This window comes from Bacillota bacterium (assembly GCA_033549065.1).
Classification (GTDB): Bacteria; Bacillota; Dethiobacteria; order DTU022; family DTU022; genus JAWSUE01.
The window spans coordinates 1-115343 of the sequence record JAWSUE010000006.1 but is presented as its reverse complement, the minus strand read 5'-3'; the positions used below and the strand labels follow the sequence as shown (position 1 = coordinate 115343).

Below are 115343 nucleotides of genomic sequence, written 5' to 3'. Positions count from 1 at the left end.
GCCTGAAGGTGTTGATCCTAATGATTATCTACGAAATCTCTGCTATGAGGGGCTTAAAAAGCGGTACAAGGAGATTACCCCGGAGATCCGCGAGCGGCTTGAATATGAACTGAGTGTAATCCGTCAGATGGATTACGCCAATTACTTTCTTATAGTCTGGGATCTGATCGAATATGCACGAAAAGAGGATGTAATAGTCGGTCCGGGTCGTGGTTCTGCGGCCGGCAGCCTTGTGGCCTACAGCCTGGGTATAACGAATATTGAACCCCTTAAATACGGACTGCTCTTTGAAAGATTCCTGAATCCCGAAAGGATATCGATGCCAGATATCGATATAGATTTCTGTGATGATAAGCGGGACAGGATTTTGAATTATGTTTGTGAAAAGTACGGACAGGAAAGGGTGGCCCAGATTATCACTTTCGGAACCATGGCTGCCAGGGCAGCTGTTCGTGATGTTGGCAGGGCTTTGGCTATACCCTATGCCGAGGTTGACAGGATTGCCAAGCTTATACCAATGGAATTGAAAATGACGATCAAGCGAGCTCTGGAACAGAGCAGGGAACTGCAGATCCTGTATAAAGAAGATAAATACCGTCAGCTGTTAGATACTTCGATGGCGGTGGAGGGAATGCCCCGTCATGCTTCCACACATGCCGCAGGAGTGGTTATAGCCAAGGAACCCCTGGTTAACTATGTGCCGCTCTACAAGGCAACCGACAGTGCCATTGTTACCCAGTTTCCAATGATGACCCTGGAAGACCTGGGCCTATTGAAAATGGATTTTCTCGGCCTGAAAACATTGAGTATTATCGGTGAAGCGATCGCTAACATCAAAAAAAGGCGAAATCTAACGGTAAATATTGAAGAAATCCCGCTTGATGATGCCAGGACATATGAAATGCTTTCACAGGGAGAAACTACCGGGACGTTTCAGCTGGAAAGTAGTGGAATGCGTTCGGTCCTTAGGGAACTGATGCCGAATAAGTTTGAAGATATTATTGCTGTAGTTGCTCTTTACAGGCCGGGGCCTATGGAACAGATCCCGGTATTCATCAAAAGCAAACACGGGAAAAAGGAGATTAAATATGCCCATCCCATACTTGAACCTATTCTAAACGAAACATACGGAGTAATCGTTTACCAGGAGCAGATTATGGAGATCGCCGCCAGGATGGCCGGTTTTACCCTTGGCCAGGCGGATCTTCTGCGCCGGGCTATCGGGAAAAAGAAAAAGGAGATTTTAAACCAGCAGAAACAGCTGTTCATTGCCGGCTGCCAGGAAAACGGCTATTCAAAAGAACTGGCAGCTGAGACATATGATTTAATTCTGAAATTTGCCGATTACGGTTTCAACAAATCGCATGCTGCAGCTTATGCCATGATCGCTTACCAGACGGCGTACTTGAAGGCCAACTATACAGTTGAATTTATGGCCGCGTTGATGACGGTTTACTATTCAAACAGTGATAAAGTGGCACTGTATATAGCCGATTGCCGCCGTATGGGCATAGAAGTTCTTCCGCCGGACATCAATGAAAGTGAAACACATTTTACTGTTATAGGCGATAAAAGAATCAGATTTGGACTGGCTGCAGTGAAAAATGTTGGACTCGGAGCAATTGAATCGATCATCGCTGCCCGAAAGGAAAAAGCGTTTGGATCGATGAGTGATTATTGTTCAAGGGTTGATTTAAGACTCTGCAACCGCAAAGTACTGGAAAGTCTGGTTAAGTGCGGAGCATTTGACTCGCTCGGTGGACACCGGGCTCAATACCTGGCTGCTTTGGATGACATATTAATGCAGGGTCAGGTTGTCCAGAGAGAGCGCGAAAACGGACAAATGTCGATGTTTTCATTACTTGACACAGAAACCAGGGAAGAACTGCTGCTGGACAAACTTCCGGAGCTTGAACCATTCAGCAACAAGGAAAGACTGACCCTGGAAAAGGAACTGCTGGGATTGTATATTTCCGGACACCCGCTGGAGCCATACCGGCATTTTCTCGAAAATATGTCTAACCTGACCCGCTGTGTGGAACTATCAGATATGGGCGATAATAAGCATGTAAGAGTCGGCGGCATTATAGCGGCTGTCCGAAAGTTTTACACCAAGAAGAATAAACAGATGGCTTTTATCAGGCTTGAGGATTTGACAGGGAGCGTGGAGACGGTGATTTTTCCCGACCTTTTTGATAGACAATCTGCCCTGATCGACGAGGATACGTTGGTGATCGTTGAAGGAAGAACTGATATAAAAGAGGAAGAAGAGCCAAAAATTATTGCTGAAGCGATAAATACGTTAAGCCGTGACAAGAAGTATTTCAGGCTAATTATAGACGAAGGACATAATCAGGAAGTATTAACACACCTGAAAGATATATTGGTCGCAGAAAATGGTGAGGTTCCGGTTTGTCTCTATTTTAAGAGCAATCAAAAAAAGCTTGTTTTAAAAGAAGAATACTGGATTCGTGATCATCCTTCATGCGTGGAAAGGCTTGAAAACCTGTTAGGCCCTGGGGCTGTGATTGAGCAGATCGAAAGTATCGAGGATGGTCTATTGGATAATACAAGAGAGAATTGATTTTGAGCTGTAAGCAAAAAGGGGGAATTTACTTGCGCCGGACAAAAATAGTCTGCACCATCGGACCGAGTATAGACAGTGAAGAAAAAATGTTATCGTTAATTCGCTCCGGCATGGATGTGGCCAGGTTAAACCTGTCACATGGGAAGCACGAAGAGCATTTTCAACAACTCGATCTGATTAGAAAGATAAGTAAAGAGTTAAATAAAAATGTGGGTATTCTTTTTGATACACGTGGTCCGGAAGTAAGAACAGGAAGCCTGGCGGAAGAAGAGGTAATTTTAGAGGATAATCAGGAGTTTGTTTTAACCACTGAAACAGTCCCTGGCGATAAAAACAGGGTATCGGTTACGTACTCCGACCTGCACAACGATTTAAAACCCGGTGTTAAAGTTTTAATTGATGATGGATTAATCGAACTTGAAGTTGTATCAGTGAAAGGACGGGAAATAAGGTGCCGGGTGATTAACGGTGGTGAATTGCACAGCTATAAAGGGCTGAATACTCCCGGGACGAGAATAAATCTACCTGCAGTCAGCGACAAGGATCGAGTCGATATAATCAGGGCGTTGGAAAATGATGTTGATTTTCTGGCGGCGTCATTTACGCGGAGCACAAACGACATACTGGAAATAAGACGCCTGGTGGAAAACAAGGGCGGAAATATCATGATCCTGGCAAAAATTGAAAGCCGCGAAGGTGTTGATAATTACGATTCAATAATCGAAGTTGCCGACGGTGTGATGGTTGCCAGGGGCGATCTCGGTGTAGAAATTCCTACAGAAGAGGTTCCATTGCTCCAAAAAGTATTTATCCGTAAATGCAATAATCGTGGTAAACCGGTGATAACGGCAACCCAGATGCTTGACAGCATGATCCGTAATCCCAGGCCGACCAGGGCAGAGGCCAGCGATGTGGCCAACGCTATTCTTGATGGAACTGATGCGGTTATGCTATCCGGTGAGACGGCAATAGGCCGATATCCCATAGAGTCGGTTAATACTATGAGCAGAATTGCCGAACATACAGAAAAAGGCCTGAATTACAAGCGAATCCTTGATGAACAAAGTATGAAAATCAAGAAAACAGTTACTGATGCAATCAGTTATGCCACCTGTCATATTGCCTTTGAGCTGGGAGCTGATGCGGTAATAACGGCGACACAATCAGGGACGACAGCCAGAATGGTCTCGAAATATCGGCCTGCCGCTCCTATTGTCGCGGTAACTTCAAGAAAGAGAGTGGCAACTCAACTGACTCTGACCTGGGGAGTAAATTCAATTGTCTGCCCGCCGGTTTCATCCACAGATGACATGTTTACCAATGCCATTCAGAGCGCCCTGCAGGAGAAACTGATCAGCGATGGCAACCTTGTTATTATCACTGCAGGGGTTCCTGTCGGTGTATCCGGCACAACCAACCTGTTGAGAGTTGAAACTGTAGGAGAAATTATTGTAAAGGGAACGGGTGTGGGAAAAGCGGCTGCCAGCGGTAAGGCCTTCATAGTCAGAGATGAAAAAGATCTGCAGAAGTTTGAAAAGGGGATGATCCTGATATCAAGCTGCACCGGTAAAACTCATCTGCCTGCATTGGAGAAAGCTGCTGCATTGATTACAGAAGAAGGCGGGTTGACATCACATGGCGCAATTGTGGCCATCAATCTGGGAATACCTGCGGTTGTGGGTGTGGAAAATGCAACAAAATCGATACAAAATGGTGAAATGATCACTGTCGATGCCGTAAGAGGACTGATCTACAAGGGAAGGGCAAATGTTTTGTAATTTAATGAATGAGATCTAAGTAGGGAGAAAGGAAGAAGCGAATTGAAAAAATATGAAACAAAAGTAAGGGTACGCTACAAGGATACAGATCAAATGGGTGTCGCTTATTATGCCAACTACCTGGTATGGTTTGAAGTTGGTCGGACTGAACTGATGAGAAGCCTGGAGCTGCCCTACCTGGAGTTTGAAAAGAGTAATATCTATCTTCCTGTCCTGAAAGCTTTCTGTGAATATAAAATGCCGGCTCATTATGACGATGAACTTTCTATCGTGACCAGGCTTGAAAATCTTGATAATGTGCGGATAACCTTTGCCTATGATATCCGCAGGGCAGGTAAATTACTGGCAAACGGTTATACCGAACATGCATTTATCAGTGATAATGGTAAACCTGTTGTGCTCAAGAAATTCAGCCCTTTTTTATGGAACAGGTTATGCAGGGCACTGGAAACCGATTCTGACTGAAGTGAGGGATATTATGAACGGTAAAGAAGAAAAAATAGGCCTAATCTATCATGCAGATTACTTAATACATACGCAGGGCCAGCATCCGGAGCGCAAAGAGCGGCTTGAGCATATAATGGCCGCTCTTGAAGATAATAATCTCTTCGAGAGAGTTGTTTTAAAAGAACCTGCCCCGGCGGAGATTGATGATGTAACCCTGGTTCACGACCCTGACTATATAAAACTGCTGGATGAAGTCTGCCGGTCCGGCAGAAATTTCCTTGATATGGATACTTATATAGTTCCCGAATCATACAGGATAGCCCTTTTATCTGCGGGGGGAGTATTAACCGGCCTGAGAATGGTTATGGAAGGCGACGTGAGAAAGGCATTCGCTTTAAATCGCCCCCCGGGGCATCATGCCGAGAGAGGTCGGGCAATGGGATTTTGCCTGATGAACAATATAGCCATTACTGCCGAGGTTGCGAAACGTGACTACGGCTTAAAAAGAATTGTCATCATGGATTGGGATGTTCATCACGGAAACGGTACCCAGCATATCTTTGAAAAGGATAACGAGGTTTTATTCATTTCAACTCACCAGAATCCGGCATACCCTGGTACAGGTTCAATGGAAGAAGTGGGTAAAGATCTGGGCGAAGGATTTACGGTTAATATCCCACTTCCAACTGGTAGTGGGGATGAGGACTATAAGCTCTTTTTTGACCATCTGATCATCCCGGTTATAGGCCGTTTTGAGCCGGAGATTATCTTGATTTCTGCCGGTCAGGATGCATACCGCTATGATCCCCTGGCAGGAATGGGCCTTACATATCAGGGTTATTATAATATGGCTCTGGCTTTATCAGATGCTGCTGAACACCACTGCGGTGGAAAGTTAGTCCTTTGCCTTGAGGGAGGCTATCACCTCACCGGACAAGCGGGTGCAGTAGTCCAGGTTCTAAATGCATTGGGTAACTGGGGTCTACCAATAGGCGAGCAGAGCCCAGGCCTTGAACCAAACCGTTTTGTCCTGCAGCGCCTGCAGGAAATACTAGAAATTCAGAAGCGCTACTGGGATATTTAAACTAAAGAATTTTTGCTGATCATTTCCCATCCGGACAGTTCGATCTTAAGAAGTCCCCAAATACTTTATAGTTTTATAGTTTAAGAAGACCCTGATACAGTTCGCTCCGGATCATTTCGCGGAGAATTAATGCCGGTTCGCCTTCAAGCTTCAGCGGGCAGCCTCAACAGTCGACACTTAAGTCTCCGGCCTCGGTCTGCCTCTCCGGAAAGCTGAAGCAGTATTAATCATTCCGGAGAGGCATAATACGTATGGGGACATATTGACCGAAGGTTATGTGTCCCCTGACAACTTTATTTCGACTCACCGGTAATTCTAACCGCTCATGCTAATGTCGCTTACAGTATCAGGGTTTGCTTATCCTGCTTCAGGTTGGTTCGTTTGCTTAAAACCAGAGCAAGCATGCAATAATGCGGATGCTGTAAGCCTGCAGCGAGCTTACGTGAGCCAAGGTTTAAAGCATCCGTATAAGTGGATAAGCAGTGCAAAACCCCGGAGCGAACAATGTCAGGGTCTGCTTAGCGAAAATTAAAAAGTATAAGTAAATGTATAAGTAGCAAGTATAGCTCATAAATAGAATCAGGAATTAAAGCGGTAGAGGACCAGCCCGCTGGGCAGTTTGGGATAAAAGTAGGTAGACTTCTGAGGCATGACCAGGCCCTGTCGGGCGCGCTCGAAAACATCTTCAACAGGTATGGTATCAAGAATAAAGGCTGAATGAGACTTTCCTGATAATAAAGCATTAACTGCGGAATCAAAATTATGAGTGTAATGCAACCTGTCTTCAGCAGGATCTTCGGTTCTTGCCGTTTTATGAAATGGCTTAAGCAGCTGGTCGTGTAGAAGCGAAACGGGTAGTTCCCGGTTTGCCTGGGAAGATTTGGGGAATAGTACAAAAGCCTGTTCACGGGTAATCCAACCAAAGCCTCTGTTGAGGCGGCTTATATTATTCAGTTCTTTGAGATAAAGTGTTTTATTCAGTTCAACTGTCGGACCGAAATCGATGACTTTAAATTGTTCATTCACGGTCGAATTGAGGCGATTAAATTCTTCTTCCGTTAAGGAATCGAGTAGACGGTGCGTAGGAAGCATGAGCAATCCTGAATCTTTCATACTGACCATCATTGTCATGATATATGCGGAACCGGGAATAGGGTTGCTGCCGGCACTTTCAAAATATTTCAGGGCAGTTTCGTACCGGTGATGGCCATCGGCAATTAAAAGCTGCTGCGAGGCAAGGTATTCAGCAAGCTCAACCTGGAAAGCATGATCCTTTAGAAGCCAGAGGCGATGAGTTTGTCCGTTTTCTTCAACTGCTTCCACTATCGGAGCCTCAGACTTATGTAGAGATAACGTTTTAATTTTGGCTTCAGGATCAGGAAAGAGAGTGAAGATGGGACTGATGTTGGTCCGGGTACTGCGCAGCAGTTCAAGACGATCTTGTTTCGGGCCTGTCATGGTAAGCTCATGCGGCAGGATTACCCTCTTGCTATATGGCTCTAATTTCAAGGTGGCGACGAGGCCTGTCCGATGATAATTTTTACCTTCGTGGGAGAATGATTGTTCATACAGATAGAAAAAGGGTTTAGGGTCGTAGACGAGAACATTTTGTTCCAGCCAACGGTTAATGGTTTCAGCCGCCCGTGTGTAACGGTTATCTTTTTCCGTATCACTGGCTTTTGAGATACCGTATTCAAGATGTATAATGTTGAATTCACTTTTGCGGTGGAGCCGTTCTTGCTCGGCAGTATCAATTACATCGTATGGCGGTGTTATCACCGAGCTGATATCCGTTATAGTGTTTGGATCATACCTGATTCCTCTAAAAGGTTTAATAACAGCCATATCTTCCTCCGGGAAATTTGCGGCCGGTTAAGCCTTGTCGATGTGCATGTTTGATTCTATAATATACTTTAGTTATTTGCAACAAAGTTCATAGGTTTTTAGATTGCCATCAGGGAAGAACTATGCTATACTACCCGTGGTAAATTTATAATACTCACACCCGGCCAGTCGGCAATCGGTTGGCGAATAGCTCGGTTGAAGGCGATAACCCGGGTGGCGGTAAAAACAAAAGGAGGAGTTAGTTTGGCTAAGGTAAGTATGAAACAGCTTTTGGAAGCGGGTGTTCATTTCGGACATCAAACCCGCCGCTGGAATCCGAAGATGAAACCATACATCTTCACCGAACGTAACGGTATCTACATTATCGACCTGCAGAAAACTGTAAAAATGATGGATACAACCTATAATTTTGTGCGTGACCTTGTTGCCGAAGGCGGCAGCATTATTTTTGTCGGCACAAAAAAACAGGCGCAGGAATCGATCCGTACCGAGGCTGAAAGATGCGGAACGCACTATGTTAACCACCGCTGGTTAGGCGGTATGTTAACGAATTTCGGGACTATCCGCAAAAGAATAGACCGGATGCTGCAATTGGAGAACATGGAAGTTGACGGTACATTTGAACGGCTGACCAAGAAGGAAGTCCTTAACCTGCGTAATGAAAAAGAGAAACTGATGAAGTTTCTGAGCGGGATTCGTGAAATGAAAGGTCTTCCCGATGCGATTTACATTGTCGACCCTCGCAAGGAAAAAATTGCAGTTGCTGAAGCGAGAAAGCTTGATATTCCTGTTATTGCAATTGTTGATACAAACTGTGATCCCGATGAAATCGATTACCTGATTCCGGGGAATGATGATGCGATAAGGGCGGTGAAACTGATCACCTCTGTTATGGCCGATGCTGTTCTGGAAGGAAAACAGATCAGTGAAGCTCCCGATATTCCGGATATTCCTGAAGAGGTAGCTGAAGAAAAAGAGGAAACAGTTGTAGAAGAAACGGCTGAAGAAATAAGTTCAAAAGCTGAAAAAGAAGTTCCGGCAGAAGAAGCGGAAAAAGTTATAGAAGCAGTTGCAGAAGAAGCGGAGGAAGTTACTGCTGAAGAAAGCAGCGACAGTGCAGAGGAAGATAGTTAATAAACAAGAAGTGGCTGAGTTATTTATTTACAGGATTAATGAAGGAGTGTACATAGATGCATATCGATGCTAAAATAGTAAAGGCGTTACGTGAAAAAACCGGAGCCGGTATGATGGATTGTAAGAAAGCTCTGCAGGAAGCTAAAGGAAATGAAGAGAAAGCAGTTGATCTCCTCAGGGAAAAAGGACTTGCCGCAGCGGCAAAGAGAGCAGGCCGTGCAGCAAATCAGGGGATTGTGGATTCATACATTCATCTCGGGGGAAAGATCGGTGTTATAGTTGAGGTTAATTGTGAAACTGATTTCGTAGCCCGGAACGACGAATTTCGAGAATTTGTCCGCAACCTATGCCTGCAGGTAACAGCTACCAACCCGACATACCTGACCAAGGAAGATGTTCCCGAAGATATCCTTGATAAAGAAAGACAAATTATTAAAGCTCAAGCCCTGAACGAGGGTAAACCGGAAAAAGTTATCGAAAAAATAGTTGAAGGACGTCTTGATAAATACTACCGGGAGAACTGCCTGCTTGAACAGAACTTCGTAAAAGATGAAGATATAACGATCAGCGAACTTCTCTCCGGTTTGATAGCCAAGATCGGTGAAAATATAGTGATCAGGCGGTTCAGCCGATTTGAAGTAGGCGAAGGGGTCGAATCCGATAATTCGGGCGGCTGCTAAGAGAAATTCAAGAAAAGGACACTGAAAAGTGTTCTTTTTTTTAAACTTTTATAGGCAGAAAAAAGTTACACTACTTGAAGGTTGTATCTGCTTTTTGTCGAATTAAAAAAGAAACGGGAGGTGCATCGTTGGAAAAACCTGCATACAACCGTGTTGTACTGAAGCTAAGTGGAGAAGCACTGGCCGGGGAACAGGGTTTTGGTATTGACCAGGATGTAATTGAAAGCATTGCATTACAGATCAAAGAAGTTATAGATTGCAAAGTTGAAGTAGCGATTGTTGTTGGCGGTGGAAATATCTGGCGTGGAGCCCAGGCCGGACAGAAAGGCATGGATCGGGCGACAGCGGATTACATGGGCATGTTGGCTACCGTTATTAATGCCCTGGCTTTGCAGGATGCGTTGGAACGTCATGAAGTTGACACCAGGGTGCAAACTGCGCTCGAAATGCAGCAGGTTGCAGAACCATATATCCGCCGACGGGCATTGCGTCACCTGGAAAAAGGAAGGGTAGTTATTTTTGCCGGAGGCACCGGCAACCCCTACTTTTCAACCGATACAACAGCTGCTTTACGAGCGGCTGAAATAGAAGCCGAAGTTATATTGCTGGCAAAAGGTAAGGTTGATGCTGTTTACAGCGATGATCCGCTTATAAATCCAAATGCAGAACGCTTTACAGAGTTAAATTATATTGAAGTTATTAACCGGGGCCTTGGCGTAATGGATTCAACAGCCGCCTCACTGTGTATGGATAATAAAATAAAGCTTATTGTATTCGGTTTGAACCTGGGCAATATAAAAAAAGTAATCATGGGTGAAAAAATCGGCACGTTGATTAAGGGTGGGTGATTTATGCTGGAGCAAATCTATAAAGACACAGAAGAGAGAATGGATAAGGTCATTGCTGCTTTTCAAAGGGAGTTATCTACTTTGCGGGCAGGAAGAGCTACTCCTTCCCTGTTGGATAAAATAGAAGTAGAGTATTATGGAACTGCTACTCCACTGAACCAGTTGGCCGGTATATCTGCACCGGAATCACGTTTACTGGTGATTCAACCATGGGATAAACAGGCTCTTGCTGATATTGAAAAGGCAATTCTTAAATCAGACCTTGGGTTAACTCCTACCAATGACGGCAATGTAATCAGGCTGGCCATTCCACAGCTTACTGAAGAGCGCAGGATAGAACTGGTCAGATTCGTGCGAAAGAAAGCGGAAGAGAGTAAGGTTGGTATACGTAATATCAGGCGTGATGCTAATGACGGCATTAAACAGCTCGAAAAAAACAGTGAAATTACTGAGGATGAAAGAAGAAAAGGTCAGGATAAAGTACAGGAACTTACTGACAAAAAAATAGAAGATATTGACGGAATCCTTGAATTCAAAGAGAAAGAAATGATGGAAGTTTAAAAATACAACATGGCCCACCAGAATGACTGAGCCGGGTTGTAATAGTTGACTATACAAGAGGCGGCTCTCTCTTGATTGGGAAGGGAGAGCCTCTTTAATTACATGGTGAACGCATGGATAATGAAAAACGAATTGAAGAACTGAAAAAAATAATAGATTTTAAAAATGTCCCAAAGCATGTAGCAATTATAATGGATGGCAACGGGCGTTGGGCTGTTGAAAAAGGTCTCCCACGCCGGGAAGGGCACAGGCAGGGTGTGGAAACAGTCCGTGAAACCGTAAAAAATTGCAGCAACCTTGGAGTTAAAATCCTCACACTTTTTGCTTTTTCAACAGAAAACTGGAGAAGGCCAGCATGGGAAGTAAATTACCTGATGAGCCTGCCTGAAAAATATTTTGAAAAAGAGCTGCCGGAATTAATGCGTAACAATGTAAAGGTGCAGCTTGTTGGTGATAAATCCGGATTGCCCGGAAAGGTTCAAAAAGCAGTCAGTAACGGTGTCGAAAAAACAATAAACAATACTGGTATGATTCTTAATTTTGCCCTTAATTACGGCGCTCGATCTGAAATACTGATGGCCGTGAACAATTTAATCTCGGAAAAACTTAATGGAAAAATTAAAGGGGAAATCAATGAAAAAGTATTTTCTTCTTATCTCTACACGGCTGGTATGCCAGATCCCGATTTGCTGATCAGAACCAGCGGTGAACTGCGCATTAGTAATTTTCTTCTCTGGCAGCTGGCGTACAGCGAACTATGGTTTACTGAAATTTTATGGCCTGATTTTTCACTTCTGCACTTACTGGAGGCTATCGATAGCTATCAGCAGCGTAAAAGACGCTATGGATCCCTTTAAATTTATCTCACATAAAGGGATGAAAGGTGGTTTTATATGCTATACCTGAGGATATTGTCTGCCCTGATCGGGATACCGATAATTCTTGGTTTGGTCTACCTGGGGGGTCCTTTTTACGCTCTTTTTTTATTACTTGTCGCGAATCTCGGGATATTGGAATACAACAACCTTTTGCAGAGTCAGGATTATCAAGTTCCTTTTCTGTTAAATCATTTAGGGGTAACCCTTATTATTGTACTTATTTTTTTAGGCCAACAGGTTCTATTTTTCCCCTCTTTGATATTATTATTCTTTTTTCTTTTTGTTGCAGCTCTCTTCAGAATGGACCGGATCAGTGTTGCAGATTCAGCGCTGTCGATGTGGGGTATAATTTATATAGGCGGTCTGCTTGGTTATATGTTGATGTTAAGGCTTCTGCCTGAAGGGATTATATTTACGTATATTCTACTTGGTGGGGTCTGGATACATGATACTATTGCTTACTTTATCGGTATAAATTGGGGCTCTCACAAGTTTGCTCCTCAAATCAGCCCTAAAAAATCAGTTGAAGGATCACTGGCCGGGATAATTGGAACAGCAGTCATCTTCTTCATCTTTGCGCTATTTTACCCTGACTTAATCATGCTTTCCCCGTTAAAAGCAATTATCCTTGCGACGGGCATTGCAGTTTTCTCCCAGATTGGTGATCTTCTGGAATCTGCCCTGAAAAGACAGTTTCAGGTTAAGGATTCCGGTGAGTTGATCCCAGGGCATGGGGGCATACTGGATCGTTTTGATAGTTTAATGATTGCAGCACCATTTGTTTATTACTATTTTCTCCTGGTTAACCTGTTCTAAGGAGTTTATCAATGAAACGTATAGCAATTATGGGCTCAACAGGCTCTATAGGCGAACAGACTCTTGAAGTGATTGATGCACTGGGATCCGGGTACAAGGTTGTAGCTCTTACTGCAAACAAAAATGAAACCCGGCTGGCAGAACAGATTAAAAAGTTCGAGCCAGAATTTGCGGCACTGAATGACCGGGATGCTGCTTCCCGCCTTGTAAAACTGATCGATTCTGGTAAATGCCGGATCGGGTCAGGACCAGAAGGACAGGAAGAAGCTGCGGTATGGCCCGGGGCAGATTTGATTGTTATGGCTCAGGTGGGTTTCAGCGGCTTTAAACCCCTTTTATCAGCTCTTAAATTAGGAAAAACCGTAGCGCTGTCGAATAAGGAATCAATTGTATGTGGAGGAGAAATTCTGAAGAGGGAAGGATTGCTCAGCCTGGAAAAAATATATCCTGTTGATAGTGAGCATTCTGCAATATGGCAGTGTATGGGCAGACGACCGATCAGTGAAGTAAGTAAAATATACCTTACAGCATCAGGAGGGCCTTTTTTCGGACGACCAGGTTCTGAACTTGAGAGTATTACGCCTGATGATGCTCTTAAACATCCTAACTGGCAGATGGGCAGTAAAATTACCATTGATTCGGCAACATTAATGAATAAAGGTTTAGAGGTAATTGAGGCAAAATGGTTGTTCGGCATAGATCTTGAAAAAATAGAAGTAGTAATTCACCGACAAAGTATCGTTCATTCTATGGTAGAATATATAGATGGATCTATTCTAGCTCAACTGGGGATGCCGGACATGCGTCTGCCGATTCAGTATGCGTTAACTTTTCCTGAACGCAGGGATACAGTTTTTAAAAGATTTGATCCGGTAGGAAAAGCGATGGCCTTTGAGAAGCCCGACCGAAATGCTTTTCCATGCCTTGATCTGGCTTACGAAGCTGCCCGTACTGGAGGAACATTACCGACAGTCCTAAATGGCGCCAATGAAATTGCTGTTGAAAATTTTTTGAAAGAAAAAATTAAATTTACCGATATACCGAAAGTAATCAGTTTGACAATGCAGGAACATGATTCAGTTCTCAAACCGGAATCAGAAGATATTTACAGAGCGGATAGCTGGTCACGGAAAAAAGCTTACGAAATAATTTCAAAGTTGTCAGGAAGGAATGAATAAGAGTGCAAACTTTTATCGCATCAGTATTTGTATTTGGATTGCTTATCCTGGTCCATGAATTGGGCCATTACTTTGTTGCCAGATGGACCGGAATCCGGGTTTTGGAACTTGCGATCGGCTTCGGCCCGAAAATATTCGGATGGCGAAAGAATGAAATTGACTATTCACTGAGGGCAATTCCACTTGGCGGTTTCTGCCGCATGTTGGGTGAAGGACCAAATGAGTCATCCGAACCCGACAGTTTTCCTCAGAAACCGGTTTGGAGCAGGGCTGCGGTTCTAATGTCGGGGGCCGGAATGAACCTGCTGCTGGCAATAGTTGTTTTTTTCATCATTTTCTTCTTTATAGTCGGTGTTCCCGTTACCGATGTTTCGCAAGTCGGCTATATCATTGAGGATACACCTGCTGAAGTATCCGGTCTTGCAAAGGGGGATCTGATCAGAACAATCGACGGTTTGCCGGTTGCTGACTGGGATGATGTAGTTACTTTAATATCCGCCCGACCGGATCGGGAAATCATCCTGGAAATAGAACGAAATGGTCAGGAAATGGAAATAATTCTTACTCCTCAGCTGGATGAAGAATCAGGTAGGGGAATGATCGGTATAGGGCCGCAAATCCACAAGTATAAATTTTTCAGCTCTCTGCGGACCAGCGTCGATCGTTTTATGCTGATCATTGTTTCCATGTACCAGGTTGTAACCGGCCAGGCACCTCTTGATGTTGCCGGACCGGTGGGGATAATTTTTGTTATAGGAGAGGTAGCTCAAACCGGTTTCGTAAACCTGCTGATGTTAACCGGATTGATCAGTATCAGTCTTGGAATTATGAACTTATTACCGATTCCGGCCTTAGATGGTGGACGCTTGTTTTTCCTGCTGATCGAAGCTGTAAGGGGTAAAAAAATCGATCCGGAAAAAGAAGGATTTATCCACTTTATCGGTTTTGCATTGCTTATACTGCTTATATTATTCATTACTTACCAGGATCTTTTACGTTTTGACATTCTTCCCGGAAATTAAATCAGAAGTGGTGTATGGGTGTGGATAAAATTAAACGGAAATTAACCCGCAGCATTCATGTCGGTGGGTTGATAATTGGTGGAAGTGCGCCGGTTGTAATTCAGTCGATGACCAGTACTGACACTTCTGATGTTGGGAAAACCAGAGAACAGATTTTTAAACTGGCCGAAGCCGGGTGTGAGCTGATCAGGGTGGCCATTCCTGATGAAAATGCGGTAAAAGCGTTAAAAAAACTTGTTGCCGGCAGTCCTGTACCTCTGGTTGCTGATATTCATTTTGATGCCCGTTTGGCGTACATGGCTATAGAGAACGGTGCAGCGAAAATCAGAATTAACCCCGGAAATATCGGTGGGACAGGTAAATTACTTGAACTGGCCGGGATGGCTGATAAGTATAAGGTTCCGATCAGAATTGGCGTTAATGCCGGTTCGTTGAATAAAAAAATTCTGCAAAAATACGGGGGGCCATATTCAGCAGCGTTGGTTGAATCTGCTCTCGCATACCTGGAAGTGCTCGAAGCTGATGGATTCAGCAACTTTGTAGTCTCTTTGAAATCTTCCGATGTCTACACAACGATTAGCGCCTACCGCTTATTCTCCGAGAAACGGGATTATCCACTTCACATTGGTATCACAGAAGCAGGGACAATACAAACCGGCATTATTAAGGGAGCAATCGGGACAGGGACCTTACTGGCTGAAGGAATCGGTGATACCATCAGGATTTCTTTAACAGCATCGCCGGTTGAAGAAGTAATTACAGCACGCTGTATTCTTCAGTCCCTTGGATTACGGATATTTGGACCGGAATTGATCGCATGCCCTACATGCGGCAGGTGCACGGTAGACCTGATCAACCTGGCAAACTCAGCAGAACAGCTTCTTAAGAACTACAGCATACCAATTAAAGTGGCCGTTATGGGCTGTGCTGTAAATGGACCAGGTGAAGCCAAAGAAGCCGATATCGGTATATGTGCGGGGAAAAAAAGAGGTATGCTTTTCAAACATGGGAAAGTTGTAAAAACAGTAAAACAGGAGAAATTACTTGAAGTTCTTAAAGAAGAGCTTGATAATGAAACAGGTCGTTATAACCGGCAAAAGAAGCAGGGAGGACCAAAATGAAAGTAGCGGCGATTGTACCGGCATATAATGAAGAGCAAACAATCGGCAAAGTGATTTATGCCCTGCAGCATACTTCCCTGGTTGATCGGATTATCGTTGTTAGCGATGGTTCTGAAGACCGCACTGTAGAAGCCGCTTCAGTTTTTGACAATGTGGAAATCATAGAATTGCTGGAGAACCGTGGTAAGGGTGGCGCTATTAAAGTCGGGCTGGATCACTGCCGGGAAGAAGTAATTTTAATTATTGATGCCGATTTGATCGGACTGAACATTAAACATATCGAATCTCTCCTGGAACCGGTAATTGAGGGTAGAGCCGAGATGTCAGTCGGAATTTTTGAGAAGGGAAGAACCGTAACCGATTTTGCCCAAAAAATGGCTCCTTTTTTGTCCGGCCAGAGGGCTATAAGACGTGATTTGCTTGAAAATGTTTCAGATCTTAACTTGTCACGCTTCGGTATCGAAGTTGCCCTTCACCAATATGCAGAAGAAAAGCAGGTTGCAGTGGAAATAGTCCAACTTCCCGACCTTTCTCATGTGATGAAAGAGGAAAAACTTGGTTTCTGGAAAGGCATCCTTGCCCGGGTAAGGATGTATTGGGAAATCTTAAGATATGTCCTGAAAATAGAGTCGAAAGCTTCGAAGTCTCATCTTCCGGGTAGTAAAAAGTTTTAAATTCATCCTCTTAAATATTCTTACAGAATATCACCTTTAATAAATTTTAAAAATAATGTTCCAATTCTATTAAAAAATATCAATAATGCAAAGGTAATTTTCAATAATGCGAAGAAATTATTGTAGAGTAAATCAGGCGAGAGGGGTGCTTAATATTTTAAGTGAACTTCAGAAAATACAATTAGTCGTCCAGGAAATAGCTGAAGCGATAGCTTCTGCACTAAATATGGAAGTAGAAATATTCGATGAAAATCTCATTGTCGTCGGAGCAACAGGAAGAATCAGAAGTAAGATAGGTTTCAAACAGGAGACAGCCCATGTTGCAAAATATATTATTGAGGGCGGAACAAGTTGCACAATTGACAGGCCGGGCTCACATTATTTATGTGCGCATTGCAAAATAAAAGAGAATTGTTTTTGTACGGCCGCTCTTGTATGTCCCGTCAGTAGAAAGGGGAAAACAATCGGAACAATCAGCCTGCTGAGCTTTGATGAAGATCAGCGTCGGATCCTGCTATCCGGGCAAGCCCGTTTTATAGACTTCATTTCAAGAATGGGAGAGTTGATTGCCGGTCAGGCGCAGTTGAATGAAGCAGTGAGCAGGGCAGCCAGCAGTGAAAAACATCTTAAGACGATTATCGATTCAGTAAACGAAGGGATCGTTGCCGTTAATGCCGATGCATCTATTTCACATATTAATAAAGCAGCGGAAAAACTATTAAACATAGATGGCGATTACTTCACTGGAAAATTAATTCAGAATTTATTTCCAGATTCGCCAATACCTTCAGTTATCAGTACATGCAAGGCACAGCTCAAAAGTGAAATAAGCTATGCAAATGAGTTATCTGCATTGAAAATTGCCTGTTCTGCATTCCCGATTATGTTAAATGGCACTATAGTAGGCGCTGTTATGACTTTTAACGACATTAAAACTATTACCCGCTATGCCGACAGTTTGGCCAGTCGACATGAAGAAGTTAGTTTCGAAGATATTTGTGGTGAAAGTATGATAATCCGCAACCTGATTGAAAAAGCTAAAATTATTGCCGCCGGCAGATCTACAATTCTTTTAAGAGGTGAAAGCGGCACGGGAAAAGAGCTTTTTGCCAGGGCAATACATAAAGCCAGTCCCTTTGGAAGCGGGCCCTTCCAGGTAATAAACTGCAGCGCAATCCCGGAATCATTACTCGAGAGTGAACTCTTCGGTTATGAAGAAGGAGCGTTTACAGGTGCCCGTAAAGGTGGAAAACCCGGTAAGTTCGAGCTTGCAGATGGGGGAACACTTTTCCTTGATGAAATCGGCGATATGCCGCTGCTGCTTCAGGCTAAACTTCTGAGAGTTTTGGAAAGCAGCTCCTTCGAAAGGGTTGGTGGAACAGGGGACTACCGTTTTAATGTTCGCATAATCGCCGCAACCAACAAAAGCCTTGAGTCAATGGTAAAGGAAGGTCTTTTTCGGAGTGATCTATATTATCGTCTCAATGTTATCCCACTTCTACTTCCTGCTTTGCGCGAACGTCGGGAAGATATTTTATTGTTAGCGGAATATTTGCTGGAGAAATACAGCTTTCTGATGGGTAAAAACATTTTTACGATTGAGCAGGATGTACAGCAAATATTTTATAACTATGACTGGCCCGGAAATGTTCGTGAGCTGGAAAACGTTGTTGAGTATGCAGTTAATTTTGAGAATAGTAAAACACTAAAAAATAATAGCTTGCCCCGCTGGTTGTTAACAAATGATTTACAGCAATTAAATGGCCAGAAACTGAAGCAGAAAAGCAAGGAATGGGAAGCTGATCATATTGAAAAGTTGATTAGCGAATACGGAACGTCACTGGCAGCCAAGAAAAAGATCGCTGCTGAACTGGGAATCAGCATTACCACATTGTATCGTAAGCTTAAGCTTAACAGTACATAATTCTTTTTATGTCATTAAGGTCACTATAAAACAGGGACAAGCACCTGTTAAATGCCTGCCCCTGAAACGGCTGTTTTCTTGCTTAATTACTTACCTGCAATGTCTTTTAAAATTCATTTTGGTAAATCATGAATATGGTTAGTTAATAAAGCCCTGCTCTCGTAACCACTCCTCGGCAACTTCTTCGGGCAGGTAATCTTCCTCATCAACTAACCGGTTCAAATTCGACATATTCTCATTGTCAAGAGCACTGGCTATGGGATTCAATATATCGGCAATTTGCGGTGCCTCCTCTAATTTGTCCTGACGGATAACAGGAGAACTATTGTAGACCGGATGGAAGTATTGGTCATCTTCGAGAATAACTAAATTAAATGGAGTTATTCGTCCATCGGTACCAAAACCCATAGCACAAGCAAGATCTCCATCTCTCAAAGCTGTGTAAAGAATTCCATAATCCATAACGTCCACACTATCAAATTCAAACCCATAGTGCTCGAGTAAACCCGGAAAACCATCGTCACGGGTCGAATATTCATGGTTACTACCAAAAATCCAACTACCCGGATCAGGCGCATCAACGCCTTCGTTGATTGCCGCTGCCAAGTCACTGATTGATGCAATTCCCAGGGCTTCGGCATCAGCCTGACGCATCATAATAACGTATGTATTATTATATTGAGTGTAATCGAGCCATACCAGTCCGTTTTGCTCCAAATCGGTTGCTTTTACCAACTGGTAGCATTCTTCAGGGTCTGTAATAACATCAAAACCGAAATAATTTACCAAAGCTGTTCCGGTGTATTCCCAGTAAAGATCAATTTCTCCTGCTTCAAGGGCTTCCCGTGCTATAACGGTGCCGCCGAGACCTGTCTCATCAACTACTGTAAACCCCTTATCTTCCAACGCCAGGATTGCAAGCTGGCTTAGAATAAGAGACTCGGTAAATTCTTTTGAACCGACAACAACAGTAACATCAACGGTTTCATCTTCAGGCTGACAGCCGGCTACAAAAAATAAACCGGCAATCATCAGCGCTATCAAGCAAAATAAAGCAAAACGTTTCAAAGTCATAAAACATATACCCCCTTATATTTTACCTACTAAAGAAAACAGCCAAATTTATATTTTAACCAACCCACTTAACCAGGTTTTCTTCAATTCTGGCAATATAATAATCAAGAATGATAGCGGTAAGCGCCGCCAGTCCGGCACCGGTAAAGACAATCATATCCCGGCGCAGTGAGAGGCCGGTTACGATAAGGTCTCCGAAGCCGCCACCACCGATAAAGGTGGCAAGTGTAGCTGCACCGACATTGACCACAATCGCGGTTCTGATTCCGGCCACGATAATTGGGAAGGCAAGCGGCAGTTCTATCTTTGTGAGGACCCGAAAAGGACTCATACCCATGCCTACTGCCGATTCAATTATACTTTTCGGGACATTGATAATACCGGCAAAAGTGTTGCGCAGGATCGGTAAGATGGAATAGAGAAACAGCGCGAATACAGCCACCCTGAAACCGAGTCCCAAAATAGTAAAAAAGAGAGCCAGGATCGCCAGGCTTGGAATAGTTTGACCCACGTTGACGACATTTTCTACTCCACGACCAAGATAATAAAGTTTAGGCCTTGAAAGCATAATGCCTACTAAAATACCGAAAATAATAGCGCCAAACATCGAAACAACCATCAATTGCAGATGCTCCCGCAGCCCCTTTAAAACATTGTTGTAGGTAAGGGCACGAGCAACCAGGGAATCGGTGGGATTATTAACCGTGTAAACAACGATAACCACGCCGATGGAGATCAAAATCAGCGGGAGGATGACCCAGCGCCATAGCTGTTTAGTCATGGTTTACACATCCTCCTTCACAACATTCAGCAGATCACCCAAGGTTATAGTTCCCTGGTACTGGTCATCTTCGTTAACCACTGCTACAAAACCCTCGCCGCATTCGAGCATCACCGACAAAGCATCGTTCAATGTGGCATCGCTGGTTACAGAGTGATCGACCTCCTGGATATAATCGGCAGCCACTTCACCCGCTTTCCGCTTCAGATCAGCAACACTGATGATTCCTTTTAACCGATTATCCCGATTAACAACCATCACGGAACGCACTTCGCTTTCTTCCAGCCTCTTCTTCAAATCATCCAGCGGCATATCTTCGGTGGCTGGTTTCATGCGATCAACATCTTTTAAAATTTCACGTATGCGTATTAGGTGAAGCCTTTTAATTGAGCGGTTACGGCCTACCAGGTTGGCCACGAATTCATTGGCAGGAGTACTGAGCAAGTCATTTGGTGTAGCGTGTTGAATTAATTTCCCCTCCTGCATGACAGCAATGGTATCTCCCATCTTGATCGCTTCGTCGATATCATGGGTAACAAAAACAATGGTCTTGCTGATTCTTTCCTGAATCCTTAAAAATTCATTTTGCAAGCGAGCCCTGGTAATTGGATCAACTGCTCCAAAAGGTTCATCCATCAGCATAATTGGCGGGTCGGAAGCCATGGCCCTGGCTACGCCAACACGCTGTCGCTGGCCACCGCTCAGTGCTGATGGATAGCGTTTTCCATAGATCTCCGGATCGAGACCAACCAGGGTTAGCATTTCAGCTACTTTCTTTTTGGTTTTCTCTTTTGGCCATTTTTTTTCGTTTGGTACTGTAGCCACATTTTCTTCGATAGTGTGGTGCGGGAAAAGGCCAATTTCCTGGATCACGTAACCGATATCGAGGCGGAGCTTGATAGGGCTCATTTTCAAAGCATCTTTTCCGTTAATATGAATCGAACCGCTTGTAGGCTCATGGATGCGGTTAATCATCTTCATCGTTGTTGTTTTGCCGCATCCTGAAGGTCCGACTAATACACAAATATCTCCCTCTTTTACTTCAAGGTCCAGGTTATTAACCGCAGGGTTTTGTAAACCCGGGAATTTTTTTGTTAAGCCTTCCAGTTTTATCATTACTTAGCCTCCCCCGTTTTACCAATGGCAATCAGCTTCCGTTCACCCCATGATAAAATAAAATCAAAAGCCAGGGCTATAATTGACACACCCAAAGCTCCGACGATGATCATCGGTTCGTTGGAACGCGAAATACCCTGAAATATTAACTCGCCCAGCCCTCCGGCGCCAACATAAGCAGCAATAGCTCCAATACCGACGATCATAACTGTCGCCGTGCGAATACCCGCCATGATCACCGGCCTGGCCAGCGGAATCTTAATTTTTGTTAAAACCCGCCATTCAGTCATGCCCATGGCAACTGCAGATTCAACTATCGCCGGGCTTATCTCTTTAATCCCCGTGTAAGTATTGCGCACAATCGGCAGCAAACTGTAAAGAATTAAAGCCACCACCCCGGTGGTGAAACCGATCCCAAACAGGGGAACCATAAAAGCCAACATAGCCATACTGGGTATGGTCATTAGAATCTGGCATACTGTGAGGACGGAAACAGCCAGACTGCTTTTATAGCTGATCATTACTCCAACAATCACCGATATAACCACAGCAATACCGATTGAAACCAGCACTAACCAGATGTGCTCAACCATCAATTCCCAAACTAAGTCGCTTCGCCTTTGTAAATAAATAATGACTCTCGAAAAAGTCGACGGAGTTGCCATAGTTTGCTGAACTATGAAGTTTGAAAATGTACAGTACATTTTGCTGCCAAGCAAAATAAGTTGCTCTGCCATTTACCTTTGAACCACCCTCCCCGTTTTATATGAGGTACAAACGATTGAAAAATATTAGAACTGACTTGGTTAAACTAAAGTCGCTAGATCTGTGTCAGAGATATAACCCAGAAAAAGGAATAACCAGTTAAGAATAAAACTGCGAGGATAATTTGACTTTTATGCGATATATTGTTTATTTGCTGATTATAATTAAACTGTAAGACAATCATCTCATATACACAAATCATGCACAAACTGCATATATGCAAGCATATCTGCAGTATATTGCCGATTAAGAAGTATTTACGAAGAGACCACAATTTATGCAACCAGACGCTTGCAGAGCATATGAGAGACTCTTAGAATCCATTTTTTAATAATAGATGCTTATTTCATTCACCTTCTTTCAGAAACGGGTAATTCATAAAAATTTCGCTCTCCGTATTTTCAGGCAGCGATTGAGCATAATGATCTTCTAATATTTGATCGGTTATTTCGCGGGCAAAATCGATAGCATTCCTTTTCCCTTCTCGTAACCAGGCTGCATAATTTGTCCGAACTGCGACTTTTGGCATAAAGAGTTCATGGCGCATATTTCTTACGGTATGATCAGATGCCAGATAGTTGCCACCCGGGCCAACTTTACATATTTCTTCCAATGCAAGGGTGTCAGAAGTGATGCGAATTCCCTCCATTACACGAAGGGCCATACCAATTATTTCATCATCGAGGACATATTGTTCATAGGCGACTGTCATACTACTATCGATTTGACCGGCTGCATTATGTATCAGCTGAGCTCCGGCTATCGCCGGCAGAAGGTTATTCATACACTTTTCATAACCGTTTTGGATATCGAAAATTTTGGACTCGGTAACTCCACCGGTTGAGTACATAGGCAGGTTGTAAAAGGAAGCCAGCTGCGCACAGGCCGCATTCATAATACCGTTTTCCACCGCCCCGAAGAGAAAATCCATGTTTTTCATGTTTGCAGTAGTGGGAACAGTGCTGTAAAGTGCAGGAGCGCTTTCTTTAATAACCTGGGTCAATAATATGCCGCAAATAGCCTCCGCATTTATCTGGACCAGACTGCCGGCAAGGGTAACCGGTGCGGTGGCACCGGCAATGGGTGCACAGGAAGTAGCAATAGGAATTCCTGCATTAACAAGATCAAAGATAAAATCAACATAGCGGGTGTCCATCTTTAAAGGGCTGATTGTACTGCATATAACAGAGATCAAGGGATTATTCCGCAGATTTTCTTCACCGCCGGCGAATATTTGAGCAAGCCGGATCACATCCCTGGCTCCTTCTTTACCACCGTAAATGCCACCCATAACATGTTTGCCGGTGTTCTTCAAACCGTGATAAAACCTGGCAATATCGACTTCTTCTTTGGGGCATTCATTCGGATATAATGGTAAACAATACCAGTGAATATTTGGCAGAGCATCAACGAGACGGGCTATATCGGCAATATCACTGGAAACTGAAGGTCTGCGCTTACCGGATTTTCTGTCAAGAATATTCAATGCCGTTCCCCCGGTGCCGAAATAAACTCGGTTCGGTTCAACCACAAGATTATTATTCTCATCCCGTCCATATAAAGTAATCCTTGCCGGAGCCTTATTTAAGTATTTCATCACCCAATCCTCGTCTAGTTGAACCAGTTTGTGGGTGAAGTCCACACGAGCACCTTTTTCATGAAATAACTGCAGGGCTCTTTTATTATCAATAAGCAATCCGGATTTGGATAGTACCTGCATGGAAGCTTCGTGTATAGCCTTTATATCATTTATGGAAAGAGGTTGATAGAAGTTTGCATAGGTACCTTTTAACAAAATAAAACCTCCCAATAACTAAAGTTTTTTTAGTCCCCTGTTCCTGGAAAATAGAAGATTTTCAAGGTCTTCAGAAAATCCCGGTGCTTTTTGGCCGGCAAGGATCTCTTTTGCTTTTTCACGTGCTCTCTCGAATGTATCTTTCGAGCCTTCTTCAGCCCATACGCTGCGCTGCTGTCGGTCGGAGAGGCGGGGAAAATAAAACTCTTCCCGGACATGTTTGACCGTGTGGGGGTGATCCAGAAAATGACCTCCCGGACCAACATCTGAAATAACTTCGTTTGCGATAGTTTCCTTGTCGACCTTTATACCACGAACAGCCCGAAGAATCATACCAACGGAATCGTTGTCAATAACCATTTTTTCATAGGAAAGAGTTGTGCAGAATTCCAGAAGACCGAATGCATCGTGGATGTAGTTGCATCCTGAAAGAGCCACCACCATCGCTGTGTTTGCGCTTTCATAACCGGCCTGGGCATCAACAACTTTTGAATCGGACATGCCGCCTGTACCATAAACAGGTATTTTATAATATTGGGCCATTTGAGCGCATCCGGCGTTTATCAAAGCTGACTCAATACTTCCAGCCATATAGGTCCCGGTGCGCATATCCATGATACTGGATGTTGATCCATAGATTGTCGGAGTGCCTTTGTTCACCAGTTGCGCCAGAACAAGTCCACCCAGCGATTCTGCATTATTTAAAGTGATCGTTCCTGCCAGGGTAACCGGTGAATTCGCCCCGGCCAGAGGTTCTGAGGGAGTGGCTACGGGGAGACCTCTTCTGGCGATTTCAATTAAAAAATCGGTATAGGTTACTTCCATAACTAGTGGGCTCATCATTAGTGTAATAAAGGAGACAAAGGGGCGTTGGCGCAGTTTTTCTGATCCACCGGCTATCTGTTCTGCCATTTCGATCACTGCCAGTAAACCTTCCATGGTGTAGATGCCACCCATCACATGCTTTGAAGTATTGGCCAGCGCATGATAGAAGCGATTAATATCAACATTTTCTGTTTTAACATCGCTGGGGTAGCAATTGATTACAAAAAAAGCAATATTATCTAAAGCATCTGCCAGCTTTGCATAACCTGCCACATCTTTAACCTCAGTAAGACGCTTCCTGCCATTTTCAAGATCGAGTGTGTTGAGGACGGTTCCCCCGGTTCCTAAGTATACATTGGCACCTTCAAGAATAAGGTCATTTTTCTCTTCCCTTCCGCAAAGGACTAACGAAGAAGGTGTTGAATCAATAGCTTCTTCAAGCATCGACCGGGGAATTTTTACGATCTGATTATCATGATCCACCTTCGCATGGTGATCAGAAAAAATTTGCCTGGCGCGATCATTATGCATTTTAATTCCGGTATTTTCTAACAGGTTCACTGTTGCTTCATGGATTGCAGTGATATCTTTTTCGGAAAGAACTCTAAGGTTGCTGCCTTTCCAGTGCTTAAACATTAAAAATTCTCCTTTTTTCGCGGTTTTTACTGTTCTATAAATATACTTTTAAGTGACAATTAATATTTAAGCAATATTAATGCCAGATTTAAGAAATCAATATAGAGCTAAAAATAAAGGGGATAGAGGCAAAATGGGAATTAATGGTGTGCACTTTTAAAAATACTTATCAAATATGCAAAATTATTATAGTAGGGAGTTAATCTTTGTAGACAAGATTACGGTAAAAATGTTCGAAGTCTATACGGTAATTAAAATCATCTTTTTCTTTAATGCTCTGCTCTTTAATGTCAACGTTTCTGATAATCAACAGTTCCTCGTTAATGTTAGATGCCTGAAGAAGTTTCATCCCCGAGGGGGCCCATATTCCGCTTCCCCCCCAAAAGTATTCCTTGCCTTTTTGATGACGCCCGACCCAGTTAATACCGAGGCTCCAGACCTGATTGTACGCAGCCTTTGATGAATTCATCAGATCCCATAGAAATCCATAATAGTGGTCGGTCCGGATATTCATGTTAGAATATTCCCTGATTGCCTGAGAGCGCCAGGCAGCGATAGTCACTATGGCATCAACGTTGTCAATAAAAGCATACTGACGTGGAAGTTCAACATAGCAAAGGTCGTAGCAGACCAAAAAACCAAATTTGCCCCACCTGGTATCGATACTGAGTCTTTTATCAGTTCCCTGTCTAAAATATGTTTTTTCAATAGGAGTTAAAAATACTTTGGCGTAAATCTTATCCTCACTACGGTAATCGAATTCAGGACATAGAATAAAAACACAGTTAAAATAGCTGTTTAACCTTTTTCTAACATTGCCGTAAATTATATACTCCAATCTGTTAGCGTTGCTATGCAGGCTGTTCCTGACATTCTTCAGCCATGATCTAATCCTGTTGTTTTCGCCTTCTGCCAATAGATCGGTAATCTGTTCTTGATGTTTTGTATTCCAGATATACCCTGTTACACTGAGCTCCGGAAAAACAACTATATTAACATTTTTATTATGAGCAATCTCAATTATCTTATCCATTTTATCCAGGTTACACTGAACACTTGGTGATCCATATATATTGGCCAAAAGAACTGTCGGTAGGTTTTCGTTTTCTGAGAACTTTCTCTCCACAATCCTGAAAGGCATCATTTAGCACCTCTATAATAAGACTAAGCTTAATGACTAATACGAAACAAATAGTTTATTTCCTGCCTGATTGAAAAATATCCAACCTTATTATATTATTGCCTTTTGATGTTTTTTGTGGTAAATTAATTTCGGTAAATGTTTTTTCGGCGAAGGGTGGGATTTCCCACTCTTTCATGTTAGTAGGGGAAAATACAGCTTTAGATTTTCTCTTTTTTCAGGTAAAAGAAGAGGTGATCCGGTGAGCAGGGAAGAGACAAGGGAGATGTTGATTAAATTAATTGAACCGCTGGTGGAAGATCTGGGTTTTGAACTTATCCAGCTTGAATATGCCGCGGGTAAGCATGGGTTACTGCATCTCCACATTGACCGTGAAGGCGGTATAAATATAGAGCACTGTGAGCTGGTAAGCAGGGAAGTGTCTGATCTGCTGGACAGGCGTGATCCTATAGAGCATGCCTATACCCTGGAAGTATCCTCACCGGGTTTGGAGCGTCACTTAAGAAAAATAGAACATTTCAGACGTTTTATCGGTGAAAAAGTTAAACTGAGAACAACAGACTCTTTTGATGGGCATAATAAATTAAGCGGAGAACTTATCGAAACCGGGGACGACTGGGTCAGAATAAAAACGGTAGACGGTGATGAAATAAAAGTCCCCCTATTATCTATCACCAGGGCAAACCTCTGGTATACCGGCCCCGAGAAAAGAAACTTTTTAAAAAATAGTCGGAAGGGAGGTTGGATTCCAAAAAATGAATAAAGACCTTTTTGCAGCACTTGAAGCTTTGGAAAAAGAGAAAGGGATCAGCAAGGAAGTTCTTTTTGAAGCGCTTGAGGTTGCTTTAATTTCAGCCTATAAAAGAAACTTCCAGTCTGCACCGGCAGTACGGGTAAATATCGATCGTGATACGGGAGATATAAAGGTATTTTCTCAACTGAAAGTTGTTGAAGAAGTAGAGTCAGATCAGCAGGAAGTGAGCCTTTATGAAGCAAAGGTCTACGATCCCCGCTGCCAGATCGGTGATATTGTTGAAATGGAAGTGACACCGAAAGAATTCGGCAGGATAGCTGCTCAGACTGCAAAGCAGGTAGTAATTCAGAGAATCAGAGAAGCAGAAAGGGAACTGATCTTTGAAAGCTTTGTAGATAGAACTGAAGAAGTGATTACCGGATTGGTGCGCAGGTTTGAACAGAGAAACGTGATTATCGACCTGGGCAGGACTGAAGCCATTTTACCCGTTGATGAACAGATTTCTTATGAACGTTACCGACAGGGTGAACGGGTGAAAGCTTATATTATGGAAGTAAAGAAAACTACAAAAGGGCCCCAGATAATTGTATCGAGAACCCATACTGGTTTCCTGAAAAGGCTGTTTGAAATGGAAGTGCCGGAAATTTACGAAGGTATAGTTGAAATCAAGGCGGCGGCACGTGAGTCAGGGCACCGTTCAAAACTGGCAGTAATTTCTAATAATCAGGATATTGATCCTGTAGGTGCCTGTGTTGGCCCGAAGGGAAGTCGGGTTCAGGCAATTAGTAACGAGCTAAAGGGTGAAAAAATCGATATCGTCAAATGGAGTGAGCAGTCAGAAGAATACATTGCGAACGCACTCAGTCCGGCAAAAGTTGCCGAGGTTATTCTTGATTCTGAAAGTAAAACAGCCACTGTAGTTGTCCCTGATAACCAGCTATCACTGGCAATCGGCAAAGAAGGGCAGAATGCACGGCTGGCTGCTAAAATTACCGGTTGGAAGATTGATATATCGAGTGAAAGCCAGCACGCAGAAAAAGGGCTATCGGCAATTGGACTTTCAGAGGACATTTCTTCTGACCAGGACAGGGAAACTGATGAATTTGAAAAAGAAGTGGATTTGATTTCAGAAGAGGTTGAAGAAACCGTTGCATTAGCTGATGAGAGCAAATCAGACGAAGCCGAAGAAAAAGCAGCGGATAAACCCGAAGGCGAAGAGTTGCCTGGGGAGGATCCGGAAGAAGATGATTAAGAAGAGAAAAATTCCCCTGAGGATCTGCATCGGATGCCAGGAAAAGAAACCGAAAAAGGAACTCGTTCGGATTGTCAGAACTCCGGAAGGTGAAATAGCGCTTGACCTGACCGGTAAAAAAGCCGGCAGGGGGGCATATATCTGTTCACAGGAGGTTTGTTTTAATAAAGCGCTGAAAGGAAAACGATTGGAAAGAAACCTGCAGCATCCCTTATCGGAAGAAGTGGTTAAGGACATTTTAACACTACTGGCCAAATATGAATAATTTTTAAAGCTGCGGGATAATTATGGGGAGGGCTCATTTGATGGAGGTGTTGTAAATGAGTAAAGTAAGAGTATATGAATTGGCGAAGGAACTGGGAATTAACAGTAAAAAATTAATTGAAGTTATGGAAGGTATGGATATAAAGGTTAATAACCATATGAGCACGGTGAGTGATGAAGATGCAAAAAAGATTATCGCCATCCTGACCGGTAAAACTGATCAAAAAATTAAACCTGAAACTGTCAAAATCCAGGAAAAACCTAAAAAAGCAGAAACTGTCAGCAAGAAAAAAGAGAAAGTGGCAGTGAAAGAGCAAGAGAAAGAGAAAGAAAAAGAGAAAGAAAAAACAATCGAGTCTGAACCGGTTCCTCCAAGTAGAAAAGCGAGAAAAGCAATTCAGGAAGAGAAAAGAGCAGCTATGCTCAAAGCCCAGCGACCGAAGATAAAACTGGAAGGGCAGGTTACAGTTGCCGAAATGGCCGGAAGAATTGATATAACTCCGGCTCAGCTCATTAATTATCTTATGGAAAACGGGGTTATGGCCAACATAAATCAGTCGCTTGCCCCGGAAACGATCGAGCTCGTTGCAGAAGAGTATGGTTATGACCTCAATTATGTAGAAGATCCGATCGAAGAAGAACTCCTGGCGGTTTGTGAAGACGGTGAGGGTATTGAGATTTTAAGGATCCCCGTTGTTACAGTTCTCGGGCATGTTGATCATGGAAAGACTTCTCTGCTTGACGCTATCCGAAATGCCAATGTTACCGCAGGTGAGGTAGGCGGGATAACCCAGCATATCGGAGCATACCAGGTCCAGGTTGATGATAAAAAGATTGTTTTCCTCGATACACCAGGGCACGAGGCATTTACCTCGATGCGAGCCCGGGGAGCTCAGGTAACCGACATAGCTATTCTGGTCGTTGCTGCCGATGATGGTGTAATGCCGCAGACAATTGAAGCTATAAACCATGCAAAAGCTGCCCAGGTCCCTGTTCTGGTTGCTGTCAATAAAATCGATAAACAGGATGCAAATCCGGAAAAAGTAAAGCAGCAGCTTTCAGATCATGGACTGGTTCCTGAAGACTGGGGTGGAGATACAATATTTGTCAATGTCAGTGCTATTCGTGGCGATGGCCTTGATGAATTGTTGGAGATGATTTTACTTCTGGCAGAAGTGGGAGAACTGAAAGCATGTCCGGAGCGTCCTGCGCGCGGCACAGTAATCGAAGCCAAGTTGGATCGGGGACGAGGTCCGGTTGCTACCGTTTTGGTGCAGGATGGTACTTTAAATATTGGAGATTCGGTTATTTGCGGTTCTATCGCCGGTAAGGTGCGAGCGATGATCAACGACCGGGGCGATAGGATTAAAACTGCCGGACCTTCAACTCCGGTTGAAATTCAGGGCTTGAACGATGTACCCATGGCCGGTGATATTTTTCAGGTGGTCAGCGATGATCGAATCGCCCGCCAGGTTGCTGAAAAGAGAGCGGTTAAGATAAAAGAGGCTACCCAAAAAGTTCAGAGGGTTACGCTGGATGATCTCTTCAACCAGATTCAGGAGGGAGAAGTTAAAGACCTTAATCTCATCTTAAAAGGTGACGTCCAGGGTTCGGTTGAAGCGCTTCAGGATGCCTTATTCAAGCTTAGCCTCGACGAGGTTCAAATCAAGGTGATCCATACAGGAGTAGGAGCGATTAATGAATCAGACGTAATGTTAGCCTCCGCTTCCAATGCCATTGTGATCGGTTTCAATGTACGCCCGGATGGCAATGCACGGAAACTGGCCGAACAGGATCGGGTTGATATAAGGGTTTACCGGATTATTTATGAAGCGATTGAAGACATTAAAGCAGCTGTTACCGGGATGCTCAAACCGGTTATGAAAGAAGTAATTCTGGGGCAGGCTGAAGTAAGGCAGGTCTTCAAAGTTTCCCGGTTGGGCAGTATTGCCGGATCGTATGTCACAGAAGGAAAGATTACCCGGAATGCACTGATCAGGGTAATTAGAGATGGTACGGTAGTGCTCGATTCAGGGCATATAGGTTCATTGAAAAGGTTTAAAGATGATGTGCGTGAAGTATTGACCGGATTTGAATGCGGTATATTGTTGGAGAATTATAATGATCTCCATGAAGGTGATATTATAGAGGCATATGTCATGGAACAGGTGGCCCGTTAGAAAATAGATTCAGATGCTTTACAGATCGGACCGGGGAGGTAATTTAAATGTCGGAAAACAGAGTCCGACGGGTTGCTGAGCAAATTAAAAAGGATATAAGCCAGATTATCAGCTCGGAATTAAAAGATCCCCGCATAGCCGGAATAACCAGTGTAACCGAAGTTCAACTGTCAAGAGATCTACGCTATGCCTCGGCTTATGTAAGTGTTTATGGCACTGAAGAGGAAAAAGAAGAAATGCTGCAGATATTGACCAAGGCATCAGGATTTATCCGCAGTGAAATCGGAAAAAGAATCAGGCTCCGTTATACACCTGTGGTCAATTTTTACCTTGACAATTCGATTGAATACGGTGCCCATATCGACAGTGTTATAAAATCATTAAAAATGGATGAGAAGACCGATGACGAAGGATCGAAAAAAGATAATTGATGTTTTAAAAAATGAAAAGGAATTTTACCTGATTTCACATATGTTGCCGGACGGGGACAGTATAGGTTCCCTTTTGTCCATGGGGGCCGGTCTGCGACTTATCGGCAAGAAGATCGACATGTTTACGCCGGGGCATATTCCACGCAAGTATGAGTTCATGATCGGCTCCGGTGATGTCAGGCATGAAGATATGCTGGAAGATCATAACCGAACGGTTGTTGTACTTGACAGCAGCGATCCGGACAGACTTGGGATATTTAAGGAAACGGTTCTGAAGAGCAGGCAGATAATCAATATTGATCACCATGTTACTAATCAGCGCTTTGGACATTTAAACCTGGTTGATCCGAACGCCTCGGCAACAGGAGAATTAGTTTTTCATATCCTGCATGATGTCGGTGTTAAATTAAATGCCGGAATCGCTGAAGCACTGTATGTAGCTATATCGACTGACACCGGATCTTTTAAATATGACAATACTACACCCGATACACACCGGGTTGTTTCATCGCTTCTTGAATACGGTCTAAGTCCAGGGGCTCTTTCTCAACGTATGTTTGATGAAAGGCCATTGTCATTCTATATCCTTTTGAAGGAAGCGCTGGCCAGCCTTGAAATGTACGAAGAGAGAAAAATTGCCGTGATGACAATCAGCAAGGATGTAAGGGAACGCAGCGGAGCGACTACGGATGATCTCGAGGGCATTGTAAATTATTCGCGTAATATCGAAGGTGTTGAGCTGGGCATATTATTTTACGTTGAAAACGAGAATGAGGTAAAAGTCGGATTCCGCTCAAAAAGCCTTGACGTAAGTGTGCTTGCCGGTAAACTAAATGGTGGCGGCCACGTCAGAGCGGCAGGCTGCCGACAGTACGGCGATTTTGAAACAGTTAAAAAAAGGGTTATGCAGGAATCTTTAAATATGTTGCGTGAACTGTCGGCTTAAAGGAGCAGCGCAGTGAATGGTTTGATTATTGTCAATAAACATCAGAATGTTACTTCCCACGATATAGTAAATATAATTCGCAGGTTGATTCCGGCAGTGAAAATCGGCCATACAGGAACACTGGATCCAATGGCGACAGGCGTACTGCCAATTTGTATAGGAAAAGCAACCAGGCTCGCTGAATATATTACAGAACTTCCGAAGAAATACCGGGCAGGAATAACCCTGGGAGTAGCCACTGATACTGATGATGCAACGGGAATTACAACTGCTCATTCCGAAGTGCCCGGGCTAATAAAAGAGCTGGTCGAGGAAGTCATGCACAGTTTTGAAGGGACAATTTTACAGAAAGTGCCGGCCTATTCAGCAATCAAATACAAAGGTAAGCCGCTTTATCATTGGGTCCGAAAGGGCAGTGAAATACCGCGTAAGTTAAGAAATATTGATATTTACAGCATTAAACTGATCCGCTATGATCCCGATTTTGCGCCTCATTTGCTTATCGAAGTCGAATGTTCGAAAGGAACCTATATCAGGACTCTTGCCTTTGATCTGGGAGAGAAAATTGGTTGTCCGGCCCATCTTTCATTACTGGAAAGGCTTTCAGTTGGTTTATTTACTATTGAAGAATCACTAACTATAGACGAAATTCATAAACTTGCCGATGAGTCAAAGCTGACAGAAGCGATATTACCGATGGACAGAGCTGTTGCTCATTTTCCGAAATTGGAATTGAATAATAAACAGGTTCTGGAGTTGAGCCAGGGTAAAGTGATTGAATGGGACAAAGATCTTCCCAACTTTTCGATCGTAGAAGGTTCAAAGCCAATCAGGGTTTATGATGAGGCTGGGCAATTCAGAGCGCTTGTCCGACTGAAAAACGATGAGTATAGGCAATTTATTAAAACGTTGAAATACCTGTCTTGAGAAAGGTGTGCACCTGATGGAGATTGTTAACGGCCTGGAGCGATTTCAGGTAAAAAATAAACCTCTTATGCTGGCATTGGGTAACTTTGATGGTGTCCACAGGGGGCATCAGGCAATTTTAAAATCGATGATTAATAAAGCGGAAAAGGAAAATGCCTTTTCAGCAGCGCTTATATTTGATCCCCACCCGGTGATAGCTCTTCAGCCGGAGAAAAAACTGATATTACTGACAGATATTGCAGATCGTGCCGAGATAATGGCGGAGCTTGGCCTGGATTACCTACTGATCGAAACTTTTAATGAGAATGTTTCGAAGCTAACTCCAGAGCAGTTTGTCCGGATGATTTTAATTGAAAAGCTGGGTATTAAAGGTGTTTTTACCGGGGAAGACTATAATTTTGGTTATAAAGGCTCCGGCAGTTCGGAAACCATGCGCTATTGGGGTAAGGAACTTGGTTTTACGGTGGAAATTACCGATATGGTAAAATATGAAGGGAAAGAAGTCAGCAGTTCAATTATTAGATCGTTGATTTTGGCCGGTGCGGTGAAGGATGCAGCCGATCTGTTGAACTACTATTTCTTCAGGCAGGGCAGAGTGATTAAAGGTTACGGGATCGGACGTAAAATGGTTTATCCCACGGCCAATATCGAGGCTTCAAAGCGTCTCTTATGGCCGGGAAAAGGTGTTTATCTTACTGCGGTCAGTAATCTAAATGAAGATATTTTTTACGGTGTGACCAATGTTGGCTCGCGTCCCACTTTCTCCGATCACAGCACCGCTGTGGAAACACACATAATTGATTTTAACGGTTCCATCTATAACCGGGAAATCCGCCTTTGCTTCCTGGAAAAACTTCGTGACACCCGGATGTTCACGTCAGTTGTGGAATTAAAAGAACAAATTGGCCGGGATATTGAAAAGAGCAGAGAACTGATAAAATTTTACCGGCAGGAAAAATCAGGGAGTAGTATTTCTTTACAAGCAGGTTGTTCTGTGCTAAGATACATATAGTTTGAACCGTATGCGAGGTTAAGCGATTTCCCGACGCTTCAACTTGGCACACGGCGATTAATAAAAGGGAGGTTTTTTTATGTTGGACCATGAACGCAAGCAGGAGATTATTGATCAATTCAAACAGCATGAGGGTGACACCGGATCTCCGGAGGTGCAAATTGCACTTCTCACAGAACGGATCAATTATCTTACCGAGCACCTGAAAATGCACAAAAAAGATTTTCATTCGCAACGAGGATTGCTTAAAATGGTTGGTCGACGGAGGGGATTATTAAATTACCTTCGCGATAAGTCTCCGGAACGTTACCAGGCTGTAGTTCAGAAACTTGGAATCAGGAAGTAACAAAAAAACACGGGGGTTAAGCCCCCGTGTTTCCAGTTGATACAAGTACAGTAGTTGAGAGGAGTTTTTGATATGTATTCATACGAGATGGATATGCATGGCAGAAAATTAACTATGGAGACCGGAAAACTGGCCAAGCAGGCCAGCGGAGCGGTAATACTTCGCTACGGGGATACAGTTGTTCTGGTTACAGCAACTGCATCTGATGAACCACGCGAAGGAGTAGATTTTTTACCGCTAACAGTAGACTATGAAGAAAGGTTATATGCTGTCGGGCGGATACCCGGTGGTTTTATCAAACGTGAAGGACGCCCAACCGAAAGGGCGATACTGGGCTGCAGGTTAACAGACCGTTCGATCCGTCCCTTGTTTCCGAAAGGTTTTCGAAATTCAGTTCATGTGGTTTCAACAATTCTCTCCATGGATCAGGACTGCCCGCCCGAACCACTTTCAATTATAGGAGCATCGGCAGCGCTTTCCATATCAAAAATTCCTTTTGACGGACCGGTTGGTGCAGTAATTGTAGGGCTTATCGACGGGAAACCGGTTATTAACCCGACCCAGGAAGAAACTGAAAAGAGCGATTTGCATTTAATGCTGGCCGGGACAAAAGAAGCGGTTATGATGGTTGAAGCAGGCGCTCAGGAAATAAGCAAAGAAGATGTCCTGAAATGCATCGAAGCAGGACATGAATTTATTAAAGAGCTGGTAGCAGTTCAGGATAAGATGGTTAATGATGCCGGACAGCCCAAAATGGAAGTAATCACCTATGAAGAGCCTCAGGAGATCGCTGGAAAAATAGTGCCGATTATCCGGGAATCGATAGCAAGTGCCCTGAAAATTTCCGATAAGCAGGAAAGGGAAGAGAAATTGGCTGCTGTTAAGCAGGAACTCCTGGTAGAATATCTTGAGCAGTACCCTGAACACGAATCAGATCTGGGTAAAATATTTGAAAATACCCTTAAAGATACTCTACGGAAAATGATCGTGCATGAATCGCTGAGAGCAGACGGCAGAAACCCGCAGGAGATCAGACCGATTACCTGTGAAACAACACTTTTGCCCAGGACACATGGTTCTGCGATCTTTACCAGGGGACAGACTCAGGTGCTCAATATATGTACCTTGTCTGCGCTGCGCGATATGCAGATGCTGGATGGGCTTGGCATTGAAGAGTCTAAACGATTTATTCATCACTATAACTTTCCACCATACAGCGTAGGTGAAACGGGATTCATGCGCGGACCGGGAAGACGCGAAATCGGTCATGGTGCGCTTGCTGAAAGGGCCCTTGAACCGGTTGTGCCCTCTGAAGATGAGTTTCCCTATACGATTCGACTGGTTTCGGAAGTCTTGGAATCCAATGGTTCGACGTCAATGGCCAGTGTCTGCTCCGGATCATTATCGATGATGGACACGGGAGTACCGCTAAAGCGAGCGGTGGCCGGTATTGCCATGGGATTGATTAAGGAAGATGATGATGTTGTAATTCTTTCTGATATTCAGGGTATCGAGGATTTCCTTGGTGATATGGACTTCAAGGTAGCCGGAACAGAAAAAGGAATCACTGCTATACAGATGGATATCAAAATAAAGGGCATTTCGGGAGAAATACTTGAAAAAGCTCTCCAGCAGGCCGACGAAGGGTACAAGTATATTCTCAGTATTATGAATCAAGCCATTGAAGTTCCCAGACCGGAGCTTTCACCGAATGCCCCGAGGATGCTCAAACTCCAGATTGCAGTGGATAAGATCAGGGATGTTATCGGACCTGGTGGCCGGATGATCAATAAGATAATCGCGGAGACAGGTGTTGATATTGATATTGAACCCGACGGTAGAGTATTTATAGCTGCTGTCGATCCAGAAAACGGTAAGAAGGCTCTGCAGATGATCGAAGCCCTGGTGAGAGATGTTGAAGCGGGAGAAATATATACCGGCAGAGTAACCCGGGTTGAAAAGTACGGAGCATTTGTTGAAGTTCTTCCCGGAAAAGAAGGTTTGCTCCACATTTCGCACCTTGATCATCACCGGGTAGATAAAACTGAAGATGTTGTCAAACTTGGCGATGAGATTGAAGTTAAAGTGCTTGATATTGATGAGAAGGGAAGAATAAATTTATCCCGGAAAGCACTTCTGCCGCGCCCTGAAGGAATGGAACGCGAATCAGGAAACAGAAACCGTCCGCGCCGCAATTAACAGGACCGGTCAGGCAAGGAGAATCTTTTGCAGAAAGCAGTCAAATTATTGATTAAAAGGGCTGAAAACGCTCTCGATATACCGCTTCCCTGCTACATGACCGATGGTTCTTCGGGTATGGATCTTTATGCAGCAGTTGAAAACGTATTAACGGTGGAGCCGAATAGAACTGTTTTGGTTCCAACCGGTATTTTTGCTGCTGTTCCCATGGGGTATGAGCTGCAGGTACGTCCCAGAAGTGGGTTGGCGGTTAAAAATAGTATTGGTATATTAAATTCTCCGGGAACCATCGATTCGGATTATCGCGGAGAAATAAAAATAATTATAATTAATTTAGGTGAAGCCCCCTTTAACATAAAGAGGGGAGACCGGATCGCCCAGATAGTTCTATGCCCCGTAATACGGGCAGAGTTGGAAGAAACTGATGAATTACCATCTACAGAACGTAGCGATGGGGGTTTCGGTCATACAGGTATTAGAAACTGATATAAAATTTGGAGGTTTATTTTGTCAAGACGAAAGAAAAAAAACAATGTAGTTCAGTTGATTCCACTGGGTGGAGTCGGTGAAATTGGAAAGAATATGTTCCTCCTGCAGTACGGCAGGGAATGTATCATGATGGATGCTGGATTAAAATTTCCTGATGAGTCAATGCTCGGTGTGGATATTGTAATACAGGATATTTCATATATTCATGAACAAAATCTAAACATCCTGGGTGTAATACTTACTCACGGGCATGAAGACCATATAGGAGCGCTACCATACATCATTGAAGAGATAGATGCTCCCATATATGGAACCAGGTTAACTCTTGGTCTGTTGGAAGCAAAACTGAGAGAACATCCGGTTAAAAAGATAAGTTTTAATGAAATCAATCCGGATCAGGGAATTGTTTTATCGGAAAACTTTAAACTGGAATTTTTCCGGACCAATCACAGCATACCCGATTCTGTCGGGGTTGCTGTCGAAACACCGGCAGGAATCATCGTTTATACAAGTGATTTCAAGTTTGACCAAACTCCCGTAGATGGCAGAGTAACTGAATACTTTAAGCTAGCCGAATTGGGTCGAAAAGGAGTCCTTGCAGCACTAATCGATTCAACAAATGCCGACCGGCCCGGATATACACTTTCCGAGAAGGCAGTCGGTGAAAGCATAAATGAGATATTCCGCCTATCCCAAAGCAGGATTATTTTGGCTACTTTTGCGTCCAACATACACCGGATACAACAGGTTATCGACGCTGCCGTCCGTTATGATCGAAAGGTCTGTATCGTTGGCCGCAGTATAATAAACTCTTTTGAGATATCAACTGAACTTGGTTATTTGAAAGTGCCTGACGGTGTTGTTGTTGATCTCGATAAACTAAAGGAGATTCCTCCTGAAAAAATGGCTTTGATCACAACCGGGAGTCAGGGTGAGCCTATGTCAGCCCTGACCAGGATATCTCAGTCGGAACATCGGCAGGTCGAAATCCAACCGGGTGATACGGTAATCATTGCAGCCAACCCGATTCCTGGAAATGAGAAACTGGTGGCCCGCACGGTCAATAACCTTTTTCAGCTCAAGGCAGATGTTATTTATCGTCCGATATCCGGTGTGCATGTCTCCGGTCACGGCAGTGAAGAAGAGATCAAACTCATGCTTAATTTACTGCGACCTGAATATGTAATACCGGTTCACGGTGAATACAGACAGCAAGTCTACTGTACAAAAATCAGCCAGAAACTGGGGATATCCGAAGAAAATGTTTTTCTAGCCAAGCCCGGCAATGTGATGGAATTTACCGAAGGAAAGGGTCGCCTGGCCGGGTCTGTAACCTCTGGAAGGGTTTTGGTAGATGGTTTCGGTGTCGGTGATGTTGGTGAGGTTGTAATCCGTGATCGGCAGATGCTGGCTGAAGACGGAATTGTGATCGTTGTGATGGCTTTAGATCCGGTACAGAAAAAAATTCTTGCCGGACCGGAAATTATTACACGCGGTTTTGTTTATGTTCGGGAATCTGAAGACCTGTTGGATGGTGCGAAGGCCAAACTATCAGTTACAATCGACAAATTAAATAAAAACGATCTCCCGGAATGGAATAAAATTAAATCAAAAGTAAGGGATGCAGCATCGTCATATTTCTATGAAAATACCGGGCGGCGTCCGATGATTATGCCAATCATTATCGATATTTCACCGAACGGTGAAAAAAAGTAAAGATAAATTAATAAAATAACGGCTGCAGCGATTCTGCAGCCGTTATTTTATTTTAAGCCAGGAAACTTTTTAGACAAAAACGGGATTGACTGGCGTCTTATTCAGGTATACAGTAAACCTATTACCATGGGGGATTTACTGCTCAGAAGGAGAGATTTCTGTGAACAAAGCTTATAAAGGTATTTATGGTATTAGGGAAGTTGAGAGCACCGCAGCTGAATTGCATAAAGCAACTGAAGAATTTTCGCGATTCAATCAAAAATATAATATGATCTGGCAGCCGGAATGGAACGAAAAATATGCGAAATCCAGCGTTAACCAGATGCTGGTTAACCGCACCAAAAGAGTACAGGCTGGCGAAGAAGGTTATTCCCTGCTTGACTGGGCTTTCCTTGGTGGCGCTGAAGGGACTTTCAGGGGAAGCGACTTTCCGATAAATGTTTTAAATCAGCGGGGAAACAGCTGGCGTCCGCTGGGCCTTGGATTACCGGAAGGGATAGATCGCTGGAAGGCAGAAAATAATTATGCTGCCAGTATTGTTAAGCGTGTAGCCCTGGAATTTGGAGCGGATGTGGTTGGTATCTGCCGTTTGGACAGGCGTTGGGTATACTCCAAGCACTATGATCCAGAAACAAAGCTGAATCATCCGATTGTCTTTTCGGATGAGAACCCTGAATACGCTGATATTAAAAGCCCCAGGGTTCTCGAAAATAAAGTGGCGGTAATTCCTGAAAGTATTCAATACTCTGTAGTAATACTGCAGGAAATGGATTATGACGGTATACGAACAGCCCCTACATCAACCCAGATGGGCACTACCCATTTGCTTTATTCTAAAATTGCATACACTGCAATGAATACAGCTGAGTTTATCCGCAGCCTCGGTTACAACGCCATTCCCAGCGCAAATTGTACAGCTCTTAATGTTCCGCTGGCCATTGATGCAGGGCTTGGGGAACTGGGACGGCACGCCAAATTGATCAATCCTTACCTGGGTACAAGATGCCGGATTTCAAAAGTCTTGACAGACTTGCCGTTGACTGTTGACAGGCCGATTAAATTTGGGATTGAAAGGTTTTGCGCTGACTGTAAGGCCTGTGCGAGAGCATGTCCGGTAAAAGCAATTACTTTTGGTGATATGGAATACGAGCAGGCTGGGGATTTCAGTCATCGCGGTCTTCTACAGTACCCGCTCAAACATGATGTTTGCCGTGCTTTCTGGGCATTCAAAGGGACCAACTGCGGGATCTGCCTCGCTAAATGCCCCTATAACCGACCTACCGGAACTAAACAACGTTTTCTTACATCGCTGGCGGCGATAACACCTATCTTCAACCGATGGCTGGCCAGGAAAGTGCCTCCGGACTTAAAACCGTCCGAATTCTGGCATAAGATGGCGAATTGATCTTGATCATTCAACCGAAACAGTAATTTGATCATTTCTTTGAATGCTGTTAATAAAATCAAGAGGTATCTTTACCTTAATCATTTCAGAAGGGCGCACGATGCGCTCTTTTTTTTCGAAAATAAACTGTTCCCGACAGGACAAACGAATCTTCACATTTTCTGCCGGTTCTTTAACTCGCAGGAATATTTCTAATGTCTGCTCAAGCGGTAAAGAAAGGTATTGTGGAATTACATGTGCTACATTGAAGCCGGGTAATAACCGGGCACTTCCTTTTTTTAATTTTTTCTTTATATAGTCAGCCGCTCCCAAACCGGCTTTGTCGGCAGAACCGGTAACATAATCTACCAGATCGTAAACATGGACAACATTGCCACCGGCATAAATGCCTGGTACACTGGTAGCCATATGTTGGTCAACAAAGGGGCCTCCCGTAAGGGGGTCAAGTTCTACACCTGCTTCCCTGGATAGCTCGTTTTCTGGAATTAAACCAACGGATAGAACTAAAGTATCGCATTCCACATCAAATTCTTTATCCGACAATGGATTTAGATTCTGATCAACAGGAGCGATTGTGACACCTTCAATTCTTTTTTTGCCGTGAATAAAAGTGACGGTATGAGAGAGGTGAAGGGGTATGTTGTAATCATAGAGGCATTGGACAATGTTACGGGTTAATCCTCCGGGACGTGGTGCTATTTCAAACACACCCCTTACCTCTGCACCTTCCAGGGTCAGTCGCCTGGCCATGATCATCCCGATATCTCCCGAGCCAAGAACAACAACCTTTTCGCCGGGAAGCATTCCTTCAATATTGATTAGTCTCTGGACTGTGCCTGCAGTAAAAATTCCGGCTGGTCGGAAACCGGGAATAACAGTCTGAAAACGGCTGCGCTCCCGGCAGCCCATAGCGAGGATTACTGCAGAAGGCTTGATGTCAAGTAGACCTGATTGGTTAACAGCAATGATTCGGCGGTTTTTTTTGAGGCTGAGTACTGCGGTATTACTGACTATTTCGATTTCAGGTTTCTTGATAACCTCATCAATATAGTGTGCCGCATATTCAGGTCCGGTCAGGCTTCTACCTAAACCAAGCGTCCCGAAACCATCATGAACGCACTGGTTTAAAATTCCACCCAGTTCGCGATCACGTTCTATAAGCAGGATCCGGTTGCAACCGGCATTGACAGCAGATAAGGCAGCTGCAAGTCCGGCCGGACCTCCACCGATTACAGCAATATAATCCCGAGAGTTGTTCATCTATTAACTCCTTTTGTCAATCAGGCTTTAATTTGGTGGGGCGCAGAAGCAATTCAGAGCCGGGTCCATCTTTGGAGATATCTTCAAGAGGGAGATGAAGTTCCCTGGCAAGTAAAAGTAAAAGACGCGGAGTACAGAACCCTCCCTGGCAACGACCCATCCCGATCCGGGTTCTACGCTTGATGGCATCAAGTGTCAGGGCAGGAACGGGACGGTGAATGGAGTCAAGCACTTCACCTTCGGTGACCTGCTCGCAACGGCAGACCAGTTGGCCGTAGAGCGGATTTCTTGTAATTAATTCCTTTTTCTTTCTTAAGGGGAGAGATTTGAACCGTAATTGACCTTTTCGTACGGGGTTAAACGACTTATTTTCAATAAGTTCAAATCCTTCCGCGGCAACCAGTTCCAGAACCATCTCAGCAATGGCGGGAGCAGCAGCGAGCCCCGGAGATTGTATGCCGGCAACATTGATTAATCCTTTCATCGAAGCTGATGGCTTAATATGAAATTCTTCCGTATATGTTGCAGCGCGGACTCCTGCAAAGAAGGAGATAATACTTTTTTGGGGGTTGAAGCCCGGTATTACTGAATTGAATTTGTCAATTATACGGTTAATTCCTTCCAAAGTTACTGAGGTATCTTCACGATCGGCTGTTTCTATCGCTGTAGGCCCCCATTCTGGGTTGCCATCGGTTGTGACCATTGAGCCGCCCCCCTTGGTATAAGGGTCCTGACCAATGGCAAGAATTCCGGTAGGGATTTTTGCGTGGTTTTCGAAATCAACCTGATCAAAAAGTATAAGTTCACCTTTTCTGGGATGGATGGTGAATTCGCGCTTTCCAGCCATTTCAGCTACTTTGTCGGCATAGATGCCGGCTGCATTAATACAGAGCCGGGTTGTAAAGCTTCCCCTGTTGGTTACAACCCTGGTTAATTTACCTCTTTCAGCTTTCAAGCCGGTTACTTCTGTATTTAAGAAAAGTTTAACTCCATTTTCTACAGCATTTTCTGCATAGGCTATTGTAAGCTTGTAAGGTGAGGTCATGGCGGTGGAGGGTGCAGTAAAAGCGCCTTTTAGATCGGGAGTAAGAGATGGTTCCAGGTTAAGAGCTTCTTCACGACTCAATATTTCGATCGGTATGTCCAGCGCATCTCCCCGGGCTTTTACCAGATCAAGCAAAAATAGTTCTTCTTCTTTCATGATCAGGGTAATCAGGCTGCTGCGGTAAAAAGGCACGGCAAGTTCTCGACATAAATTTTCATAAAGCATATTCCCGCGTATATTCAATTTGCTTCTCAAGGTGTCAGGCTCCTGGATGATACCGGAATGAACCATACCATTATTCGCCTTGCTTGCTCCACAACAGACATCTGATTCTTTTTCTACAAGTACAATATCTAAGCTAAATTTTGAAAGCTCACGGGCAATAGCAGAACCGATTACTCCTGCGCCGATAACCACTACATCGGCATGGCCGATCAGTCGGTCCTCTCCGGCAGTTCTAATGAACAACTCCGGTACAGTGTCCGCTGCCATAAGATCATTTACAACTGCCGTAACACTTCTTAATGATCCGGCCAGGTGACCGGCCATTACCGCCTGGTCCCAGCGATCAACATTGCCCTCGAGAAAAACAGTACCCTTTGACTCGGAAATCTTCAAATTAAAAGAATCCAGTTTGTTATCGGAAAATAGTTCATGGATTATTTCGACAGTGCTTTTAGTCATGGAAAGCTACACATCCCGGATATATATGCTGCACAAAATTTCGATAAAATAAAGTTAATTCCTTTTTTCTGAACAACCAAATAAAAAAATATTATAGTCAGTTAAATCAAAAACAGAAATATATCGACTGACTGGAAATTATAATTTATATATATCACGAAGTTTGCGAATAGATTATATATGCAGGAACTTACCGGTAAGCGGTCGAAAATATACTTTAATAACAGTGGATCCCGAGTACTATCAACCGTGTTAATCAAAGGAGGGAATAAATTGAAAACGACTTTGAGCGTGATAAAGGCGGATGTGGGAAGCATAGCCGGCCATATACGACCAAGCTCAGCCCTGATAACCACAGTCCGGGAATGTGTTGCAAAAAAACTGGGAGAATTAATCACAGATTTTTTTGTAGGAAGCACGGGAGATGACGTGGCCATATTATTTGCTCACCAGAACGGATCTGGCTGCAGGGAATTACACCAGCTGGCCTGGGATGCATTCATCTGCGGAACCGAAACGGCAAAGGATCAAGGATTATATGGGGCAGGTCAAGACCTGCTGGCTGATGCTTTTTCCGGCAATGTTAAAGGGCTCGGCCCGGCTGTTGCTGAAATGGAGTTTGAAGAACGCAGAGCGGAACCTTTTTTGCTTTTTACAGCAGATAAAACCGATCCGGGCGCTTACAATCTTCCACTCTTCCTCAGTTTCGGTGATCCCATGCACTGCAGTGGTTTAATATTATCTCCGAAAATCAGTGAGGGTTTTAAATTTACGGTTATGGATGTTGAATATACTGAAAAAGACAAGGTTATAGAATTAATGACTCCCGAAGATACATATAACCTGGCCGCCTTACTGAGGGATAATGAAAGATTTGTGATTTCATCTATTCATTCACGGGCAACGGGTGAACAAGCGACTGCAGCCAGCACAACAAGGCTTCATAATATTGCCGGAAAATATACCGGAAAAGACGATCCAGTTTTACTGGTCAGGTGCCAGGGTGATTTTCCTGCTACCGGAGAGATTCTTTCACCATACAGCATCGGGCATTATGTCGCAGGATTCATGCGTGGTAGTCATATCGGACCGATGATGCCTGTAAAAATGGGCAGCAGTATTTCATATTTTGACGGACCTCCGGTTGTCAGTGCACTTGGTTTTTGCGTTCATGAAGGCAAATTAACCGAACCAGTTGATTGTTTTGATCATCCATATTGGGATTTTATCAGGGATAAAGTATCCCGGAAAGCTTTGGAAATAAGAGAACAGGGTTTTTCAGGACCGGCCATGCTGCATTACTCTGAACTTGAATATGGCGGTATAGTTGAAACAATGAAAAATCTTGAAAAACGTTTCTCCTGCTGATGAACTAACGAAAGGGGAATTTTCGTATGCAGGGCTGTCCAGGTCGGGCAGCCCTGCCTGTTGAAAGCCATCAAACAATGGAACAAGGTGACGAAAAATGAATAGCTACAAATTTATAGTTAACCCGATTGCCGGAGGCGGACGGGCAAGATCTTTAATGCCGAAGATCGAAGAAATATTTAAGAAATCGGGCGTTGATTTTGAAATCTACTATACAAAAGGACCCAGAGATGCCATAGAGGCAGCCAGAACTGCAGCGGAAAAGGGATTTAATATAGTTGTTGCCGCCGGTGGAGACGGAACAGTTAACGAGGTACTGAATGGAATAGCTGAAACAGATTCTATTTTAGCCGCAATTCGAGGTGGCAAGGGTAACGATTTTGCCATCGCCGTGAATATGCCCAAAGATATTGATCAGGCCTGTGAAGCATTGCTTAAAGCTGATATCAAATCGATAGACCTGGGAAGAGTATTAGACAGGTATTTTATAAATTCCGTTGGCGTTGGTTTTGATGCCGCGGTTGCCCTGAGGGCTAATCAGGGCGTCAAACCACTTACCGGAGTATCTGCCTACATTTATACTTTTTTTCTCATGTTATTTTCTTACAGGACAATCCGGATGGAAATTGATATGGGTTCGGAAGTACTGAGTATGTCTCCCATGCTGGTTGCGGTGGGAATCGGTCAGAATTATGGAGGTGGGATGAGGATAGTTCCAGATGCTATTCAGGATGATGGTTTATTTGATGTTTGTATCCTGGATGATATGAACCGTTTCACGCTTGGATATCATTTTCCCAAAGTATTCAGCGGTAATCATGTTAAAATGAAACAGGTCCGGATGTACAGGGTTAAAGAGATCACACTTGATATCAACGAATCCCTGCCACTGCATATGGAAGGGGAAATACTCTTTGGAAAACACATGCATTTTACACTGGAACAGAAAAAAATGAAAGTGCTTACCGGAGGAAATCAGTGATGCAGATATGGGAAGCGGCCCTGCTTGGGTTAATACAGGGTTTAACTGAATTTTTACCGGTAAGCAGTTCCGGACACCTGGTCCTTTTCCAGGAGCTGCTCGGTCTTAAAGAACCGGGTGTAACCCTGGAAGTCATCCTCCATTTCGGTACGCTTTTATCGGTTTTCTGGGTATTCAGGCACGATTTCTTAAATTTATTAAAATTCAGGCAGGACAAAAGCCAGGCTAAATTAATGCTTCTTTTAATAATCGGTATCATACCGACCGGTTTGATCGGATTGATCATTAACCGTTACACAGACATACTGTTTCAATCAATTTTACTGGTTGGGATAATGCTTATCGTTACGGGAATAATCCTGAAAATATTAACTTTTTTACCCGCCGGAAGAAATAGTGTCAAAGGTATGCAGTTCAAAGATGCTTTGTGGATAGGAATTTTTCAGGGCTTCGCAGTTATTCCGGGTATATCCAGATCGGGTTCGACAATTATGGCTGCAATCTGGCGTGGACTGGATAGGGACACAGCCGTCCGTTACTCCTTTATGCTTGCTGCTCCGGCAATTCTGGGTGCTACATTACTGGAGATGAGAGAACTGTTGGTAACCGGTATTGAAAGCGTACAGATTTTACATTACAGTATAGGTGGGTTGATTTCCTTTTTATCAGGAGTAGCGGCAATTAAGATATTTATCAACCTGCTGGCGAGACATAAATTTCAATATTTTGCCTACTACTGCTGGATTATTGGTTTGATTGTGATCACCGTTGCAATGTTCGGCAGGAATTGAGAATAAGGTGGTTTATTTCTTTACAAAGACGAACAGGTGTTTTATACTATAGAAAATAAGGTGGTCTTTAAGATTGGCTAAAAAAGGGAGAAAAAAAAAGAAAAAACTGAATAAGGAAATGCGCACGCAGATCAAGGGAGTTTTGCTTCTGGCGCTGGCAGCATTTACTTATGTTGGACTGATAAACACTGCGCAAACCGGCGGAGTAGGGTTGTTCATGAACAGCGCATTACGAACGATTGCCGGCAATGCTGCTGTAATCATTCCTTTTTTTATAGCTGTCCTAGGATTAAGAATGCTTTTACCAGCAGAAAAGCATAACCTTAAAACAAGAATGATCGGAATCCTTGCCCTATTTGTGCTCTATACAGCCTGGGTTCATCTCGATCTGATCGCAACACAAATACCGAATATCAGTGGCAGTGACTGGATCAGGCAGAGTTTCAGATACGGCTTCAGCGGAGAAGGCGGGGGAGTAACCGGTGCTGCAGTTGCTGTATCACTTCGCTATTTACTCGGTATTACCGGTGGAAGGATTTTACTGATAGCTTTGGCAGTTATTTCTGGACTGGTTATCCTTAATATTTCAATCAAACGATTATTAAAAGGACTTATAAATGCAACAGACAAGATATATATGGTAATAAAGTCTATTATTACCAGTCTGCTGAGGGGTATGAGAAAACTATTACGTGGTTCAAAGAGTAGGAGGGAGAAGGCTGCTCTGCAGAAAAGAGCAGCTTTGAATGAACAAGCCGGAAATGCTCTGATCCAGGGGGGCAGTGAAGCAAATGGAGCCGTGCGGGCAGATAGCGCTGAAACTGCGGCAAATGCCAGGATGGAACAGATCACAGTCAGTGGTTACCAGAGCGAACGTCAGCTGGAGATGGCCAGGCATACAGAACAGGTTGGAGAAAAGGAAGATTTACCGGAAAAGGTTGTCCGTTCCGGAAAGTTAAAAACTGATTACAAGTTTCCTCCAATTGACCTTCTGTCGCTACCCACTGTAAATGGAGAAAAGCATTACCTGAAAAGCAGCAAAGATAGAGCCAGGCTGCTTGAAAATACACTGCTAAGCTTTGGTGTCAGAGCCAAAGTGATCCATGTTCAATCAGGGCCGACGGTAACCAGGTTTGAGGTTCAGCCGGAAGCAGGGGTAAAGGTAAGTAAAATAATCAGCCTTTCCGATGATCTGGCATTAAATCTGGCTGCACCACTGGTTAGAATTGAAGCTCCAATACCGGGCAAGGCAGCGCTGGGCATCGAAGTGCCAAACAAGGTTATTTCACTGGTATATGCCCGGGAAGTCATAGAGGAAAGCGCTTTTAAGGCCAGCCCTTCACCATTGACAATCGGTTTAGGAAAAGATATAACCGGGATTCCGGTAATATCCGACCTGACAAAAATGCCTCACCTCTTAATTGCCGGTTCAACTGGAGCGGGGAAAAGTGTCTGCCTGAATACATTGATTATGAGTATACTTTATAAAGCAGGGCCGGATCATGTCCGCTTCATGATGATCGATCCCAAAGTTGTCGAGTTAAGTGTTTACAATGGCATACCACATCTTCTAATGCCGGTTTTAACGGACCCAAGAAAGGCTTCTCTTGCTCTAAGAAACATGGTCAGAGAAATGGGGAGACGCTACGATCTATTTGCCAAGCTGGGAGTCAGGGATATCGGGGCTTATAATGAGCTTTCGGCCGAAGAAGAAGATCTGGAACAGCTGCCCTTTATTGTTGTAATAATTGATGAACTGGCTGACCTGATGCTTGTTTCACCGGGAGAGGTTGAGGATGCTATAGCACGACTGGCCCAGATGTCCAGAGCATCCGGGATACATTTGGTTGTGGCCACACAAAGGCCTTCAGTTGATGTTTTAACCGGTATTATCAAGGCAAATATAACTTCCAGAATCGCCTTTACTGTTTCTTCACAGTTTGATTCCAGAACAATTTTGGATATGGCTGGTGCTGAAAAATTGTTAGGACGCGGAGACATGTTGTTCTATCCGGTAGGTGCAGTTAAACCTTTCAGGGTTCAGGGTGCATATGTAAGTGAAGCTGAGGTTAAAAGAATTACAGATTTTATCAAGGAGCAGGGATTAGTCGATTACGAGGAAGGCAGTGCATTTATGGAACCTGCAGAAGAAACTGAAGATGATGAAATGGATGCATTGTTTGCAGAAGCGGTAGATCTGGTTGTCCGCACGGGGCAGGCTTCGATTTCTCTTCTTCAGAGAAGATTCAGGATTGGATATACAAGAGCAGCCCGATTAATTGATGATCTCGAACGAAGAGGAGTTGTCGGTCCCTTTGAAGGTAGTAAGCCAAGAGAGGTACTGATAACTCAGGATCAGGCGTCAATAATATGCGAGGATTTTAAGAATAAAAACGAATAGAGGGAATAATGGACCTCAGGGAAAAAGCAGATCAAATAATAACGAAAAATAGCCGACTAAAAAAACGTAAAATTCGAAAATTAGCTGCACTATCACTCGGTTGCACAAAGAACAGGATAGATACTGAAGAGATACTGGGACATCTTTCCGGAAAAGGTTATATACTTACTGATGACAGGCAGTCAGCAGATATAATTATTATCAACACCTGCAGTTTTATTGAAGATGCACAGCAAGAGTCTGTTAATACGCTGATTGGCATAGCAGAAGAAGTGAAAAATGAAAAAAATCCAATCGTTATAGCAGCCGGTTGTCTGGTTGAAATATTCGGAATTGATATATTAAAAAAAATACCGGAAATCGATGGGGCAATCGGGGTTCACAGCTATTCAAAGCTTGATTTATTGATCAGGATGATCGAAGCAGGTATTCGGACAGCCGTGAAATTGAAGCCTGCTAATTCATATTGTTCCTTTGCCCCCCGAGCATTGACTACACCTGTTCACAGTGCCTTTGTAAAAATCTCAGAGGGGTGCAGCAACTACTGTAATTACTGCCTTATTCCAACTATCCGGGGTCCTCAGCGTAGCAAATCAGCTTCAGAAATTGTCGAGGAGATAAAAAACTTATTAAGTTTTGGATCACGCGAGATTAATCTAATTGCCCAGGACACGACAGCATATGCCAGCGAAGGTCTGGATCTACCAGGTTTAGTTAAGAAGATAATGGATATTGATCAAGAATTCTGGCTGCGTATAATGTATGCATATCCTTCAAGAATTGATCATAAACTGATTGAACTTATAGCATCTGAAAAGAGAATATGTCGATATATTGATTTACCCATTCAACATGCGTCCAGCAAGGTATTGAAACTTATGGGGCGCTCTTACGATCGGGAAACTCTCTGTAAGCTGATTAACCGGCTGAAGGAGAAAATACCCGGGATATCACTTAGAACTACCTGTATGGTCGGCTTTCCCGGCGAGAATCTCCGGGATTTCAGGGAACTGCTTTCTTTTTTGGAACTTTACCCATTCAACAATCTGGGCGCTTTTACCTATTCTGTGCAAAAAGGCACTACCGCCTATGAAATGACCGGCCAGGTTCCCTTACGCGTGTCGAAAAAAAGATTGGAGCGCCTGATGGCAAAACAACAAGATATATCATTTAAAATCAATCAAAATCAGATAGGTAAAAAAATGACAATCCTGGTTGACAGACCTTTAACCGGTAATAAAGACTGGTATGCAGGTAGGACTGAAATGCAGGCTCCGGAAGTTGACGGAATAACATATTTTCGATACCAGGGAAAACTTGAAGCGGGGACATGGATCCGGGCTGAAATAGCCGCAGCTTCATCTTATAATTTGCTTGCTGTTAATCCAATGATCATTGATAGCCCTTTCCTTGATGTTTAGAGGTGAATGAGAATGAGAGCAGATATAATTTGTGTAGGCAATGAAATTTTGACCGGACTTATAGAAAACACCAATGCAGGGTTTTTATCACGTCGTTTGTGGTCAATCGGTATTTCAGTCCGCGAAAGCTGTGTTGTAGCTGATAATATGGAAGCGATCAGCAGTGCCCTGAAGAGAGCACTTGAATCCAGTGAAGTAATAGTAATTACCGGTGGACTGGGGCCAACCGATGATGATCTGACCAGAGAGGCTGTCGCGGAAACACTTAAATTGAGTATGCATCTGGATAAAAAATGGCTAGCAAGGTTGGAAAAATTCTTTCAGGATCGTAAGTTTAAAATGACGGAAAATAATCGTAAACAGGCGATGGTTCTCGATGGTAGCAGGCTGCTTGAAAATTCGAGAGGGACTGCTCCCGGATTACTTCTGGAATACGATAATGGAAAGATGATCGTGTTACTTCCCGGTCCTCCAACAGAGCTTCAGATCATGTTCGATCATTATGTAATACCGGAACTTGTAAAACGTAATTGCGGAAATGTGGAAAAAGTAAAAACACTTAAATGCGCCGGTATAGGCGAATCAATGCTGGAGGAAATAATTAAGGCTGCCGGATCAGAAAAGCTTTCAGACATATCATATGTAGCCAGGGGGTATGAGGTTAATCTTCAGATTAAAGGAAAAGGGCTTCCTGAAATTGCAAATGTTTCGATAGCGGAGGTTGAATCTCAGTTAAGAGAGGTGCTTGGCAATTACATTTATGGTTGCGATGATGATACTCTGGTTGGGACGGTTGCAAAATTATTAACTGATCAAAATATGACTGTTTCTACCGCAGAATCATGCAGCGGAGGACTACTTGCTGATATGTTGACTGATATTCCCGGCAGTTCAAAATACTTCAAAGGCGGCCTGGTTGTATATTCAGCAGAAGCAAAAATAAATCTACTTGGCCTTGATCGTACAGACCTGGAAATTAACGGTGAAGTCAGTGAGCAAACCGCCTATAAGATGGCGTCAGCGGTAAGAAATAAATTTAATACAGACTTTGGCATCGGTATTACAGGGTTGGCCGGCCCGGAGAGCGATTCAACAAATAAACCGGTGGGCCTGGTTTATGTGGCTATTGATTCACCTGGCGGTTGCAGTTGCCAAGAGTTGAATCTTCCTGGTGCAAGAAGGGGAATCAAGGAGAGGGCTGTCCAATTATCGATAGATTTATTGCGGAGAAGTTTGCTCAGGGAAGTGAATATAAATGAATAGTCCGGGGAATGGAGTGCTTCGATTATTTATTGCTGTTGATTTATCGGATAAGCAGAAACACGAAGTGCTCAATATGCAGCACAGGGCTTCAGAATACCTGGAAGGAATCAAATGGGTAAAACCGGAAGGGATGCACCTGACGTTAAAGTTTATAGGTGAAACTGAAGAACACAAGATAACAGAGATTAAAAGCGCTATGGACAAGGCATTCATGAATTATGAGCCTATTGAGACTGTATTTGGAGGCTGTGGAGTTTTTCCGAATTTATCGAGGGCGAGGATCTTTTGGGTGGATGTAAGCAGAGGAAAGGAAGCTTTAAACAGGCTGGCCTCCAGTATCGATTCAGAGTTAATCCTGTATGGTTTTGAACCGGAAAAAAGAGATTACCGACCGCATCTGACTATCGGAAGGGCAAGATATCCCCTGCCAGATAAATTGGTAAAAATATTTCTGGAGCAGGAAGAATATTTTGAATCTCCGCCAAATAATATTTGTGAGGTTATTTTGTATCAAAGCAGATTAACTAAGCATGGTGCGGTATATAACAGGTTATATTCAAGCCAACTGGGCGAATAATTAAATTTCTCTTTAATATGAAACAATGATTATGTATCTTGTAAATAAGGGCAGGAAATAGCGAATTTTGAAAGAAATTATCAGTAAAAGAACCCTTATAAAGGAGGTAAAATCATTTGGAAAAGGAAAAAGCACTGGAAGCAGCCCTGGTTCAGATTGAAAAGCAGTTTGGCAAGGGTTCGGTTATGAAACTTGGGCAGGATGCGAGACAGGATATTGGAATAATTCCAACCGGAAGCCTATCACTGGATGTTGCCCTTGGAGTAGGAGGTATGCCCAGAGGTAGGGTGATCGAGATATTTGGACCGGAATCATCAGGAAAAACTACTGTAGCGCTCCATGTAATTGCCGAAGCTCAGAAATTGGGCGGATATGCTGCATTTATCGATGCCGAACATGCACTGGACCCCCAATATGCGACAAATCTCGGTGTAAATCTGGATGAATTACTTGTATCACAGCCTGATACAGGAGAGCAAGCCCTTGAAATTGCGGAAGCTCTTGTGCGCAGTGGAGCAATTGACATCCTGGTTATTGACTCGGTTGCGGCATTGGTGCCGAGAGCAGAAATAGAAGGGGAAATGGGTGATGCGCATGTGGGGCTGCAGGCAAGATTGATGTCGCAGGCACTGCGTAAGCTTTCCGGCGTAATCAGCAAATCGAGAACCTGTGCAGTATTTATCAATCAGATCAGAGAAAAAGTAGGGGTAATGTTCGGTAACCCGGAAGTTACACCCGGAGGTAGGGCATTAAAGTTTTATTCATCAGTCCGTCTGGATGTCAGGAGGATAGAATCTTTAAAGATCGGCTCTGATCAGATAATTGGCAACAGAACACGGGTTAAAGTGGTAAAGAATAAGGTTGCCCCGCCGTTTAAAATAGCCGAATTCGATATACTCTATGGCACGGGAATTTCTGCAGAAGGCTCTATTATAGATCTCGGTCTTGAACATAATGTAATTACTAAAAGCGGTGCGTGGTATTCATACGGCGAAGAAAGACTGGGTCAGGGGAAAGAAAATGTCAGGGATTACCTGAAAGAGAATACATCAATTAGGAAAGAAATAGAGCAGAAAGTCAGGGAACTTGCCGGATTGCCGGTTACTATTGCTGAAAGTAATGGAAAAGATAATAATGACGTAAAACAACCTGATAAGGATTAATACCGGAGTTGACTGCATTGGAAGATCAGGTAATATTTAAAAAGGCTCTTAACCAGGTTTTACGGTATCTTACATATCGAGCACGAAGCAGAAAAGAAGTTGTAGACTACCTGAAGAAAAAAGGTTATTCTGCTGTCCTGATTGAGAAAACTGTTAAAAAGATAGAAGAATTCGGATATATTGATGATGATAAATTTACCAGGGAATTTATAAATTACCGAAAATCAAAAGGACAGGGAATTAATCGCGTTCGATATGAATTAAAACAAAAAGGCATTGACAGATATCTGTTAGAGGAAAAAATTGAAGAGATGTTTGATTACGAAGAAGACCTGGCAAGAGCAAAAGAGCTTCTTGATAGAAGAAGAAATACAACCGGTAGAGAAGAAGATCGGGAAAGCAGTTTCAGTAAAGAAGTATCTTTTTTGAAGAGGCGTGGATTTCAGGATGGAGTTATTCTTGACGCAGTAAAGTATAAAAATTATTAGCAGTAATCTTTCCTTGACATAAAATTATGTAAAGGCTAAAATTGTAAATGTAGAATTAATTCTTGAACGGTAGTTCAGTTCATGACTGATAAGAGAAAGCCTGGTGCGTAACGCACTGAGGATAGATAACAAAAGCATAAGATAACAAAGGTTAAGGGATAGTTGTACCCTTTTCCAAAACTTTCTCTTTTAAGCTGTGTCCTGGACACAGCTTATATTTTTATTGATTACTATATCATAACCATACTAAGAAATGGGGGTGACCGAAATGCAGGAAAGTATATTAATGAGTTTAGCCGCCCTGGTTATCGGTATTGCAGGCGGTTATTTTATCAGAAAACTGATTGCAGAAGCAAAGATATCTTCTGCTGAGTCAGCTGCCAAGAAAATAGTTGAAGAAGCTGATGAAAAAGCAAACGCTCTGAAAAGAGAAAAAGAACTGGAAGCAAAAGAAGAAGCTCACCGACTGCGCAATGAAATTGAAAAAGAAAGTAAAGAAAGACGTGCAGAGCTACAGCGTCTTGAAAGACGTTTATTGCAGAAAGAAGAGGGTCTTGATCGAAAAATTTCCAACATGGAGAGAAAAGAAGAGGAACTCCGGACAAAAGAAGAAGAAAACAATACTGTTCGTGTTCAACTTGAAGAGATACACCAGAAACAGCTTGCTGAGTTGGAGCGAGTATCCGGAATGACCTCGGAAGATGCTAAAGAACTTTTAATGCAGCGGGTAAAGGAAGAAATAGAACACGAGTTACTAATGATGGTCAGGGATCTTGAAAATCAGGCAAAAGCTGAAGGAGATAAAAAGGCAAGAGAAATTGTCACTCTGGCTATTCAAAGATGCGCAGCCGACCATGTATCTGAATCAACGGTATCGGTTGTATCTCTGCCCAATGATGAAATGAAAGGACGCATTATCGGCAGGGAAGGGAGGAATATCAGGGCTCTTGAAACCCTCACCGGCATAGACTTAATTATTGATGATACCCCGGAAGCAGTAATTATTTCCGGATTTGACCCGATCCGACGCGAGGTGGCCCGCCTATCTCTTGAAAAACTGGTCAGCGATGGACGTATACATCCCGCCAGAATAGAAGAGATCGTTGAAAAAACCCGCAAAGAAGTTGATGCCCAGATTAAGGAAGAGGGTGAAAGAGCGACCTTTGAAACAAGGGTTCACGGACTTCATCCTGAAATAGTTAATCTGCTGGGGAAACTTCGTTTCAGGACCAGTTATGGGCAAAATGTCCTGCAGCATTCTATTGAAGTAGCCCATTTAGCTGGTATAATGGCAGCTGAACTGGGGCTTGATGTAACATTTGCGAAACGAGCTGGACTGCTGCATGATATCGGTAAAGCCATAGACCATGAAACAGAAGGATCCCACGTCTTTATCGGTGCCGAACTGGCCAAGAAATATAAAGAATCTCCGGGCATAATCAATGCTATTGCTGCACACCATGGTGATACAGATTTTCATACACTGGAGGCTGTTCTAATTCAGTCAGCTGATGCAATATCAGCTGTTCGTCCAGGTGCGCGTAGAGAAACGCTGGAGGCTTATATCAAAAGGCTTGAAAATCTTGAAAATATTGCAGATTCATTTGATGGTGTAGAAAAAGCATATGCCATTCACGCCGGCCGTGAGATCAGAATAATGGTCAAGCCGGACCGGATCGATGATTACAAGTCTATCCAGGTGGCTCGTGATATTGTTAAGAAAATAGAAAGTGAACTTGAATATCCCGGACAGATTAAGGTAACCGTAATCCGCGAAACAAGAGCAGTCGATTACGCCAAGTAAGCTGCGTTGAATTAAAGTAAAAAGATTCGGCACTGGAGCTTAAACAGGAAGATTCTAATTGCAGTAAGCTTTCAGTGCCGATTATATATATTGCCCTTTTAAAGGAGAAGGATATGCGTATTCTATTTATCGGGGATATTGTTGGTAAACCTGCAAGAAATTATTTAGCAAATCACCTACAAAAGATTATATCGAAAAATGAGATTGATCTGGTTATTGCCAATGGTGAAAATGCTGCCGGCGGAGCTGGAATAACAGAAAAAGTATATGCTGAATTGATTGATATGGGAATAGATCTGATTACAGGAGGTAACCACACCTGGGATAGAAAAGATATATACAATATCTTGGAGCGTGAAGAAGGTCTCATCCGCCCGGCTAATTTACCAACTAATACAACACCCGGCCGTGGTGCAGCAGTATTAATAAAAGAGAACGTAAAAATAGGCGTTATAAATTTGATCGGTCGTGTTTTCATGAACCCTGCAGATTGCCCCTTCAGGGCTGCAGAACGTGAGATTAAGAATCTGAAGAAAGAAACCAATCTAATAATAGTAGACTTTCATGCAGAGGCGACCTCGGAAAAGCAGGCAATGGGTTGGTACCTTGATGGAAAAGTAAGCGCGGTGCTCGGTACTCACAGCCATGTTCAAACCGCGGATTGCAGAATCCTAAACCGGGGAACTGCGTTTATATCAGATGTCGGTATGGTCGGTAAATATGATTCAATCCTGGGTGTAGATATAGAAGGAGCGCTGCAGAGGTTCATTACAAGGTTACCTCATAAGCTGGAGATTTCCGAAGGCAAGGTTTTGTTTAATGCAGTTATTATCGATCTGGATATAGGTTCCGGAAAAGCGCTGGAAATAAAACCTATCTCTGAAATATTTTAAAGTATATCGAATTATTCATATAATTCTGGCAGGACTTTTATTTATTAGGCCGAATATTGTATGTAAATCCGCAAGGGAGGAACATTACAATGGAAGTATTAAAAGTCTCAGCAAAGTCTAATCCTAATTCCGTAGCAGGTGCTCTGGCTGGAGTGCTTAGGGAAAGAGGAGGCGCAGAAATTCAAACTATAGGAGCGGGGGCTCTTAACCAGGCAGTCAAAGCGGTTGCCATAGCAAGAGGATTTGTCGCTCCAGGAGGCATCGACTTAATATGCATCCCGGCCTTTACGGATATTGAGATTGATGGCGAAGAACGAACAGCGATTAAATTAATTATCGAACCTCGCTAGGCTCAATCGACAAGAAAAATTAAGCGATTGAAACACCCTCCTGTTTTATACTTCGGGAGGGTTTTTTCTATGAGATTATTTTATTTGATTTAAAAATATTATTAATATATAGGATCAGGTGAAGATGCATAATACTAATAAAACTATTGATCTGCATATGCACAGCAATTATTCTGATGGATTATTTACACCTACCGAGTTGATTACAATTGTTGCTAAATCTGGAATAAAGGCTGTCGCATTAACTGATCACGATTCAATTGAGGGACTAAAAGAAGCAGCTGAAGCTGTATCAGCAGCAAAGATTGAATTTGTGCCCGGAGTAGAAATAAGCGTTATTGAAAATGATACTGAAATTCACTTATTGGGTTACTATCCGGAAAAGTTAAAGATCCTTAATGATGCACTGGTTTTATTGAGAGAAGAAAGACTAAGAAGGATGGATATAATTATCGAGCGTCTCCAAAAGATGAAATTCAATTTATCTAAAGGCGATATAGAAAGGGAAGCCGGAGCGGCTGCTCCAGGCCGGCTGCACCTGGCCCGGGTTATGCTAAATAAAAGATATGTCCAGAACCTAGAAGAGGCTTTTTCCTTATATTTGGGATGGAACAGACCGGCCTACTATGAGCGTAAAACTTTAAGCACAGCTGAAACAATGAGTTTACTGAAGGAATCCGGAGCAGTCAAAGTTATTGCCCATCCTGGAGAAAAGTGCATTGACCGTATAAAATATTTGATAAAATTGGGATTAGACGGTATCGAAGTATACCATCCGGATCACGGCAGGTCGATGATTCAATATTATTCTAAAGTTGCTGCTGCTAACAACCTGATTATAACCGGTGGTTCTGATTTTCACGGTGAGTCAAGAGATAAGCCGGCCTATCCAAAGCATTTCGCGATCGATTATGAATTTTACCGAAAGCTTAAAGAAGCGGCAGGTAAATAAAGGATTGCTCTTTTCATCAACAGGAGAAAATGCTAAAATCAGTTATATGCTCTAATGGAGGGACAGCGAGATATATGGAAAAATTAAATTTTGCAATGCAGGTAATGGTTGTTGGATTTATGGTTGTCATGGTTATACTTTTTCTGCTCTATGGAATTCTCTCCATGTTCAGCAAGGTCTTTAACCAACAAGGCAAAAGTAAACCAGAGCGTGTGGTTTCAGGCGGAGATATATCTGCACAGTTGTTAAAAAACGTCGGCGATGACGAAGGCAGACGTGTTGCTGCCATTATTGGTGCTGTGTACCAGTATCTGCAATATGATAAAGCTTTGAAATTTAAAAAACCGATAACAGTTGCGGTTAAGTCCGGCTGGTCAGGTTCCACTACGAGCTGGAAAATAAATGGACGAAAAGAGTTGATGGATAGCAACCTGATGATTGATCAGATGAGGAGGAGTAAGAAACGTGAAAAAATTTAAGGTAACAGTTGATGGTCATACTTATTTAGTAGAGGTTGAGGAAACGGAAGTTACAGCTGAACAGAAAACTGTAGGAACTTCCGAAGAGGAGATTGCTGCAAAACCAGTTGTAACTCCAGCACCGATGATCGAGAAAGAAAACCCGGTTTCTGAAAGTAAGGAAAAAGATCTCCTACAGCCGGCAGCCGGGAATGGATTGGAGGTAAAAGCTCCCATGCCCGGTTCCGTACTTGATGTTCCGGTGCAGGTTGGTGATAAAGTCAGTGAAGGTGACATTCTTTTGATTCTGGAAGCGATGAAAATGGAAAATGAACTTACAGCTCCACAGAATGGTACGGTTTCAGCTGTGCTGGTCAAAAAAGGCGACACAGTAAACAGCGGAGACCCCTTGATTATGCTTTCTTAGTAATCTTATCATGATTGATCGAAAGGGGTTGAGCTGTTATGATTGATCTTCTTATTGAATTTTTATCAACAACCGGTTTTTTAAATATCCAGATTAACGACGTAATTATGATTATTATCGCCGGTATACTTCTGTACCTTGGGATAGTAAAGAAATATGAACCATTGCTATTGGTCCCGATCAGTTTCGGTATTTTGTTGGTTAATTTACCTCTTGGAAACCTGATGGCACCTGCTGTTGATCAGCAGTTAGGTGGCCTGCTATACTATCTTTCACTGGGGCTGGAACTAGGAATATATCCACCATTGATATTTCTCGGTGTGGGAGCACTTACAGATTTTGGACCTTTGATTGCCAACCCGATTACCTTGCTCCTGGGCGCTGCTGCTCAATTTGGTATATTTTTAACTTTTGTCGGAGCTTTCTACCTGGGGTTTACGGCTCAACAGGCCGGAGCAATCGGGATTATCGGTGGTGCAGATGGACCAACAGCCATATTCATAGCTACCCGTCTGGCCCCTGAATTATTAGGCTCAATTGCCATTGCCGCATATTCTTATATGGCGTTGGTTCCGGTTATTCAACCACCAATAATGCGCATGCTGACCAGTAAAAAAGAGCGACAGATAGTCATGAAACAACTGCGACCGGTATCAAAAACTGAGAAGATCATGTTTCCTATCATCGTTATTATCATTACCGGTTTGTTATTGCCTGCAGCTCTACCACTTCTCGGCATGCTGATGTTTGGAAACCTACTCAGGGAATCCGGAGTTACTGAACGTTTGAGCAAGGCGGCTCAAAATGAACTAAACAACATTGTTGTAATATTTTTGGGACTGACCGTCGGGGCAAAAGCAACTGCAGCTTATTTTTTGACTCCTGATACAATCAAAATCATCTTGCTTGGGTTGGTAGCCTTTGCTTTCGGGACTGCAGCAGGGGTTTTGATGGGAAAACTTTTAAATGTGATTACAAAGGGTAATATAAATCCCTTAATCGGTTCGGCAGGCGTTTCTGCAGTTCCGATGGCAGCAAGGGTATCACAGACAGTTGGAAAACGGGAAAATCCGAATAATTATTTACTAATGCATGCTATGGGTCCAAATGTAGCCGGTGTAATTGGCTCAGCAGTGGCCGCCGGTATATTACTTTCAATCCTGAATTAAAAATATTATATTAGCGAGGTGTTATAGTGCCAGAAGTGAGGGTAAGATTTGCTCCGAGCCCAACCGGTGAACTGCATATCGGTGGAGCCCGGACTGCGTTGTTTAATTTGTTATTCGTCCGAAAAGAAAAAGGTACTTTTGTGCTGCGCATAGATGATACCGATACGGAGAGATCCCGTAATGAGTATATTGATAAACTGATCGAATCGATGTCGTGGCTTGGACTTAACTGGGACGAAGGTCCCTATTACCAGTCACAAAGGTTGAAAGAATATCAGAAAGAAGCAAACAGACTGCTAGTAGAAGGTAAAGCTTATCAATGCTACTGTAGTGTGGAAGAATTGGCTGCCGGAAGAGAGGAAGCCAGAAAGGAAAACAAGACATATCTCTATCCGGGAATCTGTAGAAATCTTACTCAGGACAGGATAGATGTCTTTGAAAAAGAAGGTCGAAAACCGGTTATCAGGCTGATCACTCCGGATTTCGGTTCAACCGTTGTTCACGATGAGATCAGAGGAGAAGTAAGTTTCGAAAATGAACACCTGGATGATTTTATAATTGTTAAATCAAACGGTCAGCCTACTTACAATTTTGCCAGCGTGGTAGATGATATGCAGATGAAGATCAGCCATATTATCAGGGCTGAAGAACATCTGTCAAATACACCTCGCCAGCAGTTATGTTTTAACGCTCTGGGGTATTCGAAGCCGCGATTTGCCCATGTTCCGATGATTCTGGCCCCGGACCGCAGCAAACTGAGTAAAAGGCACGGAGCTACCTCGGTTGAGGAATTTAGAAATGAAGGATATCTACCGGAAGCGTTAATTAATTATATGGTACTACTCGGCTGGTCTCCGGGAAATGATGAAGAGATATTAAGCCTGGATTCTATGATTGATAAATTTTCCCTTAAAAAGGTCAATAAAACAGCTGCTATTTATGATATTAATAAATTGGGTTGGATGAACAGTCACTATCTAAGGGAATATAATCTAGAACGATTATATGAGGCTGCTGTTCCTTTCTTTAAACGAAAAGGATTGGTTAAAGAACCGGTTGAAGAATTTCAAAAAGCATTTATTAAGAGAGTAATTAATGCCGTTCGTGAAAGGGCAAAAACGCTTATTGAACTGGCTGATCTTTCTGTTTATTTCTTTGAAAGTAATTTTTCCTATGATGAGAAAGGTTTGAAAAAGCATTTCTTGAAAGAAGGTTCAGCAGAGTTTCTGCAAAAGACAGCGGAGGTCTTGAAAGCGCTTCCAGAGTTTAACCATGAATCGGCAGAGAATTGCATAAACCTTCTTGCAGAAAATCTTGAGGTTTCAAAAGGCTGTCTGATACCGCTAGCCCGCCTAGCCCTGACAGGAGTTATGGGCGGACCGGGATTATTTGAAATTATGATCCTGCTGGGAAAAGAAGAAACGGCAGCAAGATTGGAAAGAGCCGCTGAATATATCGAGAAGGAATTAAGATAGGTTATTTATCTTTTTTATTTTCCTCTTTTTCTTTTTCCTTCCGAAGATAACCGCTTTTAACAAATATTAACAACAGAAAAAAGACTGCAATTAGGATGATCCCGGTTATAAGCTGCTGCATAACAGGTCGCTCGCTCCTTATCTTAGAATTAAAGCCCACTGCTGAACAGAGCAGGGGGCTTTTTAATAACTGGCTGCGGGACAGGGGATCGAACCCCGGCTTGATGATCCAGAGTCATCCGTGCTACCGCTACACCATCCCGCAACGCGCAACATTAATTATACCGAAATATAAAAATGTTCGCAAGCAGAAGTTGTTTGAGATTATAACTTCATCACCTGTAGCCCCGGAAGCGATAGTTCTTCCATATCCGTTCAATTTCAAGTTCATAATTGAGATAGTGCCTTCGGGGTGCCGTCTTTCCCGAATCTATATGATCCTGGTAAACTTCAAGCATTCGTTCTGCACAGCTGGCAGAAGATATGTGTGTTACATTTTTTAAAGCATTATTACTCATCTTTTCATGCAGTGCCTGGTCTTTCAATATATCCAGTATGGCCTGGGTAAATGAGGGGAGGGTAGGATCTGTTAAAAGTCCATCATCGCCGTGTATGACCATTTCGGCCGGGCCAAAAGCGCGAATGGCTATAACCGGCAACCCGGTTGCTTTTGCTTCACCGATAACCAGTCCCTGTGTTTCCGTTACGGACGGAAATACAAAAAGGTCAGCGCTGGCATAGCAATGAATTATTTTATGGCGGGGCAGCATGCCGGTGAAAGTTAATTTGTCTTGAATGCCCAACTTTACCGCCTGTTTATGCAGATAATGCTCCAGTGGACCCTGACCAACCAATACAAGTCTTGTCTCAGGGATTGCGGAATTGACTTCACTGAATGCTTTAAGCAAAAAGGTTACATTCTTTTCTTTGCCTAGTCGGCCGACAAAGAGCAAAACTTTTTCATCCTGACGAACACCATAGTTTTCTACCAGCCAGTTCGGATTAAGATTGCGAAACTCTTCAAGGTCGACTCCGGTTGGGATTGCAATTACAGGAGATTTAACACCGATTCTTTCAAGATAGTTAACTACCATCTGGGACGGTGCTATAACAGTGTTGCAGCGGTTACAGAAGTCGCGGGCGATTGTTTGTACAACCTGTTTGGAAGATTTGCCAACCAGGGGTAAATAATGAACGTATTGTTCATAAAGCGTATGAAAGGTGAAGAGAAGCGGTAATTTATACCTTCGAGCTGCACGGGCACCAAGGCTGCCCATTAAAAATGGGGAGTGAACATGGATTAAGTCGAGCCCCAACTTCTTGATCGTTGGTCCGAGCTGTACGGAAATAGGAATCGGCAGCCAGAATTCCGGCATAGTCGGAGCAGGAACCGATATGAAACGGAAAACCCCTTCTTCTTTAGGTGGGTGAAGAAGTGGGTAATCAGGGCCAAAAATATATACCTTGTGACCGCGACTGGTAAATTCGCGGGTGAACAGCTCTATCGATCTTACCACACCACTGGTATATGGTCTGAAACTATCGGTAAAAATGCCTATCTTCAAGCTAGTTACCTCCGGAAGCTTCGTTAAATAGCATTTCGGAAATATCCATAGCTCGTACTTTATCTTCCAGATGGCCGTATCTTTCAACTACTTCATTCGAAAAATCGTAGATACTTTTTAAGCGGTTTACCCGTGATTCGCTGAGGTTATAGTCTTCGGGTGAACTTTCGAACACCGCTGAAAGGGGGAGGACCCGATGACGCCAGTCACGGTGAACCCAGGTTATTTCGTAATCAACATCACTTATCCAGGTTTGACCGGTATCAAAACTTTTACTTAGCTCAATGTTTAAAAGTAGTCCAAACTCATTATAAATCGTGTTATAACCGTCGTTTTCACCCTGGTTTGAAATGAAATTGCCCTGGGAGTAGATGACAAAAGTTGCTCTTTCCGATCCATCGGCGTTAGGGTTGAAAAACCATTCCGCCGGTTGAATAAACTTGGGATGGCCTCCAATGATCAAGTCTGCGCCGGCAGCAGCAAGATCGGCAGCAACTTCGCGTAATCGCTGGGGTTGGGGTTCATGAGCGTGTTCTGCAGCGCCCCAGTGAGTGAACACAGCAATAAAGTCTGCTCCGTAAAGACGCGCTTTTTCAATATCATCAATAACGGGAGTTATATCGGAAAAATCGCGGACAAAATTAAGGCAGTATTCATAGCCCTCAGGAATCGGTATCTCGTTTGTGCTGTAGGTATATCCGATAAAGGCTACTTTTATGCCGTCATGCTCCAGGATGACCGGTTCATCTCGTTCTTCCTGGCTTTTATAAGCGCCAAATGTTTTGGCTCCGAGGCTGTGAACATGATCGAGGGTGATCATTAATCCTTCTACTCCACGATCCATGCCATGGTTATTGGCAAAGGTAAAAATATTAACTCCTGCATCGACTAGGGCTTCTGATAGTTCATTCGGAGCATTAAATTCCGGAAACCCTGTATAACCTTTGATTCCCCATCCTGATGAAACGATATCCGGACCGGCCTGCATGCCTTCAAGATCTGCTACCGTAAAATCTCCGGCTTTCAGATAGGGTTTAATAACTTCAAAACTGGGAGTAAAATCATACTTGCCGTCACCGATATGGGCCTGGGTGATCTGGGGAATGTGGGCCATTATATTACCAGTTGAGACCAACCTAACCGTCCTGATATCGGGAATAAATTCTTCCTCTTCAGGCTCAGGCGCAGGTTCTTCTTCAACCTCTTCGGCGGATGTTTCAAATAAGCCATTGAATATAGCTTCCGGCGGAAAAGCAGAGCCGGTTTTCATGCCTATTATGAAGGAAATTGTTATGAAAATGACCAGTATTGCGAAAAAATATATGCGTCGCACAGTCAATTCACCTCGGATTTAATTGGCATTCCATTACCAATTATAACATAATTTTCGTAAACGTTTACACTGTTTGCTACGATTATTTACTACTGAAGTGTTCTGGTTCGGATAATCTTCCAGACGAATGCTGTAAGCCTTGGCTCACGTAAGCTCGCTGAGAATTGCTGCGGCTCAACTGCAGCCTTCCAAGAGAAACCTCGACAGTCGACACTTAAGTCTCCGGCCTCGGTCCGGCCTTTTAAAAAAACTGAAGCAGAATTTAATATTTTTAAAGGCCGGATCTCTTTATAGTCTTTGTTTCGCCGGCGATTCTACGCCACTCGCTTAATGATTCGCTGAAGGCTTACAGCATCCGCCTTATTGCATGCTTGTTCTGTTTTTAAGCAAGCAAACCAACCTGGAGCAGGATAAGCAGACCCTGATACTGTAAGCGACATTAGCATGAGGGGTTAGAATTACCGGTGAGCCGAAATAAAGTTGTCAGGGGACACATAACCTTCGGTCAATATGTCCCCATACGTATTATGCCTCTCCGGAATGATTAATACTGCTTCAGCTTTCCGGAGAGGCAGACCGAGGCCGGAGACTTAAGTGTCGACTGTTGAGGCTGCCTGCTGAAGCTTGAAGGCGAACCGGCAGTAATTCTCCGCGAAATGATCCGGAGCGAACAGTATCAGGGTTTGCTTATCCGATAAAGTATTTCAACTTGGTGAAAACATAGCTCGCTAGCCGGGGCTTACAGTATCCGATTAATTACTAGTAGATATTTAAGATAACCACGCCGACTGTAACTAAAAAAGCCCCCAGAATGAGGCGTAAATTAATCCTATCGACCTGTTTAAGAAAGAACCACGATAAAATAATTACTATCAGAGGCTGGATATTCCTGATGGCAATAGCCTGCCAGACTGGAATAAGGGTAAAAGCCGTTAAAAGTCCGTAGGCTCCCACGAGAACGCTGATGCCGGAAAAAATATAGCAGTATAGGCTTTTGCGATTGATAGACGTTATACGTTTCAGATTTCCTTTATTTTTAAAGTAAGTAATTATAAGAAGAAGAAAAGCGGTAGTAAAGAAAAATACTAAGAATGCCGTATTTGGAGTAGCGCCCATTTTTAAAGCCGCGCCTCGGCTGACCTGGGACAGGGAAAAACTTAATCCAGACAGCAACGCAATAAAACCACCTGCTAATTTTGTTTTTTTCAGAAGCATAGCTGTGCCTTCGTAACGATGGTAGCCAATAACTGTTATTCCTATTACGATCAACAAAATAGAAAAAAGTCCAATTAAACCTGGTTTTTCTCCGAGAAAAAAGTAAGCGAGTAAAGCAGCAAAGAATGGGTTGGATCCCCCCCACAATGCGGAAGCCTGAGAAGCACCAATCTGGCCGATCGACATGCTCATCAATAGAGAGCCAATTAGAGGGCCTAGAATTCCAGCCATAATCAGTAATAGTACAGCAGGAAAAGTGATGAGTTTAAATTCCTCAGCAAGATCAAATCCAAATAGAATGGCGATAAAGATTCCGATAACAAACAAGATAAATGTTGTTAAGGAAGATATAAAACGGATATCCCAGACGTTGCCTGAATTCTCTTCGATTAAACCTTTTCTGACAAAAATGCTGTCAAGTGAAAAGCCCAGGGCCGCGATAAGAACAATGATTCCTCCCATAGATCAGCAATGCTCCCTTTTCCGTAGACGGGTGTGACGGAGGTTAGTTTTATGTAATAATCAATAATACCACATTTAAGATCGTGATCACCAGGTAATCAGCCATGAAATGGCTGAATAGAGCCATGGCCACTGAGCGCCTTCTCCACCGGAAACATTAAAATTGGGGGAGGAGGGGGAGTAGCCTCCCAGTTCAGGATGAGGACCCAGCAGAAGGTACTTGCCATCGCCAAAGTGGCCGGCAATAACGGCTGGTTCGGCGTTAACTTCATATCGGGACAGGATTACAATTGATTCTGTAACATACGGTTCAAAATAGGGGCCGTCGAAATAATAGAACTCGATAGTAGTATCAAATTCTAAGTTCACACTATGCTCAGTTTCCAGGCTGAAACTGTCTATTTCACCCCAGCCGATCAGACCTGAAAGCGGTCCCACACCTTTACCATTGAATAATTTGAGAGGGTATTCGTGATCAGTTCCCTGCCAACGTAAAATATCCCCTGCATAATATGCTCCCGCACAGCTGCCGATGAACATACCTCCCTCTTCTACAAACGAACGGATGTTCGCATGGTCACGAATATAGTTTTTGTATTCTGCGGCAAAGCCTCCGGGAAACCAGATAAGATCATATCGTTCACTTAAATCAGCCTCAACGGCATCGATTTCATCGAAAACAGACCATTCAATTTCATAGTTATCCAGAAAATTGATGATTGCTTCAAGATTTATGTCCCAATGACCCTTTCCGCCATAAATACCGACAATAACCGGCTCTGGAATTATTTCCTCATTTTTAGCGCCTAATATATTGCCTTCTGAGGCATTTTCCGAATCCTCCGAAGGTAATTGTATGTCCTCTGAAATAATATCATCCTGCTCGTTAACAGACGCATCGTTGCAGGAGGAAAGAAATATTAGAAAGAGAAAGAGGAGGGAGGTTAGGATAAAGAGAGTTCTTGATCGTTTAAACAATTATTGAGCCTCCTGGATTTTGCAGAATAATTTATCTCAGCATATTATAACAGTAAACAGGCACATTATATACAGTAAAGCGGTTATTTTGATGAATACCAATAAAAAGCAAAAAACGCATATTTTACAGGCCGGGAGGAGGCTTGTCATCCATAATTATATTAAAATATGCTTGAGTTAACATAAGATAGATTATCGGAAGTAATATCTGAAAAATAAAAAGAGAATATCTCCTACTCTCATGCTAGAATTTCTTGCCCCAGTGCATTAATATTTCATTAAAGGAAGTTCCGCATTTTGGACAGTTACCCTGGTAGTGCAGAATATAATTACAGTTGCTGCATTTTAACGGCGGGATGGCAATTCTTTCTTCCCGTTCAGGCTCAGTTTCAATTTCCAAAGTTGGAATATATTCATTGGCTTCGGGTTCAGTTTCGGGTTTATTAGTATCAATTGAACCGCTTGCCGTTATTTGCTCTTCAAATGTTCGCTCATACACAATCGGGTCTGGTTCAGGCATCCCTTCTCCCTTTTCATCTTCAAATACTCTGAGTTGCACGTTATCGTCGTGTACAACTTTTTTAACATAAGGTTCACTTAATGGCATACCGCTTCTTTTATGACGCTTTTCCCCTTCTTGGTCTCCCTTAAGTTCTTCAAAAAGGAGATTAGCATACGCCTGAGTAGCTGAAGGGTCCCGATGTCCCAATGCCTTTTGGAGAAGCTTGACATCCCTTGTTTCACGCATGAAGTCGACTGCAAATGTATAGCGCAACAGGTGTGGATATACATCTTTCGTAATGCCGGCTTTTTTAGAAAGTCTCTTAACCATTTCCCTGATATAGCGATCTTTTAACTTTTTACCGTCCAGTGTTGTAAACATGTAACCCTCCATACGTTCAGTTGATTCGCTCAATCGACGTAAAAGTGCCATTTCAGAGTCATCAAGGACCAGGGACCGTTCCAGTGCAGCGCCGCTTCCAGATACATGGACGCAGCCCTTTTCCCAGTCGATATCCTCTACTTTCAGGTTAAGTACCTCATTTACCCTTAAACCGGCTTTAAGCATGAGAATTAACAGGCATAAATTGCGTAAACCGGTTGGTGCCTTTGGATTTGGCTGTTTCAGCAGAGCGATCTGCTCGTAACTATTCAACGTTGCAGGATTTCTTCTAGTCAAAGACATTAATATCACCGACCTTATAATACCATATATTTATAATACGGAATTATATATAATGTTTTTGTAAATGTTGAATTATAAATATATTCTGACATAAAGTATTATAAATGTCAAGACCAAGCGGTACTATATATAATTCCGTTTACTTATTTTAACCTTTTTACAGGGTTAATTGTGTTCTATGCAGTAAATAACTTTAATATCCTTGACAAATTGTTTTAAATCCGTTAATCTATCTAAAAGTTAAATAGTGTTAAAAAGCGATGATCGGAACCAGTAACCGGAGTATTCATTTCAGAGAGCCGTAATAAGGTGAAAAACGGCATGAAGACAACGGCGAAACTCCTCCGTTAGCTGCCAACCGAAACCGGATAAAAATATTTGCATAAACATTCGTGATTAGGCCTGGCCGGAGACTTCCGTTACTTTAAAGAGTGGGTGGTAGTTGTTATGCCGCCAAGAAGAGTGGTACCACGAAGAATACTTTCGTCTCTTTGACGGAAGTTTTTTTATGCCTCTCCCCCACTCCTGTTTTTAATAATCAAGATCCAAGATCATGGAGGAGATTGACGATGAGCAAAAAAGTGAATAATGAAATTAAAGCCGAAAAAATATTTTTATTTGACAGCACCCTGAGGGATGGAGAGCAGACTCCGGGCGCGCGACTAAATTATGAAGAAAAACTTGAAGTAGCCCGTCAACTGGCCCGACTTAATGTTGATATTATTGAAGCCGGCTTTCCCATATCGTCTCCGGGCGAATTAAAGGCCGTACAAGCGATAGCCAGAGAAATAAAAGGCCCGACTATCTGTGCTTTGGCCAGAGCCGTTCAGGGCGATATAGATGCAGCCTGGGAGGCAATTAAAGAAGCTGAGAATCCAAGATTACATGTTTTCCTTGGCGCTTCAGATATTCATATGCAACATAAACTGAAAAAAGAGCCGGAATTGCTGCTTATGCAGGGTGTGGAAGCGGTAAAATACGCTAGAAAATATACCGATGATGTAGAGTACTCCCCTGAAGATGCGACAAGGGCAAGAGAAGACTATCTCTATAAGCTTCTGGAAGAGGTCATTAAAGCCGGGGCGACAGTGATCAATATCCCTGATACGGTCGGTTATGCTGTTCCATCAGAGTTTGGGGCACTGATCAAAAGACTCCGGGAGAACGTTGATGGCATGGATAAAGTTATATTAAGTGTTCACTGCCATAATGATCTTGGCATGGCGGTGGCAAATTCCCTGGAAGCCGTAAAAAACGGCGCACGCCAGATTGAATGTAATATTAACGGTATCGGCGAGCGAGCCGGAAATGCTGCCCTTGAAGAGATTGCAGTTGCACTCCGAATTAGGCAGAATCATTTCCCTTATTACACTGATATTAATTTCTCCGAGATTTACCGGACCAGCAGATTGGTCAGTAAGTTAACCAGAATCTCTGTACCGGTCAACAAAGCTGTAGTAGGCTTGAATGCCTTTGCTCATTCATCCGGTATACATCAGGACGGCATACTAAAGAACAAAACGACCTATGAAATAATTGATGCTGAATTAATCGGCGGAAAAGCAGCCCAGATGCACCTGACTGCTCGTTCCGGAAGACATGCTGTGCTTGATCAGTTGAATAAGCTCGGTTTCTCCCTTACTGATGAACAGCTTGAAGTAATTTACGACCGCTTCGTTAATCTTGCTGACAAGAAAAAAGAAATTTACCCGGAAGATCTTGAAGCTCTAGTTCTCGATCACCTCTCATCAACAGAACCGCGCTACAGACTCGATTACCTGCAGACGGTAAGCGGTAGTAAAAGTATTCCTGCTGCAGTCATCCGCCTTAAAAAAGAGGATGATACAACCATTGAAGAGGTGGCAGTCGGTGCAGGTCCAATTGACGCCGCTTATAATGCAATAAACAAAATTACCGGTCTGAGCATAGGTCTTGAAAACTACAAGATAAATGCTGTAACCCAGGGTCGAGATGCTCTCGGTGAAGTCCAGGTCCAGATGTCTTACCAGGACAGAACAATCACCGGCAGGGGCACAAGCACCGATATTATTGAAGCCAGCGTCAAGGCATACCTCAACGGCCTGAATAAATTGCTTAAGATAAACGGCAACGACTAAACTGTCAGAACGTAAACTGTCAGGGGGACGGGGTTGTTGACAACATATAATACGGTTTAATGTGAAAAAAAGTTGTCAACAACCCCGTCCCCCTGACAATATATCGGTTTGGGCAAACTTTTGTTTGTCATCTTCAAACTGTGATGATATAATTTTAAAAAAGTTCTGGATGAAAGGGTGATTATTTGGAGCCGCTGACTGAGAAACAGAAAAGAGTTCTGAATTTCATTGAGCGTGAAGTAGAACGCTGTAATTACCCTCCATCTGTCCGAGAAATATGCAAAGCGCTTGGAATCAGCTCTACTGCAACTGTTCACAGCTACCTTGATATACTGGAAAACAAAGGCTACATTTCGAGAATGGCCACCAAGCCGAGAGCTATTAAACTGCTAAACAAAATGGATGATGAAGATGGGCGTGATTGTGTCTTTGTTCCCCTTATCGGACGTATTACCGCCGGGCAACCTATCCTAGCCGAAGAAAACCGTGAAGGTTATTTTCCCGTTCCCGAAGCAATATCCAACGGAAATAGCTGCTTTGCTCTGCGGGTTGCCGGAGACAGTATGAAAAACGCCGGTATATTTGACGGTGATTATGTGATTATCAAACAGCAGAGCACTGCGGAAAACGGCGATATCATTGCCGCCCTGCTCGGTGATGAAGCTACTGTAAAGCGCTTCTACCGCGAAAAAGACTATATCCGCTTGCAACCGGAAAACGATGCCTACGCTCCGATCATGTCCCGGGATGTTAAAATCATCGGCAAAGTGGTCGGTTTATTCCGGAAACTCTAAAATAAGTGTACGATTTAAAGCCTGTCCGTAATTCGTACACTTATTGCTTTTTAATGAAGGGTTTGAGTTTATCCGCAAGTTCGAAATCCACTTCCACAACAAGCTCAAGGTGGTCTGAGGTTGATGTTTCGTTTTCGATGGCTCCGAGCTTCTGTAGTTCAGCGTAGCGTTTTCCTTCACTGTAGGGCAGAAATATTTTTAACCGGCATCGCTGTTCACTCAAGACAGCAGCGATTTTTTCTTTCAGTAAATCTAATCCATCAGCAGTGAGGGCTGAGATAAATAGTGCATCCGGATATTCGCGGAGGATGAAATGCTTTTCCGAAAGATCCTCGAGTAGATCTATTTTATTGAAAACCAATAATTCCCGAAGATAATATTCGGGATTAATCCGGGACAGGTGATCTCTGACTATTCGGATTTGATTTATATAATCTGGATGGTTAATATCAACGACATGCAGCAGTAGATCTGCTGCGTCAATTTCCTCTAAAGTGGCCTGAAAGGCGGTAACAAGCTGTTTCGGCAGCTTTTCAATGAAGCCAACAGTATCGGTAAAAAGGACCTCCCTCCCTCCTCCCACTTCACCCCTTCTGACAGTTGGATCAAGTGTGGCAAAAAGCTTATCTTCCGTATAGAGATCTGAACCGGTGAGGGCATTAAGCAGTGTCGATTTTCCAGCATTGGTATACCCGACAAGGCTGATCACACTGCAGCGGTTACGCTTACGACGCTGCCTGTGTAAGGCTCGATGTTTTCTTAAAGCAGTTATTTCTCTTTTAAGTTCACTGATTTTACGCCGGATAACCCTTCTGTCAACTTCCAGCTGGGTTTCACCGGGGCCCCTGGTGCCGATTCCGCCACCAAGACGTGACATCTGCTGTCCAAGGCCGATCAGGCGCGGCAGCAGGTAATTTAACTGGGCCAGCTCTACCTGTAATTTACCTTCCCTTGACAGAGCGCGTCTGGCAAATATATCTAGAATTAAAGCAGAGCGGTCGATAACCTTCACGCCGATTTCCCGATCGATATTTCTGATCTGCGATGGCGATAATTCATCATTAAAGATCACCATATCGGCATCGTACATCTCAACCAGTGCTTTCAGTTCCTGTGTTTTGCCCTGCCCTATATAATATGCCCGGTCTGGTGAAACTCTTTTCTGGATGACCCGGTTCATAACTTTTGCCCCTGCTGTATCGGCCAGTAAAGCCAGCTCTTCCATCTGCCGTTCAATATCTACTCCCGGCCTGTTTAGATCAAGGCCAACCAGGACAGCCTTCTCTATTGATTGAGTCATTTACTCACGTTTCCTTTTTGTGCAGTGAATTTGTTAAATAAAATCCGATCATCGGAAATTTAAAAAAGACACTCCGGAAGAGTGCCTTTTTTAGAGAATTTTAAATCGTTTTACTCATCTTCGGGAGCATCAATGTCGGCACCTTCTGCTTCAAAAGAGCGTAAGTTGATATTCCTGATCGGAATTATGGTTGAGATAGCGTGTTTGTAAACTAACTGCTGCTTCCCCTCAACCTCGAGCATTAATGTGAAGTTATCGAAACTTTTGACAACCCCTTTGATTTGATATCCGTTTACCAGGAATACAGTTGTTAACATGTTTTCTTTACGAGCCTGGTTAAGGAATGTATCCTGCAAATTGACCGCGCCTTTCATCTATCGGGCTCCCTTCATATCGATTACTGATCTGAATGATAGTTATTAAGGGTTACTATTCGCCTGAAACTATGTCATATCCTTCACTTTTAAGCAAATATTTTCAATAAATTCTTCCACCCTCTTTTGTTCTGTTATATCAAACCAGATGATCGCCTTGTTGCGGCGAAACCAGGTTAGCTGTCGCTTGGCAAGATTCCGGGTTTCTTTTTTTATCGCATTTAAAGTATCATCCCAGCTGATCTTTCCAGAAAGATATTGGTAGAGCTGGCGGTATCCGAGAATTTGCATTGCCGGAGCATCCATACCATATCCGCAGTTCTTTAAATGTTCCACCTCTTCGAGAAATCCCTGATCAAGCATCTGTTCAACCCTGCGGTTAATCCGCTCATAAAGCTGCTCCCTTTGCATGTTAAGACCGAAATAAGCTGTCTGGTAAATCGGTTCCTGCTTGGCAGTCTCGGTCACCTGCTCAGAAATGGGTTTTCCTTCAAGCTGATATACTTCAAGGGCTCTGAGTATTCTCCGCCGATCGTTGGGATGTATTCGCTGGGCAGCAGCAGGATCTATTTCTTCAAGCTCTTTATAGAGGGCTTCCAGGCCTTCTATCTCCGCCCTTTCACCCAGTAAATTTCTAATTTCACTGCTGTATGCCTTTTCACCGAAGGCATAGCGATTGGTTACTGCATCGACATACAATCCCGTGCCACCTACCATAAAAGGCAGTCGTCCTTTTTTCCATAAAATGGGTATAAGTTCATCTACCATTTTCTTATAATCGGCCGCACTAAAAAATTGATCCGGCTTCACCAGATCAATCATGTAATGTTTCACCAGGGCTTGCTCATTTGCTGTAGGTTTGGCCGTTCCGATATCGAGATGCCGGTATACCTGGGCTGAATCTGAACTGATAATATCGGTGTTCAGGATCGAGGCTAAAGAAATTGCAAATGCAGTTTTACCAACAGCAGTCGGACCGACTAAGACTAATAAAGGTATTTTTTCGACTCCCGGTTTTGTCAAAGTTCAATTCCCCCGGCGCAGAAAATTTCTTTCAATTTCTGCTTTGTCATAAGCGATTACCGTAGGCCTTCCATGAGGGCATCGATGAGCGTTGGGTGTAATTTCCCATTCACCCAGCAGTTTCTCCATTTCAGACCAGGATAGCGGCTGTTTTGCTTTAATTGAACGATGGCAGGCAATTGTTTTGCGAATCGTATCCCTGTAATCGTCCGGAGATTCATTTTCATCAGTCAGCAGTTTTTCGATGATATCTTTCAGTTCATGCACACCAAAGCTTTCATGTAACATATAAGGAACAGCCCTGATTACATAATTGTATTCGCCAAGGGGTTCGATGCAGAATCCGGTTTTACTTAAAAAGGGTAAGAGATAATCCATCCTATCCCGCCATGAAACTGGAATCTCCAGTGTTTGTGGTATGGTGAGCTGCGATGCTTTGGAATCGTCTGAAGAATGTTCTATTTTTTCTACCTGGTGATAAAGAATTCTTTCATGAGCAGCATGCTGGTCAATTAAAAGCAGCTTATCGTCCTTTTGAACCAGAAGGTAACTGTGTAAAAACTGTCCGATAAGACGGCTTTTCCCCGGCGGTCCATTTTCGACGAAGAGAGATTCCTTATTATTATCAATATTCCCGGCTTCTGTCTTCTGCAATGTAGAATAATGATCAAATTTTAATTCCTGTTTCAGAAAATTTTCCGGTGTATATTTACCGATCGTCACATCCGACTCCCTCACCAGATGCGGTAAACCGGTATTCAGCGCACTTTTCTGCAGATTCAGATCACTATATTCCGTGAGGGCTGCCCGGACAGATCTGTAAACCAGCGATTTAACCGGTTCGGGATCCTGGAAACGTATTTCAACTTTTGCGGGATGAACGTTAACATCAATAAGTTTGGAAGGTATTCTCAGGTGCAGGATAGCCACAGGGTGTCTATGTCGGGGTAAAAGATCGCTGTATGCTCTCTCGATAGCATTAACCAGCATTGCATTTCTGATCAATCTGCCGTTTATCACCAGGGTTATCCACCGGCGGGACGACCTGTTCAATCCGGGAGCAGAAGTTAGTCCTTTAACCATGATGTTATGATCATGTCCGATCCGGTTAACTTCAACCATGGCTTCAGCGGTATCGATCCCGTAAACAGAAGCCACTGCATGCTTCAAATTTCCGTCACCGGTGGAAGTAAATAGTTTTTTCTTTCCGCTATTTAGCAAAAAGCTGACTCCAGGATGGGTTAACGCCAGTTCTGAGACGAGAGTACTGACCTTTGCCGCTTCAACAGAATCTGCCCTGAGAAATTTCAACCGCCCCGGTGTGTTGTAAAAAAGGTCACGAACCTCCACAGTTGTACCTATCGGTGCTCCCGTTTCTTCAGAACCGGTTATCTCTCCGCCCTCGACTGTAATGCACCAGGCAGAAAGTGATTCTTTAATTCGCGATGTTAATTTCACCCGGGCTACGGCGGCTATGCTGGGCAGCGCTTCTCCCCTGAAGCCGAGACTACTTAGATTATCAAGATCGGTAATATCTTCTATTTTACTTGTAGCGAAACGCTGAAAAGCCACGGGAAGTTCACTTTTAACAATTCCGCAGCCGTTATCGGTAACTCTTATTATTTTTTTCCCGCCGTTTTCGATATATATTTCAATTGAAGATGAAGCGGCATCAAGAGCATTCTCAATTAATTCTTTGACCACCGATGAAGGATTTTCGATTACTTCTCCGGCGGCAATTTGTTCAGAGGTGCTCCTGTCCAGAACCTTTATACTCATCAGTTTATCCGGCACCTTCCTGTTCGGATTCATTGTCCTCTTCCATCAACTGTTTCTGCAGTTCATACATCTTCTGCAGCGCTTCCAGCGGTGTCATCCGGTTTAAATCCAGCTCCCTGATTATTTCAGCAGCTTCCAACTCTTTCAGATGATCGAGAACCGGTTCTGAAACCATGGGCAGCAAACTTAGCTGGTGTTCGGAAGCTTTTGAAGAAGCGAGCTCCAGTTCATTCAGAATTGTTTCCGCCCTTATCAGTACTTCCATGGGGACACCGGCAAGGCGAGCCACGTTTATTCCATAACTTTTATCTGCCTTGCCCGGAATAACCTGCCGTAAGAAAATTACATCCTTCCCCTTTTCCTTTACGGCAATTGTATAGTTTTTAATGCCTTCCAGTTCATTTTCAAGATTGGTCAGTTCATGATAATGCGTCGAAAAAAGAGTTTTGGCCTTAATTTTTCGGCTTAGATATTCAATCACGCTGCGAGCGATACTCATTCCGTCATAAGTACTGGTTCCCCGGCCTATCTCGTCAAGAATAATTAAACTATTTGCTGTGGCCTCCTTTAGAATTGCCGCCGTTTCCTGCATTTCAACCATAAAGGTGCTGTGGCCGCGGCTAAGATCATCGCTGGCACCTACCCTGGCAAAGAGGCGATCAAACAGGGGCAGTTCGGCTCTTTCAGCGGGGACAAAACTGCCCATTTGAGCCATAATAGCGATTAGCGCTGTACTGCGAATATAGGTACTTTTTCCGGCCATGTTGGGACCGGTAATAATAAGAATATAGTTTTTGTTGTCGATAATTATGTCGTTGGGAACAAATCTTTCGGCAGATAACTGTTCTACAACCGGATGCCGTGATTTAACGATATGCATTACATTATTTTCAGAAAATAGCGGACGGCTGAAATTAAATCTTTCCGCTGATTCGGCCAAGCCCTGAAGAGAGTCAATCTTGGCAATCTCGAAGGATGCTTTTAAAAGCTGATCTGTATAATTTCCAACTTCACGGCGCAGGTCTTCAAAAAGCTCATATTCCAAACCGGCCAGCTTATCCCTGGCTCCTGTGATCTCTTCTTCCATCTCCAGCAGCTCTTCTGTTGAAAAACGTTCAGCATTAACCAGGGTTTGTTTTCTATGATAATTCTCCGGAACCAGATTGAGGTTTGACCTGGTTATTTCAATGAAGTAACCGAAGTTTCGATTATAGCCTACACGGAGGGATTTAATACCGGTTCGTTGCCGTTCACTGCTTTCAAATTCAAGCAAGAGCTTGTTGGTCTCACTTGAAATTTGTTTTAACCGGTCTACTTCTGAGTTATATCCTGGCTTAAAGAGTCCTCCCTCTTTAATTGCAAGAGGAGGATCCTCAACTAGAGCTTTTTCAAGCGTACAAATTAAATCATCAAATGAGGGTATACCGACCGCTGTATCTCTGAGAAGTTCAGATTCCAGCTCACAGATCTTTTCTCGGAGTAGTTCAATTTCCTTCAGCGTATTTTTCAGTGAAACCAGATCGCGGGCATTGACCCTTTCAAAAGAAAGTTTACTGCAGAATCTTTCCAGGTCGAATATTTCTTCAAGTTTCTTTCTCAACGCCCTGCGCTGTATGGGTTTCGTCAGGAGTTCTTCAACTGAATCCAGACGTTTATTGATCAAAACTAAGTTAACCAGCGGCTGCTCAATCCAACGCCTGAATAATCTCCGGCCCATTCCGGTCAGGCAGTTATCCAATAGGCCAAGTAAACTGCCTCTTTTACCTCCTTCACGCAGTGACTGGGTAAGTTCGAGATTACGGCTGGTTATCATATCGATGATCATATTTTTATTGATGAAATATAGATCAAGGTGATGAAAATGGCTCTTTCCGGATGGGATTTGTTGAAGCAATTCAAGGTAAGTAATAACTGCTGCTGCTGCTGATACAGCCCGGGGATAATGGTCCAATGAAAGATCATCCCAAATAGCTTCGCCCCACTGTGCTGTTATTAATTCCCGGGCAACAGGGCCGGTTGGGATTGACTGCAGTGAACTGGTCAGGCATCCCCCGTTTGATTTTGAAAGGTAATTTGATAATAACTCAAGCTCAGGAGAAGAACAGAGAATTTCTGAGGGCTGCAGCCTGTTAACTTCATCGATTATAATTTCCCAGGCATCTTCCCCACTCTGTTCGGTTATCTGAAAATCTCCAGTGGAAACATCAACAGCGGCAAGACCGTAACTGCTTTCATTTTTGATCAGGGTAACAAGATAATTATTGCGGCTTTCCTCAAGCATTTCCGGATCGATTATTGTACCGGGAGTTAAAATTCTGGTAATTTCGCGCCTGACTAATCCTTTGGCCTGTGATGAACTCTCAACCTGCTCGCAAATTACAACCTTAAACCCTTTTCCGAGTAGTTTATTCAGGTATGTATCAGCCGCATGGATTGGCACACCGGCCAGTGGTATGGGATTTTCACTGCCTGTATCACGCGAGGTTAAGGCTATATCCATTTCCCTTGCTGCTGTCCGGGCATCCTCGTAAAAGAATTCGTAGAAATCGCCAACCTGAAACATGAGCAGTTTATCCGGATGTTGAGCCTTAATATTCTTATATTGTTCCATCATCGGACTGGTGCGATTCAATTGATTATTCCTCCAAGATTCCAGGTCCGTGCCTCCGTAATTTTAATCCAGATCAGTTTACCGCTAAGAGCTTCTGAACATTTAAAGTGTACCAGCTTATTCGTTCTGGTTCTCCCTGTTTGCATCTCCGGTTTTGTTTTACTGTATCCCTCAACAAGGACTTCCAATACCTGATCTTTTAAAAGATTATTAATTTCCCTGCTGATCCGGTGTTGAATTTTATTTAGGTATTGCAGCCTCTCTTCTTTCTCATTTCTACTCAGTTCATCTGTTAACTCTGAAGCGGTAGTATTTTTTCTTGGTGAATAAATAAACGAAAAGGCATTATCAAAACGCGCTTTTTCCAAAAGATCTGCAGTATCAATAAGATCCTGTTCAGTTTCACCCGGGAAACCGACGATCAGGTCTGAAGTAATAGCCACGCCGGGTATCGCTTCCCTGATTCTGTGAACTAAATCCAGATAGTGTTCACGAGTATAACGCCTGTTCATCTTTTCCAGGATCCTGTTGCTTCCTGATTGTACCGGTAAATGAAAGTGCTCACAAATCTTTCTTCCCTCTTTAACAGCATTAATCAAATCCAACGATAAATCCTTCGGATGAGATGTCATGAAACGTATTCGCTCCAGGCCTTCAACTTTGTCCAATTTACGTAACAGCTCGGCAAAAGAAGGTTTTCCGGGAAGATCGTTGCCGTAAGAATTAACATTCTGACCGAGCAGGGTTATTTCCTTATATCCTTCCACAGCCATTGTTTCGGCTTCTTTGATTATCTCTTCAGGTAACCGGCTCCTTTCCCTGCCGCGGACGTGCGGTACGATGCAGTAGGAACAAAAATTATTACATCCGTAAATCACAGGCAGCCAGGCCTGCAGAGACCCAAGACGTTTTACCGGCAAACCTTCCCGATCAGTGTAGTCTTCTTCGATGTCTATAATCATCTTTTTCGTACTGATTGCTTCTTCAATCAACAGGGGTAAACGGGGTAGGGCATGAGTGCCGAAAATCAGATCAACGTGATGAAATCGCTCTTTCAGATATTCAGCTGCCGAACTCTGCTGAGACATACAACCGGCTACGGCAATGATCAGGTCCCTGTTCTCCTGTTTCAGGGCATTAAATTTACCCAGAAGGGAAGCCACCTTATCTTCAGGTTTTTTTCTTACAGCACAGGTGTTAATCAGGATCAGATCTGAATCTTCAGGGGCTAGAGCAGGACTGTAACCGATAGATTCCAACAGTGCAGCCATTACTTCTGAATCATGTTCGTTCATCTGGCAGCCCAGAGTAATTATCAGGTAACGTTTTCCTTCCCCGATCTGCCCGGTTTGATGGATTATTTCCGTTATTTCCCTGTCCAAAAATCGGCACTCCTTTTCTTAAAATTATAGCAGATCGAACTACTCAGGACATCTGCAACTACTGGAGAAATTGTTTCCAAACCTGTGCAATATGATTTGTGATTTTGTGTTAATCAAAAGGGCTGCTAATCGCAGCCCCTGCTTGTTGAGGATTGATTTGTTCTGCCATTCTATATTAAGCATCTCCTGATCTCCCGTTTATTCAGCTATTTCAGGTCCTTCATCTTCCGCTTCGTCCCTTTTTTCTTTGAGCACCTGAATAGCAAAGTCCGGACACATATACTCACACAATTTACAGCCGGTACATGCTTCGGGATCTATCATTACCGGTGAACCATCTTCGCTAGGTTTTAAATTATCTTTTGGGCAGAAAGCGAAACAGATTCCACAATCCTTGCATCGATCACTGTATACTTTCAGGTTGAATTTTGTTTTACCCATTAACATTTCCCTTCAAAAATTACTTGCAAACCGGTAATGTATTTTTCTTTTTAGTAACCTTTAAATCCTTTTTTAATTTTCGACCATTGCTTTATAAAAAATTCCGGATTAATAATATTTCTACGGTATAAATAAATAAGGGCTGCAACCAGTAAAACCGGAATCAAAAGCAGCCAGGGAGATAAACCGGCTAACACTCGTAATATCTTAATCGTATACCCCATAGTTCCGGCCAGGGCAATACTGATCGCTATCGCAGAAAGACTGTAAATTGCCCCTCCAAGAAATGTATAAACGACAAAAAATAAAAAGTTCATATGCATGACACCGGCCGGAAAGGATATAAATGTCCTGGTTACTCCCCATAGTTGAGCCATGAATATTGAAAAATTACCGTATCTTTCCCAGAACTGCAGCGCTCTGGAGCTCTTCCTTTTTTTCTCAAGTAATGGTTTGTTACCGTTATGCCTGAAACGATAGAAATTCCTGAGCGCGGTTCCGGCCATATTACCGAGCAATCCGAGCAAGTAGCTGATTATACTGCCGATAGTGATCCCGATCGTTGAAGCAAGAAATACCGTAAAGAAAGATATGCTACCCCGAAGAATTAATGTTCCGGCCGTTAAAATTATAATTATCGATGCAAAGGGCAGACCGGCGCTTTCTGCAGCCATCACCAACGCTATTCCATATGGGCCATAGCGGGTAACGATCATTTCGAGCATATCATAGAATTGTTCAACAGGTTCAACTGTTTCCATCATATTATTTATACCGATTTTCCCGTTAATAATGAATACATACCCCATATACCAGATTCCGGTTCCAGTTCAGCAGTGGTAATTTTCAACGGCGTAATATTAACAGACGGCCTTATCGATTCAATCTTGATCTTATTAATGATTTTGTAGAGAAAGTCTTCTCGGTTGGCTCCGACTCCTCCACCGATCACCAGGCAGGAAGGGTTTAAAATGTTAACCAGGTTCGACAATCCCTGGCCTATACTTCCAGCGGCAAAGTTTATAATATTCTGGGCCAGAGGATCTCCATTACCAGCCAATTCAAATACTTCGCCGGTAGTGATATCGTCCTGTTCCAGTGCCGTATTTAACAAGAGGTCTGCTGCATGAGCAGCTATAGCGCTTCCCGATGCCCATGTTTCGAGACAATCCATACCACCGCATTTACATGGTCTGTTCTTGCCAAATGGCTTGATATGGCCGATTTCTCCGGCGAACCCGTTAGTTCCCCTGTAAAGCCGACCATTTAAAAATAATCCCCCGCCTATCCCGGTGCTTACGGTAATATAAACGGCATTCTCATGCCCACGGGCTGCTCCAAAAATAACTTCGCCGACAACCGCTGCGCTTGCATCGTTTTCTATTAAAACAGAACAATTTAGTCTGTTTTCGACCATTGTAGCGAGATTTATTTTTTCGTTCCACTCCAGATTCGGTGCCTGGTAAATAATTCCTTGTGCACTGTCAACAAATCCGGCAATACAGATCCCGACACTCTTCACTGATTTTACCGAAAGCGCTAACCTGGCAACTGTTTTAGATATAGTTTCCTCTATTATTTCAATGATTCCCGAAGGCTCGACCGGTTTAGGGGTTGCTATTTTTTCACTGTAAATACTATTTCCCTCTTCATCTATCAGATGAAAAAGGATTTTCGTTCCGCCTATGTCAAAAACTCCGTAAATTTCATTGTTCATAATGCAGGCCTTTCAGATAAATAAAATGTCAAATCCTGGCAACCGCTAATATGCTTACCTGTTCTTCAATTCCTCTGATGTCGGCTTATGTCTTTCATAAAGGTAATCTTCATAGATATACATCAATTCTTTATCAAAAAGGGTTCTTTTTAGATCAACCGTCACGGATCTCACAGCTTCGAGCAGTTCTGAAGCCTCTTCATCAGAGAGATCAATTCCATATTCCACAAATTTCATCTTAATTGATTTTGAACCGGAGTGTTTACCGATAACAATCTGCCTCTCCAGTCCTACATCTTCCGGGCTGAATACTTCATAAGTTGAAGGATGTTTGAGAACTCCATCGGCATGAATACCTGATTCATGGGCAAAAGTATTTGCTCCCACAATCGGTTTTCCCGGATAAAGCTGGCGTCCGGAAGCGCGCGCAACATATTCACAAAGGTTTCTGAAATCCCTGGTGTTTACTCCAAGATTAACGCCAAAAAGATGTTTGAGAGCCATTGCCACTTCTTCAAGTGCTGCATTACCTGCTCTTTCTCCGAGACCGTTAACAGTTACTCCGATAAACTTGGCTCCGGCTTTTAAGCCGGCCAGTGCATTTGCTGTTGCCATACCGAAATCATTATGGGTATGCATTTCAATATCCATTTCTGTTTTACTGATCAGTTCTTCAATAATATCAAAAGTTTTGAAGGGTTCAAGAACACCGATGGTATCACAAAATCGAAACCTATCGGCTCCGGCCTCTTTAGCTTTACCGGCAAATTCAACCAAAAAGTCCATATCGCTTCTGGATGCATCTTCAGCATTAACTGATATGTATAAATCATGCTCACGGGCAAACTTAACAGCCTTGACCATGTTTTCGAGCACCCATTCTCTTGAAGTTTTCAATTTATGTTGTATATGGATATCGGACGTTGAAATCGATATAGCCACAGCGTCTACTCCGCAATCTATAGAATGCTTCAGATCCTCAATGTTTGCCCGGTTCCAGGCCATGATGCTTGCATTCAGGTTATATGATACAATTTCCCTGATAACTTCTTTTTCATCGCCGCCCATAACCGGTATGCCAGCCTCAATCTGGTGTACTCCTAAATTATCAAGCATTTTAGCAATACGCAGTTTTTCCCTGTTTGAAAATACTACTCCGGCAGTTTGTTCACCGTCACGCAGGGTAGTATCAACCAGCATAGGCAGATTTTCTTTTAGAGCTTCCAAAAATCGTTTCATCTGATACCTCCTGTTATATTATTAAGTGTTTTATCTTTATTATAAACGTTATTTAACCCCTTCTCAATTCTTCAGACCGCCTGGTGGCTTCTCTGACAGCTTTAATCAGGCAACTTCTGAAACCCGACTCCTCCAAAACAAGTAGGGCAGAACTGGTTGTTCCGGCAGGAGAAGTAACAATATTTCGCAGTTCAGCAGGGTGTTGTGTATTGATCTCAAGCATTTTGGCGGCGCCGATTACATTTTGAATCACTAATTTTGAAGCAACATCTCTACGGATACCTACCGACACTCCGGCATCGATCATAGTCTCAATAAATAGATAAACATATGCCGGACCTGTACCGCTTAAACCAGTTGCCGCATCCATCAGCTTTTCAGGTAAACGGATAATCAGCCCAAGAGGTTTTAGTATTTGCTCCAAATCTTTGATCTCCTGTTCTGTAACTGCATCGCCAGTACTCATTGCAACCGCACCTTCACCGATCAGACAAGGAGTATTCGGCATTAATCTGATGATTTTACTTCCACTTATCAGGCAGCTCTCTATGTAGCTGATGGTCGTCCCTGCTGCTATGGAAACTATAATCTGCTCAGGACGAACCAATGTCTTTAAGGAATAGAGCAAACCTTCCGTATCCTGTGGTTTAACTGCAATGAAGATATGCGTACATTTTTCGGTCATCTGCGCATATGTCTCTGCCGGTTTGGCTTTAATCATATCAACCAGCTGCTGCTGGCGATCTTTGTTAAGATCAAAAAGATAAATAGAATTTGGGTTCATACCGCCCTTTTCAACCATACCCTTTACCAGTGCAGAACCCATGGCTCCACAACCGATCAAACCGATTAAAAAATTATTCATCGATAATTCGCCCCCCAGAGGATCTTAAGGAGTATTCTATCTAATGCATGTTCTTAATGCAAGAAAAAGGTTTAAATGAAGTTACTTGAGGGTTTCTTTCTCAGCCTTGTAAAAATCCCTATCACAGCAGAAGCAATCATGAGCTTCCTCAGAGATGCACGGCTGATTGCTGGTAATCATTGAGGTAACATTAAGCCCCACTCCCGGCCCAAGCATAAGTCCCTGACCGCACATTCCAACCGCAAGAATAATCCCTTTCAGACCGGGTGCATAATCGATGATAGGCACACCATCCGGGGTCATGGGATAACAACCCCTCCATATTCTGCGGATTAAAAGATTCTTAAATTTTGGGATCAAGGCGATCATTCTTCCGGCAAGGACAGGCAGAAATTCCGACAGTGATTCCCTGTTGGTGCCGACAAATAGATCCTTCGGTGTGTAGCAGAAGATAATCTGACCTTCTTTATTTTGTCCGAAATAAAAATTAGTTGTTTTCCCTTCAGGGCCCGGCCTTAGATCAACGATTAAAGGTGCCAGAAACGGTTCAATCGGAGCTGAGATACCAGCTTCATGAGAATCCGGGGTAACCGGGATATCAAAACCAAGCATTGGTCCGTGTTCTGCAGCATCAGACCCGGCAGCAAGAACCACCCATGAGGATGAATAAATTCCCTTATCTGTTTTCACCCCGGTAATTCTGTCACCATCACGCAGATATCCTATAACTCTTTCGTTAAAGTGATATTCGGCCCCGCATCGTTCCCCTTCCCGTTGAAAAGCAATGGGGACAAGGATAGATGAAACCTGCCCGTCTTCAGGAGAATAGGTTCCTCCCCGGAGGCCGTCAGGATTAATGCCAGGTATAATTTCTTTAATTTCATCAACACTGACCCAGTTAATGTTCAAACCGTAGCTCTTTTGGTAGGGCAGCAATCCCTTGAGAGTATTTTCAATATTTTCATCATAGACGGGAAAGCAGTATCCTCCAGGTTTCCACTCGATATCAAATCCATATCGATCCTTCCAGGTTGAGAAGATTCGTATACTTTCAAGTCCTAAACTGATCTTGCCCGGATCGGAATGAGTGGCCCTTACTCCGCCGATAGCAGTTTTATTTTCGCCCTGACCGGCAGAAGAGCGTTTGTCAATTACAAGCACTTTCAATCCTTGTTTCGAGAGATGGTATGCAGTAGGGTTTCCCACACTTCCACAGCCGACAACTATTACATCATATATTTTATTTTTTGCCATTGCTGTCACCTCCGGTATTTCGGGCAAGAAAGTCTCCCAAATGAACTTCGGCAACCAGAGGCCGGTGTGTCGGCAGGGTTATCTCGGAGATCGGTATACCCTCTTCACGGTAAATGCGCAGAATTAAATCAGTACAAGTTTTTCCGTTGCATCCGCCCAGTCCTGTGCGAAGCAGTGCTTTTAACTGGTTCATATCTCGTACTCCATCCCTGATGGCCTGGACAATCTCACTTTTTCTGACTCTTTCACAGCGGCATACTATCGGGTCGAGATCATCAGCAGGTAGATATTCCAGAGGTGATCCTTTGTCTATCTCTCTTATCCTGAACCCCGCAACAACAAGGCGCTCCTTATATGGAACTTCCAGCAGGAGTAAACGCCTGCTGTTTTGGCTTTTCCGGTCTTTGTAGGCGATGACTTTTCCTTTACCTACAACATGACCTTCCATGTCGGTTGTAGTTACTTCTTCACCAATTGGGATAAGATCGTTAACAAATTCAAAAGGCATCATTAACAGAGCTTTTTCTTTTTTCGGGTCATAATCATCGAGAACAAGATTGATGGCCAGGCCGGGACAGGCAAGGACGCAACGGCCACAACCGATGCATTCACCATCAAATTCGGGGAGCGAAAGAATAGAATCCTGCATGGTGATGCAATTTTTCGGACAGGCTTCCGTGCAGGGATTACAAGGTATTTCCTGCATGCATCTAATGATCGGAAATACCTTGTCACCACCTTCCCCGGGAATAAAAGGATCGCTATCACCGGCATGATGCTTCAAGGTTTCTCCGAATTCTTCCCAGTCACTCGGAACGGGCAGGTCAATACCCATAGATTGGGCTATGCGGCGTCCGATAATTTTTCCGGAAAATATCGCTGCCGATGCTTCAGCAATCTCATTTGCATCTCCGGCGGCATAAGCATCCATACCATATTCCTTCGCCTTTTCAAGGAGTTCATTTACAGGACTTAAGCCAACTGCAATTAGAACTGTATCTACTTCGAATATTTTTTCAGTTCCGGGAATGGGTTTAAACGACTCATCTACAGCAGCAGTAATAACCCGCTCAACCTTTTCGGAACCTTCAATTTTTAAAACAGTATGTGATGTCCAGACCGGAACACCGAAACGTTTAATTTTATCTTCATGAACTTTGTAACCTCCACATTTCTGCAAAGCTTCGACCAGACCGACAACATCAATGCCGGCCTGCAGGGCATGGTAAGCGCCAATCAAACCCACGTTACCGCCACCAACAATAAACAATCTTTCAGCACAGCGGATAAGATCGCGATTGACCAGTGTCTGAAAAGCACCTGCTCCGTAGACTCCCGGAAGGTCAGCTCCGGGAAAAGCCAGGCTTTTTTCTCTGGCGCCGGTTGTAAATAGAACCCTTCCGGCTTTGACCAGTCGATATGTTCCCCCGCCGGAAACACCGAATTTTCGATCGCTGAAAACTCCAACAACGGTAGAATCAAGCCATATATCAACGGTGGGCAGCCTTTTTAAGTTCTCGGCAAGAGTATCACCGATATAAATTCCTCTTTCACCGGCGTAACAATCAGCGACTGAACCAAAAAAGTTATGAGTCTGGAGACTTAACTTTCCACCCAATTCCTGTTTATCGTCGATCAGTAAAACTTTGACGCCCACATTGCCAAGTTCAATGGCTGCGCTTATTCCGGCCGGACCGCCGCCGATAATCAGAACCTCTGTATCAAATTCTGGAGGTTCAGGGATGTCAAAATCCAGTGGAGGAATATCAGATAGAGCAGGAGTCCCCTCTACACTTGTAACAACCATCCCTTCCTTGACCGGAGTCATGCAGCCTTTCACCGGCTTTCCATTTGCAATAACCATGCACTGTGAGCACTGACCATTCACGCAAAAAATACCCTGGGCTCCGCCATCTCTTTCATGATGCCCGAATATATGTATCCCGGACGCATAAAGGGCGGAAGTGATCACCTCATTATTACGGGCTTTTAACCCTGTTCCGTTAAAGGTAAAAGATATCTTTGACGTTTCTGTAGAAGGAATAATCGGATGATTTTTGATCCGGTAACTGTCACTGAGTATTAACTGATCGAGCGGATTTTCCTCTAGTTTAGAAAATATGGGAAGTGGTTTGGGAGATAGGCTTTTTAACCAGGCGCCCGTACGCAGCAGCAGGTTGTACTGCAACAGTTCGGGGATATTTATTGAGTACCAGGTGCAGCTGTCCTGTGGTAATTTCTCAAGTAGTCTATTTCGCTCCAGATCATCAATTAAAAAATTAAAATCTGAACTGTAGCCTGCGCCGGAAGCGCCGGCAAGTGTATTCAGAGAGGTTGCATCGTCTTTTAGCACTCTTATCTCTTCAGAAGGTTCGAAGATAGTATAGACCATTCTCCCGGGATTATTAAGAATATCCTCAGGAGTATCAACAGGTCGGACCTGGATTCCCTTTTCTTTTAAAAATGTAACGGCATGAGCAATAATACCGGGGATTAATGCAGGATCACCAATCAGGGTAAATATTATATGCAGCTCCGGCAGGTTGTCCAGGAAAAGAAGAGCATGATCTTCAGATAAATGCTCATCGAACAAACTTCTCAGGTTTTCATCCAGGAGCGAGCCCGCCTGTTTCCCTGATTTTAACGATGGAAGCAGTTTGAGAGCTAAATCCATTCCCCGTGGTGTTAATTCCTGTCCAATATTGTTTTTAGCGACAATCGGATCGATTGAGTTTACTGTTTCTTTTCTTTTTATCCATGTTTTTAATGGCCCTGCCTGTTCAGGTTCCGGGTTCAGGATAGTTATATAATCAAGATTGCAATCTAATAGTTTTAAAATATTCCTCACATTAGCTACCAGGCTCTCACCGATAACGCCACCCTCCTCATAAGGGCAGCTTAATTTATCACGGCACATGAGAGAAATACTTCGGGCGCCTGATGCCATGGTAAATAAGATAGTAGAGAGATCAATGTTTCCGATGCAACTGACCCGGTATAAACCGGGCATACTATCCGGAAGAGGAGACCGGGGGCATGCAAAAAGGATATCCTGATTATTTAAATCGTCATCTGCAATTGTACTTCTGTAGCAGTTAACCTGTGCAGTTGAAATTTGACTGATCGCTCCGGTCGGGCAAGAACCTTCACATATTCCACAACCAACACAGGCGTTTGAAGAGATAACTGCCCTGGGAAGACCGTCGCTTTTCAGATCAACCCTCGGTATAGAAAAAGGGCAGACTTCTTCGCAAATACCACAGCCCCTGCACAATTTCTCATCAACCGTACAGATCGGTATTTCAAATGTTTTGTTCCAGATTTTTAACTGACAGTTTTGCTGTTCAAAGGGAATTGTCCCGGTCGGACAGATATATGCACATGCCCTGCAGCCGACACAATGATCTGCGACTCCTTCCGGATTGGGTGCAATTATTTTATCGATTCCTCTGCCCTGGGTCGAAATTGCCCCGGGTCCACAATCCTGACATACTCGAACACATAAACCGCAAAGAACGCATTTATTATCGTCAGAACTCAATGCAAAAGAAGTATCATCAATTCCTTCCAGCCGAGCCAGCGCTTTAATTTCTTCGGATCCCGGACATTCGGACATGTATAGCTCAAGCAGGCTTCTTCGGGTTTTCATAACCTCTGAAGTTCGGGTATTAATGATTAGGCCTTCTTCTACCGGATAAAGGCAAGAGGTAACAATTCGGGAAGAGCCAGCCCACTCTTTTTTGTTTACTTCAACCAGGCAGAGTCGACAGGCACCGCTTCTCGGCAGTGATGGATGGTAACATAAAGTTGGTATGTAGATACCGAGATCTCTTATAACATCAAGCAGCATTTTGCCGCTTTCTGTTTCAACCGTCCTTCCGTCAATGTTAATAATGATTTTTTTCTTCATTCTTAACCTTTCTTTAACTTTCAGTTGCCTCAAGGAAATAATTATGCTGCAAATCTATTTTTTAACGAAAACAGCTTCAAAATTACAGGTTGCCAGACAGAGTCCGCAGCGGTTGCATAGTTCCTGATCAATATAATGACGTTCATTTTTTTCTCCGCTGATAGCATTTTGCGGGCAATTACGGGCACAGCGACGGCAGCCAGTGCATAAATCGTTAATCTCATAACTGATTAAGGCGCGGCAGACACCGGCAGGGCAGCGTTTTTCTATAATATGCGCCATATATTCATTTTTAAAATGAGTCAGGGTACTTCTAACCGGATTCGGAGCCGATTTACCCAACCCACATAGTGAGCCCAGTTCAAGAACCGAAAGCAGCTTTTCTATCCGTTCAATATCGTCTGCTACTCCTTCACCGCGGCATATCCTGTCAAGGATAGAATGAAGGTTCGAAATACCGAGACGGCAGGCCGAACATTTACCGCAGGATTCCTGGTTCAAGAAATCGGTAAAGTAACGGGCAACATCAACCATGCATGTATCTTCATCCATTACGATCATACCGCCAGATCCCATCATTGAACCTTCCCGGGTGAGGGTATCAAAATCTACAGGCAGATCCAGTTTGCTTTCAGGTAAACACCCACCTGAGGGCCCTCCGGTTTGAACTGCTTTAAATTTTTTGTTATTAAGTATTCCGCCGCAAACATCATAAATTATTGAACGGAGCGTCATGCCCATGGGAACCTCGACCAATCCGGTGTTCTTAACTTTACCGACAACTGAAAATACTTTTGTTCCAGGGCTTTTTTCAGTACCGGTCGAAGCAAACCAGGCAGCGCCGTTTTCAATTATTGGCGGTATATTAACAAATGTTTCAACATTGTTTAAAACCGTTGGTTGATCATACAACCCTCGTTCTGCAGAGCGGATATACTTAGCTCGCGGCTCGCCTACTTTGCCCTCAACCGATTGCATCAGGGCAGTCGATTCACCACAGACAAAAGCGCCTGTTCCCCTGTTGATTCGAATATCAAAGGAAAAATCGGTGCCGCAAATGTTGTTGCCGAGAAAACCTGCTCTACGGGCCTGGTCAATTGCTTCTTCAAGGTGTTTCAGGGCCCGTGGGTATTCTTCCCTAACATATATATAGCCATGATTAGAGCCTACAGCGTAAGCGCAGATAACCATACCCTCAATTACGGAATGCGGGTCGCCTTCCATTATGCTGCGGTCCATGAAAGCACCGGGGTCACCTTCATCACCGTTACAGATAACATATCTAACCGGCGATTCTATTTTTGCCGTGGTTCTCCACTTCTTTCCAGTGGAAAAGCCTCCTCCTCCCCGTCCTCTCAAACCTGAGTTTTCAACTTCAGTGATAATTTCATTAGAATTCATAAAATAAAGAGCATTCAACAGCGCACTGTAGCCACCCCGGGCCAGGTAATCGTAAATGTTTAAGGGGTTAATTGTACCTACATTTCTTAAGGCGATGCGGTGTTGTCCCGCGAAAAAAGGAATTTCTTCATACCTTGAGATAATCGTCCCGCTGTTCGGTTCATGATAGAGAAGTTTCTCAACATAGCGGTTGTTTAATAAGGTTTCATTAACTATTTCTTTAACATCTCCGGGTTTAACACCGGAATAAAAGACTTCATCAGGTATTATGATTACCAGGGGCCCTTTTTCGCAAAAACCCTGGCAACCTACTGTTTTCATCTCTAAAGAAACAGGGATTTCAAGATTTAACTCTCCCAGAGCTTCTTTAAATGAGCCGGCAACCTCCAGGCTGCCCTTGGCAATACATCCGGTACCGGCACAAACCAGAACTCGTTTTTCTTTCAAAGCGTTCATGCTTCTGGCTAATTCCTGCAAAGTTTTAAAGTTTTGAGGAGAGTTGATTTTTTCCAAACCAATATCCGGAACTTCTTCGACAGCAGTGCTTTCCAACTCTCCATCTGCAGCCGTCTTGCTTTTTCGCAGCTCTTTGGATAGAGTCGAAGTGGTGACGCTGCCATGATATTTACCGTCGATTACAACAACCGGTCCCATGGCGCAGGCACCTACACAATGAACCGAATTCAAAGAAAACTCTCCATCTGCTGTTGTCTCTCCGGCCTTGATGCCAAGTTCGTCAGAAGCTCTGCTCATCAAAACAGAAGCACCGCGTATATGGCAGGCGGTGCCTTCGCAAATATCAACTCGATGTTTTCCCTTTGGACGTAACGAAAATGATTTATAAAAAGTAGCAACTGAATAAATCTGTGCTTCCGGTATATTGAGTTTCCTTGAGAGATACTCCACTGAATTCGAAGATATGTAACCTGTAGCGGATTGAATATCCTGCAGCATCATTATCAGGTTGGAAATGTCGTGGTTGTGTTTACTGATAGTTTCATCAAATATTGATTTTTCTTTTTCCATAAAAAAATTATAACATTGACTAAAAGTCAATGTCAATGAAAATGCCAGGTTCAACAGGCCTTTCAACTTGCCACCGGAAATTCTTCGCGAAACCATCCACAACTGAGCTTCCGCCACCACCTCTGGATGGCCTTCCCTCAACCTCCGGTTCGCTACTAACCTTCCGTGCTGCGATCTCCGGCAAATCCCGGTCTTGCGACCTTTCAGTTACCGGTTCTTTCAGCGACCCGCATCGGAGGAATTGTTTCAACAGAATCAGTTTTACCTTCTTCCACTGAATCTATCCTCTTCTCCGGATCTGGTTTGCTGTCCAGTCTCTCGGAACCTGGCAAGATCATTATGGATCAATTAATCAGACTTGTCAATACCTTTTATAAAATTAATAATATTATAATCAATTTTAACTGGCAAAAAGCTTATGAATCGCATCGATTGCCCAGTCAAGATCTTTTTTATCTATAATCAACGGTGGGGCAAACCGAATAACATTGTCATGTGTTTCCTTGGCCAGGATTCCCATCTTCATCAGTTCTTCACAGTAGGGTCGTGCTTTTTCGGTTAATTCTACCCCCACAAATAAGCCCTTTCCTCTAATATCCATGACAACCGGGTTAGCAATATCTTTCAGTTTGCTGAGGAAGTATTTCCCGAGATCAGCTGAATTTTCAACAAGTTTTTCTTCTTTCATCACCTGCAGTGCTCTGATTGAAACTGCACAGGCCAGTGGGTTTCCGCCGAAAGTAGAACCATGTGAGCCAGGTTCAAAAACGCCAAGAATCTCTTCGTCGGCTGTAACCGCAGAAATCGGCAGCACTCCTCCTCCAAGCGCTTTGCCGAGAATGTAAACATCGGGGATCACTTTTTCCCAGTCACAGGCAAACATTTTTCCCGTTCTGCCAAAACCGGTCTGAATTTCATCGGCAACAAAAAGAACATTATTATCTTTACATAGCTTATATGCCTCTTCCAGGTAGCCTTCAGGAGGAATGATTATCCCCGCTTCACCCTGAACCGGCTCAACAAGAAAAGCGCAGGTATTATTGTTAATTGCGGCCTTCAACGCATCAATACTGCCGTATTCAATAATTTTAAAACCGGGAGAAAAAGGTCCGAAATCAGCCTTGTAAGCTTCATCGGAACTGAAAGATACAATTGTAGTTGTCCGTCCGTGAAAATTGCCTCTGCATGTAATAATCTCTGCCTTGTCGGGCGCGACCTTCTTGATCCTGTAAGCCCAGCGCCTGACCGCTTTAATTGCAGTTTCCACCGCTTCTGCACCCGTATTCATCGGTAAAACCATTTTCTTGCTGGTCAGTTCAGAAAGCATCCGGCAAAATGTACCGAGGTGGTCATTGTGAAAAGCTCTGGAAGTAACCGTTATTCGGTCAGCCTGTTCTTTTAATGCGCTGATAATTTTCGGATGACAATGTCCGAAATTCATTGCTGAATAGGCGCTGAGCATATCCATGTAACGATTGCCCTCGGGATCTTCAACCCAGACTCCCTTCCCTTTTGTCAATACAACCGGTAAAGGAAGATAATTGCGAGCGCTGTACTGTTCAGTAACTTTTAAAATCTCGCTTGTTGACGGCATGATTATCACCTCATAATTTATTTTTTGTAGAAATAAATTTAAATGAGATGCCACTTGTTGTATGCGGCATCTCACAATTTACAGTGGCAGGGGAGACAGGACTTGAACCCGCAGCCTGCGGTTTTGGAGACCGCTGCTCTGCCAGTTGAGCTACTCCCCTTTATCAGTAATCATTTTATTCTATTTACCCATCCTTGTCAACGAATCCTGTAGATAAGTTGAGATAATAGATAGCTATCGTGTATGATATAATATATGCATTAATTTGTCTCCATCTGGGAGGGGTCGCTATGCCCGAGACCGTTCAAAAACCTGCTTATTTTGAACGAGTTACACGTTTGAAAAAACGGGTGCTCGAAACAAAACCGGAAATGGACCTTGAAAATGCCCGCCTTCTAACAGAGGGTTTTATCGATGCTGAAGGTGAACCACTGGTAGTTAAAAAAGCTAAAGCCTTCCGCAACCAGTGTCTGAAGAAAACTATAAAGATCTGGGATGACGAATTAATCGTCGGCTGTTCAGGCAGCAAGATCAGGGCCGGCATACTTTGTGCCGATTCCTGCTGGTCAGTTCTCGACAAAGAACTTGAATCAATTAATTCCAGGCAGTATGATCCTTTTTTTCTACCGCCGGAGGATCGTAAAATCTTTGAAGATGAGGTTCGTCCATACTGGAAAGGGCGATCAAATTATGAAGAATGGCAGGCTCAGATTCCCGAAGATACCAGGATATTACGCGATTGTGGTGTTATATATATTGATCGTAAGGCTGTTCGCGGCTGGGGTGAAACAACAGCTGGATATACCTGGCTGATCAACGAGGGCATTACCGGCATCATTAATTATATTGAAGAAGCCCGTTCAAAGCTCGACATTACAAATCCGGGTGAATATGAAAAGGATTATTACCTTCAGGCACTGTTAATAGTTGCTGAAGGAATTATCAAGATGGCCAATCGCTATGCAGATGAAGCAGATAAATTGGCTGTTAATGAAGAAAATCCGGAGAGAAGAAAAGAACTTAGACTCATTGCCGAAACATGCAGACAGGTACCGGAGCATCCGGCCAGGACCTTCCGGGAAGCCTTACAATCGATCTATTTTTACCAGACCATGCTTTTCATGGAACAGAATGCTGCGAGCTATAATCCCGGCCGTATGGACCAATATCTATGGCCATTTTATAAAGCAGATCTTGAAGCAGGCCGGCTGACCAAGGAAGTGGCTCAGGAGCTTCTCGACTGCCTCTGGGTTAAATTCAGTGAGCCATGTTTGTTTCAGGACGCGGTTACTGCCGAGTTTGCAGCAGGTTATCCCATGTTTCAGAATGTCTGTGTTGGCGGGTTAGATGATACCGGAAAAGATGCCGTCAATGAATTATCATATATGATCCTGCAGGCCACCATGGATGTTCAGCTCTATCAGCCTTCCCTCTCGGTCCGGTATAGCGTTGCCAAGAACCCGAATAAATTTCTACGAAAAATTGTTGAATTGATCAGCCTGGGCACGGGATTTCCCGCTTTCCACAATGATGACATTGGAATCATGATGCTGATGAACAAGGGTATACCCCTCACTGAAGCTTATAACTGGAACCCCTGCGGATGTGTTGAAACCAATCTTGAGGGCAGGCTGCGTCAATTTACTGCTCTGGCTGACATTAATTTAGGCAGTATAGTTGAGTTTGCCCTACTCGACGGCCAGAACAGGAAAAGCGGCCTCTACGCTTCAAGCAGGACCGGAGATCCCCGTAATTTTAAATCTTATGATCAATTCTTAAATGCTGTCAAGAAACAGATTCAGCATACGATCCGGGCAGTAGTCGCCGGCAGCCATGTAATTGATGAGATTGGGTTGAACCGGCCTGTCCCCGCCTTATCGCTGACCTTCAGGGAATGTATCGATAAAGCCCTTGATTACTCACGGGGAGGTGCCAAATATAATACGGGAAACGGAATAATTCTGATCGGTGTTGCTGACCTTGTTAACAGTATCGCGGCTGTCAGGCATCTGGTTTATGACACTGAAGCAGTAACAATGACTGAACTGCTCGATGCTCTTGACAAGGATTATGAAGGGAAAGAAGAACTTCGAAAACTTTGCATCGCCGCTCCGAAGTTTGGGAACAATGATGATAACGTTGACCGGATTGCAGGTGAAATTTTTACATTTATTGCTGATGAAATCGAAAAATATTGCAGTAAATACGGGAAAATGACTCCCGGTATCCTTCCGGTATCCGGAAATACTCCTTTTGGATTGGAGGTTGGCGCCCTTCCATCGGGCCGCAAAGCCTGGCAGCCTCTGGCCGATGGAGTAAGCCCCAGCGGTGGAACTGATTTTAACGGGCCAACGGCAATTCTGAAATCTGTTGCCCATATTCCACACGGTCGGTTTGTCCAGGGCACTCTGCTAAACATGAAAATTGAACCGGCCATGTTAAAAACCGAAAACGGTATTGCCCAGTTGATGGCCTTACTTAAAAGCCTGTGCAGCCTCGGTGTTTACCACGTGCAGTTTAACGTTGTCGATCAGGAAACTCTGATCAAGGCTCAGAAAAATCCGGAAAAATATAAAGGCTTACTGGTCCGAGTAGCCGGTTATACTGCCTATTTCACAGAGCTGGGTAAAGATGTTCAGGATGAGATAATCGGACGGACCGTTCAACAGGGTATATCTGTGGGGTGAACCAGTTGATTTTAAACAAGAATACAACCGGTTTACTCCTGAGAGTCGAAAGATCTTCCCTCCATGACGGCCAGGGACTGAGAACCGTTGTCTTTCTTAAAGGCTGTCCGATGAACTGCGCCTGGTGTTCCACTCCTGAGTCACAGCAGTTTGAACCGGAGAAAGGCTATTCAGCAAAACTCTGCACAGCCTGCGGCCGATGTATCGACGTATGTCCGCAAAAGGCTATCGTTTATGCTAAGGATAAATCATCCGTTATTACTGATAAAACTAAATGCAGAACCTGTTTTACCTGCTTTGAAGTTTGCCCCTCAAATGCTATCAAGAAATATGGCACACAATGCAGTGTGGAAGAATTGGTCGATACAATCAGCAGGGACGAGATTTTTTACTTTTACTCCGGTGGAGGTGTAACCGTCAGCGGTGGTGAGCCTCTCGCACAGGCCGATTTTACTGCCAAGCTGCTTAAAGCCTGTAAAATGATTGGAATCAATACCGCTATTGAAACCAGTTTGCAGGCTGAATACAAAGAAATAGAAAAGCTGCTGCCCTGGCTTGATACAATATATGTTGACATTAAACATATGAATCCGGTGGAACATGAAATGTGGACTGGTATTACCAACAGGGAGATACTTCAAAATATCCGCATAATTGACCAGAGCGAATTTCCCTTGGCGATTGTAATCAGACTGCCACTTGTCCCCGGATTTAACGATGGAGAAGATAACCTTATAGAATTAGCTTCTTTTTTAAATAACCTGTCCAGGATCCGGGGACTTGAAATTCTTCCTTATCACCGCCTGGGTTCAGATACATACAGCTACCTGGAACGTGATTACAGGTGTTCCGCTATACTCCCCCCTGATCAGAACAAGCTTGAAGAAACGCAATCCTTCTTAAAAGGAATGATGCCGAACATCACTATCAAGGTCGGCAGTGGGTATCTTTAGGAAATTATTAAATCAGCGCAATATAAATCCGTATTTCAGTGGATCTTCCGGATCAATCAGCATCCGATTAATTCCGCAGATATGTGCAGAGCCGGTGACTTTAGGGATTACTGCATCATAGTCGCCAAATTTTAGCTTTTCCACAGCCTCACCTTTAAAACAGGTCCCTAATATTGATTCAACAGTAAAGGATTCTCCTACTTTTAGTTCGTTTCGGGCCAGTTGCAGTGCAGTCCTGGCGCTTACCCCTGTTCCGGTAGGACTTCGATCAACCTCTCCATCGGCAAAAATACAGACATTTCTGCTGTGATTCTCTTTTTCATAGGCTTTTCCGACAAAAATAACCCCGTAGAGAAAACTAAGATCTTCTTCGAAGGGGTGAACTACTTTTCTTCGATCCATGACAGCCTGTTTAATATTGACTCCCAGTTCTATTAATCTTCGGAATCCTTTTTCATTCAATTCCACCTCAACCTCTTCAGCCCTGACAAAGGCATAAAAAGCTCCGCCGAAAGCAATGTCATAATTAATTAAGCCCAAGCCCGGTACATCAATCTGTTGATCGAAAGCATAGACAAAAGAAGGAACATTGAGGAAAGATACTTCTGCCACTCGGCCGTTTTTCCAGTGAGGTGTTGAAATCACCCTCCCTGCCGGTGTATCAATTTTTACTTCCCTGATATCTTCAGGCAAATTCAGCATACCGGTTTCAAGGACGACCTTTGTTACTGCAATAATTCCATGACCGCACATACTGCTGTAACCTTCATTGTGTAAAAATAAAACACCGAAATGTCCATCAGGAGTTACCGGTTCAGTAACCAGGCATCCATACATGTCGGCGTGTCCTCGGGGCTCCCACATCGTAGCGGTTCGCAAATGGTCGAAATTAGACATAGCATGACGTCTTTTATCAAGAATTGTTGCCCCCTTCAGGACGGGGTAACCGCCGGTATAGATACGTAGGGGTTCACCTCCCGTATGAGCGTCAATAGCAGTGATGCTGATCCAGTCATCAGGCGGATCCCAATCCATCTTTAAAACCTCCATTATGCATTATGATTTTTTACTAAAAATCTTTTGGCAATAATACAATATTATAATAAGAGCGGTAGAAGCTGCAAATGTTGCAGTGAGCCCAACAATATTTTCCATATAATCAGGCTTAACCAAGAGGATAAAACCGAGAACAAGCATAAGGCAGCCTGCGGCAAGCTTTAGCAGACGTCCTCTCTCTTCAGTTAATTTAACTGCGCGCATCCTGATCATGGCCACGGCAAAGATGATCAGCTCAATTAGAAGGTATAAAAAGATGTATAAAACAAATAAAAGAGCAAATTGAGTAATTGAAAGGTCCATTCTACTTATTATACTGCTCCAGATAAAGGGAAAGCCTGCAGTACAGGGTATCTCAACCAAAGATATGCCAAGGGCCATGACGACTGTTGCCAGGACCATGGGGATAAAAGATTTCGTGTAGAATATATTGCGGACCTGCTTGTAAAACTTACTTTTATATGAATCCGGAATGGAAAATGATATCCCTTCTTTAAACCAGAAGAAATCTTTGATACTGACCAGGCCGAGTATGATAACAATTGCTGCAACAATATTGCGGATCCAGAAAAGTTGGCCGACAAAGATCATGATATTAAGAACACCCAGCATAAATAATCCGTAAACGGCAGCAGTAACGATCAGAAAGGTTAAACCGACCGCAAATATTCTTCTGCGCGATGCAGAATGAACAATTATGGCAAGCAGAAATGTAAGAACAAAGAGCGAGCAGGGGTTAAACCCATCAAGGGAAGCGATGATAACAGTTGTAAGAAGAATTGGCGTAGTTTCAAGGTTAATTTCACCGATCATGGGAAACCTGACAGTATTTATCTCACTTTCTTCAGATTCAGCAGAAAGTGAAGCCTCTATAGTGGCGAGAATATCATTCTGATTAACTTCAGAAAAACCTATCCAGTATCTATCGCCAAAGACTACTGTAGGGAAACCGAAAATTTCGATACCCAGTTCGTTTCTTTTTTGATCGTAAATCGCTCGTCCGTCCTGGTCATAAAATACTTCATAGATTTCAACTGTAACAGGATAGTCTTCAAATAAACCGACGTGGTCCTCTGGCTTGCTGCATACCGGACAATGGCCCCAAAAGTAATAAAGGATTTCTCCCTCACCTTCTTTTAGTGTTTCGGATGCCTCTGTTGAAGCATTCGCTGCAGTAAGTAATATAGCAAAAATAAATATTAAAAGATAATATTTAGTTCGTTCAAAATGTTGCATTTATTTTATTCACCCAGGTAAGCTTTTACAATACTTTCGTCTTGGCTAAGTATAGATGCTTCTCCCTCCATGACAATTTCACCTGTTTCAAGGACATAACCCCTGTCGGCTAGTTTCAGAGCAACCTTGGCGTTTTGCTCCACCAGCAAAATTGTTGTACCCTCATTATTTATTTGTTTGATGATATCCATAATATTTTGTACAATTATTGGGGCTAAACCCATCGATGGCTCATCAAGCATTAAAAGCTTTGGCTCCGTCATTAAGGCTCTGCCGATGGCCAGCATTTGCTGTTCTCCTCCCGACAGAAAACCGCCCATCTGTTTTTTCCTTTCGCTAAGTACGGGGAAAATTTTAAACACCTTATCTATTCTTTTTTGTCGTTCTGCATTATCTTTAAGGGTAAATGAACCTAATTCAAGATTTTCTAAGACCGACAGCTCTTTAAAAATCATTCGTCCTTCAGGAACGTGAATAAGCCCTTTTTCCACTATAGCATAAGGGTCATGACGCGTAATATCCTCGCTGAAAAAATTTACAGTTCCGGAAAATGCATGAACAAGACCCGAAATTGTTTTAAGTGTTGTACTTTTACCTGCTCCATTTGCTCCGAGCAAAGCGACTATTTCACCTTTCTTAACTTTAATATCAATGCCTCTCAGAGCGTAGATCTGACCGTATTTAGTTTCAAGTTCTTTTAATTCAAGCACTGTTTCACTCATACGGCATTCTCCTTTTCTTCCTTGCCAAGATAAGCTTCAATTACACGAGGATTATCTCGGACTTCTTTCGTGGTTCCTTCGGCTATCTTTACTCCGTAATCGATGACGAAAATATTTTCTGATATTTTCATGACTAAACCCATATCGTGTTCGATTAGAAAAATCGTAATTTTTCTTTCTTCACGAATTTTCTTCATCAAGTCGATTAATCTAGATTTTTCATCACGATTTAAGCCTGCAGCCGGTTCATCAAGCAGAAGAAGTTTAGGTTGAGTGGCCAAAGCCCTGGCCCATTCAATACGTCGTTGGTCGCCGTAAGGTAAATTTTTGGCTAGCTGGTTTTTTTTATCTAAAATTCCCACAAAGTCAAGGCACTCCTCCGCAACTTCCCGGATCATTTTCTCTTCTTTCTGCTGTTCTTTTGTTCGAAGGACAGTGGCGATAAATGCGGCATTAGTTCTACAATGCATTCCAGACATGACATTCTCGAGGACAGTCATCTGTTTAAACAATCTAAGATTCTGGAATGTGCGAGCCATGCCCATGTAAGTAATAACATGTGGCTTTTTATTAAGTAAACTTTCCCCTTTGAAAATCATATCTCCGCTGCTAGGCTTATAAAAACCGGTAAGGCAGTTAAATACACAGGTTTTGCCGGCACCGTTCGGCCCAATCAAACTTCGTATTGATCCTTCCTCAATTTCCAGTGATAAATTATTGACAGCACACAGACCGCCAAATCTTAACGTTAAGTCTTTAATTTCTAAAAGAGCCACCGCAACACCCCATTATTTTTTTGTTGATATGTATTGACGATCGGGCCATATACCCTGTGGACGATAAAGCATCAAAAGAAGAAGAACAAAGGCGAATATTATTAATCGGTATTGACCGATGTCTCTCGATATTTCAGGAAATATTGTTACAATTGCTGCACCCAAAATAACTCCCGGTATCTTCCCCATCCCGCCTAAAACGACAGCTAAAAGAAACATTACTGAATGAAGAAACATAAACGATTCTGGTGATATTGCTGTCATTTTGGCAGAGTATAATGAACCGGCAAGGGCTCCAAAAGCAGAACCGATAATGAATGCATAAAGCCTTGCTGATACAACATTAATACCCATTGCGGAAGCCGCATCTTCATCTTCCCTGATGTACTCCCAGGCTCTACCCATACGTGAATTATGTAGGCGGTATGAAGTAAATATTGCTAAAATTGCTAAAATAAAAAACATATAATAAAAATGTGTAATTTGATTTAAAACATAACCAAAAATCACAGGTCTTTCAATCCCAATTAAACCTATTGCTCCTCCAGTTATACCTATATTTCTAACTGTAAGTCTAACAATCTCACCAAAACCTAAAGTAACAATTGCAAGGTAGTCGCCTCTTAATCTTAATGTGGGGGCACCGATTGCTAACCCTGCTATAATAGCCGCCAGTATACTAACCGGTAGGGTTGCCCAAAAATTTATTCCATATACAGCACTTAAAATGCCTGTTGTATAAGCTCCAACCGCAATAAATGCAGCATAACCGAGATGAAGAAGCCCGGCAAAACCGACAATAATATTCAATCCGAGACATACAGTGATGTAGAAGAAAAGGTTGGACATAACTTCTTGAGTAAATCTACTTGAAGTTTGAGGCAAAATTATCAGGAAGGATATTATAATAAAAAAGGTAAAATAGCGTAAAACATTGTTGTCAAACAAATTATAAATTTGATCGATCACTGCCGGATACTTTTTTGGTGAATGTGACGACTTTTTCATCTCTGCCATTAAGCATTACATCCTTTCACTCTCAACACGCCCAAGTATACCGGTAGGCTTGAAGATTAGAAATAAAATTAAAAATACGAATGAAAAAACATCTTTCCAAACTGTGCCAACAAAGGGAATCTGGGTAGCAAATGCCTCTAGAAGCCCCAAGAGTAATCCTCCGAGCATGGCACCCGGTATAATGCCTATACCTCCAATAACCGCTGCTGTAAAGGCTTTTAAACCGATTAAAAATCCCATGAAGAAGTGGATTGTTCCATAATAAACTCCTGCCATAATACCTGCAGCCGCTGCAAGTGATGATCCAACAAAAAAAGTAATAGCAATAATTTTGTATACATTGATTCCCATCAGCTGGCAGGTATCCCTATCAAGTGCTATTGCACGCATTGCCTTTCCGTACATTGTACGTGTAATAAACATATGCATTAAAAACATTAAGGCAAGAGCAGCAACTAATAAAACAATACGGGTTTCTGTTAAACGCAGTGGTCCAATAAAAAAGCTTTCATGAGTTAAACCGGTACGAAAAGGCCTTGCCTGGCCCTGTGTTATCAGTAGCATGCTATTATAGATGATCATTGAAACAGCAAGAGCAGTGATTAATATTGATAGTCGAGGAGCTTTAAGCATAGGGCGGTAGGCAACTCTTTGAATTGTGACTCCAAAAAGGCCAACAAAGACCATGGTAATCAACAATGCGGCAATTATACCCAGCCATGCGTTACCAAAGGCTGGTGACAATAATCCGAGAGCCACCATTCCTGTAAATGCCCCAAACATGTAAATATCACCATGGGCGAAATTCAGAAGTTTAATAATTCCATAAACCATTGAATAACCGATAGCAACCAGACCATAAAACGAACCAATCAATAACCCGTTGAAAAGCTGCTGTGCAAAAATTTCCCAGAAAGACATTTATTCACCCCATCATTATGAAGCGCAGGCCTGATAGATCCAGGCCTGCGCTTCTCTATGTCCTTAGGTTTATTCAGCGAATGTCCATTTTCCATCTTCCACAACAAGGATTACGAAGTTGCTTCTTCCTAATGTATTCTTTTCTGTAAACATTACCTCGCCGGAAATTCCCTGGAATCCATCTGTAGCAGCAAGGGCATCCTTGATGGCGGTATCATCAAATGAACCTGCACGTTCGATGGCATCAGCCAAGAGGTACATGGCATCGTAGGTAAGGCCTGAGTATGCACCAGGATCTGAGTTAAACATTTCTTTATAATTGGTAACAAATTCTGCTGCAGCCGGGTTTAGGTCAGCAAATGGTGGGGCTGTACAAAATACTCCATCGGCATAAGGGCCCGCAAGTTCTATAAATGCCGGTGCACTCGATCCGTCGGCTACGATAATTATGCCTTCATACCCTGCCTCGCGGAGCTGACGTACAATTAGAGCTCCCTCAGCGTGATATGCGGTCCAGTAGATACCATCCGGATTGGCAGACATAATTGTTGTTACAAGAGCAGAAAAATCCTGCTCTCCAGTCGTAACGGTATCATCGGTCAGAACAATTTTTCCTTTTGCTTCCCACTGTTGTTTGGTCAGCATTTTCAGGTCAGTGGCAAATGCACTTCCATCGTCGATTAGACCGATAGTTTCAACTCCTTGCTTTTCAAACCAGCCAATTGCATTTTCTGCCTGCATATCACCAGTACTGTTAATCATGAAAGTCCAACCCGGGTTTTCTTCGACAAGACTGGTTGCATTTGCTGCAGCTACGACGAGTGGAATTCCAGCATCACCGTATATCTTTAGGGTTGGCAGTGTGGCGCCGGAACAGTATCCGCCGACAACACCAACAACTTCTTCAGAAACAAGCTTACTTGCAGCTGCTGTTGCTTTAGCGGGATCGCATTCATCATCACCAGTTGTTGTGACAACTGTGTGACCTAAAATTCCCCCGGCGGCATTGATTTCATTAACCGCCAGTTTAACAGCATTTTCCATGTCAATTCCATTCTCAGAATATGCACCTGTTACTGGAACCATTATACCGATCAAGATGGTACCCTCTTCTTCACCCGGACCCTCATCATCCGGGCCGGTTGTATCCTGACCGCAGCCAAAGATACCAAAGGCAAACAAAACCAAAACGAGCATTATAATCCATTGTTTCTTAATCAAATCAAATGACCTCCCCTAAAAGTAAATTTCAACGCAATAATGATTTGAATTCTTCAACTAACCTTTTTCTCAAGAATTGATCTATATTGCCCGTATCCCCTCCCTGCATAATTAACTAAAAACTAAATCCTTTCGAATACGACATACAATCCTATTATACTTAATAGTCTTACCTTATTCACGAGTTTTTTAATTCGCTATCCAACCAGACTTTCCTTTAAACTGAAAATACTAAATATTCTTATCTTATAATCACCCACCGGCAATAAGATGGTGAGCCTGAACAACTGCATTGTCAGGTATAATAAACTCCGACCATTCTTCTGCTTTAACCGGTTGTCCGTTCACCTTGACAAGGATCATTGGGTAGGTATAATTCATCTCACTGAGCAGCTTTTCAACGGTCAGATTATCACGCCAATCCATTTTTCTGCCGTTAACTTCAATCATTTAAATTCTCCTTTGTCTTATAGATGATCCTTGACAACTTCCACTACTTCCGGCAGATCCATGCCTATTTCTTTTAAGTGCTCTAAGGTAGGCACACCATTATTGGTCCATCCTCTTCTTTTGTAAACCACATCGATCAGTGTTTCATAACGGTTTTCGCGATATTTGCGCATTTCTTTTACTTTTTCTGCTGTTGTCATCCCGGATGGATTAATCCCTACATCTTCCTTGAGCTGTTTATCATATCGTTCCACCCTGGACTCGTATTCTTCTTCCGTAACAGGACCAAGAGCCCGGTATGGAGCGGCATCATGTTCCCTGGTTCCATATCCCATCCTCAGATTGAAGACTCTCTGGAAGTTATATACTCTTTCTGACTGGCGGATCAGCTCATCCTTATCAATTTTAACTCCGGTAACCCCGTAGAATAGATCTACGTAGTTTTGAACATGTTCGGGTATTTTTTCAGGACTTTCTGTCATCGCATTTCCTTCCGGAATGATATCATTCCAGGGAAGCTTACAGAGACCCTGCAGACCAAACCATGTTCTGAACATTGGAAAATAATGAAGTGCTTCCGCTTTTTTTTCAAAAGTGGGAAGCTGGTTATTAACCATATCCATGAAAATCAACCAGGCTTCATCATGCTGTGGTCCCTTGTTGGTCAAAGCATAGCCGCCCTGCTGGGCAAGCGATTCCTTGGCCTGATACTGGGAATATTCAAGCCCCTTGTTTTCCATACCGATATCCTGTAAAAAGGCAGGATCGGCGCCATATTCTTCAGAAAATATCTTTTTCATCCGCCGGACGCCCTGTCCGGCTACTTTTCCAAAGCCGCGGCCCTGGCCCATCTGGTGAAGCAACTCCATCGCTGCATCAGCATTACCAAAGCTCAACTCGAGCCCGCCTGTTATCTCCTTGTTAATGATTCCATTTTCATAACACTCCATGGCAAAGGCGATTATTGTTCCGGTTGAAATAGTGTCGATTCCGTATGTATCACAGTAGAAGTTAGCCTCAATTACGTAATCCGGATCAAAAATACCGCAGTTTGAACCAAGACCGGCAGCATTTTCATATTCAGGCCCGTCTACCAGCACTTTTTCGCCTTTAAACGGTCCAGTTTTAAGTTGGTAATTATCCACTGCCTTGCAGCAGGAGAGAGCACAGCCAACCCAGCAGCCATCAGGCATATTTTGAGTAAATCTACTGCGAAGAACCTCGGATGAAATTTTTACTGCATCGGGGTGGGAACCATATTTGAAATTGTGTACAGGAAGTAAGTCGTAATCATTCATTGGTGTCATTAAGTTGGCCGTACCTATTTGCCTCATCCTGAACTGTTGATCATCGAATTTATTTATCTCCCGGGTGATTTTAACACCCGTTTTGGCAATTATTTCAGGATAAGCAGGGTTATTGCTTTTTCCACTGAGGCTCGAATATTTTACTACAAGCGCTGCTAATTTCTTATCCCTGAAAACAGTCCCGATCCCACCACGTCCTGCCTGCTTCATTCTGGCAACCTTTCGTCGTAAGTCATAAAAGGAGAAATTAAGAATTCCCACTTTTGTATGCTCTCCGCCGATTCCCGATGAAACAACAGAAATATTTTTCTTATCACGCTCATTTTCTGCGAACAACTCTGTAAGCTGCTCGCTTACAAGATGGCTTGCACCCGGGTCAATTTCTATTTCTTCAATGGTAACCTTTCCCGAATCTCCATCAATAACTACGACAACATTTTTTTCAGCCTTACCCTGTATTTCAAGAGCATCCCATCCGGAAAACTTCATAAATGGACCGAAAAAGCCGCCCACATTGCTGTCAATAACAAGATTGGTAAGCGGTGAAAGTGTAACAACCAGAGATTTACCCGAACCGGGGTACTGGGTAATACCACCAATCGGTCCCGGAGATATAACTATTTCATTTTCCGGGTCGCTCCATTTTGTTTTCGGAGTTACTGCATTCCATAGATACCAGAGGCCGAAACCCTTTCCTCCGATAAATTTATCTTTCATCTGCTGAGTAACATCTTTCGGTTTAACCGACAAATCAGAAAGATTGACATAGAGTGTTTTACCGGAATACCCTTTCTCTACAGTTGCCGGTTCATAGTTAAACTCGGCAAGCACCTTTCTGGAATCACGTATTTTATCCAGATTATCAGACATTACGAGTCGCCTCCTTATAGGGGATTTCCACTTCTTCCATGAAAATTGCTTCGGTGGGACATTCTTTCGTGCAGCGGGCGCAGGATATACATTTGAAAGGCTCGGTCAGCGATTCGTGCCAGAACATTGTCTGTGTGGGACATACCCCCACACAGTTGAAGCAGCCGACACAGAGTTTTTTATTTAAGATTACCACCCCGCTCTTCGCTCTGGATAAAGCCAACACCGGGCATACATCAATGCAGACTCCACACTGGTTGCAAACTTTAATGGCAACCCCTGGATCTTCGCCGATCTCTTCAACCTGAATGGATGATTTTTCTCGGTTATCCTCTTTGAAATAATACGATGAACAGGTTGTTTCACAGGCGCCGCAGAGAGTACATAACTCTTCATTCTTTTCTACAATTTTCAAAAATTCCACCTCCAAAATATATAAATTGTTCAATTAATGTCTTTTTATGGAATTTAGCCTGGGTGTAAGATATTATTGCCATCACAGCCTATATTATATCATAATTCACTTACCTAAATGCTTGTGAATTGCTTGAGCTGTTCTAGTTATTGACAGCCCCGCTTTTCCGGTACAGCAGAGTTCCGGGGGAAGCAGTCGGCCGACCTGATCAAGCGCCTCAATTGATTCATCCAATGGAATTACTTTGTCGAATCCGGCCAGAGACATATTCGCAGCGGCTACAGCATTCAAGGCAGCCAGGATATTTTTACCGAGACAGGGTACTTCCACCCTGTCTGCAACAGGATCGCAGGCCAAACCCAGAATACTCTGCAGGGCAAGAGCCGCCGCATCCATAGCCTGTTTCGGGCTGCCACCGGTCATTTGAACCAGGGCTGCAGCACTCATTGCTGATGCTGATCCGCACTCAGCCTGGCATCCACATTCTTCTGCGGCAAAGGTACTCTTCCAGGCAATTAGCACCCCGATTATTCCGGCAGCCAGAACTGCCCGGGCAAGATTTTGATCAGATATTTCAAGTTCCTCTGCTGTTGTTATCAGCGCACCCGGAAGAACTCCACAGGAACCAGCTGTAGGAGCGGCTACTATCGTTCCCATGGCACTTTTAACTTCCATAACTGCCGTGGAATAAGCAATGATCTTTTTCAGGTAGGCACCTCCAAGCAGAGGCTGGCCGCTTTTTAGGATATTAGCTGCCTGGGCACCTAAAATTCTGTTATCGTATTTAGTGCCCGAAAGGCCTTCGACAACAGAATTTTTCATAACCCGAGCCAGGTTTTCAGCGAACTGTATAACATCGTCTTCAGTTATACTCCCTCTTGCGCTTTCATATTGTACAGCGATTTTCCATAGTGGCTGATCATTTTTCTCCATAATTTTATATAGCTTATCGGCATCCGGATAAAGAAAATAATCGTTTACAATTGAACGAACCGGCATAACAGGATCCAGTTCAACAGTCTTCCCGGGTAAATTCAAATCTTGCCGTAATTTCGAAATTGAATTTAATACTCCTGGAGGCAATTTATCAGCAGTCTCCAATATAAATAGTTCCGATAAAGGATCACTGGCATGGTGCAATTTAAACTTACCGGGAATCAAAGACTCTATTGTGTCAGTAAAATTGTTAAGCTTTGTTAGATCTGAATCGCTGATAAAAAATAAAGTTACAAAATTATCTCCTTTTATCGAAAACTCAAAGTTGTTGATTCTCAGCAGTTCGATCATACCCCCTCCGGTTGACAAAAAAAGAAATTCTGTTGAAAGATTATCTTTATCAACAACTCTTATCCGGTATGTATTGGGGTGTTTTGCCTGATAATCAACAATTTGAAACTTCAAATCAATACCTAGAGTTTTAACTTTGTTAAGGGAGTTGACCAGGTTTTTTTCATCGGTATTCAAACCGAGCAGTCCGGCGGCAATACCGATATCAGTCCCCTGACCATGATAGGTAGTGGCCAGTGAACCTGAAGGTGTAAACTCTACTATACATGATTTAATTTCGCCACTGACATATTGGTTAATGATCCGGCCGATTCTGACCGATGCCGCTGTATGAGAGCTTGACGGGCCCCGCATAACAGGTCCGATAACGTCATTGAATATACTTGGCGGTAGCTTGTTCATGTATCTACTCCTAGCGAATTATATTCTGTCCAATCCCTTTTTCCAGCGCCTTCCGGTAAATCAGTTCTGCAACAGTAATATCAAATAAAGCCATTCCGACCGACTTGAAAAGTGTGGTTTCATTTTGTGGATAATTGTTTCTTTTTGATTCCAGGTATTCGTTAAAAGGAACAATCTGATCCCTGCTGATCCAATCTTTCTTCAAGGGGGTGATCAAATCTCCTGATTCTTCAAGGCCGTGTACCGTGTCGATAAATACATTTTTCACCAGCGAATAGAGTGATTCCGGGAATTCACGCATCTGTGGTTTATACGAGCCGATTCCGATATAGCTTTTTCCGGCCAGTAGTTGAGGATCATCGGGAAGCACCGGGGTTTCCGAGGGAGTGGCGGTTATAACTATATCCGCAAACTGCAGAATCTCTTCCGGCCCTTCTGCGACTCTTGCATCAAGATGGGGCAATACTTCTTCCAGCATTTTTAATGTTTTCTCCCTTTTCTCACCGTTAGAGTCATAAAGCAATATATTTTTTATCGGCCTGGCCTGGCTGGCAAACAGTACCTGGTGGTATCCCTGGACACCGGCACCAATCAGACCCAGATTTTTGGCATTTTTCGGTGCAGTATGTCTTATACCTACTCCCCCGACCGCTCCGGTTCGCATCGCTGTTAATTTCGCTCCATCGAATATAGCTAAAATCGTGCCGGTTAGCAGATCATTTAGCAGGACAACACCTTCAATTACCGGTTTCCCCTGGGCTGCATTACCGGGGAATAGGGTTAAAATCTTGGTCCCGAATGCCTTTTCGATAAAGCAGGGCATGTAAAGTATAGTATTCTCTCCCTGGTTTACATACATTCGGGGAGGCATGTAATAATCTTTACTGCCCTCTATCTTGTATGCTTCTTCGATAACATCCATAATTTCATCGTAACCGGCTGCCCCGGTTATATCTTTTTCGTTAAGATAAAGCATCAATTACCCACCCTCAATGTTTCAGTTTTGATCATTAAAATTATTACTAACTGTCTCCGCCTTCTCCCTTGATAACTGCAATCGGCAGTAAGCGGGCAATCTTGCGGCTTAAACCGACCTCCACAAACGTTTCCACCACGGCATCGATGTTTTTGTAAGCCTGGGGAGCTTCATCCAGGTATGCCCTATAACTACGTCCGGATACGATAACTTCACCCAGGCGGTCTTTTAACTGTTCGACCGAGATATTTTTTTTAGCCGCCGTTCTTGACATTACCCTTCCAGCACCATGGTTGACTGAATTATAAATTACGTCTACACCCTGCTCGGCGGTAATGATATAGGAAGCGCTGCCCATACTGCCCGGAATCAGTACCGGATGTCCTGTAAAACGGTACTTTTCTGGGTTTGACGGATGATTGGCCGGTAAAGCCCTGGTAGCCCCTTTTCGGTGAACCAGCATATTTTTCCCTTTAATAGATTCGAACCGTGCTGTATTGTGCGCCACATCATAAAGAAGGCTTAGATCATAGTCGTGATCAGAGCCTCCCAGGTACCCGGCAAAGGCCTTGCGAATATCGTCGGCAATCCACTGTCGGTTACAGAAGGCAAAATTAATTGCACAGGCCATCGCCGAGAGATACTTTTCACCTTCCTTTGATTTAATCGGAACGGATGCAAGGCCAGGCGAAGGTATCTGAATGCTATAGCGGGGGGCGGCTTTTTTCATAATTGCCGTGTAATCGGTGCAGATCTGGTGCCCGAAGCCGCGGCTCCCGGTATGGATCAGTATGGTTAGAAGTCCTTCTTTCAAACCGAATATATCTGCTGTTGCTTTATCGAAAACCTGATCAATGTAACCGATTTCAATAAAATGATTACCCCCGCCGATTGTTGAAAGCTGCAATCCCCTGTTAATTGCTTCACTGCTCACTGTCCTGATATCCGCGCCTTCAATGTAACCTCTTTCTTCAATACTTTCGAGATCTTCAGATCTTCCAAAACCTAATTCGATTAGCCATGGAACCCCTTTTTCGATCAGTGATTTAAAGTTTTTCTGAATCATTCCGGCATGCTTGCTTTTTTGGCCGATCCCGCTTGGAACGCGATCTTCTATCCTTTTAATTAATGTTTTAAGCTGTTTCTGATTAAGTTCACGTGTAGACAGGTTTGTTTTAAGAAGCCTGACCCCACAGTTTATATCCATCCCAACAGCTCCGGCCGAAACAAGGCCATCCTCAGCATCCATGGCCATAACGCCCCCGATGGGTAACCCGAATCCGGTATGGATATCAGGCATACCGATAACCGGATCGAGAACACCATTTAAAGATGCCGCATCCACCAACTGCTGCAAAGATTGATCTTCTGAAAATGAATGGTAAAGTTCACTGTTCAGGTAGACGAGTACATTTGCCCGCATGTTGCCCTGCCGTTTAATTTTAAAACAATTTTTTCCCGCAGGTTCTAAGTTATACAACTTCAAATCTCCTCACAGGCATCATTTTAGATCTCACTCAGGATCTTATTAAAAAGTGGCATTGCTTCCTTGTTGGTTAGTTGAAAATGAACCGGTGTTACTGAAATATAACCTTCCCGGATAGCCTTTGTATCGCTGTCAGCATCCTCCGGATCGTCATCGACCAGTTCGCCGGCAAGCCAGTAGTATATCATGCCTCTCGGATCAAGACGTTTATCAAATGTATTACGATACCGTCTGTTACCCAGGCTTGTTATCCTTGTACCCTTAATACCATCTGTATCAACAGGAACATTTATATTAAGCAGGGTTGCTGCAGGAAATTCATTTTCCAACAACCTGGGAATTATTTTACAGATGTAGCGGGCAGCGAATATATAATCTTCGCTTTTGCCCCGATCAGTCAGTGAAATTGCAATTGATGGTATACCCATGATCAGGCCTTCAACGGCTGCGGATACAGTCCCGGAATATAGGACATCTGTCCCAAGATTACTGCCCCTGTTGATTCCTGATATCACCAGGTCAGGCTTTTCATCGAGAATTGCTTCAATCGCCAGTTTGACACAATCAGAGGGTGTTCCATTCACCGACCACCCGGAAAGCTCAGCATTATGAATAAAGTTGACCTTGTCTACACGGAGCGGACGGTGCATTGTAATTCCATGTCCAACAGCGCTCCGTTCCCGATCCGGAGCAATTATTGAAAGACGGGTATTGCAATCATTCTCATAAAGTATTTGGCTTAGATACTGGATACCTTCGGCAAATATACCATCATCATTGGTTATTAAAATATGCATATTTTTCATGGCTAATTACTACTTTATCTCCCTTCTAACAACCGTCTGGCACATCGTGACGCTTCAAACCTGATTTTTTCTTCATCAAGGGTTTTCAGCGTTCTATTTTCCATCAGGATTCTGCCGTCTACTATGACTAGATCAACATCTGCAGCAGCTGAAGAGTAAACGAGATTCGCCATAGGGTTATTCATTGGCGTCCAATGCGGAAGGTCGGTTTTTAGACCAATCAGATCTGCTTTAAAACCTTCTTTTATTACTCCTGTAGAGGGTAATCCCAATACTTCTGCGCCCATTGATGTAGCCATTTTAAGAGCAGTTTCCGCATTAATCCTGGTTGGATCCATGAACAGTCCTTTTTCCAGGAGAGCCGCAAAACGGATCTCTTCTATCATATCTAGATTATTGTTACTGGCAGTACCGTCAGTTCCTATACCGACTTTTAGTCCTTTTGAGAGCATTTTAGATACAGGCGCTATGCCGCTTCCAAGCTTCAGGTTGCTGCCCGGGTTATGAGCAATTCCTACGTCTTTTTCAGCCATCAGTTCTATATCTTCATCCGTTAAATGAACACAATGCGCGGCAATAGTCTTGCAGTCAAATAGACCGGTATCATAAAGCAATTTAGGTGGGGTTAATCCATAATCTTTAATACAATCATCGACCTCTTTTTTAGTTTCTGAAACATGGATCTGCAGAGGCCGGTTATATTTTTCTGCCATAGTTATTACTTTTTTCAGAAATTCGGGTGGACATGTATAGGGCGCATGGGGACCCAGCGATACGTTGATTCTTCCATTACCTCTACCGTGCCAATCTCTAATAAAACCTTCTGTTTCTTCAAGCCCTTCCTGCGCGCTGCTGCCCAACCCGATCAACCCCCTGGAAAGCATGGCCCTTATTCCACTTTCTTCTGTTGCTTCTGCAACACGATCCATAAAGAAATACATATCTGTAAATGTAGTGGTTCCGCTCTTAATCATCTCAGCGATACCGAGCAGTGTGCCCCAGTAGACATCATTACTTTCCAGTAATTCTTCCGCCGGCCATATTTTATTTTCCAGCCATTCCTGAAGAGGAAGATCATCTGCATAGCTGCGAAAGAGGGTCATTGCTGTATGTCCATGGGTGTTGATCAACCCGGGAATTATAATCAGATTTTTGCCGTCAATAACCTTTACTGAATGTTCAGTTTCAATTGAATTTGGATGCTCGGTTATGGCATGAATATATTCTTTTTCGATCAGAATATCACCCCTGAAAAATGCTGGTCTGTCCGGATCAAGGGTTATGATTACAGCTTCTTTTACTGCAATTATTGACATCTAGCTTGTGCCCTCCTCTTTAAAGAGATTTTTGATTTTTCCAAGATCCGGGTCACGGATTACTCCCTTTTCAGTTATTATTGCTGTAATCAATTCTGCCGGCGTTACATCAAAAGCCGGATTTAATATACCCATCTTTTCCGGAGTGATCCTGTATTCTCCAATTTTGGTTACTTCGTCGTCTGATCGCTCTTCAATTACAATGTGATTTCCATCGGGTATATTCAGATCAATCGTCGATAATGGGGCGGCAACATAAAAAGGTATTTGGTGATAATTTGCAAGCACCGCCAGAGAGTAAGTTCCTATTTTATTCGCCGTATCACCATTTGCAGCAATGCGATCTGCTCCGACTATAATGGCATCGATCATTTTTCTTGACATAAGATAACCGGCGCTATTATCTGTAATCAGCACCGCCGGTATATCTAATTGAAGCATTTCAAAAGCGGTTATCCGGGCTCCCTGAAGAAGCGGTCTTGTTTCATCAACATAAACTTTAATAACCTTACCTTCATCGAAAGCCGTCCTGATTACTCCAACAGCCGTACCGTATCCTCCTGTTGCCAGGGCTCCGGCATTGCAGTGGGTTAGAAGCGAAGAACCTTTTTTTATAAGCGTTGAGCCATGCTTTCCGATCAAATAATTGTTTTCAATATCTTCAGAGTGAATTCGCTCTGCTTCAGCAACAAATGCGGTAAATATCTGATCCGGAGTTGCTTTTGAGTTTTCTTCCAACAACCTGATCAGACAATCTACAGCCCAGGTCAGGTTAACTGCAGTCGGCCTGGAAAATCGCAACTTTTCTGCAATCTCTTTAATATATTTACGCGTATTTTCAGAATTATAACCGGCATCAAGAGTCTCGCGGGCAGCTATAGCCATTCCGTAAGCAGCAGCGATTCCGATAGCCGGTGCTCCCCGGACGGTCATATCCTTGATAGATTCAATAACTTCATCAGAGGAACAGCATTTACGGTATACGGCTTCCAGGGGAAGCCTGCGTTGATCAAGCAAATGAAGGCAGCCGTCACTCCAGAACATTGTTAAAATATCATCTTTCTTTTTCATAAGCTACCATTCCTTGGGCCAGTATTTACCTGATTCACTACACCTGCAGCTGTGTCCCGGCTTAATTTGTTCGATAGATGAAGCAATTAATTGATCAAGAACCGGTTTACCTCTCTCCATTTCTTCCAGAACTTCCTCATGAGTCAGCGGAGAAGACGAAATGCCGGCCGCATAATTTGTCGGGAGCGCTATCGTGGCGTAACAGAGGCCTGCTTCCCGTGCTAAAACAACTTCCGGGACATTGGTCATACCAACCAGATCTCCTCCCCAACTCTTCATCATTTTGATCTCAGCCGGGGTTTCGAATCGCGGACCCTCGGCACAAACATAGCAAGCGCCATCAACTAGTTTTTCTTTCAGGATTGATCCGGCTCTCATTATCGCCTCTCTTACTTCATAGCAATATGGTTCAGAAAAATCTGTATGTACAACCAGTCCATTATCACCTTCATAAAAAGTAAGCGGCCTGTTTTTTGTATAATCAATAAACTGATCAATTACAACCCTGCTTCCGGGAGGCATATCCTCCCTCAGGGTACCTACAGCGGCAGTGGAAATTATCGCATTTACGCCAAGTTTTTTCAAAGCTGCTATATTGGCCCTGTAATTTACAAGGTGGGGCGGTACTGAATGCCCGCCGCCGTGACGGGCCAGAAAATAAACTGTCTTATCTTTATAAGAGCCTTCACTCATCGCAACTGAACCAAACCTGGTTTCAACGGATATTTCATGCTCGCCTTCCAACAGGGACTGGTTATATACTCCGGTCCCTCCAATTATCGCTACTTTTACTCCAGGCATACCCTGTCCTCCTGTAAGATTATTTCTGAAATATTGATACTTTATTACTATAAAATCTTCGAGAGATCTTCAGTAAATTCCTCCTGATGTTCTGTTGACGTATTTTAACAAATAAGCTATACTGATAATGCTTTTTCTGGAGGTCAATATGCTGCCGACGTAGCTCAACGGTAGAGCAGCTGATTTGTAATCAGCAGGTTGGGGGTTCGATTCCCTTCGTCGGCTCCAGATTTTAAGGGGTTTTCGGGGACTGGTTAAAATAACCAGTTTCTTTTTGTGTGCGGATAGTGTGCGGATTTATGAAAGTGTGCCAAAAAGCAAACTTCCAATTTTATCAGATGCAGCTTTCTGCATATCGGGTAATACATGGGAGTATGTGTCAAGTGTTAAGGTTACGCT

At 43.3% G+C, this 115343-nt stretch carries 96 protein-coding genes, 3 tRNA genes, 1 pseudogene and 1 other annotated feature (1 of these 101 running past the window's edge); of the genes and pseudogenes, 50 read left to right on the top strand and 50 right to left on the bottom strand.

The features are described from left to right. The 4 genes in view from SCJ97_05595 to SCJ97_05580 are tightly spaced (at most 42 nt apart) and all read left to right on the top strand, a layout consistent with a single transcriptional unit that may run on beyond the window. Positions 1–2584, top strand: partial view of a DNA polymerase III subunit alpha gene (locus tag SCJ97_05595; protein MDW7739516.1) — the 3' portion only. 869 nt of this gene lie to the left of the window's left edge; 2584 of the gene's 3453 nt are visible here — the last part of the coding sequence; its start codon lies off the left edge, out of view; its stop codon occupies positions 2582–2584. Between the two features lie 32 nt (positions 2585–2616). Beyond that, positions 2617–4365 (top strand): pyruvate kinase, encoded by a 1749-nt coding sequence (pyk, locus tag SCJ97_05590; GenBank protein ID MDW7739515.1) that lies wholly within the window; start codon positions 2617–2619, stop codon positions 4363–4365. 42 nt (positions 4366–4407) lie between these two features. Further along, on the top strand, positions 4408–4830 hold the full coding sequence (locus SCJ97_05585; GenBank protein ID MDW7739514.1) for a thioesterase family protein: 423 nt from the start codon (positions 4408–4410) through the stop codon (positions 4828–4830). 13 nt (positions 4831–4843) lie between these two features. Beyond that, a complete protein-coding gene (locus SCJ97_05580) occupies positions 4844–5896 on the top strand; it encodes a histone deacetylase (GenBank protein ID MDW7739513.1) in 1053 nt (350 codons plus the stop codon). Between the two features lie 579 nt (positions 5897–6475). Here SCJ97_05580 and SCJ97_05575 read toward each other — a convergent pair. Next, complete coding sequence (locus SCJ97_05575; GenBank protein MDW7739512.1) at positions 6476–7741, bottom strand: DUF1015 domain-containing protein; 1266 nt, start codon at positions 7739–7741, stop codon at positions 6476–6478. A 243-nt stretch (positions 7742–7984) separates the two neighbouring features. Between SCJ97_05575 and rpsB the strand changes: the two are divergent. From rpsB to SCJ97_05520, 11 genes and pseudogenes are all read left to right on the top strand, one after another. Beyond that, positions 7985–8662 (top strand): annotated as a pseudogene (gene rpsB / locus SCJ97_05570) (30S ribosomal protein S2). Between the two features lie 269 nt (positions 8663–8931). Continuing rightward, a complete protein-coding gene (gene tsf / locus SCJ97_05565; protein MDW7739511.1) occupies positions 8932–9555 on the top strand; it encodes a translation elongation factor Ts in 624 nt (207 codons plus the stop codon). Positions 9556–9683: 128 nt separating this feature from the next. Next, positions 9684–10403 (top strand): UMP kinase, encoded by a 720-nt coding sequence (pyrH, locus tag SCJ97_05560; GenBank protein ID MDW7739510.1) that lies wholly within the window; start codon positions 9684–9686, stop codon positions 10401–10403. Positions 10404–10406: 3 nt separating this feature from the next. Beyond that, entirely contained in the window at positions 10407–10964 is a 558-nt protein-coding gene (gene frr / locus SCJ97_05555) for a ribosome recycling factor (protein MDW7739509.1), read from the top strand. A 113-nt stretch (positions 10965–11077) separates the two neighbouring features. Next, positions 11078–11821, top strand: a complete 744-nt coding sequence (locus SCJ97_05550) for an isoprenyl transferase (protein ID MDW7739508.1) — start codon at positions 11078–11080, stop codon at positions 11819–11821. A gap of 36 nt (positions 11822–11857) precedes the next feature. Further along, positions 11858–12658 (top strand): phosphatidate cytidylyltransferase, encoded by an 801-nt coding sequence (locus SCJ97_05545; protein MDW7739507.1) that lies wholly within the window; start codon positions 11858–11860, stop codon positions 12656–12658. Positions 12659–12669: 11 nt separating this feature from the next. Then, positions 12670–13836 carry a 1-deoxy-D-xylulose-5-phosphate reductoisomerase gene (locus SCJ97_05540; protein MDW7739506.1) on the top strand — a complete coding sequence of 389 codons (1167 nt, stop codon included), beginning with the start codon at positions 12670–12672 and terminating at the stop codon, positions 13834–13836. Positions 13837–13838: 2 nt separating this feature from the next. Continuing rightward, positions 13839–14858 carry an RIP metalloprotease RseP gene (gene rseP, locus SCJ97_05535; GenBank protein ID MDW7739505.1) on the top strand — a complete coding sequence of 340 codons (1020 nt, stop codon included), beginning with the start codon at positions 13839–13841 and terminating at the stop codon, positions 14856–14858. A gap of 14 nt (positions 14859–14872) precedes the next feature. Then, the gene (ispG, locus tag SCJ97_05530) at positions 14873–15979 is read left to right on the top strand and encodes a flavodoxin-dependent (E)-4-hydroxy-3-methylbut-2-enyl-diphosphate synthase (GenBank protein ID MDW7739504.1); all 1107 of its coding nucleotides are present in this window, start codon (positions 14873–14875) and stop codon (positions 15977–15979) included. Next, positions 15976–16653 (top strand): glycosyltransferase family 2 protein, encoded by a 678-nt coding sequence (locus tag SCJ97_05525; GenBank protein ID MDW7739503.1) that lies wholly within the window; start codon positions 15976–15978, stop codon positions 16651–16653. Before ispG ends, SCJ97_05525 begins: the two co-directional genes overlap by 4 nt. Before the next feature lie 145 nt (positions 16654–16798). Then, positions 16799–18577 (top strand): sigma 54-interacting transcriptional regulator, encoded by a 1779-nt coding sequence (locus SCJ97_05520; GenBank protein ID MDW7739502.1) that lies wholly within the window; start codon positions 16799–16801, stop codon positions 18575–18577. A gap of 138 nt (positions 18578–18715) precedes the next feature. Here SCJ97_05520 and SCJ97_05515 read toward each other — a convergent pair whose 3' ends face one another. The 7 genes from SCJ97_05515 to SCJ97_05485 all read right to left on the bottom strand — a co-directional run bounded on the left by SCJ97_05515 (position 18716) and on the right by SCJ97_05485 (position 26710). Next, positions 18716–19651, bottom strand: a complete 936-nt coding sequence (locus SCJ97_05515; protein MDW7739501.1) for a glycine betaine ABC transporter substrate-binding protein — start codon at positions 19649–19651, stop codon at positions 18716–18718. Between the two features lie 55 nt (positions 19652–19706). Next, positions 19707–20432, bottom strand: a complete 726-nt coding sequence (locus SCJ97_05510) for an ABC transporter permease (GenBank protein ID MDW7739500.1) — start codon at positions 20430–20432, stop codon at positions 19707–19709. Between the two features lie 3 nt (positions 20433–20435). Then, complete coding sequence (locus SCJ97_05505; GenBank protein ID MDW7739499.1) at positions 20436–21548, bottom strand: betaine/proline/choline family ABC transporter ATP-binding protein; 1113 nt, start codon at positions 21546–21548, stop codon at positions 20436–20438. Further along, complete coding sequence (locus SCJ97_05500; protein ID MDW7739498.1) at positions 21548–22285, bottom strand: ABC transporter permease; 738 nt, start codon at positions 22283–22285, stop codon at positions 21548–21550. Before SCJ97_05500 ends, SCJ97_05505 begins: the two co-directional genes overlap by 1 nt. A 374-nt stretch (positions 22286–22659) precedes the next feature. Continuing rightward, positions 22660–24108, bottom strand: a complete 1449-nt coding sequence (locus SCJ97_05495) for a trimethylamine methyltransferase family protein (protein MDW7739497.1) — start codon at positions 24106–24108, stop codon at positions 22660–22662. A gap of 18 nt (positions 24109–24126) precedes the next feature. Beyond that, on the bottom strand, positions 24127–25569 hold the full coding sequence (locus SCJ97_05490; GenBank protein ID MDW7739496.1) for a trimethylamine methyltransferase family protein: 1443 nt from the start codon (positions 25567–25569) through the stop codon (positions 24127–24129). Between the two features lie 199 nt (positions 25570–25768). Further along, on the bottom strand, positions 25769–26710 hold the full coding sequence (locus SCJ97_05485; protein ID MDW7739495.1) for a carbon-nitrogen hydrolase family protein: 942 nt from the start codon (positions 26708–26710) through the stop codon (positions 25769–25771). A gap of 241 nt (positions 26711–26951) precedes the next feature. Between SCJ97_05485 and rimP the strand changes: the two genes are divergently transcribed. From rimP to SCJ97_05420, 13 genes are all read left to right on the top strand, one after another. Further along, complete coding sequence (rimP, locus tag SCJ97_05480) at positions 26952–27473, top strand: ribosome maturation factor RimP (protein MDW7739494.1); 522 nt, start codon at positions 26952–26954, stop codon at positions 27471–27473. Continuing rightward, positions 27466–28716, top strand: coding sequence for a transcription termination factor NusA (nusA, locus tag SCJ97_05475; protein MDW7739493.1), 1251 nt, complete (start codon positions 27466–27468; stop codon positions 28714–28716). The genes rimP and nusA overlap by 8 nt, the downstream gene beginning before the upstream one ends. Continuing rightward, positions 28712–28981, top strand: a complete 270-nt coding sequence (locus tag SCJ97_05470; GenBank protein MDW7739492.1) for a YlxR family protein — start codon at positions 28712–28714, stop codon at positions 28979–28981. Before nusA ends, SCJ97_05470 begins: the two co-directional genes overlap by 5 nt. Before the next feature lie 55 nt (positions 28982–29036). Continuing rightward, positions 29037–31160 (top strand): translation initiation factor IF-2, encoded by a 2124-nt coding sequence (infB, locus tag SCJ97_05465; GenBank protein MDW7739491.1) that lies wholly within the window; start codon positions 29037–29039, stop codon positions 31158–31160. A gap of 47 nt (positions 31161–31207) precedes the next feature. Continuing rightward, the gene (rbfA, locus tag SCJ97_05460) at positions 31208–31591 is read left to right on the top strand and encodes a 30S ribosome-binding factor RbfA (GenBank protein MDW7739490.1); all 384 of its coding nucleotides are present in this window, start codon (positions 31208–31210) and stop codon (positions 31589–31591) included. Beyond that, positions 31563–32537, top strand: a complete 975-nt coding sequence (locus SCJ97_05455) for a bifunctional oligoribonuclease/PAP phosphatase NrnA (protein MDW7739489.1) — start codon at positions 31563–31565, stop codon at positions 32535–32537. The genes rbfA and SCJ97_05455 overlap by 29 nt, the downstream gene beginning before the upstream one ends. Before the next feature lie 12 nt (positions 32538–32549). Next, a complete protein-coding gene (truB, locus tag SCJ97_05450) occupies positions 32550–33464 on the top strand; it encodes a tRNA pseudouridine(55) synthase TruB (GenBank protein ID MDW7739488.1) in 915 nt (304 codons plus the stop codon). 16 nt (positions 33465–33480) lie between these two features. After that, positions 33481–34476 carry a bifunctional riboflavin kinase/FAD synthetase gene (locus tag SCJ97_05445; GenBank protein ID MDW7739487.1) on the top strand — a complete coding sequence of 332 codons (996 nt, stop codon included), beginning with the start codon at positions 33481–33483 and terminating at the stop codon, positions 34474–34476. Positions 34477–34558: 82 nt separating this feature from the next. Further along, positions 34559–34822: a 30S ribosomal protein S15 gene (gene rpsO, locus SCJ97_05440; GenBank protein MDW7739486.1), complete on the top strand. Its 264-nt coding sequence runs from the start codon at positions 34559–34561 to the stop codon at positions 34820–34822. A gap of 72 nt (positions 34823–34894) precedes the next feature. Continuing rightward, on the top strand, positions 34895–37021 hold the full coding sequence (locus SCJ97_05435) for a polyribonucleotide nucleotidyltransferase (protein ID MDW7739485.1): 2127 nt from the start codon (positions 34895–34897) through the stop codon (positions 37019–37021). Between the two features lie 27 nt (positions 37022–37048). Further along, positions 37049–37507 (top strand): dUTP diphosphatase, encoded by a 459-nt coding sequence (gene dut / locus SCJ97_05430; GenBank protein MDW7739484.1) that lies wholly within the window; start codon positions 37049–37051, stop codon positions 37505–37507. Positions 37508–37528: 21 nt separating this feature from the next. Continuing rightward, positions 37529–39226 carry a ribonuclease J gene (locus SCJ97_05425; protein MDW7739483.1) on the top strand — a complete coding sequence of 566 codons (1698 nt, stop codon included), beginning with the start codon at positions 37529–37531 and terminating at the stop codon, positions 39224–39226. A 160-nt stretch (positions 39227–39386) separates the two neighbouring features. Beyond that, positions 39387–40631: a reductive dehalogenase gene (locus tag SCJ97_05420; protein ID MDW7739482.1), complete on the top strand. Its 1245-nt coding sequence runs from the start codon at positions 39387–39389 to the stop codon at positions 40629–40631. Between the two features lie 6 nt (positions 40632–40637). Here the strand turns inward: SCJ97_05420 and SCJ97_05415 are convergent, their stop codons facing one another. Together SCJ97_05415 and SCJ97_05410 are read right to left on the bottom strand one after the other, a co-directional pair. Then, positions 40638–41891, bottom strand: a complete 1254-nt coding sequence (locus SCJ97_05415; protein MDW7739481.1) for an FAD-dependent oxidoreductase — start codon at positions 41889–41891, stop codon at positions 40638–40640. A 16-nt stretch (positions 41892–41907) separates the two neighbouring features. After that, positions 41908–43620, bottom strand: coding sequence for an FAD-dependent oxidoreductase (locus SCJ97_05410; protein ID MDW7739480.1), 1713 nt, complete (start codon positions 43618–43620; stop codon positions 41908–41910). A 273-nt stretch (positions 43621–43893) separates the two neighbouring features. On the opposite strand from SCJ97_05410, the gene fbp reads away from it, so the two are divergent. From fbp to gltX, 17 genes are all read left to right on the top strand, one after another. Further along, positions 43894–44988 (top strand): fructose-1,6-bisphosphate aldolase/phosphatase, encoded by a 1095-nt coding sequence (fbp, locus tag SCJ97_05405; GenBank protein ID MDW7739479.1) that lies wholly within the window; start codon positions 43894–43896, stop codon positions 44986–44988. Between the two features lie 97 nt (positions 44989–45085). Next, positions 45086–45970, top strand: a complete 885-nt coding sequence (locus tag SCJ97_05400; GenBank protein ID MDW7739478.1) for a diacylglycerol kinase family lipid kinase — start codon at positions 45086–45088, stop codon at positions 45968–45970. Then, entirely contained in the window at positions 45970–46761 is a 792-nt protein-coding gene (locus SCJ97_05395) for an undecaprenyl-diphosphate phosphatase (protein ID MDW7739477.1), read from the top strand. Before SCJ97_05400 ends, SCJ97_05395 begins: the two co-directional genes overlap by 1 nt. A gap of 73 nt (positions 46762–46834) precedes the next feature. Then, complete coding sequence (locus SCJ97_05390; GenBank protein MDW7739476.1) at positions 46835–49162, top strand: DNA translocase FtsK 4TM domain-containing protein; 2328 nt, start codon at positions 46835–46837, stop codon at positions 49160–49162. Positions 49163–49170: 8 nt separating this feature from the next. Continuing rightward, positions 49171–50583, top strand: coding sequence for a 30S ribosomal protein S12 methylthiotransferase RimO (gene rimO / locus SCJ97_05385; protein MDW7739475.1), 1413 nt, complete (start codon positions 49171–49173; stop codon positions 50581–50583). A 12-nt stretch (positions 50584–50595) separates the two neighbouring features. Continuing rightward, complete coding sequence (locus SCJ97_05380; GenBank protein ID MDW7739474.1) at positions 50596–51846, top strand: competence/damage-inducible protein A; 1251 nt, start codon at positions 50596–50598, stop codon at positions 51844–51846. Beyond that, entirely contained in the window at positions 51839–52423 is a 585-nt protein-coding gene (gene thpR, locus SCJ97_05375; protein MDW7739473.1) for an RNA 2',3'-cyclic phosphodiesterase, read from the top strand. The genes SCJ97_05380 and thpR overlap by 8 nt, the downstream gene beginning before the upstream one ends. Positions 52424–52539: 116 nt before the next feature. Beyond that, positions 52540–53586 (top strand): recombinase RecA, encoded by a 1047-nt coding sequence (gene recA / locus SCJ97_05370; protein ID MDW7739472.1) that lies wholly within the window; start codon positions 52540–52542, stop codon positions 53584–53586. 8 nt (positions 53587–53594) lie between these two features. After that, positions 53595–54074 (top strand): regulatory protein RecX, encoded by a 480-nt coding sequence (locus SCJ97_05365; protein ID MDW7739471.1) that lies wholly within the window; start codon positions 53595–53597, stop codon positions 54072–54074. 268 nt (positions 54075–54342) lie between these two features. Beyond that, positions 54343–55878 (top strand): ribonuclease Y, encoded by a 1536-nt coding sequence (gene rny / locus SCJ97_05360; protein MDW7739470.1) that lies wholly within the window; start codon positions 54343–54345, stop codon positions 55876–55878. Between the two features lie 113 nt (positions 55879–55991). Continuing rightward, complete coding sequence (locus SCJ97_05355; GenBank protein MDW7739469.1) at positions 55992–56771, top strand: TIGR00282 family metallophosphoesterase; 780 nt, start codon at positions 55992–55994, stop codon at positions 56769–56771. 89 nt (positions 56772–56860) lie between these two features. Further along, positions 56861–57121, top strand: coding sequence for a stage V sporulation protein S (locus SCJ97_05350; GenBank protein MDW7739468.1), 261 nt, complete (start codon positions 56861–56863; stop codon positions 57119–57121). A gap of 124 nt (positions 57122–57245) precedes the next feature. After that, positions 57246–58073: a PHP domain-containing protein gene (locus SCJ97_05345; protein MDW7739467.1), complete on the top strand. Its 828-nt coding sequence runs from the start codon at positions 57246–57248 to the stop codon at positions 58071–58073. 74 nt (positions 58074–58147) lie between these two features. Next, on the top strand, positions 58148–58552 hold the full coding sequence (locus SCJ97_05340; GenBank protein MDW7739466.1) for an OadG family protein: 405 nt from the start codon (positions 58148–58150) through the stop codon (positions 58550–58552). Further along, on the top strand, positions 58539–58958 hold the full coding sequence (locus SCJ97_05335; protein ID MDW7739465.1) for a biotin/lipoyl-containing protein: 420 nt from the start codon (positions 58539–58541) through the stop codon (positions 58956–58958). Before SCJ97_05340 ends, SCJ97_05335 begins: the two co-directional genes overlap by 14 nt. Positions 58959–58996: 38 nt before the next feature. Continuing rightward, the gene (locus SCJ97_05330; GenBank protein ID MDW7739464.1) at positions 58997–60127 is read left to right on the top strand and encodes a sodium ion-translocating decarboxylase subunit beta; all 1131 of its coding nucleotides are present in this window, start codon (positions 58997–58999) and stop codon (positions 60125–60127) included. Between the two features lie 26 nt (positions 60128–60153). Then, positions 60154–61602: a glutamate--tRNA ligase gene (gene gltX / locus SCJ97_05325; GenBank protein MDW7739463.1), complete on the top strand. Its 1449-nt coding sequence runs from the start codon at positions 60154–60156 to the stop codon at positions 61600–61602. Positions 61603–61793: 191 nt separating this feature from the next. Here gltX and SCJ97_05320 read toward each other — a convergent pair. The 6 genes from SCJ97_05320 to SCJ97_05295 form a co-directional block, all read right to left on the bottom strand. Then, a tRNA-Gln gene (locus SCJ97_05320) sits at positions 61794–61867 on the bottom strand. Between the two features lie 70 nt (positions 61868–61937). Beyond that, positions 61938–63167, bottom strand: a complete 1230-nt coding sequence (locus tag SCJ97_05315; GenBank protein ID MDW7739462.1) for a glycosyltransferase family 4 protein — start codon at positions 63165–63167, stop codon at positions 61938–61940. Position 63168: 1 nt separating this feature from the next. Further along, positions 63169–64500, bottom strand: coding sequence for a CapA family protein (locus tag SCJ97_05310; GenBank protein MDW7739461.1), 1332 nt, complete (start codon positions 64498–64500; stop codon positions 63169–63171). A 759-nt stretch (positions 64501–65259) separates the two neighbouring features. Beyond that, positions 65260–66177 (bottom strand): EamA family transporter, encoded by a 918-nt coding sequence (locus tag SCJ97_05305; protein ID MDW7739460.1) that lies wholly within the window; start codon positions 66175–66177, stop codon positions 65260–65262. Between the two features lie 87 nt (positions 66178–66264). Then, positions 66265–67155 (bottom strand): BPL-N domain-containing protein, encoded by an 891-nt coding sequence (locus tag SCJ97_05300; GenBank protein ID MDW7739459.1) that lies wholly within the window; start codon positions 67153–67155, stop codon positions 66265–66267. 244 nt (positions 67156–67399) lie between these two features. Continuing rightward, positions 67400–68311: a site-specific integrase gene (locus SCJ97_05295; GenBank protein ID MDW7739458.1), complete on the bottom strand. Its 912-nt coding sequence runs from the start codon at positions 68309–68311 to the stop codon at positions 67400–67402. A gap of 281 nt (positions 68312–68592) precedes the next feature. Further along, positions 68593–68835 (top strand) — a binding site (T-box leader). Between the two features lie 75 nt (positions 68836–68910). On the opposite strand from SCJ97_05295, the gene SCJ97_05290 reads away from it, so the two are divergent. Together SCJ97_05290 and lexA are read left to right on the top strand one after the other, a co-directional pair. Next, positions 68911–70458, top strand: coding sequence for a 2-isopropylmalate synthase (locus SCJ97_05290; protein ID MDW7739457.1), 1548 nt, complete (start codon positions 68911–68913; stop codon positions 70456–70458). A gap of 185 nt (positions 70459–70643) precedes the next feature. After that, complete coding sequence (gene lexA, locus SCJ97_05285) at positions 70644–71252, top strand: transcriptional repressor LexA (GenBank protein MDW7739456.1); 609 nt, start codon at positions 70644–70646, stop codon at positions 71250–71252. Positions 71253–71292: 40 nt separating this feature from the next. On the opposite strand, the gene hflX is transcribed toward lexA, so the two are convergent. The 17 genes from hflX to SCJ97_05200 form a co-directional block, all read right to left on the bottom strand. After that, complete coding sequence (gene hflX, locus SCJ97_05280; protein MDW7739455.1) at positions 71293–72552, bottom strand: GTPase HflX; 1260 nt, start codon at positions 72550–72552, stop codon at positions 71293–71295. A 110-nt stretch (positions 72553–72662) separates the two neighbouring features. Continuing rightward, positions 72663–72926, bottom strand: a complete 264-nt coding sequence (gene hfq / locus SCJ97_05275) for an RNA chaperone Hfq (GenBank protein MDW7739454.1) — start codon at positions 72924–72926, stop codon at positions 72663–72665. Between the two features lie 69 nt (positions 72927–72995). Further along, positions 72996–73949, bottom strand: a complete 954-nt coding sequence (miaA, locus tag SCJ97_05270) for a tRNA (adenosine(37)-N6)-dimethylallyltransferase MiaA (protein MDW7739453.1) — start codon at positions 73947–73949, stop codon at positions 72996–72998. Positions 73950–73952: 3 nt separating this feature from the next. Further along, positions 73953–75761: a DNA mismatch repair endonuclease MutL gene (mutL, locus tag SCJ97_05265; protein ID MDW7739452.1), complete on the bottom strand. Its 1809-nt coding sequence runs from the start codon at positions 75759–75761 to the stop codon at positions 73953–73955. Next, a complete protein-coding gene (gene mutS / locus SCJ97_05260) occupies positions 75733–78360 on the bottom strand; it encodes a DNA mismatch repair protein MutS (protein ID MDW7739451.1) in 2628 nt (875 codons plus the stop codon). The genes mutL and mutS overlap by 29 nt, the downstream gene beginning before the upstream one ends. After that, positions 78357–79721, bottom strand: a complete 1365-nt coding sequence (gene miaB / locus SCJ97_05255) for a tRNA (N6-isopentenyl adenosine(37)-C2)-methylthiotransferase MiaB (protein MDW7739450.1) — start codon at positions 79719–79721, stop codon at positions 78357–78359. Before miaB ends, mutS begins: the two co-directional genes overlap by 4 nt. Positions 79722–79919: 198 nt before the next feature. Beyond that, a complete protein-coding gene (locus tag SCJ97_05250) occupies positions 79920–80162 on the bottom strand; it encodes a 4Fe-4S binding protein (GenBank protein MDW7739449.1) in 243 nt (80 codons plus the stop codon). Positions 80163–80212: 50 nt separating this feature from the next. Next, positions 80213–80923, bottom strand: coding sequence for a VTT domain-containing protein (locus SCJ97_05245; protein MDW7739448.1), 711 nt, complete (start codon positions 80921–80923; stop codon positions 80213–80215). Between the two features lie 8 nt (positions 80924–80931). Beyond that, entirely contained in the window at positions 80932–81879 is a 948-nt protein-coding gene (locus SCJ97_05240; GenBank protein ID MDW7739447.1) for an ROK family protein, read from the bottom strand. A gap of 54 nt (positions 81880–81933) precedes the next feature. Continuing rightward, entirely contained in the window at positions 81934–83118 is a 1185-nt protein-coding gene (nifV, locus tag SCJ97_05235) for a homocitrate synthase (GenBank protein MDW7739446.1), read from the bottom strand. Positions 83119–83170: 52 nt separating this feature from the next. Next, positions 83171–83983, bottom strand: coding sequence for a pyrroline-5-carboxylate reductase (gene proC / locus SCJ97_05230; protein MDW7739445.1), 813 nt, complete (start codon positions 83981–83983; stop codon positions 83171–83173). 81 nt (positions 83984–84064) lie between these two features. Then, complete coding sequence (locus tag SCJ97_05225) at positions 84065–85237, bottom strand: FAD-binding oxidoreductase (GenBank protein ID MDW7739444.1); 1173 nt, start codon at positions 85235–85237, stop codon at positions 84065–84067. Then, on the bottom strand, positions 85224–89147 hold the full coding sequence (locus SCJ97_05220; protein ID MDW7739443.1) for a 2Fe-2S iron-sulfur cluster-binding protein: 3924 nt from the start codon (positions 89145–89147) through the stop codon (positions 85224–85226). Before SCJ97_05220 ends, SCJ97_05225 begins: the two co-directional genes overlap by 14 nt. A gap of 54 nt (positions 89148–89201) precedes the next feature. Beyond that, a complete protein-coding gene (locus tag SCJ97_05215) occupies positions 89202–91715 on the bottom strand; it encodes an NAD(P)H-dependent oxidoreductase subunit E (GenBank protein MDW7739442.1) in 2514 nt (837 codons plus the stop codon). A gap of 62 nt (positions 91716–91777) precedes the next feature. Next, the gene (locus SCJ97_05210; GenBank protein ID MDW7739441.1) at positions 91778–91906 is read right to left on the bottom strand and encodes a hypothetical protein; all 129 of its coding nucleotides are present in this window, start codon (positions 91904–91906) and stop codon (positions 91778–91780) included. A 68-nt stretch (positions 91907–91974) separates the two neighbouring features. After that, positions 91975–93168, bottom strand: a complete 1194-nt coding sequence (locus SCJ97_05205; protein MDW7739440.1) for an ornithine--oxo-acid transaminase — start codon at positions 93166–93168, stop codon at positions 91975–91977. An 84-nt stretch (positions 93169–93252) separates the two neighbouring features. Next, positions 93253–93328, bottom strand: a tRNA-Trp gene (locus SCJ97_05200). A gap of 130 nt (positions 93329–93458) precedes the next feature. Between SCJ97_05200 and SCJ97_05195 the strand changes: the two genes are divergently transcribed. After that, on the top strand, positions 93459–95855 hold the full coding sequence (locus SCJ97_05195) for a formate C-acetyltransferase/glycerol dehydratase family glycyl radical enzyme (protein MDW7739439.1): 2397 nt from the start codon (positions 93459–93461) through the stop codon (positions 95853–95855). After that, positions 95852–96808 (top strand): glycyl-radical enzyme activating protein, encoded by a 957-nt coding sequence (locus SCJ97_05190; protein MDW7739438.1) that lies wholly within the window; start codon positions 95852–95854, stop codon positions 96806–96808. Before SCJ97_05195 ends, SCJ97_05190 begins: the two co-directional genes overlap by 4 nt. A gap of 12 nt (positions 96809–96820) precedes the next feature. Here SCJ97_05190 and SCJ97_05185 read toward each other — a convergent pair whose 3' ends face one another. The 17 genes from SCJ97_05185 to mtnP all read right to left on the bottom strand — a co-directional run bounded on the left by SCJ97_05185 (position 96821) and on the right by mtnP (position 114944). Further along, complete coding sequence (locus tag SCJ97_05185; GenBank protein MDW7739437.1) at positions 96821–97843, bottom strand: proline racemase family protein; 1023 nt, start codon at positions 97841–97843, stop codon at positions 96821–96823. Positions 97844–97864: 21 nt separating this feature from the next. Beyond that, a complete protein-coding gene (locus SCJ97_05180) occupies positions 97865–99100 on the bottom strand; it encodes a hypothetical protein (protein MDW7739436.1) in 1236 nt (411 codons plus the stop codon). Positions 99101–99105: 5 nt separating this feature from the next. Beyond that, positions 99106–99822, bottom strand: coding sequence for an ABC transporter ATP-binding protein (locus tag SCJ97_05175; GenBank protein ID MDW7739435.1), 717 nt, complete (start codon positions 99820–99822; stop codon positions 99106–99108). Continuing rightward, the gene (locus SCJ97_05170) at positions 99819–100598 is read right to left on the bottom strand and encodes an ABC transporter ATP-binding protein (protein MDW7739434.1); all 780 of its coding nucleotides are present in this window, start codon (positions 100596–100598) and stop codon (positions 99819–99821) included. The genes SCJ97_05175 and SCJ97_05170 overlap by 4 nt, the downstream gene beginning before the upstream one ends. Before the next feature lie 12 nt (positions 100599–100610). Beyond that, complete coding sequence (locus SCJ97_05165) at positions 100611–101615, bottom strand: branched-chain amino acid ABC transporter permease (GenBank protein MDW7739433.1); 1005 nt, start codon at positions 101613–101615, stop codon at positions 100611–100613. 6 nt (positions 101616–101621) lie between these two features. Beyond that, complete coding sequence (locus tag SCJ97_05160; protein ID MDW7739432.1) at positions 101622–102536, bottom strand: branched-chain amino acid ABC transporter permease; 915 nt, start codon at positions 102534–102536, stop codon at positions 101622–101624. 69 nt (positions 102537–102605) lie between these two features. Then, on the bottom strand, positions 102606–103757 hold the full coding sequence (locus tag SCJ97_05155; GenBank protein MDW7739431.1) for a branched-chain amino acid ABC transporter substrate-binding protein: 1152 nt from the start codon (positions 103755–103757) through the stop codon (positions 102606–102608). A gap of 252 nt (positions 103758–104009) precedes the next feature. Further along, positions 104010–104207 (bottom strand): sulfur carrier protein ThiS, encoded by a 198-nt coding sequence (gene thiS, locus SCJ97_05150; protein MDW7739430.1) that lies wholly within the window; start codon positions 104205–104207, stop codon positions 104010–104012. Positions 104208–104224: 17 nt separating this feature from the next. Then, on the bottom strand, positions 104225–106384 hold the full coding sequence (locus tag SCJ97_05145) for an aldehyde ferredoxin oxidoreductase C-terminal domain-containing protein (protein ID MDW7739429.1): 2160 nt from the start codon (positions 106382–106384) through the stop codon (positions 104225–104227). Then, entirely contained in the window at positions 106377–106799 is a 423-nt protein-coding gene (locus SCJ97_05140) for a 4Fe-4S binding protein (GenBank protein MDW7739428.1), read from the bottom strand. Before SCJ97_05140 ends, SCJ97_05145 begins: the two co-directional genes overlap by 8 nt. A gap of 105 nt (positions 106800–106904) precedes the next feature. Then, positions 106905–108488, bottom strand: a complete 1584-nt coding sequence (locus tag SCJ97_05135) for an L-serine ammonia-lyase, iron-sulfur-dependent, subunit alpha (GenBank protein MDW7739427.1) — start codon at positions 108486–108488, stop codon at positions 106905–106907. Between the two features lie 10 nt (positions 108489–108498). Next, on the bottom strand, positions 108499–109464 hold the full coding sequence (locus SCJ97_05130; GenBank protein ID MDW7739426.1) for an ornithine cyclodeaminase family protein: 966 nt from the start codon (positions 109462–109464) through the stop codon (positions 108499–108501). Positions 109465–109510: 46 nt separating this feature from the next. Next, entirely contained in the window at positions 109511–110944 is a 1434-nt protein-coding gene (locus SCJ97_05125) for an RtcB family protein (protein MDW7739425.1), read from the bottom strand. Between the two features lie 26 nt (positions 110945–110970). After that, positions 110971–111756, bottom strand: a complete 786-nt coding sequence (gene surE, locus SCJ97_05120; GenBank protein ID MDW7739424.1) for a 5'/3'-nucleotidase SurE — start codon at positions 111754–111756, stop codon at positions 110971–110973. Positions 111757–111770: 14 nt separating this feature from the next. Then, entirely contained in the window at positions 111771–113072 is a 1302-nt protein-coding gene (locus tag SCJ97_05115) for an amidohydrolase (GenBank protein ID MDW7739423.1), read from the bottom strand. Continuing rightward, positions 113073–114143 carry an S-methyl-5-thioribose-1-phosphate isomerase gene (gene mtnA / locus SCJ97_05110; protein MDW7739422.1) on the bottom strand — a complete coding sequence of 357 codons (1071 nt, stop codon included), beginning with the start codon at positions 114141–114143 and terminating at the stop codon, positions 113073–113075. Between the two features lie 3 nt (positions 114144–114146). Then, positions 114147–114944 (bottom strand): S-methyl-5'-thioadenosine phosphorylase, encoded by a 798-nt coding sequence (mtnP, locus tag SCJ97_05105; GenBank protein MDW7739421.1) that lies wholly within the window; start codon positions 114942–114944, stop codon positions 114147–114149. 153 nt (positions 114945–115097) lie between these two features. On the opposite strand from mtnP, the gene SCJ97_05100 reads away from it, so the two are divergent. After that, a tRNA-Thr gene (locus SCJ97_05100) sits at positions 115098–115172 on the top strand. The last annotated feature ends 171 nt before the right edge of the window (positions 115173–115343 follow it).

What these genes read in the sequence shown, in the direction of transcription:
- SCJ97_05195 (MDW7739439.1), top strand. Translation starts at nt 93,459, where the DNA reads ATGCCCGAGACCGTTCAAAAACCTGCTTATTTTGAACGAGTTACACGT.
- SCJ97_05135 (MDW7739427.1), bottom strand. Translation starts at nt 108,488, where the DNA reads ATGAACAAGCTACCGCCAAGTATATTCAATGACGTTATCGGACCTGTT.
- SCJ97_05240 (MDW7739447.1), bottom strand. Translation starts at nt 81,879, where the DNA reads ATGAACAATGAAATTTACGGAGTTTTTGACATAGGCGGAACGAAAATC.
- SCJ97_05250 (MDW7739449.1), bottom strand. Translation starts at nt 80,162, where the DNA reads ATGGGTAAAACAAAATTCAACCTGAAAGTATACAGTGATCGATGCAAG.
- SCJ97_05490 (MDW7739496.1), bottom strand. Translation starts at nt 25,569, where the DNA reads ATGTTTAAGCACTGGAAAGGCAGCAACCTTAGAGTTCTTTCCGAAAAA.
- SCJ97_05350 (MDW7739468.1), top strand. Translation starts at nt 56,861, where the DNA reads ATGGAAGTATTAAAAGTCTCAGCAAAGTCTAATCCTAATTCCGTAGCA.
- rny (MDW7739470.1), top strand. Translation starts at nt 54,343, where the DNA reads ATGCAGGAAAGTATATTAATGAGTTTAGCCGCCCTGGTTATCGGTATT.
- proC (MDW7739445.1), bottom strand. Translation starts at nt 83,983, where the DNA reads ATGAATAATTTTTTAATCGGTTTGATCGGTTGTGGAGCCATGGGTTCT.
- mtnA (MDW7739422.1), bottom strand. Translation starts at nt 114,143, where the DNA reads ATGAAAAAGAAAGATGATATTTTAACAATGTTCTGGAGTGACGGCTGC.
- surE (MDW7739424.1), bottom strand. Translation starts at nt 111,756, where the DNA reads ATGAAAAATATGCATATTTTAATAACCAATGATGATGGTATATTTGCC.
- SCJ97_05205 (MDW7739440.1), bottom strand. Translation starts at nt 93,168, where the DNA reads ATGCCGTCAACAAGCGAGATTTTAAAAGTTACTGAACAGTACAGCGCT.
- SCJ97_05290 (MDW7739457.1), top strand. Translation starts at nt 68,911, where the DNA reads ATGAGCAAAAAAGTGAATAATGAAATTAAAGCCGAAAAAATATTTTTA.
- SCJ97_05225 (MDW7739444.1), bottom strand. Translation starts at nt 85,237, where the DNA reads ATGGCAAAAAATAAAATATATGATGTAATAGTTGTCGGCTGTGGAAGT.
- SCJ97_05305 (MDW7739460.1), bottom strand. Translation starts at nt 66,177, where the DNA reads ATGGGAGGAATCATTGTTCTTATCGCGGCCCTGGGCTTTTCACTTGAC.
- SCJ97_05380 (MDW7739474.1), top strand. Translation starts at nt 50,596, where the DNA reads ATGAGAGCAGATATAATTTGTGTAGGCAATGAAATTTTGACCGGACTT.
- SCJ97_05245 (MDW7739448.1), bottom strand. Translation starts at nt 80,923, where the DNA reads ATGGAAACAGTTGAACCTGTTGAACAATTCTATGATATGCTCGAAATG.
- rbfA (MDW7739490.1), top strand. Translation starts at nt 31,208, where the DNA reads ATGTCGGAAAACAGAGTCCGACGGGTTGCTGAGCAAATTAAAAAGGAT.
- SCJ97_05130 (MDW7739426.1), bottom strand. Translation starts at nt 109,464, where the DNA reads ATGCTTTATCTTAACGAAAAAGATATAACCGGGGCAGCCGGTTACGAT.
- SCJ97_05540 (MDW7739506.1), top strand. Translation starts at nt 12,670, where the DNA reads ATGAAACGTATAGCAATTATGGGCTCAACAGGCTCTATAGGCGAACAG.
- SCJ97_05485 (MDW7739495.1), bottom strand. Translation starts at nt 26,710, where the DNA reads ATGCCTTTCAGGATTGTGGAGAGAAAGTTCTCAGAAAACGAAAACCTA.
- SCJ97_05580 (MDW7739513.1), top strand. Translation starts at nt 4,844, where the DNA reads ATGAACGGTAAAGAAGAAAAAATAGGCCTAATCTATCATGCAGATTAC.
- SCJ97_05180 (MDW7739436.1), bottom strand. Translation starts at nt 99,100, where the DNA reads ATGCAACATTTTGAACGAACTAAATATTATCTTTTAATATTTATTTTT.
- SCJ97_05345 (MDW7739467.1), top strand. Translation starts at nt 57,246, where the DNA reads ATGCATAATACTAATAAAACTATTGATCTGCATATGCACAGCAATTAT.
- SCJ97_05545 (MDW7739507.1), top strand. Translation starts at nt 11,858, where the DNA reads ATGCTATACCTGAGGATATTGTCTGCCCTGATCGGGATACCGATAATT.
- nusA (MDW7739493.1), top strand. Translation starts at nt 27,466, where the DNA reads ATGAATAAAGACCTTTTTGCAGCACTTGAAGCTTTGGAAAAAGAGAAA.
- thiS (MDW7739430.1), bottom strand. Translation starts at nt 104,207, where the DNA reads ATGATTGAAGTTAACGGCAGAAAAATGGATTGGCGTGATAATCTGACC.
- nifV (MDW7739446.1), bottom strand. Translation starts at nt 83,118, where the DNA reads ATGAAACGATTTTTGGAAGCTCTAAAAGAAAATCTGCCTATGCTGGTT.
- SCJ97_05160 (MDW7739432.1), bottom strand. Translation starts at nt 102,536, where the DNA reads ATGTCTTTCTGGGAAATTTTTGCACAGCAGCTTTTCAACGGGTTATTG.
- SCJ97_05185 (MDW7739437.1), bottom strand. Translation starts at nt 97,843, where the DNA reads ATGGATTGGGATCCGCCTGATGACTGGATCAGCATCACTGCTATTGAC.
- SCJ97_05505 (MDW7739499.1), bottom strand. Translation starts at nt 21,548, where the DNA reads ATGATAAAACTGGAAGGCTTAACAAAAAAATTCCCGGGTTTACAAAAC.
- tsf (MDW7739511.1), top strand. Translation starts at nt 8,932, where the DNA reads ATGCATATCGATGCTAAAATAGTAAAGGCGTTACGTGAAAAAACCGGA.
- SCJ97_05115 (MDW7739423.1), bottom strand. Translation starts at nt 113,072, where the DNA reads ATGTCAATAATTGCAGTAAAAGAAGCTGTAATCATAACCCTTGATCCG.
- SCJ97_05340 (MDW7739466.1), top strand. Translation starts at nt 58,148, where the DNA reads ATGGAAAAATTAAATTTTGCAATGCAGGTAATGGTTGTTGGATTTATG.
- SCJ97_05500 (MDW7739498.1), bottom strand. Translation starts at nt 22,285, where the DNA reads ATGGCAGAGCAACTTATTTTGCTTGGCAGCAAAATGTACTGTACATTT.
- SCJ97_05355 (MDW7739469.1), top strand. Translation starts at nt 55,992, where the DNA reads ATGCGTATTCTATTTATCGGGGATATTGTTGGTAAACCTGCAAGAAAT.
- SCJ97_05550 (MDW7739508.1), top strand. Translation starts at nt 11,078, where the DNA reads ATGGATAATGAAAAACGAATTGAAGAACTGAAAAAAATAATAGATTTT.
- SCJ97_05435 (MDW7739485.1), top strand. Translation starts at nt 34,895, where the DNA reads ATGTATTCATACGAGATGGATATGCATGGCAGAAAATTAACTATGGAG.
- mutL (MDW7739452.1), bottom strand. Translation starts at nt 75,761, where the DNA reads ATGAATCCGAACAGGAAGGTGCCGGATAAACTGATGAGTATAAAGGTT.
- ispG (MDW7739504.1), top strand. Translation starts at nt 14,873, where the DNA reads ATGGGTGTGGATAAAATTAAACGGAAATTAACCCGCAGCATTCATGTC.
- SCJ97_05445 (MDW7739487.1), top strand. Translation starts at nt 33,481, where the DNA reads ATGGAGATTGTTAACGGCCTGGAGCGATTTCAGGTAAAAAATAAACCT.
- SCJ97_05220 (MDW7739443.1), bottom strand. Translation starts at nt 89,147, where the DNA reads ATGAAGAAAAAAATCATTATTAACATTGACGGAAGGACGGTTGAAACA.
- frr (MDW7739509.1), top strand. Translation starts at nt 10,407, where the DNA reads ATGCTGGAGCAAATCTATAAAGACACAGAAGAGAGAATGGATAAGGTC.
- SCJ97_05165 (MDW7739433.1), bottom strand. Translation starts at nt 101,615, where the DNA reads ATGGCAGAGATGAAAAAGTCGTCACATTCACCAAAAAAGTATCCGGCA.
- SCJ97_05400 (MDW7739478.1), top strand. Translation starts at nt 45,086, where the DNA reads ATGAATAGCTACAAATTTATAGTTAACCCGATTGCCGGAGGCGGACGG.
- hfq (MDW7739454.1), bottom strand. Translation starts at nt 72,926, where the DNA reads ATGAAAGGCGCGGTCAATTTGCAGGATACATTCCTTAACCAGGCTCGT.
- infB (MDW7739491.1), top strand. Translation starts at nt 29,037, where the DNA reads ATGAGTAAAGTAAGAGTATATGAATTGGCGAAGGAACTGGGAATTAAC.
- SCJ97_05575 (MDW7739512.1), bottom strand. Translation starts at nt 7,741, where the DNA reads ATGGCTGTTATTAAACCTTTTAGAGGAATCAGGTATGATCCAAACACT.
- rimO (MDW7739475.1), top strand. Translation starts at nt 49,171, where the DNA reads ATGGACCTCAGGGAAAAAGCAGATCAAATAATAACGAAAAATAGCCGA.
- SCJ97_05410 (MDW7739480.1), bottom strand. Translation starts at nt 43,620, where the DNA reads ATGACTAAAAGCACTGTCGAAATAATCCATGAACTATTTTCCGATAAC.
- SCJ97_05330 (MDW7739464.1), top strand. Translation starts at nt 58,997, where the DNA reads ATGATTGATCTTCTTATTGAATTTTTATCAACAACCGGTTTTTTAAAT.
- SCJ97_05415 (MDW7739481.1), bottom strand. Translation starts at nt 41,891, where the DNA reads ATGAACAACTCTCGGGATTATATTGCTGTAATCGGTGGAGGTCCGGCC.
- SCJ97_05395 (MDW7739477.1), top strand. Translation starts at nt 45,970, where the DNA reads ATGCAGATATGGGAAGCGGCCCTGCTTGGGTTAATACAGGGTTTAACT.
- thpR (MDW7739473.1), top strand. Translation starts at nt 51,839, where the DNA reads ATGAATAGTCCGGGGAATGGAGTGCTTCGATTATTTATTGCTGTTGAT.
- SCJ97_05510 (MDW7739500.1), bottom strand. Translation starts at nt 20,432, where the DNA reads ATGACTAAACAGCTATGGCGCTGGGTCATCCTCCCGCTGATTTTGATC.
- SCJ97_05145 (MDW7739429.1), bottom strand. Translation starts at nt 106,384, where the DNA reads ATGTCTGATAATCTGGATAAAATACGTGATTCCAGAAAGGTGCTTGCC.
- SCJ97_05175 (MDW7739435.1), bottom strand. Translation starts at nt 99,822, where the DNA reads ATGAGTGAAACAGTGCTTGAATTAAAAGAACTTGAAACTAAATACGGT.
- SCJ97_05515 (MDW7739501.1), bottom strand. Translation starts at nt 19,651, where the DNA reads ATGACTTTGAAACGTTTTGCTTTATTTTGCTTGATAGCGCTGATGATT.
- hflX (MDW7739455.1), bottom strand. Translation starts at nt 72,552, where the DNA reads ATGACTCAATCAATAGAGAAGGCTGTCCTGGTTGGCCTTGATCTAAAC.
- SCJ97_05525 (MDW7739503.1), top strand. Translation starts at nt 15,976, where the DNA reads ATGAAAGTAGCGGCGATTGTACCGGCATATAATGAAGAGCAAACAATC.
- mtnP (MDW7739421.1), bottom strand. Translation starts at nt 114,944, where the DNA reads ATGCCTGGAGTAAAAGTAGCGATAATTGGAGGGACCGGAGTATATAAC.
- SCJ97_05455 (MDW7739489.1), top strand. Translation starts at nt 31,563, where the DNA reads ATGACGAAGGATCGAAAAAAGATAATTGATGTTTTAAAAAATGAAAAG.